The organism is Halosaccharopolyspora lacisalsi, assembly GCF_014137975.1.
In the GTDB taxonomy this organism is placed as follows: domain Bacteria; phylum Actinomycetota; class Actinomycetes; order Mycobacteriales; family Pseudonocardiaceae; genus Halosaccharopolyspora; species Halosaccharopolyspora lacisalsi.
On the sequence record NZ_JACGWZ010000005.1, the window covers coordinates 337989 to 451072 of the forward strand.

General features: G+C 69.4%; 106 protein-coding genes and 5 pseudogenes (2 of these 111 cut by a window edge). 50 read left to right on the forward strand and 61 right to left on the reverse strand.

Annotated elements, in window-relative coordinates; all coding sequences use genetic code 11:
* Positions 1-583: the 5' end (the start) of a GAF domain-containing protein gene (locus tag FHX42_RS18255; RefSeq protein WP_182545616.1), read on the reverse strand. It extends 902 nt beyond the left edge of the window; 583 of the gene's 1485 nt are visible here — the first part of the coding sequence; it begins with the start codon at positions 581-583; its stop codon lies off the left edge, out of view.
* 167 nt (positions 584-750) lie between these two features.
* Here FHX42_RS18255 and exaC point away from each other — a divergent pair, with 167 nt between their 5' ends.
* From exaC to FHX42_RS18280, 5 genes are all read left to right on the forward strand, one after another.
* Complete coding sequence (exaC, locus tag FHX42_RS18260; protein WP_182545617.1) at positions 751-2274, forward strand: acetaldehyde dehydrogenase ExaC; 1524 nt, start codon at positions 751-753, stop codon at positions 2272-2274.
* Entirely contained in the window at positions 2274-2669 is a 396-nt protein-coding gene (locus FHX42_RS18265; RefSeq protein WP_182545618.1) for a DUF779 domain-containing protein, read from the forward strand. The genes exaC and FHX42_RS18265 overlap by 1 nt, the downstream gene beginning before the upstream one ends.
* Positions 2670-2795: 126 nt before the next feature.
* The gene (locus FHX42_RS18270) at positions 2796-3938 is read left to right on the forward strand and encodes a glutathione-independent formaldehyde dehydrogenase (RefSeq protein WP_182545619.1); all 1143 of its coding nucleotides are present in this window, start codon (positions 2796-2798) and stop codon (positions 3936-3938) included.
* Positions 3939-3954: 16 nt separating this feature from the next.
* Positions 3955-5085 (forward strand): permease, encoded by a 1131-nt coding sequence (locus FHX42_RS18275; RefSeq protein WP_182545620.1) that lies wholly within the window; start codon positions 3955-3957, stop codon positions 5083-5085.
* Positions 5086-5258: 173 nt separating this feature from the next.
* A complete protein-coding gene (locus FHX42_RS18280; RefSeq protein ID WP_220480522.1) occupies positions 5259-6095 on the forward strand; it encodes an SDR family NAD(P)-dependent oxidoreductase in 837 nt (278 codons plus the stop codon).
* Positions 6096-6205: 110 nt separating this feature from the next.
* Here FHX42_RS18280 and FHX42_RS18285 read toward each other — a convergent pair whose 3' ends face one another.
* The 7 genes from FHX42_RS18285 to kdgD form a co-directional block, all read right to left on the reverse strand.
* Positions 6206-7366 carry an L-talarate/galactarate dehydratase gene (locus FHX42_RS18285; protein ID WP_182545622.1) on the reverse strand — a complete coding sequence of 387 codons (1161 nt, stop codon included), beginning with the start codon at positions 7364-7366 and terminating at the stop codon, positions 6206-6208.
* 25 nt (positions 7367-7391) lie between these two features.
* Positions 7392-8690 (reverse strand): enolase C-terminal domain-like protein, encoded by a 1299-nt coding sequence (locus FHX42_RS18290; RefSeq protein WP_328796386.1) that lies wholly within the window; start codon positions 8688-8690, stop codon positions 7392-7394.
* Positions 8691-8850: 160 nt separating this feature from the next.
* Positions 8851-10014 (reverse strand): MFS transporter, encoded by a 1164-nt coding sequence (locus FHX42_RS18295; RefSeq protein ID WP_182545623.1) that lies wholly within the window; start codon positions 10012-10014, stop codon positions 8851-8853.
* A gap of 100 nt (positions 10015-10114) precedes the next feature.
* The gene (locus FHX42_RS18300; protein WP_182545624.1) at positions 10115-11455 is read right to left on the reverse strand and encodes an MFS transporter; all 1341 of its coding nucleotides are present in this window, start codon (positions 11453-11455) and stop codon (positions 10115-10117) included.
* Between the two features lie 302 nt (positions 11456-11757).
* Positions 11758-13113, reverse strand: a complete 1356-nt coding sequence (locus FHX42_RS18305; RefSeq protein ID WP_182545625.1) for an enolase C-terminal domain-like protein — start codon at positions 13111-13113, stop codon at positions 11758-11760.
* A 57-nt stretch (positions 13114-13170) separates the two neighbouring features.
* Positions 13171-14769 (reverse strand): aldehyde dehydrogenase (NADP(+)), encoded by a 1599-nt coding sequence (locus FHX42_RS18310; protein ID WP_328796389.1) that lies wholly within the window; start codon positions 14767-14769, stop codon positions 13171-13173.
* A gap of 25 nt (positions 14770-14794) precedes the next feature.
* Positions 14795-15736 carry a 5-dehydro-4-deoxyglucarate dehydratase gene (gene kdgD, locus FHX42_RS18315; protein ID WP_182545626.1) on the reverse strand — a complete coding sequence of 314 codons (942 nt, stop codon included), beginning with the start codon at positions 15734-15736 and terminating at the stop codon, positions 14795-14797.
* Between the two features lie 194 nt (positions 15737-15930).
* On the opposite strand from kdgD, the gene FHX42_RS18320 reads away from it, so the two are divergent.
* Positions 15931-16809 carry a LysR substrate-binding domain-containing protein gene (locus tag FHX42_RS18320; protein ID WP_182545627.1) on the forward strand — a complete coding sequence of 293 codons (879 nt, stop codon included), beginning with the start codon at positions 15931-15933 and terminating at the stop codon, positions 16807-16809.
* 67 nt (positions 16810-16876) lie between these two features.
* On the opposite strand, the gene FHX42_RS18325 is transcribed toward FHX42_RS18320, so the two are convergent.
* On the reverse strand, positions 16877-17311 hold the full coding sequence (locus FHX42_RS18325) for a hypothetical protein (protein WP_182545628.1): 435 nt from the start codon (positions 17309-17311) through the stop codon (positions 16877-16879).
* Positions 17312-17378: 67 nt separating this feature from the next.
* On the opposite strand from FHX42_RS18325, the gene FHX42_RS18330 reads away from it, so the two are divergent.
* Complete coding sequence (locus tag FHX42_RS18330; RefSeq protein WP_182545629.1) at positions 17379-17654, forward strand: hypothetical protein; 276 nt, start codon at positions 17379-17381, stop codon at positions 17652-17654.
* 73 nt (positions 17655-17727) lie between these two features.
* A complete protein-coding gene (locus tag FHX42_RS18335; RefSeq protein ID WP_182545630.1) occupies positions 17728-18177 on the forward strand; it encodes a GNAT family N-acetyltransferase in 450 nt (149 codons plus the stop codon).
* 93 nt (positions 18178-18270) lie between these two features.
* On the opposite strand, the gene FHX42_RS18340 is transcribed toward FHX42_RS18335, so the two are convergent.
* The 5 genes from FHX42_RS18340 to FHX42_RS18360 form a co-directional block, all read right to left on the reverse strand.
* A complete protein-coding gene (locus FHX42_RS18340; protein ID WP_182545631.1) occupies positions 18271-18774 on the reverse strand; it encodes a metallophosphoesterase family protein in 504 nt (167 codons plus the stop codon).
* 43 nt (positions 18775-18817) lie between these two features.
* A complete protein-coding gene (locus tag FHX42_RS18345) occupies positions 18818-19720 on the reverse strand; it encodes an alpha/beta hydrolase (RefSeq protein WP_182545632.1) in 903 nt (300 codons plus the stop codon).
* 96 nt (positions 19721-19816) lie between these two features.
* Positions 19817-21361: a SagB family peptide dehydrogenase gene (locus tag FHX42_RS18350; RefSeq protein ID WP_182545633.1), complete on the reverse strand. Its 1545-nt coding sequence runs from the start codon at positions 21359-21361 to the stop codon at positions 19817-19819.
* Between the two features lie 11 nt (positions 21362-21372).
* Entirely contained in the window at positions 21373-23277 is a 1905-nt protein-coding gene (locus FHX42_RS18355) for a TOMM precursor leader peptide-binding protein (protein ID WP_182545634.1), read from the reverse strand.
* A 96-nt stretch (positions 23278-23373) separates the two neighbouring features.
* Positions 23374-24282, reverse strand: a complete 909-nt coding sequence (locus FHX42_RS18360; RefSeq protein WP_182545635.1) for a hypothetical protein — start codon at positions 24280-24282, stop codon at positions 23374-23376.
* 433 nt (positions 24283-24715) lie between these two features.
* On the opposite strand from FHX42_RS18360, the gene FHX42_RS18365 reads away from it, so the two are divergent.
* Entirely contained in the window at positions 24716-25336 is a 621-nt protein-coding gene (locus FHX42_RS18365; RefSeq protein ID WP_182545636.1) for a Rieske (2Fe-2S) protein, read from the forward strand.
* Positions 25337-25481: 145 nt separating this feature from the next.
* Here FHX42_RS18365 and FHX42_RS18370 read toward each other — a convergent pair whose 3' ends face one another.
* Both FHX42_RS18370 and FHX42_RS18375 read right to left on the reverse strand, forming a co-directional pair.
* Positions 25482-26822 (reverse strand): MFS transporter, encoded by a 1341-nt coding sequence (locus tag FHX42_RS18370; protein ID WP_182545637.1) that lies wholly within the window; start codon positions 26820-26822, stop codon positions 25482-25484.
* Between the two features lie 41 nt (positions 26823-26863).
* On the reverse strand, positions 26864-28072 hold the full coding sequence (locus FHX42_RS18375; protein WP_182545638.1) for a M20 metallopeptidase family protein: 1209 nt from the start codon (positions 28070-28072) through the stop codon (positions 26864-26866).
* Positions 28073-28184: 112 nt separating this feature from the next.
* On the opposite strand from FHX42_RS18375, the gene FHX42_RS18380 reads away from it, so the two are divergent.
* Positions 28185-29210 (forward strand): Lrp/AsnC family transcriptional regulator, encoded by a 1026-nt coding sequence (locus FHX42_RS18380; protein ID WP_182545639.1) that lies wholly within the window; start codon positions 28185-28187, stop codon positions 29208-29210.
* A gap of 106 nt (positions 29211-29316) precedes the next feature.
* On the opposite strand, the gene FHX42_RS18385 is transcribed toward FHX42_RS18380, so the two are convergent.
* Together FHX42_RS18385 and tcuA are read right to left on the reverse strand one after the other, a co-directional pair.
* The gene (locus FHX42_RS18385; RefSeq protein WP_182545640.1) at positions 29317-29973 is read right to left on the reverse strand and encodes a GntR family transcriptional regulator; all 657 of its coding nucleotides are present in this window, start codon (positions 29971-29973) and stop codon (positions 29317-29319) included.
* Between the two features lie 25 nt (positions 29974-29998).
* Positions 29999-31474 (reverse strand): FAD-dependent tricarballylate dehydrogenase TcuA, encoded by a 1476-nt coding sequence (tcuA, locus tag FHX42_RS18390; RefSeq protein WP_182545641.1) that lies wholly within the window; start codon positions 31472-31474, stop codon positions 29999-30001.
* A 99-nt stretch (positions 31475-31573) separates the two neighbouring features.
* On the opposite strand from tcuA, the gene FHX42_RS18395 reads away from it, so the two are divergent.
* Genes FHX42_RS18395 through FHX42_RS18405 form a run of 3 tightly spaced genes read left to right on the forward strand, consistent with a single transcriptional unit; the run spans position 31574 to position 34650 of the window.
* The gene (locus FHX42_RS18395) at positions 31574-32593 is read left to right on the forward strand and encodes a tripartite tricarboxylate transporter substrate binding protein (protein WP_182545642.1); all 1020 of its coding nucleotides are present in this window, start codon (positions 31574-31576) and stop codon (positions 32591-32593) included.
* Between the two features lie 7 nt (positions 32594-32600).
* A complete protein-coding gene (locus tag FHX42_RS18400; RefSeq protein WP_182545643.1) occupies positions 32601-33158 on the forward strand; it encodes a tripartite tricarboxylate transporter TctB family protein in 558 nt (185 codons plus the stop codon).
* 1 nt (position 33159) lies between these two features.
* Complete coding sequence (locus tag FHX42_RS18405) at positions 33160-34650, forward strand: tripartite tricarboxylate transporter permease (RefSeq protein ID WP_182545644.1); 1491 nt, start codon at positions 33160-33162, stop codon at positions 34648-34650.
* Between the two features lie 38 nt (positions 34651-34688).
* Here FHX42_RS18405 and FHX42_RS18410 read toward each other — a convergent pair whose 3' ends face one another.
* The 3 genes from FHX42_RS18410 to FHX42_RS18420 all read right to left on the reverse strand — a co-directional run bounded on the left by FHX42_RS18410 (position 34689) and on the right by FHX42_RS18420 (position 36196).
* A complete protein-coding gene (locus tag FHX42_RS18410; protein ID WP_182545774.1) occupies positions 34689-34853 on the reverse strand; it encodes a hypothetical protein in 165 nt (54 codons plus the stop codon).
* A gap of 138 nt (positions 34854-34991) precedes the next feature.
* The gene (locus FHX42_RS18415) at positions 34992-35768 is read right to left on the reverse strand and encodes an SDR family NAD(P)-dependent oxidoreductase (RefSeq protein ID WP_182545645.1); all 777 of its coding nucleotides are present in this window, start codon (positions 35766-35768) and stop codon (positions 34992-34994) included.
* Positions 35769-35932: 164 nt separating this feature from the next.
* Entirely contained in the window at positions 35933-36196 is a 264-nt protein-coding gene (locus tag FHX42_RS18420; RefSeq protein WP_182545646.1) for a winged helix-turn-helix domain-containing protein, read from the reverse strand.
* Positions 36197-36548: 352 nt separating this feature from the next.
* On the opposite strand from FHX42_RS18420, the gene FHX42_RS18425 reads away from it, so the two are divergent.
* The 3 genes from FHX42_RS18425 (at position 36549) to FHX42_RS18435 (ending at position 38658) form a co-directional block, all read left to right on the forward strand.
* Positions 36549-36731 carry a hypothetical protein gene (locus tag FHX42_RS18425; protein WP_182545647.1) on the forward strand — a complete coding sequence of 61 codons (183 nt, stop codon included), beginning with the start codon at positions 36549-36551 and terminating at the stop codon, positions 36729-36731.
* A gap of 313 nt (positions 36732-37044) precedes the next feature.
* Entirely contained in the window at positions 37045-37635 is a 591-nt protein-coding gene (locus FHX42_RS18430) for a bifunctional DNA primase/polymerase (RefSeq protein ID WP_182545648.1), read from the forward strand.
* Between the two features lie 180 nt (positions 37636-37815).
* Positions 37816-38658, forward strand: a complete 843-nt coding sequence (locus FHX42_RS18435) for an SDR family NAD(P)-dependent oxidoreductase (RefSeq protein ID WP_182545649.1) — start codon at positions 37816-37818, stop codon at positions 38656-38658.
* A gap of 86 nt (positions 38659-38744) precedes the next feature.
* Here FHX42_RS18435 and FHX42_RS18440 read toward each other — a convergent pair whose 3' ends face one another.
* On the reverse strand, positions 38745-39944 hold the full coding sequence (locus FHX42_RS18440; RefSeq protein WP_328796395.1) for an AGE family epimerase/isomerase: 1200 nt from the start codon (positions 39942-39944) through the stop codon (positions 38745-38747).
* A gap of 225 nt (positions 39945-40169) precedes the next feature.
* Between FHX42_RS18440 and FHX42_RS18445 the strand changes: the two genes are divergently transcribed.
* Together FHX42_RS18445 and FHX42_RS18450 are read left to right on the forward strand one after the other, a co-directional pair.
* Positions 40170-41213, forward strand: a complete 1044-nt coding sequence (locus FHX42_RS18445; protein WP_328796396.1) for a LacI family DNA-binding transcriptional regulator — start codon at positions 40170-40172, stop codon at positions 41211-41213.
* A 316-nt stretch (positions 41214-41529) separates the two neighbouring features.
* Positions 41530-42069 (forward strand): putative immunity protein, encoded by a 540-nt coding sequence (locus tag FHX42_RS18450; protein WP_182545652.1) that lies wholly within the window; start codon positions 41530-41532, stop codon positions 42067-42069.
* 144 nt (positions 42070-42213) lie between these two features.
* On the opposite strand, the gene FHX42_RS18455 is transcribed toward FHX42_RS18450, so the two are convergent.
* Complete coding sequence (locus FHX42_RS18455) at positions 42214-44103, reverse strand: rhamnogalacturonan lyase (protein WP_182545653.1); 1890 nt, start codon at positions 44101-44103, stop codon at positions 42214-42216.
* A gap of 49 nt (positions 44104-44152) precedes the next feature.
* A complete protein-coding gene (locus tag FHX42_RS18460) occupies positions 44153-45436 on the reverse strand; it encodes an SGNH/GDSL hydrolase family protein (protein WP_328796397.1) in 1284 nt (427 codons plus the stop codon).
* Positions 45437-45825: 389 nt separating this feature from the next.
* Between FHX42_RS18460 and FHX42_RS18465 the strand changes: the two genes are divergently transcribed.
* Positions 45826-48555, forward strand: coding sequence for an exo-rhamnogalacturonan lyase family protein (locus FHX42_RS18465; protein ID WP_235987454.1), 2730 nt, complete (start codon positions 45826-45828; stop codon positions 48553-48555).
* Between the two features lie 117 nt (positions 48556-48672).
* On the opposite strand, the gene FHX42_RS18470 is transcribed toward FHX42_RS18465, so the two are convergent.
* Both FHX42_RS18470 and FHX42_RS18475 read right to left on the reverse strand, forming a co-directional pair.
* Entirely contained in the window at positions 48673-49512 is an 840-nt protein-coding gene (locus tag FHX42_RS18470; protein ID WP_182545656.1) for a sugar phosphate isomerase/epimerase family protein, read from the reverse strand.
* A complete protein-coding gene (locus FHX42_RS18475) occupies positions 49509-50723 on the reverse strand; it encodes a dihydrodipicolinate synthase family protein (protein WP_182545657.1) in 1215 nt (404 codons plus the stop codon). Before FHX42_RS18475 ends, FHX42_RS18470 begins: the two co-directional genes overlap by 4 nt.
* 96 nt (positions 50724-50819) lie before the next feature.
* Here FHX42_RS18475 and FHX42_RS18480 point away from each other — a divergent pair, with 96 nt between their 5' ends.
* Positions 50820-51851 carry a LacI family DNA-binding transcriptional regulator gene (locus FHX42_RS18480; RefSeq protein WP_182545658.1) on the forward strand — a complete coding sequence of 344 codons (1032 nt, stop codon included), beginning with the start codon at positions 50820-50822 and terminating at the stop codon, positions 51849-51851.
* 125 nt (positions 51852-51976) lie between these two features.
* Here FHX42_RS18480 and FHX42_RS27480 read toward each other — a convergent pair whose 3' ends face one another.
* Positions 51977-52126, reverse strand: coding sequence for a lytic polysaccharide monooxygenase (locus FHX42_RS27480; RefSeq protein ID WP_328796398.1), 150 nt, complete (start codon positions 52124-52126; stop codon positions 51977-51979).
* On the opposite strand from FHX42_RS27480, the pseudogene FHX42_RS18490 reads away from it, so the two are divergent.
* Positions 52067-52312 (forward strand): annotated as a pseudogene (locus tag FHX42_RS18490) (family 1 glycosylhydrolase); the annotation flags it as partial. The gene FHX42_RS27480 and the pseudogene FHX42_RS18490 overlap by 60 nt on opposite strands.
* A 187-nt stretch (positions 52313-52499) precedes the next feature.
* Here the strand turns inward: FHX42_RS18490 and FHX42_RS18495 are convergent.
* From FHX42_RS18495 to FHX42_RS18500, 3 genes are all read right to left on the reverse strand, one after another.
* Complete coding sequence (locus tag FHX42_RS18495) at positions 52500-53045, reverse strand: PQQ-dependent sugar dehydrogenase (protein ID WP_328796399.1); 546 nt, start codon at positions 53043-53045, stop codon at positions 52500-52502.
* Positions 53024-53203, reverse strand: a complete 180-nt coding sequence (locus FHX42_RS27485) for a hypothetical protein (protein ID WP_328796400.1) — start codon at positions 53201-53203, stop codon at positions 53024-53026. The genes FHX42_RS18495 and FHX42_RS27485 overlap by 22 nt, the downstream gene beginning before the upstream one ends.
* Positions 53204-53431: 228 nt before the next feature.
* Positions 53432-54064 (reverse strand): GH12 family glycosyl hydrolase domain-containing protein, encoded by a 633-nt coding sequence (locus FHX42_RS18500; protein ID WP_328796401.1) that lies wholly within the window; start codon positions 54062-54064, stop codon positions 53432-53434.
* Positions 54065-54927: 863 nt separating this feature from the next.
* Between FHX42_RS18500 and FHX42_RS18505 the strand changes: the two genes are divergently transcribed.
* Positions 54928-56112 (forward strand): right-handed parallel beta-helix repeat-containing protein, encoded by a 1185-nt coding sequence (locus tag FHX42_RS18505; protein WP_235987455.1) that lies wholly within the window; start codon positions 54928-54930, stop codon positions 56110-56112.
* 145 nt (positions 56113-56257) lie between these two features.
* Here the strand turns inward: FHX42_RS18505 and FHX42_RS18510 are convergent.
* Both FHX42_RS18510 and FHX42_RS27875 read right to left on the reverse strand, forming a co-directional pair.
* A pseudogene (locus FHX42_RS18510) lies at positions 56258-56422 on the reverse strand (DUF397 domain-containing protein); the annotation flags it as partial.
* Positions 56423-56493: 71 nt separating this feature from the next.
* Positions 56494-57060 (reverse strand): annotated as a pseudogene (locus FHX42_RS27875) (DUF5753 domain-containing protein); the annotation flags it as partial.
* 196 nt (positions 57061-57256) lie between these two features.
* On the opposite strand from FHX42_RS27875, the gene FHX42_RS18515 reads away from it, so the two are divergent.
* Complete coding sequence (locus FHX42_RS18515) at positions 57257-58492, forward strand: RtcB family protein (protein WP_220480523.1); 1236 nt, start codon at positions 57257-57259, stop codon at positions 58490-58492.
* A gap of 78 nt (positions 58493-58570) precedes the next feature.
* On the opposite strand, the gene FHX42_RS18520 is transcribed toward FHX42_RS18515, so the two are convergent.
* Together FHX42_RS18520 and hxlB are read right to left on the reverse strand one after the other, a co-directional pair.
* On the reverse strand, positions 58571-59059 hold the full coding sequence (locus tag FHX42_RS18520; RefSeq protein ID WP_182545662.1) for a GNAT family N-acetyltransferase: 489 nt from the start codon (positions 59057-59059) through the stop codon (positions 58571-58573).
* Positions 59037-59681 (reverse strand): 6-phospho-3-hexuloisomerase, encoded by a 645-nt coding sequence (gene hxlB, locus FHX42_RS18525; RefSeq protein WP_220480525.1) that lies wholly within the window; start codon positions 59679-59681, stop codon positions 59037-59039. Before hxlB ends, FHX42_RS18520 begins: the two co-directional genes overlap by 23 nt.
* A gap of 345 nt (positions 59682-60026) precedes the next feature.
* Here hxlB and FHX42_RS18530 point away from each other — a divergent pair, with 345 nt between their 5' ends.
* The 5 genes from FHX42_RS18530 to FHX42_RS18550 all read left to right on the forward strand — a co-directional run bounded on the left by FHX42_RS18530 (position 60027) and on the right by FHX42_RS18550 (position 66627).
* Positions 60027-60740: a GntR family transcriptional regulator gene (locus FHX42_RS18530; protein ID WP_235987550.1), complete on the forward strand. Its 714-nt coding sequence runs from the start codon at positions 60027-60029 to the stop codon at positions 60738-60740.
* Between the two features lie 36 nt (positions 60741-60776).
* Entirely contained in the window at positions 60777-63293 is a 2517-nt protein-coding gene (locus FHX42_RS18535) for a GcvT family protein (protein ID WP_182545665.1), read from the forward strand.
* A gap of 13 nt (positions 63294-63306) precedes the next feature.
* Positions 63307-64071: an electron transfer flavoprotein subunit beta/FixA family protein gene (locus tag FHX42_RS18540; protein ID WP_182545666.1), complete on the forward strand. Its 765-nt coding sequence runs from the start codon at positions 63307-63309 to the stop codon at positions 64069-64071.
* 3 nt (positions 64072-64074) lie between these two features.
* On the forward strand, positions 64075-65055 hold the full coding sequence (locus FHX42_RS18545; protein ID WP_182545667.1) for an electron transfer flavoprotein subunit alpha/FixB family protein: 981 nt from the start codon (positions 64075-64077) through the stop codon (positions 65053-65055).
* A 234-nt stretch (positions 65056-65289) separates the two neighbouring features.
* The gene (locus FHX42_RS18550; protein ID WP_182545668.1) at positions 65290-66627 is read left to right on the forward strand and encodes a YjiH family protein; all 1338 of its coding nucleotides are present in this window, start codon (positions 65290-65292) and stop codon (positions 66625-66627) included.
* A gap of 138 nt (positions 66628-66765) precedes the next feature.
* Here FHX42_RS18550 and FHX42_RS18555 read toward each other — a convergent pair whose 3' ends face one another.
* The 8 genes from FHX42_RS18555 to FHX42_RS18585 form a co-directional block, all read right to left on the reverse strand.
* On the reverse strand, positions 66766-67395 hold the full coding sequence (locus tag FHX42_RS18555) for a trimeric intracellular cation channel family protein (RefSeq protein ID WP_182545669.1): 630 nt from the start codon (positions 67393-67395) through the stop codon (positions 66766-66768).
* A gap of 698 nt (positions 67396-68093) precedes the next feature.
* A complete protein-coding gene (locus FHX42_RS27155) occupies positions 68094-68222 on the reverse strand; it encodes an MFS transporter small subunit (protein WP_268898408.1) in 129 nt (42 codons plus the stop codon).
* Positions 68219-69601: an L-lactate MFS transporter gene (locus FHX42_RS18560; protein ID WP_182545760.1), complete on the reverse strand. Its 1383-nt coding sequence runs from the start codon at positions 69599-69601 to the stop codon at positions 68219-68221. The genes FHX42_RS27155 and FHX42_RS18560 overlap by 4 nt, the downstream gene beginning before the upstream one ends.
* Positions 69602-69867: 266 nt before the next feature.
* The gene (locus FHX42_RS18565) at positions 69868-71220 is read right to left on the reverse strand and encodes a gluconate:H+ symporter (protein WP_182545670.1); all 1353 of its coding nucleotides are present in this window, start codon (positions 71218-71220) and stop codon (positions 69868-69870) included.
* Between the two features lie 104 nt (positions 71221-71324).
* Entirely contained in the window at positions 71325-73061 is a 1737-nt protein-coding gene (locus tag FHX42_RS18570; protein ID WP_182545671.1) for an IlvD/Edd family dehydratase, read from the reverse strand.
* A complete protein-coding gene (locus tag FHX42_RS18575; protein WP_182545672.1) occupies positions 73058-73972 on the reverse strand; it encodes a fumarylacetoacetate hydrolase family protein in 915 nt (304 codons plus the stop codon). The genes FHX42_RS18570 and FHX42_RS18575 overlap by 4 nt, the downstream gene beginning before the upstream one ends.
* A 28-nt stretch (positions 73973-74000) precedes the next feature.
* A complete protein-coding gene (locus FHX42_RS18580; protein ID WP_182545673.1) occupies positions 74001-74435 on the reverse strand; it encodes a hypothetical protein in 435 nt (144 codons plus the stop codon).
* Entirely contained in the window at positions 74432-75895 is a 1464-nt protein-coding gene (locus FHX42_RS18585; protein WP_182545674.1) for an Nramp family divalent metal transporter, read from the reverse strand. Before FHX42_RS18585 ends, FHX42_RS18580 begins: the two co-directional genes overlap by 4 nt.
* A 156-nt stretch (positions 75896-76051) precedes the next feature.
* Between FHX42_RS18585 and FHX42_RS18590 the strand changes: the two genes are divergently transcribed.
* From FHX42_RS18590 to FHX42_RS18605, 4 genes are all read left to right on the forward strand, one after another.
* Positions 76052-76759, forward strand: a complete 708-nt coding sequence (locus FHX42_RS18590) for a GntR family transcriptional regulator (protein ID WP_220480527.1) — start codon at positions 76052-76054, stop codon at positions 76757-76759.
* A 105-nt stretch (positions 76760-76864) separates the two neighbouring features.
* Positions 76865-78163, forward strand: a complete 1299-nt coding sequence (locus FHX42_RS18595) for an L-fuconate dehydratase (RefSeq protein WP_328796402.1) — start codon at positions 76865-76867, stop codon at positions 78161-78163.
* A gap of 53 nt (positions 78164-78216) precedes the next feature.
* Positions 78217-79590 (forward strand): FAD-binding oxidoreductase, encoded by a 1374-nt coding sequence (locus FHX42_RS18600; RefSeq protein ID WP_182545763.1) that lies wholly within the window; start codon positions 78217-78219, stop codon positions 79588-79590.
* Positions 79591-79884: 294 nt separating this feature from the next.
* Positions 79885-80562 carry a class I SAM-dependent methyltransferase gene (locus tag FHX42_RS18605; protein ID WP_182545675.1) on the forward strand — a complete coding sequence of 226 codons (678 nt, stop codon included), beginning with the start codon at positions 79885-79887 and terminating at the stop codon, positions 80560-80562.
* An 18-nt stretch (positions 80563-80580) separates the two neighbouring features.
* On the opposite strand, the gene FHX42_RS18610 is transcribed toward FHX42_RS18605, so the two are convergent.
* On the reverse strand, positions 80581-81447 hold the full coding sequence (locus tag FHX42_RS18610; RefSeq protein ID WP_182545676.1) for an NAD(P)-dependent oxidoreductase: 867 nt from the start codon (positions 81445-81447) through the stop codon (positions 80581-80583).
* Positions 81448-81549: 102 nt separating this feature from the next.
* On the opposite strand from FHX42_RS18610, the gene FHX42_RS18615 reads away from it, so the two are divergent.
* Positions 81550-82449 (forward strand): LLM class F420-dependent oxidoreductase, encoded by a 900-nt coding sequence (locus tag FHX42_RS18615; RefSeq protein WP_182545677.1) that lies wholly within the window; start codon positions 81550-81552, stop codon positions 82447-82449.
* A 132-nt stretch (positions 82450-82581) separates the two neighbouring features.
* Entirely contained in the window at positions 82582-83184 is a 603-nt protein-coding gene (locus FHX42_RS18620; RefSeq protein ID WP_182545678.1) for a class I SAM-dependent methyltransferase, read from the forward strand.
* Here the strand turns inward: FHX42_RS18620 and FHX42_RS18625 are convergent.
* From FHX42_RS18625 to FHX42_RS26765, 5 genes and pseudogenes are all read right to left on the reverse strand, one after another.
* Positions 83174-83785 (reverse strand): SDR family oxidoreductase, encoded by a 612-nt coding sequence (locus tag FHX42_RS18625; protein WP_328796403.1) that lies wholly within the window; start codon positions 83783-83785, stop codon positions 83174-83176. The two genes, FHX42_RS18620 and FHX42_RS18625, sit on opposite strands and share 11 nt — an antisense overlap.
* A gap of 326 nt (positions 83786-84111) precedes the next feature.
* Positions 84112-84297, reverse strand: coding sequence for a hypothetical protein (locus FHX42_RS18630; RefSeq protein WP_182545679.1), 186 nt, complete (start codon positions 84295-84297; stop codon positions 84112-84114).
* 110 nt (positions 84298-84407) lie between these two features.
* Positions 84408-84530, reverse strand: coding sequence for a hypothetical protein (locus FHX42_RS27160; RefSeq protein WP_268898409.1), 123 nt, complete (start codon positions 84528-84530; stop codon positions 84408-84410).
* A gap of 132 nt (positions 84531-84662) precedes the next feature.
* The gene (locus FHX42_RS18635; RefSeq protein ID WP_235987457.1) at positions 84663-85616 is read right to left on the reverse strand and encodes a GNAT family N-acetyltransferase; all 954 of its coding nucleotides are present in this window, start codon (positions 85614-85616) and stop codon (positions 84663-84665) included.
* Between the two features lie 88 nt (positions 85617-85704).
* Positions 85705-85905, reverse strand: a pseudogene (locus FHX42_RS26765) (GNAT family N-acetyltransferase); the annotation flags it as partial.
* Positions 85906-86071: 166 nt separating this feature from the next.
* Here FHX42_RS26765 and FHX42_RS18640 point away from each other — a divergent pair.
* Positions 86072-87040 (forward strand): zinc-binding dehydrogenase, encoded by a 969-nt coding sequence (locus FHX42_RS18640; RefSeq protein WP_182545680.1) that lies wholly within the window; start codon positions 86072-86074, stop codon positions 87038-87040.
* Between the two features lie 21 nt (positions 87041-87061).
* Here FHX42_RS18640 and FHX42_RS18645 read toward each other — a convergent pair whose 3' ends face one another.
* Positions 87062-88099 carry a zinc-binding dehydrogenase gene (locus tag FHX42_RS18645; RefSeq protein WP_182545681.1) on the reverse strand — a complete coding sequence of 346 codons (1038 nt, stop codon included), beginning with the start codon at positions 88097-88099 and terminating at the stop codon, positions 87062-87064.
* A gap of 108 nt (positions 88100-88207) precedes the next feature.
* Here FHX42_RS18645 and FHX42_RS27165 point away from each other — a divergent pair.
* Positions 88208-88342, forward strand: a pseudogene (locus tag FHX42_RS27165) (TetR family transcriptional regulator); the annotation flags it as partial.
* A gap of 54 nt (positions 88343-88396) precedes the next feature.
* Here the strand turns inward: FHX42_RS27165 and FHX42_RS18655 are convergent.
* A complete protein-coding gene (locus FHX42_RS18655) occupies positions 88397-90064 on the reverse strand; it encodes an ABC-F family ATP-binding cassette domain-containing protein (protein ID WP_182545682.1) in 1668 nt (555 codons plus the stop codon).
* 137 nt (positions 90065-90201) lie between these two features.
* Entirely contained in the window at positions 90202-91254 is a 1053-nt protein-coding gene (locus tag FHX42_RS18660; protein ID WP_182545683.1) for an ABC transporter substrate-binding protein, read from the reverse strand.
* 140 nt (positions 91255-91394) lie between these two features.
* On the opposite strand from FHX42_RS18660, the gene FHX42_RS18665 reads away from it, so the two are divergent.
* The 4 genes from FHX42_RS18665 to FHX42_RS18680 all read left to right on the forward strand — a co-directional run bounded on the left by FHX42_RS18665 (position 91395) and on the right by FHX42_RS18680 (position 95138).
* The gene (locus FHX42_RS18665) at positions 91395-92228 is read left to right on the forward strand and encodes an acyl-CoA thioesterase (RefSeq protein WP_182545684.1); all 834 of its coding nucleotides are present in this window, start codon (positions 91395-91397) and stop codon (positions 92226-92228) included.
* A 221-nt stretch (positions 92229-92449) separates the two neighbouring features.
* Positions 92450-93154 (forward strand): class III extradiol ring-cleavage dioxygenase family protein, encoded by a 705-nt coding sequence (locus tag FHX42_RS18670; protein WP_182545685.1) that lies wholly within the window; start codon positions 92450-92452, stop codon positions 93152-93154.
* 64 nt (positions 93155-93218) lie between these two features.
* On the forward strand, positions 93219-94085 hold the full coding sequence (gene folP, locus FHX42_RS18675) for a dihydropteroate synthase (RefSeq protein ID WP_407926271.1): 867 nt from the start codon (positions 93219-93221) through the stop codon (positions 94083-94085).
* A gap of 93 nt (positions 94086-94178) precedes the next feature.
* On the forward strand, positions 94179-95138 hold the full coding sequence (locus FHX42_RS18680) for a glucosyl-3-phosphoglycerate synthase (RefSeq protein ID WP_182545686.1): 960 nt from the start codon (positions 94179-94181) through the stop codon (positions 95136-95138).
* A 69-nt stretch (positions 95139-95207) separates the two neighbouring features.
* Here FHX42_RS18680 and FHX42_RS18685 read toward each other — a convergent pair whose 3' ends face one another.
* Positions 95208-96065: an SAM-dependent methyltransferase gene (locus FHX42_RS18685; RefSeq protein ID WP_182545687.1), complete on the reverse strand. Its 858-nt coding sequence runs from the start codon at positions 96063-96065 to the stop codon at positions 95208-95210.
* Positions 96066-96343: 278 nt separating this feature from the next.
* Between FHX42_RS18685 and FHX42_RS18690 the strand changes: the two genes are divergently transcribed.
* The 5 genes from FHX42_RS18690 (at position 96344) to FHX42_RS18710 (ending at position 101552) form a co-directional block, all read left to right on the forward strand.
* Entirely contained in the window at positions 96344-97159 is an 816-nt protein-coding gene (locus FHX42_RS18690; protein WP_235987458.1) for an alpha/beta hydrolase, read from the forward strand.
* A 94-nt stretch (positions 97160-97253) separates the two neighbouring features.
* Positions 97254-98312: an MBL fold metallo-hydrolase gene (locus FHX42_RS18695; protein ID WP_220480529.1), complete on the forward strand. Its 1059-nt coding sequence runs from the start codon at positions 97254-97256 to the stop codon at positions 98310-98312.
* 165 nt (positions 98313-98477) lie between these two features.
* Complete coding sequence (locus tag FHX42_RS18700) at positions 98478-99728, forward strand: glycosyltransferase family 4 protein (protein ID WP_182545689.1); 1251 nt, start codon at positions 98478-98480, stop codon at positions 99726-99728.
* 8 nt (positions 99729-99736) lie between these two features.
* The gene (locus FHX42_RS18705) at positions 99737-100453 is read left to right on the forward strand and encodes a class I SAM-dependent methyltransferase (RefSeq protein ID WP_328796404.1); all 717 of its coding nucleotides are present in this window, start codon (positions 99737-99739) and stop codon (positions 100451-100453) included.
* Positions 100446-101552 (forward strand): prenyltransferase/squalene oxidase repeat-containing protein, encoded by a 1107-nt coding sequence (locus tag FHX42_RS18710; protein WP_235987459.1) that lies wholly within the window; start codon positions 100446-100448, stop codon positions 101550-101552. Before FHX42_RS18705 ends, FHX42_RS18710 begins: the two co-directional genes overlap by 8 nt.
* Before the next feature lie 1129 nt (positions 101553-102681).
* On the opposite strand, the gene FHX42_RS18715 is transcribed toward FHX42_RS18710, so the two are convergent.
* Positions 102682-103362: a class I SAM-dependent methyltransferase gene (locus FHX42_RS18715; protein WP_328796405.1), complete on the reverse strand. Its 681-nt coding sequence runs from the start codon at positions 103360-103362 to the stop codon at positions 102682-102684.
* Between the two features lie 80 nt (positions 103363-103442).
* Here FHX42_RS18715 and FHX42_RS18720 point away from each other — a divergent pair, with 80 nt between their 5' ends.
* The 4 genes from FHX42_RS18720 to FHX42_RS18735 all read left to right on the forward strand — a co-directional run bounded on the left by FHX42_RS18720 (position 103443) and on the right by FHX42_RS18735 (position 107402).
* A complete protein-coding gene (locus FHX42_RS18720; RefSeq protein ID WP_328796406.1) occupies positions 103443-104081 on the forward strand; it encodes a TetR/AcrR family transcriptional regulator in 639 nt (212 codons plus the stop codon).
* 167 nt (positions 104082-104248) lie between these two features.
* Positions 104249-105460: a cobalamin-independent methionine synthase II family protein gene (locus tag FHX42_RS18725; RefSeq protein WP_182545692.1), complete on the forward strand. Its 1212-nt coding sequence runs from the start codon at positions 104249-104251 to the stop codon at positions 105458-105460.
* A 51-nt stretch (positions 105461-105511) separates the two neighbouring features.
* Complete coding sequence (locus tag FHX42_RS18730; RefSeq protein ID WP_182545693.1) at positions 105512-106450, forward strand: helix-turn-helix domain-containing protein; 939 nt, start codon at positions 105512-105514, stop codon at positions 106448-106450.
* Between the two features lie 67 nt (positions 106451-106517).
* Positions 106518-107402: an intradiol ring-cleavage dioxygenase gene (locus tag FHX42_RS18735; RefSeq protein WP_182545694.1), complete on the forward strand. Its 885-nt coding sequence runs from the start codon at positions 106518-106520 to the stop codon at positions 107400-107402.
* A gap of 12 nt (positions 107403-107414) precedes the next feature.
* Here FHX42_RS18735 and tnpB read toward each other — a convergent pair whose 3' ends face one another.
* From tnpB to FHX42_RS18770, 8 genes are all read right to left on the reverse strand, one after another.
* Entirely contained in the window at positions 107415-108401 is a 987-nt protein-coding gene (gene tnpB, locus FHX42_RS18740; protein WP_328796407.1) for an IS607 family element RNA-guided endonuclease TnpB, read from the reverse strand.
* Between the two features lie 6 nt (positions 108402-108407).
* Complete coding sequence (locus FHX42_RS25995) at positions 108408-108752, reverse strand: helix-turn-helix domain-containing protein (RefSeq protein WP_220480530.1); 345 nt, start codon at positions 108750-108752, stop codon at positions 108408-108410.
* Positions 108753-109079: 327 nt separating this feature from the next.
* Entirely contained in the window at positions 109080-109670 is a 591-nt protein-coding gene (locus FHX42_RS18745; protein ID WP_182545695.1) for a nitrile hydratase subunit alpha, read from the reverse strand.
* Positions 109667-109957 (reverse strand): SH3-like domain-containing protein, encoded by a 291-nt coding sequence (locus FHX42_RS27170; RefSeq protein ID WP_268898410.1) that lies wholly within the window; start codon positions 109955-109957, stop codon positions 109667-109669. The genes FHX42_RS18745 and FHX42_RS27170 overlap by 4 nt, the downstream gene beginning before the upstream one ends.
* A complete protein-coding gene (locus FHX42_RS27175) occupies positions 109950-110300 on the reverse strand; it encodes an SH3-like domain-containing protein (protein ID WP_182545697.1) in 351 nt (116 codons plus the stop codon). The genes FHX42_RS27170 and FHX42_RS27175 overlap by 8 nt, the downstream gene beginning before the upstream one ends.
* Before the next feature lie 63 nt (positions 110301-110363).
* Positions 110364-110822: a carboxymuconolactone decarboxylase family protein gene (locus tag FHX42_RS18760; RefSeq protein WP_182545698.1), complete on the reverse strand. Its 459-nt coding sequence runs from the start codon at positions 110820-110822 to the stop codon at positions 110364-110366.
* Entirely contained in the window at positions 110801-111727 is a 927-nt protein-coding gene (locus tag FHX42_RS18765) for an RNA polymerase sigma-70 factor (RefSeq protein ID WP_182545699.1), read from the reverse strand. Before FHX42_RS18765 ends, FHX42_RS18760 begins: the two co-directional genes overlap by 22 nt.
* A 67-nt stretch (positions 111728-111794) precedes the next feature.
* The gene (locus tag FHX42_RS18770) at positions 111795-112601 is read right to left on the reverse strand and encodes a putative protein N(5)-glutamine methyltransferase (protein ID WP_182545700.1); all 807 of its coding nucleotides are present in this window, start codon (positions 112599-112601) and stop codon (positions 111795-111797) included.
* A gap of 306 nt (positions 112602-112907) precedes the next feature.
* On the opposite strand from FHX42_RS18770, the gene FHX42_RS18775 reads away from it, so the two are divergent.
* A protein-coding gene (locus tag FHX42_RS18775; protein WP_182545701.1) for an SDR family oxidoreductase crosses the window boundary here: on the forward strand, positions 112908-113084 show its 5' portion. The gene runs 750 nt beyond the window's last position; the window shows 177 of its 927 coding nt (coding positions 1-177); its start codon is at positions 112908-112910; its stop codon lies off the right edge, out of view.

The following is a 113084-nucleotide window of genomic DNA, read 5'->3' on the forward strand; positions in this document are numbered from 1 at the left end:
GCGCCGGATGCATCGTGTGCAGCGGCCCGCTGATGTCCAGCGTGCCGAGGAGCCGTCCGGTGTCCGGGCAGTGAACGGGACTCGCCGCGCAGGTCCAGGAGTGGTAGGTGCGGACGAGGTGTTCGGCGGAGTGGATCTGTACCGGTGTTTCGGCGGCCAGCGCGGTGCCCATCGCGTTGGTACCGATGGATTCCTCGGCCCAGCTGGTCCCCTCCGTCAACCGGACCGCTTCGGCGTCGCGCTGAACCTGCGCCTTGCCCTCGCGCCAGAGGATGTGACCGTTCGCGTCGGTCAGGATCATGACCTGCGACGCCTCGTCGGCCTCGCCGAGCAGGGTTTCCCGGAGCATGGGCAGCATCGTGGCGAACGGGTGCGCGTTCCGGTGCTGCCGGAGATCGGCGCTCGGCAGGAACGACGCCGGTTCGTGACGGTCGGGGTCGACGTGCGCGCCCAGGGAACGGCGCCACGACTGCCACACGACCGGTCTGAGTTGGGCGGTCGCACCGTCGCCGCTGAGGACGGCGCTGTGCAGCCTTTTGAGTTCGCGGGCCCGTTCGAGGGGATCGTTGTCGACCGGAGTCATTCGAAAACGCCTCCTCGGTAATTGCGTCCGGCACGGACGTGGAACGGGTGATACAGGATTCGCCGAGCATATACGGAGTCGGCGATCACGTGTGCAACGTCACTGCAACGGGGTCCGATCTAGCTTGCCATCAGAGGTCAAACGGCGTCGATGGGAGACGAAACGCGATGACGACATACACGGCCCCCGGCACGCAGGGCTCGGTGATGGACTACCGGTCCCGCTACGACCACTTCATCGGCGGTGAGTACGTGGCACCGGCGAAGGGCGGGTACTTCCAGAACCCCACCCCGGTGACCGGGCAGACGTTCACGGAGGTCGCCCGGGGTACGTCCGACGACGTCGAGCGCGCGATCGACGCGGCGTGGGGAGCTGCGCCGACGTGGGGCAGGGCTTCCTACGAGGAGCGCTCAGGGGTGCTGCTGGCCATCGCCGACCGGATGGAGCGGAACCTGGAGAAGCTGGCGGTCGCCGAGAGCTGGGAGAACGGCAAGCCGGTCCGGGAGTGCCTGGCCGCCGACATCCCGCTGGCGATCGACCACTTCCGCTACTTCGCCGGTGCGCTGCGCGGCCAGGAAGGCGGCATCTCGCAGATCGACCAGAACACGGTCGCCTACCACTTCCAGGAGCCCCTCGGCGTGGTCGGTCAGATCATCCCGTGGAACTTCCCGATCCTGATGGCGACGTGGAAGCTGGCTCCGGCGCTGGCCGCGGGCAACGCGGTGGTGCTCAAGCCGGCCGAGCAGACCCCGGCGTCGATCCACGTGCTGCTGGAGACCATCGCCGACCTGCTACCCACGGGCGTGCTCAACGTGGTCAACGGGTTCGGCGTGGAGGTGGGCAAACCGCTGGCGTCGAACCCGCGCATCAACAAGGTGGCCTTCACCGGTGAGACCACGACCGGCAGGCTGATCCTGCAGTACGCCAGTGAGAACATCATCCCGGCCACGGTGGAGCTCGGCGGCAAGAGTCCGAACATCTTCTTCGACGACGTCGCCGCGAGCAGGGACGCCTTCTACGACAAGGCGCTGGAGGGCTTCACCATGTTCGCCCTGAACCAGGGCGAGGTGTGCACCTGCCCGTCGCGGGCGCTGATCCAGAGCGGCGTCTACGAGGACTTCCTCGCCGAAGGGGTGGAGCGCACCAAGTCGATCAAGCAGGGCAACCCCCTGGACACCGAGACCCAGCTCGGTGCGCAGGCCAGCAACGACCAGCTGGAGAAGATCCTGTCCTACATCGACATCGGCAAGCAGGAGGGAGCCAAGATCCTCACCGGTGGCGAGCGGGTGGAGATGGAGGGCGACCTCGCGGGTGGCTACTACGTGCAGCCCACCGTGTTCGCCGGCCACAACAAGCAGCGGATCTTCCAGGAGGAGATCTTCGGCCCGGTCGTGTCGGTGGCCTCCTTCGACGACTACGACGACGCCATGAAGATCGCCAACGACACGCTCTACGGGCTCGGTGCCGGTGTGTGGTCCCGGGACGGCAACACCGCCTACCGGGCGGGCCGCGACATCCAGGCCGGCCGGGTGTGGGTGAACAACTACCACTCGTACCCCGCGCACGCGGCCTTCGGCGGTTACAAGCAGTCGGGGATCGGCCGCGAGAACCACAAGATGATGCTGGATCACTACCAGCAGACGAAGAACCTGCTGGTCAGCTACTCCGACAGCGGTCCGGGGCTGTTCTGATGAACTCGGCCGAGTCGGCAGTGCCCGAGCGGGTGGCTGTCACCGCGGAGGCGGCGGAGCTGATCCGCCGCCTCCGCGAGGCGCACGGACCGCTCATGTTCCACCAGTCCGGCGGGTGCTGCGACGGCAGCGCCCCGATGTGCTACCCGGCCGGGGAGTTCCGCACCGGTGTCTCCGACGTGCACCTCGGCGACCTGATCATCGACGGGGTGCCCGAGCCGGTGGGGTTCTGGATGTCGGGACCGCAGTTCGAGTACTGGAGCCACACCCACCTGACCGTCGACGTGGTCGCGGGCAGGGGCAGCGGGTTCTCGCTGGAAGCACCGGAGGGGGTGCGGTTCCTCATCCGCTCCCGGCTGCTCACCGACGACGAACTCGACCGCCTCCGCGGGTGATCGCGGGGACTCGGCGTCGGTGCTCGTCGGCTCATCGGCGTCCACGTGGTTGGGGAGAGTGGTTTGGAGGGGGATCGCGCTGGGTAGGAAACGGGCCTACGGACCCGACCAGCCGGAGGCACCCGCATGCGCGCGCTCGTCTATCACTCCCCCTACCAGGTCGCGGTCGAGGAGGTCGAGGACCCTCGGATCGAGGCCCCCACCGACGCTGTGGTGCGGATCACGAGCACCGCGATCTGCGGATCGGACCTGCACATGTACGAGGGGCGCACGGACGCCGAGTCCGGTCTCGTGTTCGGTCACGAGAACATGGGCGTCGTCGAGGAAGTCGGGTCGGGCGTCACGAGCAGGCGACGTGGTGATCGGGTCGTCATGCCGTTCAACGTCGCGTGTGGGTACTGCAGGAACTGCCGGGCGGGCAAGACGGCCTTCTGCCTGACCGTGAACCCCGGTTTCGCCGGCGGCGCCTACGGCTACGTGTCGATGGGTCCCTACCCCGGTGGCCAGGCGGAGTACCTGCGGGTTCCCTTCGCCGACTTCAACTGCGTGCCCCTTCCCGAGGGCGACGAGCACGAGAGCGACTTCGCGTTGCTGGCCGACATCTTCCCCACCGGGTATCACGCCACCGAGCTCGCCGGTGTGCGTCCGGGTGAGACGGTCGCCGTCTACGGTGCCGGACCCGTCGGACTCATGGCCGCGTACTCGTCGCTGATCAAGGGCGCCAGCCGGGTGTTCGTGGTGGACAGGGTGGAGGACCGGTTGCGGCTGGCCGAGCAGATCGGGGCCACGCCGATCGACTTCACCGCGGGGGACCCCGCCGAGCGGATCAAGGACGCGCTGTCCGACGAAGGGGTGGACCGGGGCATCGACGCCGTCGGTTACCAGGCCACGGTCGCCACGGGCGAGGAACAACCGGCCGTCGTGCTCAACCAGCTCATCCGGACCGTGCGCCCCACCGGGTCCGTGGGTGCCGTGGGCCTGTACCTGCCGTCCGATCCGGGGGCGCCGACCGACAGCGCAGCGCAGGGGCTCCTGCAGGTCAACATCGGGAAGTTCTTCGAGAGGGGCCTGAGCATGGGAACCGGGCAGGCCGACGCCAAGGCCTACGCCCACCAGCTGCGCGACCTGATCGTCGCCGGTCGCGCGACCCCGAGTTTCGTGGTCTCCCAGCGACTGCCGCTGGCCGACGCACCCGATGCCTACGCCAAGTTCGACAACCGCGAACCCGGCTACTCCAAGGTGCTGCTGCAGCCGGGGGCGAGGACGTAGTCCGTGCGGACCCCCGGTGGGAAAGAGTTCGCACGACGACGGTCCGAGCGCGGCGGTGGGAAACGTGGTGGTCCAGGACGAGCGGGAGTCCCGGCCGGTCGCCGGGAGTTCGGGGGCGCGGACGGTCGTCGTGGCCGCCGTGGTGTTCGCCGCCGTGGCCGTCGCCGCTCTGACGTGGGCGAAGTGGTGGCCTTACGCCGGCAAGATCGCTCATGCGCTGACCACTCGTTCTTTCGAGGGGACCTCCGCGCTCACCGGTGGCGCTCGGCTGCCGCCAGCGCCGTCGTGGCACGCCGCCTGGAGCTTCACCGCCACCTACTTCCGATCCGTGTGGCCCGCTCTGGTCGCCGCCCTCCTCATCGCCGCCGCGATCGAGGCGCTCGTCCCGCGCGGGTGGCTGGCTCGCCAGTTCGCCAGGGGTCCTCGGCGGCTCGGGGGATCGGCGGCCGGTGGGCTGGTGTCGTTGCCCTCGATGATGTGCACGTGCTGCACCGCACCGATCACGAGCACTCTGCGCCGCAGAGGAGCGCCGCCCGCTTCCGCCCTCGCGTACTGGATCGGCAATCCCACGCTCAACCCCGCGGTGCTGGTGTTCCTGGCCGTCGCGCTGCCCTGGCAGTGGTTCGGGGTCCGCGTCGTCGGCGGGGTACTGCTGGTCTTCGGCGTCACCGCGCTGGTCGCTCGGCTGGAGGACGGGCGGTCCGTGCGGTCGCCGGAGTTCGAACGTGCTCCGGCTGAGGAGTCGCTGAGCCCGTCCGCGGCAGTCCGGCGGTTCGGCACCGCCCTGGGGCGGATGCTGCTGATCCTGGTACCGGAGTACGCGGTGGTCGTGCTGCTGGTCGGTGCCGTCCGCGGGTGGCTCTTCCCGCTGGAGACCGGTCCGGTTCCGCTTGCGGTCGTACTCTTCGCCCTCGCCGGTTCGCTGTTCGTCGTCCCCACCGCCGGTGAGATCCCGATCATCCACGGGCTGCTGGCACTGGGGATCGGTGCCGCCCCGGTCGGAGCCCTGCTGATCACCCTGCCTGCGCTGAGCCTGCCGTCGCTGCTGATGGTCGGCCGTTCCTTCTCCCCGCGCACGCTGGTCGCGGTGTTCGCCGCGGTGGTGGCTCTCGGAGTCGCTTCCGGAACGGTACTGGTCACCCTCTGAACCCGGCCGATGTGGACGGGGCCTCGGTTCGCCCTCGCCTTGTCCGCTTCCGCCGCCACGAAGTGGGGGTGTTTTCCGCGTGGGCGGGGAGTCCTCGGATGGGTCGTCCGCGCTGCCGTCCGGGGGCGGATATCGTGGTCGAGCGGGAGTCGACACGGACCGGGGGAGACACAGTGGACATTGAGCAGCACCGGACGGAAAGCGGGGTCGCGGTCATCACCGGGGCGTCCTCCGGGATCGGGGCCGTGTTCGCCAGGCGGCTCGCCGAGCGGGGCCACGGTCTGGTGCTCGTCGCCCGCCGCGAGCAGCGACTGGAGGACCTAGCGCGGGACCTGCGCCCGGTCGCGCCCTCGGTGGAGACGATCGTCGCCGATCTCGCCGACAACGCCGACCGCGCACGGGTCCTCGACCGCGTTCAGCGGCAGGACGTCGCCGTCCTCGTCAACAACGCCGGCATCAACGGCTACGGTCCCTTCGACCAGATCGACCCCGAGCTGCTGGCCAAGGTCGTCGAGCTCAACGTGACGACTCCGACCCTGCTGGCCCGCGCGGCCCTGCCGGGGATGCTCACGCGGCAGCGCGGCGCGATCATCAACGTCGCCTCGCTGCTGGCCTTCGCCGGAGCGCTGCCGCCCGACCCGCTGCCCCACCGCAGCACCTACGCGGGCACCAAGGGCCACGTGGTGACCTTCAGCCGCACCCTGGCGGCCGAACTCGCCGACACCCCCGTCCGGGTGCAGGCCCTGTGCCCCGGCCTCACCGCCACCGAGTTCCACCTGACCCGAGGTGAGGAGCCGGTGACCGGCGAGCGGGAGCGCACCCACGCCGAGGGCGGCATGTCCGCCGAGGACGTCGTCACCGCCTCACTGGTCGCGCTGGACAACGACGAGGTCCTCTGCGCACCGGGACTCGAGGACCCGCACGCCGTGGACCGGCTGAGCGAGGCGGAGTCCGAACTGCGCCACGCCAGCGTCCCCGATCTCGCGGCTCGCTACCGCGCTCCGCGCTGAACCGGCACGGAAGGTCACCACACGTCCTGACCGACCGCGTTGCACGGATCCCGGAACCGGTGACGGGTGGGATCCCGGCACCGGCGCGGACGTGGTCCTGCGAGGACTCCTCACGCGGGGCGGTGCCGCACCGTCGTTTCCTCCGTGGTCCAGGACCGGCACTGGTCGCTGAGGGAGAGCCCGAGACCGGGGCGGTTCGGAACGATCATGCGGCCCTCCCGGAGTTCGAGGCGTTCGTTGAACAGCGGTTCGAGCCACTCGAAGTGCTCGACCCAGGTGGTGCGCGGGTAGGTCGCGGCCAGGTGCAGGTGGATCTCCATGGCGAAGTGCGGTGCCATGCTGAGGTGGTGCCGGTCGGCGAGCGCGGCGATCCGCAGGAACGGTGTGATGCCGCCGACGCGCGGCGCGTCCGGCTGCACGAAGTCGCAGGCTCCGGCGTGGACGAGACTCTCGTGCTCGGAGAAGCTGGTGAGCATCTCGCCGGTGGCCACCGGAGTGTCGAGTTTCGCGGCGAGCGCGGCGTGCCCCTCGGTGTCGTAGGCGTCGAGGGGCTCTTCGATCCAGGTGAGGTCGAAGCGTTCGAGCGAGCGGCCGATGCGCTGCGCGGTGGCGTGGTCCCACTGCTGGTTGGCGTCGACCATGAGCGGCACGTGATCGCCGAGGTGTTCGCGCACCGCTTCGACTCGCCGGATGTCGGCCGTCGTGTCCGGGTTGCCGACCTTGATCTTGACCCCGCCGATGCCGCGTTCGAGACAACGCTGGGTGTTGTCCAGCATCTCTTCGACGGGGGTGGACAGGAATCCCCCCGAGGTGTTGTAGCAGCTGACCGAGTCGCGGTGGGCACCGAGCAGTTTGGCCAGCGGTAACCGGGCGCGACGTGCCTTGAGGTCCCACAGGGCGATGTCGACGGCCGCGATGGCCTGGGTGGCCAGACCGCTGCGCCCGACCGAGGCGCCTGCCCACGCGAGCTTGCGCCAGAGGCGGTCGATGTCGTTGGGGTCCTCGCCGATCAGCTCGGGGGCGATTTCGGCGGCGTGGGCGTACAGCGCGGGGCCGCCGGCGCGCTTGGAGTAGCTGAACCCCAGACCCTCGTGGCCGCTTTCGGTGCTGATCTCGGCGAAGAGCAGGGCGACCTCGGTGAGTGGTTTCTGGCGGCCGGTGAGGACCTTGGCATCGCTGATCGGTGCGTGCAGCGGCAGCCGCACCAGGGACAGACGTACTCGGGCGATCCTGTCACTGGTGGCCGTGGTGACGGGTTCGGTGGTGGTCATGCTTTCTCTCCTTCGACGGGGACGCTCACCAGCGGGGAATCGGTGGCATGGTCCATTCGGGGTCGGACGCTCGCATCGCGGCGATGTCGTCCCTGGCGCGGACGTCGCTGCGCACCCAGCGGTCGTGGAGGCGAGCGAGTGCCTCGCGGTCGAGCTCGACACCGAGCCCGGGAGCGTCCGGCACGGTGATCGCACCGCCGTCGAAGCGGTGCGGTCGCGTGATCACGTCCTCGGTCTGCCAGGGCCGGTGCGTGTCGCAGGCGTGGAGGTTTCCGCGTACGCAGGCGGCGGCGTGGGTCATCGCGGCGAGGCTGATGCCGAGGTGGGTGTTGGAGTGCATCGACAGCCCGACGCCGTGGGTGCGGCAGGTGGCGGCCAGCTGCTGCGTGGCTCGCAGGCCGCCCCAGAAGTGGTGGTCGCAGAGCACGACCTGGACGGCTTCGGTGGCGAACGCGCCGGGGATCTCCTCCGGCGTGGTCACGCACATGTTGGTGGCGAGGGTGACGTCCGTGCGGCGGTGCACCTCGGCCATGCCCTCGGCCCCGGTGCAGGGGTCCTCGAGGTACTCCACGACGTCGCGCAGTCTCTCGGCGACCCCGGTGCCGGTGTCGACCGACCAGGCGCCGTTGGGATCGAGCCGCACGGGCAGTTCCGGGAAGGCCTGGTGCAGGGCTTCGACGGCCGCGATCTCCTCCTCGGGCGGGAACACGCCGCCCTTGAGCTTCAGCGAGCGGAATCCGTACTCGCGCACCATGCGCTCGGCCTGCCGGACCACGCCTTCCGGATCCAGTGCCGCTTCCCAGTCGTCGGACGGGGTGTGGGCGACCGGATGTTGGTCCCAGCGGTAGAACAGGTAGGCCGCGTAGTCGACGCGGTCGCGGACCTTGCCGCCGAGCAGGGCGTGCACGGGCAGCCCCGCGGTGCGGCCGAGTGCGTCGAGCAGCGCCACCTCGAAGGCCGAGACCACGATCGCGTGCAGCTTGCTCAGGTTCTGGCGCCCGAACATCCCCTTGTCCGGTCGCTCGGCGAGGAGCCCGGCGTCGACGGTGTCGGGCCGCAGGACCTCGGCGGCCACGTCCCACAGCCGGTTGACCTCGGTGAGGCCGTGGCCGGGAAGATGCTCGGCGAACGACCGCAGCGCTGTGAGGCATCCCCGGTCGCCGTACGTTTCCCCGACTCCGACGGTTCCGTCCTCGGTGACGACTTCGACGACCGAGCGAGTGGCGTAGGGCTGGTGCACTCCCTGGAGGTTCAGCAGCGGGGGGTCGCTCAGCAGGATCGGGGTCACCCGCGCTTCGGTGATCCGCATTGTTCGTTCGCTCATCGAAACGTTCTCCCGTGATGAAGTTCGCCGTTTCCGGCGCAGTTCTCGTCGTGCCGAATCGCGACCACGGATCCCGTTCGATTGCTTCGACGTTCCGTGCGGATCCGGTCATCGTGATCTCGGTGTTCTTTTTTCGTCGGACTCGGGTGCGAGTGCGGCTTCATGATGTCGCCCCGAGCATGTGGCGGCCCGCGAGAACGGTCCCGACCGCGACCAGCAGGGCACCACCGGCGGCCAACCACGCCGCCGAGTAACCGGCCGTGGTCGCCAGCAGGCCGAATCCCAACGGTCCCAGGCACGAGCCCGCGCTGGCTCCCGCCTGGGTGGTCCCGGTCGCGCGACCGGGACGGCTCGGATGGGTGGACACGATCGCGTAGCTGAACAGCCCGCCCCATCCCGAACCGAGGCCGTAACCGAGGACGACGGCCGCACCGAACGTCCAGGGGAGGCCGGTGGCCAGCAGCACCATGCCGAGTGCTCCCGCCGCGCTCATCGCGGCCACGGTCACCAGTCCGCTGCCGCTTCGTCGGTCGGCGAGGACGCCGGCGACCACCCGGACGCCCATGCTGGCCAGCGATCCGGTCATGGCCAGCAGCCCCGCGGTCAGGGGCGAGTGGCCCTCCCCGACCGCCGCCAGGACGAAGAAGGCTCCCAGGGCGTTCGACCCGGCGGAGGCCAGGCCCCATCCCACCGCGAGCACGACGAGCGGCAGCTGGAACGGCGGGCCCGCCCCGCGGGGCTGCCGATCCGGTGTGACGGCTGCCGGAGCGGAGGGCACGGCCGAAGGGACTCGGACGACCACCGCGATCGCCAGCACGGCGGCCGAAGCGGTCACGTACACGGCCTCCCACCCGGTCACCCGGGTCGCCACCGGAAGGGACAGGCCCCCGATCAGCATGGCCGCCGGGATGGCCGACTGCTTGATGCCGAAGGCCGTTCCCTGGCGACGCGGTGGAACCAGTCGACCGAGGTAGCGGTTGGCGGCGGGTTGGATGGCACCGTTGGCCACTCCGGCACAACCGAGCACGGCCACCAGACCGATCCAACCGCGTACGGCGAGCCCGATCCACATCAGACAGAGCGCGGCCAGGACCAGCGCCGCGCGCATGGCGCGCACGCTGCCCATCCGGTCGACGAGGTGGCCGCACAGCGGCGCGGCGATGCTGCTGAAGGCGAAGAAGACCGCCACGGCCACGCCCAGCCGCGCCGCTGTCAGTCCGAGATCACGCTGGAGCAGCGGAGCCAGCGCGGAGGTGACGAAGACCGTGACCAGACCACCGCTGGTGGCCAGGACCGCGTGTGCCGAAGCTCGGAATGAGCTCATGCCGGCGCGGGTGCGGCTGTCCGTACCGGGCCCACTGGTCACCACGCGTCATCTCCGCTCTTCTTCGCGTTCTCGGGTTGGTCACCGGGGCCGACGTGGATCAACCCGCCGTGACGGTCGGCTCCGCTTCGGAGGGAAGGGGTTCCACCTTGACCACGAAGGCGTAGACGGCTGCCCCCGCCAGGCACAGCACTCCCATCGCCACCAGGGGCACGACGAAGGAGCCCGTCGCCGCCCAGAGAAAGCCGATGACGATCGGGCTCAGCAGCCCGCCGATCTGGGAACCGGTGTTCTGGATCGCGAAGATGGAGGAGACGTTGCCCGGGCCGGGGGCGACGTCGATGGGAAGGCTGAAGATCGCGGCCGAGGCGAAGGAGGCGCTGGCGAACGAGACCGAGAGCAGCACCAGCGCCGTGGCCGCGTCCGGTGCGAAGACCGCGAACGCGACCGTGCCGGAACCGAGGGTGCCGATGAGGATCGGGATCTTGCGGGCCAGGCTCAGCGGAGTTCCACGCCGCACGAGGTGGTCGGAGAACCAGCCACCGGCGAAGTTGCCGAGAATCGCCACCAGGCCGGGGATGGCACCGTACTTGGCCATGTCCATCGTGGAGAAACCCTGCTCCTGGACGAGATAGGTCGGGTACCAGGTGATGAAGAAGTAATTCAGGAAGTTGCGGCAGATGTAGCCGAAGAACATTCCCCAGATCGTGCCGTGCCGGAACAGGTGCGCCCACGGCAGTGATCGCTCCTGTGGCTCCGACTCCGCCTCGTCCCCGCCGTTGGTGGCTATGTGGTCCACTTCGGCCTGCGAGGTCCACCGCTGCTCGGATGGACTGCGGTAGATCCACAACCACGCGGCGGCCCAGACGAATCCCAGTGCGCCGGTGGCGACGAACGCCCCGCGCCAGCCGACGGCGACGATGATCAGCGAGACGAGCGGAACGGCGATCGCGGCCCCGGCCTCACTGCCCGCGCCGTATATCCCGGAGGCGATCGCCCTCTCCCGCTTGGGGAACCACTCCGAGACGGCTTTGGCGCTGCTGGGCATGACCGGTGCCTCCCCGATTCCCAGCAGCAGTCGCAGGCCGAACAGGGTTCCCACACCGCGGACGAGTGCCACGGCCGCGGTGCAAGCGGACCACCACACCACGGCGGCGGCGTACGCGGTTCGCGGTCCGAGCTTGTCGGCGATCCATCCGGCCGGGAGCTGGAAGACGGCGTAGGTCCAGGCCCACGCGCCGAGCAGCACGCTCTGCATCCAGGGGCCGATGCCGAATTCCTTCCCGATCGTGGGCATGGCCACGGACAGGTTGGCGCGGTCGATGAACGCGATGATCAGTCCGACCCCGAGGAGGCCGGCGATCAGCCACCGCACTTTCGTCCTGCGCGGGGATGTTCTGGCCGGGTCGTTGCTCGCGACCTCGGTGATTTGTTCGTGCATCGGATCTCCTGGTGGATGTCCAAAAGCCAAATGGTCGTGTGCTCACCCTGATGCGCTTTTTCGATCGGATGTGTGAACCACTACCGGTGAATAGTGCGACAGCGTAGAGGGTGGTAGATGCGTTGGCAAGGATGCGGAGTGTTTTGTCTTTTCGCCGTGTTCTCGGTGTCGGGACACCGATTTCGGCCGCTGTCGGTACGTGATCCCGCCGTGCGGGTGAATAGCCGTTTACGACACTTTTCTCGAGTGCGAGAAAAGCGCTGGTAATCCTTCCGGGCCCCGCCCCCGCAGGCGGGGCCGCGTCAGTTCCTGTCGAGGGCGGGGCGTTTGCTGTCGAACGACCACCCCGGTACCAGGTACCGCATGGCCGTGGCGTCGTCGCGGTCCCCGAGGCCCTCGGAGCGGTAGAGTTCGTGGGCCTGCTCGACCTGTCGCATGTCCAGCTCCACACCGAGCCCCGGTGCCGCCGGAACCGTGATGCCGCCGTCGACGATGGACAGCGGTCCCCGCGTGAGCCGCTGCCCGTCCTGCCAGATCCAGTGGGTGTCGATCGCCGTGATGCTTCCCGGGGCGGCGGCCGCGACGTGGGTGAACATCGCCAGCGACACGTCGAAGTGGTTGTTGGAGTGCGATCCCCAGGTCAGTCCCCACGCGTCGCAGAGCTGGGCCACCCGCACCGATCCGCTCATCGTCCAGAAGTGGGGATCGGCCAGCGGGATGTCGACGGAATCGGTGCGGATCGCGTGGCCGAGCTGCCTCCAGTCCGTGGCGACCATGTTGGTGGCCGTGGGCAGCCCCGTGGCCCGCTTGAACTCCGCCATCGTCTCCCGCCCCGAGTACCCGTGCTCGGGGCCGCACGGGTCCTCGGCGTAGGCCAGCGTGCCGCGCAACCCCCGGCACAGCGCGATCGCCTCGGCCAGCGGCCAGCCCCCGTTGGGGTCCAGGGTGATCCGGGCGTCGGGGAACCGCTCCGCCAGCGCCGTGACCACCTCGATCTCCTCGGTTCCGGGCAGCACACCACCCTTGAGCTTGAAGTCGCGGAAGCCGTAGCGGTCCCGGGCGGCCTCGGCCAGGCGTACGACGGCCTCCGGAGTCAACGCCTCCTCGTGACGCAGCCGCATCCAGGCGTCGGCGTCGGTGGTCTCGTCGGCGCCCGAACGGTAGGCGAGATCGGTGCGCTCGCGGTCGCCGACGAAGAACAGGTAACCCAGCGTCGGCACGGTGTCCCGCTGCCTGCCGTCGCCGAGCAGTTCGGCCACCGGTACGCCGAGGTGCTTGCCCAGCAGGTCCAGCATCGCGGCCTCCACCGCGGTCACCGCGTGGACGGTGACCCGCAGGTCGAAGGTCTGCGCGCCGCGTCCGCCGGAGTCGCGGCCGCCGAAACCGCCGCGCAGGGTGTTGAGCACCGACCGGTACTCCCCGAGGGAGCGGCCCGTCACCAGCTCTGCGGCCTCGACGAGGGTGGCCCGGATCGCCTCCCCGCCGGGGACCTCGCCGACCCCGGTGTTTCCGGACGAGTCGGTGAGGATCACCAGGTTGCGGGTGAAGAAGGGACCGTGGGCCCCGCTGAGGTTCAGCAGCATGCTGTCGTGCCCGGCCACCGGTACCACCCGCATGTGGGTGACCACGGGACACTGCTGAACGGTTGCGCTGGTCATGCTGACGTCCTCGCATCGGGTCGCTCGGCGAACGGTGCTCTTCGGGAAAAGGGATGTTCAGTGCTCGCCGAGTGCTCCGTCGACCCTGCGCCAGAGCTTGTCGGGGTTGCCGTCCGCGACGGCGCTGGGCAGGAGAGCGGCGGGGACGTCCTGATAGGCGACCGGACGCAGGAAGCGCTCGATGGCCAGGGTTCCGACGGAGGTCGTCTTCGAGTCCGATGTGGCGGGATGGGGACCGCCGTGCACCATGGCGTGTCCGACCTCGACACCGGTGGGCCAGCCGTTGAACAGCAGGCGACCGGCGCGCGGTTCCAGCGCGTGCACGAGCTGCCCCGCCTCGTCGTGATCGCGTTCGGTGGCGTGCACGGTCGCCGTCAGTTGCCCTTCGAGCGCTTCGACGACGGCTCGGAGCTGCGCGGCGTCCCGGCAGCGGACCACGAGGCCGCACGCGCCGAACACCTCCTGCTGCAGCGCCGCATCGTCGACGAAGCTGTCGGCGTCGGTGGCCAGCAGTGCCGCTCGACAGGCGTTCGGCAGTTCGGTTTCCGGTCCGCGAGCGAGCACGCTCACCTCCTCGCGCGCGGCCAGCGCCGCCACTCCGTCGTCGTAGGCGCGGGCGATGGCCGGGGTGAGCATGGTGGTGGGCTCGGTCTCACCGATCGCGGCCGCCGAAGCGTCCAGGAACGTCCGCAGCTCCGGCCCGTCCACGGCGACCACCAGACCGGGATTGGTGCAGAACTGCCCGGACCCCAACGTCAGCGAACCGACGAATCGCGTCGCGAGCTGCGCACCGCCCCCGGCGAGCGCGTCGGGCAGCAAGAACACCGGGTTGATGCTGCTCATCTCCGCGTACACCGGAATCGGGTGCGTCCGCCCGGTTGCGGCGTTCGTCAGTGCCGTCCCCGCCGACCGGGATCCGGTGAACCCGACCGCCCGGATGCGCGGATCGGTGACCAACGCCGTGCCCAGACCGGGTCCGGAGCCGAACAGCATCGAGAACGTGCCCTCCGGCAGACCGCACGAGGCCACGGCGGCCGTGACGGCCCTGCCGACCAGTTCGGAAGTCCCCGGGTGGGCGTCGTGGGCCTTGACCACCACCGGACACCCCGCAGCGAGCGCCGAGGCGGTGTCCCCACCGGCGACCGAGAACGCGAGCGGGAAGTTGCTGGCCCCGAACACCGCGACCGGTCCGATTCCGATCCTGCGTTGCCGAATGTCGGCTCGCGGCTGCGGGGTCCGCTGCGCGGGGTCGATGCGGGCACCGGCCCAGCTTCCCTCCCGCGCCACTTCCGCGAACAGTCGCAACTGGCCGGTCGTGCGGGCGCGCTCGCCGGTCACCCGCGTCCGGGGTAGCCCGGATTCGGCGTGCACCTGTTCGACGAGGGCATCACCCAGCGCCTCGATGTTGTCCGCGATCGTCTCCAGCAGCACCGCTCGCTGTTCACCGGTGCTCGTGCGGTACTCGGCGAAGGCGTTTTCTGCGGCCGCGCAGGCCCTTTCGACCTCGGCCGCTCCGCCGTGTCCGAAGGCGGGACCGAACGCGGACCCGGTGCTCGGATCCACCGCGCGTACCCGCTCACCCCCGCCGAACACCGCGGTCCCTGCGATCGTCATGTGGCCGGTCGGTTCGGCCGTCGCTGCCGTGCTGGTTGCCACGGGATATCTCCTCGCTCGTGTCGGTTCAGCGTGCTGCTGGGGCGGCGCCCGAGTTGGGAAGGTTCTCGATGAGGCCGGTGAGCACGTCCAGTTCGTGCTCGTCGAGGTCGACCAGCGGGCTGCGCACCGGTCCGGCCGGATGGCCGACGGCCTTCATCCCCGCCTTGACGATGCTCACCGCGTAACCGGCACGACGATCACGGATGTCGCAGTAGGGCAGCACGAAATCGTCGAGACACCGCTGCACCGTCTCGTGGTCGCGCTGCCGCACCGCGGCGTAGAAGTCCAACGCGAACTGCGGGGCGAAGTTGTACATCGCCGAGGAGTAGGTGGTCACGCCCATTTCCATGTACGGCAGTGCGAAGGTCTCGGCGGTGGGCAGGCCGCCGACGTAGGTGAGCCGGTCGCCGAGACGGGACCGGATGCGGGTCATCGTCTCGACGTTGCCCACACCGTCCTTGAACCCGACCAGGTTCGGGCAGTCCTCGGCCAGCGCGGCGACCGTGGTGTCGGTGTACACGGCGTTGGCCCTGCCGTAGATGATCACGCCCAGGTTCGTGGCGGCGCACACCGCTCTCACGTGGGCGGCGAGCCCTTCCTGGCCGGCCTCGGTGAGGTAGGGGGGGAGCAGCAACAATCCCTGCGCGCCGGCGCGCTCGGCGGAGCGGGCCATCTCGACGGCGATGGCGGTGCCGTATCCGGCGGGGGCGATCACGGGGACGGATTCCGAGGACTCCGCCACGGCGGCGGTGACCACCGTCTCCACTTCGGCGGGGGTGAGCGAGAAGAACTCGCCGGTGCCCCCGGCGGCGAACAGCCCGCCCGGACCGTACTGACACAGCCGGCCGATGTTCTCCCGGTAGGCGGCCTCGTCGAAGGAGTGGTCGTCACGGAAGTGGGTGACCGGAAAGGACAGCAGCCCGGAACTCAACTGCTTGGCGACTTCCTGGGGGGAGGGACGGGACATCGACGAGGACTCCTTGCGCGTCTCGGATCACCGACGGACATACCGGCGGCGCGGAACGTCCGGTGCGCGGGTACCGCTGCGGAACGCTTTCGGTGTGCCCGGGGTCACCGGCGCTGGACGGGATTGACCGTAGGCTGAAGCATCGATGTCCGTCCAACACTGATATGACATCCTCCGATACCGGAAGAGCATCGATGTTCACCTTCGCTCAGCTGAGCAGTTTCGTCGCGGTCGCCGAGGAACTGCACTTCGGCCGCGCCGCCGAACGCCTGCGCATGACCCAGCCGCCGTTGAGTCGTCACATCCAGCAGTTGGAAAGGGAGCTCCGGACGCGGCTGCTCGACCGCGGTAGCCGCACCGTGCGGCTGACCCCTGCCGGCAGTGCCTTCCTGCGGGACGCCCGGAACCTGCTGCACGAGGCGGAGAACGCCGCCCTGTCGATACGGCGTGTGACCAGTGGAGAGTCGGGAGTCGTCCGCATCGGTTTCACCGCCACTTCGGCGTACGAGGTGCTGGGCGGCTTGCTGGAGACCGCCCGCGAACGGCTGCCGCACGTCGACGTGGTGCTGCGGGAGCTGGTCACGCGGGACCAGCTCGAGCAGCTCTCGGCGGGCGCGCTCGACCTCGGCCTCATCAGGCCACCGGTGAGTCGACCCGAACTGCGGGTCCGGCCGCTGGTGACGGAACCACTGCTGGCGGCACTACCGCGGGAACACCCGCTGGTTCGGTCCGAGGGGAGCACCGTGCACCTGCGGGATTTCGACGGCGTGGACGTGGTGATGTACTCGCCGACCGAGGCGCGCTATTTCCACGAGCTGCTCGTGAGCACCTTCCGAGACGCGGAGGTCGTGCCCCGGTATCGCCAGTACGTCAGTCAGATCCACACGATGCTCGCGCTGGTGCAGGTCGGCCTCGGCGTGGCCCTGGTTCCCGCTGCCGCCGCGCGACTGCGCCTCGAAGGGGTGGTCTTCCGGCCGGTGGCCCTGCCGGATCCGAACCCCGTGGAACTGCAGCTTGCTTGGCGGGACAGCAACGACAACCCCGCGCTCGACGCCTTTCTCTCGTTGGTGTGAGAGTTTTCCGTGAGCCGGGTCCGCGCTCGGTTCGAGTCGGTTCGGTGGTGGGACTTACCGGTGTCCTTCAGCGACGCGAAGTGCTCTCGTGCAGCGCCACCGCGGCCAGCGTGCTCAGCAGCGTGGCCCCGCTCGCGAGAGCGGTTACGGTGCTGCGTCCGCTCCGGGGCAGCTCGGACCAGCACGACACTGTGGCGGCGACGTCGGTGGCGTCGGCCACGGCCGCCGCTGCCAGCCAGAGCGGCAGCGCTCGAGCGGAGCGGGGGCGACGCAGTGCCAGCAGTGAGCCCGCGCCGAGCGCGATGTCGCGACCACCGGCAGCACGAGCGAGGACCCGTACCGCCGGGCTTCGGGCCTGTGCCGCCCCGACCCACGGGGTCGCCGCCCACGGTGGGCGCAGTACCGCGGCGGCACCGAGCGCGACGCGGCCGGTTCCGATCAGTCCGGCGACGCACCGCGCCGAGCGAGTACGAAGGTCGTCTCCGGTCGCGGATGGTGTCACGGCGATTCGCCTCCCGTGCGGTTCCGGTCGGTCGTCTGCATGCCCGTAGCACCTTACTCGGGTGTCCGTGTCGGCACGATGCGCGCACGGGTTCGCCCCGCTGCACGAGGAAAGCGCCCCGGGAAAGCGCGGCGCGAACCCGGGAATCCCGCTCGACCGGCACGGCCTAGCGACGGACCGGGTACCGGAGGTGAAGGGCACGTCGGCCCTGGACGACGATCGGGTCGTCGAGCAGCAGGTGCCCACCCCCGCTCCTCGAGAAGTGCGGGACGTCCCCGCCCACCTCCCCGAGGCCCCCACACGCGAAGCGCGTCGCGCGACGGTACACGGCGCTCGGACGTAGCTTCCCGGGACACGCGGCACGGCCGGTTCGTGCTCGGTTCGCGTGGAGGGGGAGTGGTGGTCAGACTGGGGTGATGGCGATTATTCGACCGGCGCGTCCGAGCGATGCCGAGGAACTGTCCACCGTGGAACACGCCGCGTACGCGAACTACGTCGACCACGCGGGCGTGCGGCCGGAACCGATGACCGAGGACTTCTCACCGCTGATCGGTGACGAGAGGGTGTGGGTGGCCGAGCACGAGGGTGCAGTGATGGGCCTGCTCGTGCTCACAACGAGGCCGGATCACCTGCTCCTGGACAGCATCGCCGTCTCGCCGGACGCGCAGGGCATGGGGATCGGTCGGCGACTGCTGGAATTCGTCGAGGAACACGCGCGTGCGCACGGTCTGGGTGAGGTCCGCCTCTACACCGACGAGGCCATGACGAGCAACATCGACTACTACCTTCGCCGCGGGTTCGTCGAGACGCGTCGCGCCGTCGACCAGGGTCGCCGGCGTGTGTTCTTCACCAAGCACCTCGGATGATCGCTCGCCGGCGAAGGTGGTGCGGCCGAGCAATGTGCGTTCGGCCGCGCCCTTCCTGTTGGCTGCCCGCGATGCGGTGGTCGCGTAGTTCGGTCAGCGCCGCGGTGGCAGTCGGTGCAGGGTGACTTCGCCGAGCCCGCCGCCGGAGATTTCCGCCGTCATGTAGGTGTGGTACGGCTGCCGTCGGCGGTCGGTCGGCGAGCCGGGGTTGAGCAGGCGCAGGCCACCCGCCGTGGTGGTGTCCCAGGGAACGTGGCTGTGCCCGAACACCAGCACATCTGTGTCCGGGAACAAGCGCTCGCAGCGCTTTTCCCTGCCCTTGGTCGTTCCGGTCTCGTGGATCACCGCGAGCCGGAGGCCGTCGAGCTCGGCTCGCGCGATCTCGGGGAGCCGCTCGCGGAGCGGCGGCCCGTCGTTGTTGCCGAACACGCCGATGAGCCGGGTGCTGCGGGCATCCAGGTGGTCGAGCAGCTCGGTATCGACCCAGTCACCGGCGTGGACGACGGTGTCGGCGGACTCCACCGCGCGCCACACCTCGTCCGGGAGCGCCTTCGCCCGCTTCGGCAGGTGCGTGTCGGCGATCAACAACAAGCGCATGACGTCGATGATGGCTCACGCGGCGATCGTGAGCCCCTCGGCCCTAGCGGTGCGCTCGAAGCAGGTCGACGAGTTCGGCGGTGGCTCGGCGGGCTTCGGGGATGTACTGCAGCAGTGGCCAGCCGTGCACCATGTCCCGGTACTCGACGTAGTCGATGTCGACGCCCTCCCGGGCCGCGGCGCTGCGCAGCCGCCGGGAGTCGAGCAGCAGCACGTCGCGGGTACCGATGAAGACGCTGATGCGCCCGAGGCCGTCGAAGGTGCCGTTGAGGGGGCTGATGAGCGGGTCCGCGGGGTCGAGGTCTCCGGAGTACATCCGGGCGGCTTCGAGCAGGCCCGGTGTGCTCAGGTACGGGTCCCGGCGGTCCAGGGTGGGCACCGCGGGGTCCCGCATGGTGGCGTCCAGCCACGGGGAGAGCAGTACCAGGTGGGCAGGTTGGGGTCGCCCCTGCTCCCGCAGCATGCGAGCGAGGACGAGGGTGAGGCCCCCACCTGCGGAATCGCCCATGACGACCTGCTGAGCCGGATCGACGTCGGCCAGGTGCCGCTCGTAGGCTTCGGCGATCACGGCCTGGGCCTCGTCGTAGTGGTAATCGGGTGCCAGCGGGTAGACCGGCACGGTCACCGTGCACGCGAGCAGGTCGACGAGCCTGCTGACGAAGCGCCAGTGGGACCGTTCGATCGAGTGCACGTAGGCGCCACCGTGCAGGTAGAGCACGTGCTGACCGCTTGCTCGCTCCCGTGGTGCGAGTGTGACGCACGGGAAACCGCGTACGTCGGTCCGTCGAACGTGGTGGCGTCGGTAGAGCTTGGCCGGAGGCTTCGACGTGCGCTTGCGCTGGCTGTCGACGATGCTCCTGTCGAACCGGCTCGTGTCGAGGAAGACCTGCTTGCGTCCGGTCGCCCGGAACCACCCGATGAGTAACCGGCTACGCACACTCGTCATGAAACCCTCCGAATCACTCGGCACACGGGCAGAGTTTCCCACCGAGTCCGTACGGACACATGCTGAGAGCGGTCCGGGTCGACGCGAGGAACGTCGTCACAGTCGGTGCCGCACCGCTTGGCCGGAGCGGGCTGCTCCGATCAGCAGCATCGTCTCGCTGCTCCACCGGGTGCCCCGCAGTCCGAGCGCTCGATCGGTGTTCTCGCAGGCACCACCGGAGTGAATGCGAGCAGCCACCCCGAGCGCCGCGGATGCCAGCGCGGCCCGATGAGTGAGGGCACCGGTCTCGATCTGCACCAGTCGGTACCCGCGGTCACCGTGGTGCGTCAGCGCCGCTCCCACGGCCGCGAGTGGAAACAGCGCGACCGCGGCCTCGTGGAAGGTGATTCGGGTCGATTCGTCGGGCAGGTTCTCCGCCAAGTACCGTATCGAACCGGCATCACGGAGCCGTTCCAGCGACCCGTGGGTGTATCGGTAGACACCGGGCGGAACGCCGGGAACTCGTGAGACAGCGCAGCACATTTCGATCGGGGTCGGTACCTGTCGAACGTCCCCGAGGTCTTCGGGGTGACCGCCGGCGGCGTCGAGGATCGCGGCCAGGCTGCCCGGCTCGATCGGTTCGCGTCGGAATCCCTTGCTCGCCGAGTGCCGGTGTGACACACCGGTGGTCGACGGGGCTTCGGTCGGGGAGGGCAGCCGGATCGAACCCGCTCCGGCAGGACGGGTGACTTCGTCGGACGAGACCGGTTCGGGGTCTTCCGTCAGCGAGGCGGCGTGCAGGGCCGCGGTGATCGGCAGTCTGCTGGTGACGTCGTGGGGCGGTTCCGCGAGCGCGGCACGCGGCCGATGCAGGAGGTCGCTGCGACTCGGAGCCGCAGCGGCGGATTTCGCGCGGAGCGCGGGATGTCGCAGAGCGATGACGGCGGTGGCTGTCTGCCGGAAGGTGTCCAGCCCGAGGAGCTGATTGACCTTTTCGTCCGGGAAGCGGAGGTGGACGGCCGACTCCGCACCGAGGAGACGAGCTACGGCACGGACCTGAGCGAGGAGAGCGCCGGTCTCCTGGTGCAGCAGACGGTAGGCGAACTCCCCGTACTTGAAAGCGCTGCGCCAGAACACCGCGGTGAGGGCGAGCACCACGTCCGGAGCCTGGTCCGGTGGCGCGGTCACCGCGTCGACGAGAGCGGCCCGGTGATCACCGGATCGCACCTGGCGCAGGCTGTGGTGGACGACTCCGTAGTGGTGCAGTGCGGCCGGTACGCGGGGTAGTTCTCCGGTGGCGAGGTAGACCTCGATCGGATACAGCGCGCCTCCGCTGGGTGCGGGCCGGAACACGCCCTGCACGGGCGGTCCTTCGATCGCACGTCCGGTGAATGGATCCATCGGGCGAGTCCAGTCCGCCCGGGTGAGTCCGCAGAGCTCGCGTAGCAGTCGCCCCAGCAGCTCCGTGTCCGGTCGTTCGCTCGTCCTCGAGGCCCACGGCAGCGGGAGGACGGGGCAGTCGGTGTAGGACAGAAACCGTGCCGGGGCCGCCGACCAGTCGATCTCGTCGGGAGCCGGGTCGCGGCCGCGCCGCATGTAGGTTCTGGCCGCGTCGCCCGGAGCCGCCGGCTGCTCCGTCGCAGTGGGAGGGACGGTGTTCAAGTCCGCCTCGATCAGGGAAAGGGGTGCGGGTACGGGTTGATCTCGTCGGGCCGCAGCTCTCGATCGCGGTAACCCAGTAGCCGCGGCACGGTGTGCAGTCGCGGTATGCCCGTCGTCCGCCGGAACCGATGTCCGAAGGTCATCGGCAGCGTTCCCGGGACCAGCACCTTGGCGGCGGCCAGTCCCTCGGCGGCCAGTTCCGGTGAGGTCTGGTCGATCGCGAGCACCTCCAGGCCGCTGCCCAGGTAGCGAGTGATCATTTCGGCGAGGTCCGTCGACAGGTCGTCGTGTTCCGGCCACTTCCACCGCGCCGCCAGTTCGGGCAACCCCCGCAGTGGACCGTCGAACAGGAACGACAGCCTGTCGAAGGCCGCCGGGTGACCGTAGAGCACCGAATGGTCGTCCATGGAGCGCACCCGGTCGGAGTCGGCGAGCATGCGTGCGGCGGACTCGTGGTCGTGGTGCTCGTCCCGTGCGGGCAGGAATGCCGTGAGCTCTCCCAGCGCGCGCAGCAGAGCTCGCTCCGGATCCGGATGAGCACCGGCACCGCACAGCGCCTTGGCCCGTTGGGGCTCGTCCTCGGGCTCGACCGCCATCACCCAGAAACTGGGCACCTGCTGCTCCAGCGTCGTCGCGAAGGCGTGCAGCCGGTATCCCAGTTCGTACCGTGCTCGTTCGGCCAACAGCGGGATCCGCCGGTCGACGGCGGTGCTCAGGTCGACCTGCGGTACCGGGAGCCGGGCGTACCAGGTCATCAGGAAGGAGTCGCGTTCGGCGACTTCGAGCAGGGCGTGCAGGATCGCTTCGGTCAGGCAACCGCCGAGCGCGCATCCGCTGGACGTCTCGTAGGCCAGCGGTTCCGCCGCGCACCCCAAGCCGTAGTACGCGTGACTTTCCGGTACCAGCAGCGGCTCGCCGCGCCGGAACGAGTAGCCCCACACCCAGCGCCTCTCGCGGTCGGGGGAGTGGGCGACGAACGGGAAGTCCGGCAGCCGGTACCGCTCCTCGGGGTAAAGTCCCAGGTCGACGGGGTTCACCGCGTGCTCGGCCACGTCGCGGTGGGCGGCGAGGACGTGACTTCGCCGTCCACGAGGTGTCTGCCCGACCAGCCGCTCCAGCGCCTCCAGCAAGGCGGTCAGCCGAGCCGAGCCGAAGTCGAAGGCGCGGCCGTGTCCGTGCTGACCGGCGTGGACCGCGGTGGCCGGGGAGAGCCGGGCGGTCGCCCCGGCCGTGCTCGGGCGTGACCAGGAGTCCACCGTGGCCACGACTCCGGTCTCCGGGTCGACGTAGCGCTGTTCGAGCTCTGTGCGCCGCGTGACGAGGTCGCGGGTGCGCAGTTGCCCGGGATGCGCTTTGCGGGCCGGGGTGAGCGTGATGGTGGCTCTCTCGGGGGTGTCCCGGGGGAGCTCGGCGCAGTCCGGGCAGTCCGGGCTGGCCACGAGGGGGTGTCGGCCGGTCGTGCCCTCCGCCGGTTCGAGCTCCAGCAGGGCGTCACGGGTGCGAGCCGTTCGCGGATCACGCAGCAGGCGGAGGGCTTCGTCGGCGGCCAACGCGCTCACCACGGCGCCCAGCAGCGGATTCGGCGGCGAGGAGACGTCGAACAAGTGGTCGTCACCGTAGTGCTCGTGCAACGCCTGTCGCCCGGGACCTTCGGGAAGGTTGCCGTGTCTGCGGTACTCGGCGCAGGTGGGGCATCCCGGGTGGCCGGGCACGGCGGCAGGACCGAGCGTCACCCTTCCGCCGTCGACGCGAACCGGCAACCAGGGCACGTTCCGCCGAATCGCCCAGGAACGGATTCCCCGCTGGTGTTCGGGCCCTGCCTTCGAGGTCGTCACCAGGGCCCGGCACTCGTCGGGCAGGTGTTCGGGATCGGTGGCGGTGACCCAGTCGATGCCGTGGGTCGGAGCGGCGGCCATCGCCGTCGCCGGCCATCCCGTTCCGAGCAGGCCGACGGGATGGACCGCTGCTCCGGACTCCGGCGAACCCCCCGGCTCGGGGGACGGAGCAGCAGCTCACTCATCGAGGATCACCACCTGGACCAGGTAGGGCAGTATCCGGGCGGCTTCGGGGTCGTGGTCCAGGGCGATCACGACGGGGGTGAAGCCGAGGGCACGCAGCGCTCGCGCGGAGGGTGGAGTACCGGTCGACTTCGGCCGGGACGCTTCCGGGGACGTCTCCTGCTCGGCGGGAATCCCCGGAACGGTGTGCGGGGCGCAGTCGGGCCGGTCCTCCGTGCGGGCCTGCCAGGCCAGCAGCCCGCGATCCAACGCCTCTCCCAGGGCGGCGGTCAGGGTCGAACCGACCGCCAGCACGGTGTCCGCGCCGACTCGGAGAGCGCACGCCGGTATGGACAGCAGGCCGGTCAGATCGTGCGCCACCGCGGGCTCGCCGACCTCACCCAGCAACCGGCGCAGATGGTCGGCCCGCTCGTTCAGCGGGAAACCGGGCACGTCCAGCCGAGGCAGCGGCCCCTCGAAATCGGCCAGCCGCTGTTCCAGCAGTACCGCGCAGTGCTGCCGTGTTCCCTCCGACAACGCCTCCTGCCAGCTCGGACCGGCCGCCGCACCGGTCGGTGGGCGGTAGGCGCTCCCCTCCGCGACCAGTGCCGGAAAGGCCAGTTCGGCCGGTATCGGGCGCGGGGCACCGGAAATCGGGTCCCACCCCCACTCGGCGGTTCCGTTCCGGTCCGGGAGCAACCGCCGATGGTCGACCGCCAGGCTCGCGTAACCGGCCAGGGCGGCCAACAGCACTTCCGTGCGAGCTTCGTCCCGGTCGAGCCCGTGCCCGACCACGGTGGGAACCGGGGCCCAGGCGGGCAGCAGGCCGAACGGATCGGACAGCCCTGCCTCGCACACCCACTGGGGAAACTGGGGCCAGTCCCGCTCGTCGAGGAATTCGAGCAGTCCGGTTCGCGAGTCCACGGCGTCGGCCGCCTGCTTCAGCAGTTCTCCCGTGTCGACCGGCTGCCCCGCTTCCAGTGCCTCGAAGGTTGCTCGAGCTTCGTCCTCGCTGCGCGGCCGGACCGGGCGTTGCGCGGGGTGCGGGAGGAAACCGTGCCACTCGGAGTCCAGAGTGTGCAGATCGAGTCGAGCCAGGGCCGGGGTGTCCGGCGTTTCCGGCCAGGGCCGGGGTGTCCGGCGTTTCCGGTGGCCGGGGCAGCTCGTCCATCCCGGTGCTGTGCCGGAACTGGGCGAGTGCCAGGCGGTGTCCGAGCACGGCGGGCAGTGGTCCGTTCAGCGGTGGTCTCTCGTTCCCCGACGTGGTCGCGGACGGTCCTCGCAGTCGATGCCAGGCCGATGCGGTCCCCGACAGGCCCATCGGAGCGAACCACGCCTCCTGCTCCAGGACCAGCACTTGACCGAGTGCGGCCTCGTTGCGCACGCAGTGCCGGCTCACCTCGAACAGCTGGTCCTCCTCGCCTTCCCGGCACACGTGGAGCACCACGTCCGCGTCGGCGATCGCTTCGTCGAGTGCCGCGGTGTCGACCGTGATCCGTTGCTGCTCGTCACGGCGGCTCCCTTCGGCGGCATCCCGCAGTTCCTCCTCCTGCCGAAGGTCGGTCGGCAGCACCGTTACCCGCTGCCAACCGGTGCCGACACCGGCGCGCAGCACCGAGGTCAGCACCGGACCGCCCCCCAGCAGCAGCACCCGTGCTCGGCGGTGGCGGTGGAACCGCCACTCGGCCGAACCCAGCGCGCAACGAACGAAGGCGATCTCGTCGGCGTAGCGGCGCTGCTCGGCTTCGGCGAGAGCGTGGGCTCGATCCGCCCGGGTGTCGGTGACCAGGTCGTACCGGTGCAGCAGATCGACCAGTTCTTCCACTGTCGTGCGCTTGTCCGGCGGCAGCGCGGCGGTCAGCTCGGCGAGCTGGTGGTCGCCGGTCAGGTAGGGGAGCAGTCGTTCCAGCCAGGTGTGGGCCTGCGGACCGGGAATGGCGCACGAGCCGCGGTCGCTGTGCAGGTAGACACCCTGTGAATAGGACACGTAGCGGACGTCGTCCCGCAGCCGCGGACGCATTCCAGGGGGATCCCCTCGGTCGTTTCCGGTGAATTCAGGTGAACGCGTCGTTTCGGCAGGCACACCGCCGAAACGACGCGTTCACCCTTCGAGACAGGCTCGGTCAGGGAGCGGGGACGCTCGGGGCGTCCTGTGCTCGCGTTGTCTCACGTACCGCGGGGCGGGTCCCCGTCTCCCCGAACGACGCCGCGGCGACCGCGGAGACCAGGGCCGTCCCGGCGAGGTAGTAGGCCGGGGACATGGTGCTTCCGGTCGCCCGGATCAGGGAGGTGAGGATGAGCGGGGTGAAGCCCCCGAAGATCGAGACCGCGACACTGTAGGCCACCGACATGCCGCTGTAGCGGACTCGGACGGGAAACACCTCGGCCATGGCGGTCGCGAGGCTTCCCGTCATGGGCGAGGCCGCCAGTGCCAGCAGGACGTAGGCGGCGGTGGTGGTGAGGAAGGTTCCCTGGAGCAGCAGCAGGTAGATCGGTACCGCACAGAGCACCAGGGCGACCGGGGAGGCGACGAGGAACGGCTTCCGCCGCCCGATCCGGTCGGCCAGCAGCGCCCAGGCGGGGGTCAGTGCCACCTGGACGGCGATACCGAGCAGCATGGCGGTGAACATCCGCGACTGCGGCATCCCGAGCTCCTGGACGAGGAAGGCCGGCCAGAACGCCTGGATCATGTAGAAGCAGGTCGTGCCCGTGATGAGCAGCCCGATGACCCGGAGCATGTCGGCCCAGTGCTCGCGCATCACGTGCAGCAGGGGGGCCTCGTGCTCGGAATTCTGCTGTGCGGCCTGTTTGAACTGCGGTGTCTCGTCGAGCCGCAGTCGCAGGTACAGCCCGATCACTCCCAACGGCAGCGTGAGCAGGAACGGCAGCCGCCACCCCCACGCGTTGAGCGCCTCCGCCGAGAGCACGGTACTCAGCACGGTTCCGATCACGGCGGCGACGAGTCCGGCCAGGAACTGCGTGGACATCTGCCAACTGCCGTAGAAGGTGCGCCTGTTCTCCGGTGCGTACTCGACCAGGAACGCGGTCGCTCCCCCGAACTCGCCACCCGCGGAGAAGCCCTGCGTCACGCGAGCGATCACGAGCAGTACCGGTGCTGCCAGCCCGATCGAGTCGTGGGACGGCAGCGCCCCGATGACGAAGGTCGCACCGGACATGCCCAGGATCGCCACGGAGAGCGTGGTGCGGCGCCCCAGCCGGTCGCCGAAGTGGCCGAAGACCAGTGACCCCAGCGGGCGGGCCACGAACGGCACGCTGAAGGCCGCGAACGTGGCCAGCAGCGAGGGAGTGCCCTGTCCGGTGGGGAAGAAGTTCATCGCGATGGTGGCGGCGAAGAAGCCGTAGAGGGTGAACTCGAACCATTCGATGAAGTTGCCGATCGCGGCGGCGACGACCGCCTTGCGGCGAACCGCAGCCGGGACGGTCGCGTTCGTTGCTGTGCTCATGGAGGGGTCCTTGTTCGTGACCGAGGCCGGAGCAGGGGTGTTCAGCCTGCGTTGACTCCCGCGCGGGTACGGCCGAGAGCGAGTTCGGCGTAGAGGGTCGCGCCGTCGGTCAGCACCGCGTCGTCGTACCGCGCCTTCGGCGAGTGGTTGTACGGTGCTCGCGTGGGGTCGATGCCGTCGGGTACGGCACCCAGGCCGACGAAGCCGCCGGGCACGGCATTGAGCACGCGGGAGAAGTCCTCCGAGCCGGTCAGCGGGTTGGTCAGGGTCTCGTGACGGTCGGGACCGAAGGTCTCGGTGATCGTCTCTGCCGCGAAGGCGGTCTCGTCCACGTCGCCGACGGTGGGGGGATAACCGGGAACGTAATCGACCTCGATCTCGACTCCGTGGGCTGCGGCGATGCCCTTCAACACCGCGGGCGTGCTTTCCCGCACGCGTTCGCGGGCCGTCTCCGAGAACGTGCGCACGGTGGCAGCGAAGGTCGCGGTCTCCGGGATGACGTTGGCGGCCGCTCCCGCGTGCAGGGACCCGACGGAGATCACGACGGGGTCGAAGGCGTCGAACCGCCGCGTGATCATGGTCTGGAGCGAGGTGACCATCTCGCTGATCGCGGTGACCGGGTCCCGCGCGTGCTGGGGAGCCGAACCGTGCCCTCCGGAACCGTGCACGGTGACGTGGATCTCGTCGGAGGCCGCCAGCATCGTGCCCGGCCGGGTGACGAAACGACCCCGCGGAATCTGCGAGGAGAACACGTGCATCCCGTAGGCGGCGTCGACGCTCTTGCTGCCCGCCGCGTCGAGGACTCCCTCGTCGAGCATCACCTGAGCGCCGTCCCAGCCCTCTTCGCCGGGCTGGAACATCAGCACGACGTCGCCGTTCAGCCGGTCACGGTGTTGGCCGAGCAGCCGTGCGGCGCCGACCAGCATCGCGGTGTGCAGGTCGTGCCCGCAGGCGTGCATGGTGCCGTCGGTGCGCGAGGAGAACTCCACCCCGGTTTTCTCCTGGACCGGAAGGGCGTCCATGTCACCGCGCAGGAGCACGGTCGGACCGTCGCCGTCACCGCGCAGCACCCCGGTCACCGAGGTCGTGCGTGAACCGGTCGTGAGCTCCAGCGGCAGTCCGTCGAGGGCCTCGACGACCTTCTCCTGAGTCCGGGGCAGTTCGAGCCCGATCTCGGGATCGGTGTGCAGGGCGTGGCGCAGCGCCACCAGGTCACCGTGGATCTCCCGTGCGTCCTCGTGAACGGACACCGGACACCTCCGCGTGATTCGGGTCGTGGACGATGGTTGTCCGGCAGTGTGCGAGCGTGATCCCGGTTCGGGTTCAGAAGGCAGGATTCGTGCACATTCGAGGAGATGATCCGTGAATTCGATCCTGGACGAGCAGGATCTCACGCTTCTTCACGCGTTGCAGATCGCACCACGGGTCAGCTGGGCGGAGGCGGCCCGCGTGCTGGGAACGACCGCGGCCACCCTGGCCTCCAGGTGGGAGCGGATGCGTTCGTCGGGGATGGCGTGGGTGACGGTGCACCCGGTCCGGCAGCTCGAGAACGTCGCGGTCGCCCTGGTCGACGTCGACGTCGACCCGGCGAGGAAGCCCGCGGTGGTCGAGGCGCTGTGCCGGGATCCGCGTGCGGCGACGGTCGAGGAGTCCGCCAGCGGGCGCGACCTGATGGTGACGGCGATCGTCGCCGACTCCGATTCGATGTCCCGGTTCGTGCTCGACGACCTGCCCGGAACGGCCGGGGTGCGGCGCGTCGAGACGTACTCGGTCACCGAACTGCACTGGGAAGGCAGTCGCTGGCGACTCGACGCGCTCGATCGGGACCAGCAAGCGGCACTGCACGCCGCGTCCCGACCGCACGGCGGTTCCAAGCTCTCGACGATTCCCGCCGACTACTGGTCCCTCGTCGAGGCTCTCACCTACGACGGTCGGCGCAGCGCCGCCGACATGGCACGGCTGACCGGACGCACTCCCTCCACCGTGCGACGTCAGGTCACCCGGTTGCTGGCCTCGAACCTGCTGTCGTTCCGGTGCGAGGTGGCCCAGCTGCGGACCCGGTGGCCGCTCGCGTGCACGTGGTTCGCGCGCGTACCGGCCCCGGAGCTCGAACGGACGGTGCAGTCGCTGTCCACACTGCCGGAACTGCGGTTGTGCGCCTCGACGGTGGGCAGGAGCAACCTCGTCTTCATGGTCTGGGCGCAGTCACCGGGCGAGCTGATGCGCCTGGAACGCAGGCTCAACGAGAAACTGCCGTGGCTGGAGCTGACGGAGAGCGCGCTGTTGCTGCGAGTGCCCAAGCGAATGGGCTGGGTCCTCGACGCCGACGGCCGCAGTACCGGCGATGTCGTTCCCAGTCCCGCACACGCGCGGAGATCGCTTCGCTGACCGTTCGGCGTTCTCCGCGTGCGCGAATTCCGCTTCGTGGCCGGAGCGTTGGCCGGGATCCTGGACCGTGCCTCGACCTCGGCAAGCCATCCGGTCTTCGGGACGCTCAGGACGAGCTGATCATCTCTTGTCGCAGCATGGACAAGCGGAGATCGCGCGCCTTTCGCATGTGGTCCCGGGTGATTCGCCCGGCCTCTTCGGAATCACCTTCCCCGATCGCCTCGACCAGGCGTCCGTGCTCGTCCAGCGACTCCTCCCAGCGGCCGGGGGCCGACAGCGTCGAACGGGGAGTGCGGACGAGGTGGATGGTGAGGCGGTGCAGCAGGTCCACGAGCACGGGATTGTTGGTCGCCTGCCACATCGCTTCGTGGAACTCGATGTTGGTGTGGGCTCGGGTGGCGTCGTCCGGACCGGTGAGGCCCCGATCGCGGGCGAGCAGCCCCTCGAGGCGAGCCAGGTCGGACTTCCCGCAGGTGCGGGCCGCCTGTTCGGCGGCTTCGGCTTCGAGCAGGATGCGGGCGTCGTAGACCTGCACGACCTCCTCGGGGTCCGGTGCCCGGACGTGGAGGCCGCGGTCCCGGGACTCCAGGAGGCGATCGTGCTGCAACCGGCGGAGCACCTCACGGACGGGGGTGCGGGAGACCCCGAAGCGTTCGGCCACTGCGACCTCGCGCACCGGGGTTCCGGCAGGAAGCCTGCCGCTGGTGATGTCGGTACGCAGTTGGTCGTACATGGTCTCGTTGTCGACCCGTCGTGCCCTCATCGTCCCCCGTCGCTTTCGCTCCCGTTCACGCCAAGCTGCCCGCACGCCGGCCGAAGACGGTTCCGGAGGTCAGCCCCGATCCCCCAGGATAGTTTCCGCTGAACAAGCCCCCCAGCATCTCCCCGCAGACGAACAGTCCCGGGATCGGCTCCCCGGACTCGTCGAGGACTCGGCCGTGCGGGTCTCCGCGTAGCCCGCCGAAGGAGAAGGTGATTCCGCAGGTGACGGGGAAGGCGTAGTAGGGGCCGGTTTCGAGGGGCATCGCCCAGTTGCTCTTGGGAGGTGTGACGCCCCGCGCCGCCCTGCCGTCCTTGACCGCCGGGTCGTAGTCGACGTCGCGATCGATGTCGGCGTTGAACTCGGTGACCGTGGTGACGAAGTTGTCGAGGGCGATGCCGGCTTTCCCGGCGAGTTCCTCGAGGCTGTCGGCGACGAGCACGGAGGCTCCCGGACTGTCGTACTCCTCGGCCCTGAGCTGCGGTCGCAGCGTCGCGTCGAAGACCTGGTAGGCCACCCCGTGAGGTTGGCGCAGGATGGCCGCGCCGTACTTGGCGTAGGTGTAGTTGCGAAAGTCCGCGCCCTCGTCGACGAACCGCAGTCCTTCGGCGTTCACCACGATCCCGAGCGGATAACTCTGCCTGGTCAGACGGTTGGTGAGGAGGCGGTCTCCGCTGTCGGCCGCGTTGGCGTCCCAGGCGACGCTGTGGCACGAGGACCAGTCGCCCCCGGCGGCGGCCCCGGCCTTGCTCGCCGCGGCGAGCATGTCACCGGTGTTGAGCGGGGTTCCCCGGACCTTGGCCCACTGCCACCCCTCGCCCAGGTGCTCGCGCCGTAGCTCGGGATCGGCTTCGAAACCACCAGCGGCCAGGATCACCGAGTCGGCCCGCACGCTTCCGCGGGTTCCGCTCTCGTCCCGCCAGGTCACGCCGACGACCCGCCCGTCCTCGACGAGGAGCTCCTCGCAGCGGTGGCCGTAACGGACTTCGATGCCCGCGGCTTTCGCCGCCGCCGTGTGCTGGGCGATCAGACCGTGACCGCCGTCGACCACTCCCACGGCGAGACCGCCCCAGAAGACGTGGCGCCCCGACCGGTCGGGATACGACTGGCGCTCGTACATCAGTCGGAACCGCAGGCCGAGATCGCGCAGCCAGCTCAGCGCCCACCTGCTTTCCTCCACCAGTGCCGTGACCAGTGCCGGTTCGGCACGTCCTCCGGTGACGCGCTCCATGTCGGAGCGAAAAGTCTCCACCGGGTAGGGATCCAGCACGGTCTCCCGGCGACGGTCGTCGTGCTCGACGAGGTCGCCGATGTCGTCCAGACCGCCGTGGGCGACGCGGAAGGCTCCGGCGGTGTAGTACGAGTTCCCACCGGCCTCGTCCGGACCGCCCTTCTCCAGCAACAGGACGTGACGCCCGCGCCGGGCCGCCGCCTGCGCCGCGCTGAATCCCGCGTTGCCGCCGCCGACAACCACGACATCGGTGTGCTCGGGACCGTCACTCATCGCCGACCTTTCGCCAAGTATTGAACACAGTTGTATACAAAGGTATACCTAGAGAACACTGCTCCGGCAACGCAGCCTCCGGCGAACCGAGGTGAGATCATGGATCAGCGCCGATCCGGACCGGTGCGACGTGCTCGATCACGGCGCGTGGCTCCGGTGGTGACGGCCGCCGTCGCCACCGTCGCGCTGCTCGTCACGCAGGGACTGGGACAACGTCCGGAAGGATTGCACGCTCTCGAAGGGCGGCAACTGCGGCTGATGGCTCCCGCCGCACCCGGAGGCGGATGGGATCAGACGAGCCGGGAAATCCAGACCGCCCTGCGGGACCGGATCGGCCGCGTCGAGGTCTACAACGTCGATGGCGCGGGCGGGACCGTCGGGCTCAGCCAGTACGCGCAGCTGCCCGCCGATCCGACCGAGCTCATGGTCACCGGGTTGATCATGGTCGGTGCGATCCAGACGAACCATTCGCCGGTGACCCTGGCCGAAACGACTCCGTTGGCCCGGCTCACCACGGACTACGAGGTCGTCGTCGTGCCCGCCGACTCACCGCTGCGCGGCATCGACGACCTGGTCACGGCCATGCGCACGGACCTGCGCTCGGTATCGATCGCGGGAGGTTCCGCGGGCGGTGTCGAGCAGATCCTGGCGGGCCTGATCGCCGACGAGATAGGCAAGAACCCCTCGAAGGTCAACTACATCGCGCATTCCGGAGGCGGTGAGATGCTCACGACGCTGCTGTCCGGACGGTCGGACGCGGCGATCTCCGGACTCTCGGAGATCCTGCCGCAGATCGAGGCGGGGCGGGTCAGGCCGCTGGCCGTCTCCAGTGCCGAGCGGCTGCCCACGCTCCCCGACGTTCCGACCCTGCGGGAGCGAGGAGTCGACGTCGAACTGTCGAACTGGCGGGGAATCGTGGCTCCGGCCGGTATCAGCGCGGAGGAGGAGCGGGTCCTCGAGGACATGCTGATGCGGATGGCGCGGTCGCCGCGATGGCAGGAGACGCTCCGGCGGCGCGGTTGGGGGGACGCGGCCCTGGCCGGCCCGGAATTCGAACGATTCCTGGCCTCGGAGCAGCGGCGAATCGGCAGGGTTCTCGAGAAGCTCGATCTGAGGTGAGCGACGTATGGCCATTCCCGAAACCGGTGACGCCCGGGAGTCGATCGACGATCACGAGTCCGGGGACGATGTCGGAACGGGTGACGGACCTGCCGGCGACGACGGACGCACCGTCGGCGCCGCGGCGGTGCTGGGACTGTTCCTGTTGGCGCTGGCGGCGGTCACGCTGTTCGACGCGGCCTCGCTGAGCCGTGCCGGAGCGGGTCCGCTCGGTCCCGCCGTGTTTCCCGGCCTGATCGGGACGTTGCTCGCCGTCGCCGGTGTCACCATGCTCGTGCGGTCCCTGCGGCAGTGGCCGTCCGCGCCAGGACCGGCCGGGGTGCCCGCTGGCAGGCTGCTCCGGCTGGCTGCCCTGGTGGTGTTGTTGGTGATATTCGCCGTGGTGCTGCCGATCGTGGGCTACGTCGCGTCCTCGACTGCGTTGTTCGCCGGTGCCGCGTTTCTGCTCGGTTCCCCGCACCCGTGGCGCGGTATCGCCTACGGCTGGACGTTGGCAGCGGTGGTGTTCGTCGTCTTCGACCGGGTGATCGGCCTTTCGTTGCCCGCCGGACCGTGGGGATTCTGAGATGGACCAGCTCGAGGCACTGTTACGGGGATTCGACGCCGCGCTGAGCGCGGGAAACCTGCTCTGGGCGCTGCTCGGGGTCACCATCGGGACCGCGGTCGGCGTCCTGCCCGGGATCGGTCCGGCCCTCACGGTGGCGCTGCTGCTGCCGATCACCTTCCGGCTGGAACCCACCAGTTCACTGATCATGTTCGCCGGCATCTACTACGGCGGGATGTACGGCGGGTCGACGACCTCGATCCTGCTGAACACCCCCGGTGAGAGCGCCGCGATGGTTTCGGCGCTGGAGGGCAACAAGATGTCGCGGGCCGGACGTGGGGCCGCGGCACTGGCCACCGCTGCCCTCGGCAGCTTCGTCGCCGGCACCCTCGGGACTCTCGGGGTGACCCTGCTGGCCCCGGTCGTGGCCGAGTTCGCGATCGGATTCGGGCCGTCGGAGTACGTGGCGCTGATGGCCCTGGCGTTCGTCAGCGTCAGCACGCTGCTGGGCAGCAGCAGACTCAAGGGGATGGCGAGTCTGCTGGTCGGGCTGACCGTCGGACTGGTCGGCATCGACGCTCAAACCGGCCAGGCTCGGTTGTCCTTCGGGATTCCGGCGCTGCTCGACGGAATCGACGTCGTCATCGTGGTGGTCGCCCTGTTCGCTCTCGGGGAGACGTTCGACCGGCTGCTCAAGGGCACCGGCGGGGAGACCGTCGAACCGGTCCGGGGACGGGCGGTGCTGTCCCGACAGGACTGGAGGCGCTCGTGGCCGGCCTGGTTGCGCGGAACCGTCCTGGGATTCCCGATCGGTGCCCTGCCGGCGGGAGGTGCCGAAGTCCCGACCTTCCTCAGCTACAGCACCGAGCGACGGCTGTCCCGGAAAGGGTCGCGGTTCGGCAGGGGAGCCATCGAGGGCGTGGCGGGGCCGGAAGCCGCGAACAACGCCGCTGCTGCCGGAGTTCTCGTGCCGCTGCTCACGATCGGACTTCCCACCTCGGCCACCGCCGCGGTGATCCTCACGGCGTTCCAGAGCTACGGGTTGCAGCCGGGGCCGCAGCTGTTCTCCGAGTCCGGTCCGCTGCTGTGGACCCTGATCGCGAGCCTCTACATCGGTAACCTGATGCTGCTGGTGCTCAACCTGCCCCTGGTCAAGCTCTGGGCGAGACTGCTCACCATACCCGCGTACGCGATCTACGCCGCGGTGCTCGTCTTCGCCACTCTGGGCACTTTCGCCTCCGGAGGGACGACCGTGGACCTGGTGGTGCTGTATGCGCTCGGTGCGGTCGCGTTGCTGATGCGGACGGCGAACGTGCCGGTGGCTCCCGCCGTCGTCGGTCTGATCCTGGGGCCGCTCGCCGAGCAGCAGTTGCGCCGCGCCCTCGCGCTTTCGCAGGGCGACCCGACGGTTCTGGTCTCCGGGCCGCTGACCATCGCGTTGTGGGGGGTCGTCGCCCTGTTCGTGGTGGCACCCGGCGTGCTCAAGTTCGTTCGCCTCCGAAAGACGTGCTGACGGAGAGGCGATCAATCGTGATCACCTCCCCGCAGCGCTCATTCGTCGTCCGGTTTGGCGTGGTCGGGCACGCCGGGATGTGGATCGCGGGAGAGGTCGATGAGCGGATCGACCTCCGCTCCCTCCGGGGCGGCGTGGTCGGGCACGCCGGGGTTCGGGTCGCGGGAGGGGTCGACGACCGGCCGCTCGTCTTCGGTGCTCACACTGCTCTCCTGGGTGTGGCCGGTGCACTCGCTGCACCGGCGGTGTCCTTCGCGCGATTCAGGATGCACGACCGATCCCCTCGCGGTGATGTCGGGTGATCCGGTCGTTACTCCGTGACGTCTCCGCCCCGTGCGGACTCAGGCCGCAGACCAACCGCCGTCGGCGGGGAGGACGGCGCCGTTGACGAACGAGGACTGCTCGGACGCCAGGAACAGTGCCACGTCGGCGATGGCCTGCGGCTCGGCCATCTGCTCCCCGAGGGCCAGCACCGGTGCCAGCCGTTCGATCCCGGCGGTGTCGAAGGACGCCTTGCCCTCGCCTCCGCTGACGTTGGTGCTCACCGGACCGGGGCAGATGGCATTGCACCGGATGCCGTCACGGGCGTGCGTCCAGGCGAGGTTGCGGGTCAGACCGATCACGCCGTGCTTGGAGGCCGTGTAGGCGGTCCCGGCGGCGCCGCCTCGGAGACCGGCTTCGGAGGCGGTGTTGACGACGCGCCCGTGGCCGTTGGCCAGCATGTGGGGGAGCACGGCGCGGGTGAGCAGGAACGGGCCGGTGAGGTTGAGTCGCAGGACCCGGTCCCACAGCTCCGTCGGAATGTTCTCGGGCAGCGCCATGGTGTCCATGATTCCGGCGTTGTTGCAGAGAACGTCGATGCGCCCGTGGGCGTCGACGACCTCCCGCACGAGGTTCTCGACGGCCGCCTCGTCGCCGACGTCGGCTTCGACGGCCGTGGCACGGCCGCCGTCCCGCTCGATGTCCAGAGTGGTGCTGCGGGCGCTGTCGGCGGCGATGTCGGCTGCGACGACGGTGGCTCCGGCCGCGGCGAACGTGGTGGCCATCGCCCGGCCGATGCCCGAGCCCGCTCCGGTGATGATGGCCACCCGGCCGTCGAGGACGGTGGATGTGCTCATTTCGCGCTCCTCGGGTCGAACTCGTCGAACACGTTTGGTTGTTTAAAACAACCATGCACGATGCGTCGCGCGAGCTGGCACCGGGGTTTGTCGGGAGTGTGCGGAATTACGGATTCACGGGTGGTGTCGTACCCGATCCGGAGGACCATCCGTCGGTGGAGCCCTCAGTGGCTCCGTCCGCTGGTCACGTAGGTTCCCCGGCCCTTCACGATTGTTACGAGCCCTTGCTCTTCCAAATGTCGGACCGCTCGTATGGCGGTCAGTCTGGCGACCCCGTATATCTCGGCCAGGGCCTCGGCGGCGGGCAGTTTCGAGCCTGCGGACAACTCCCCGCGCTCGACATCGGCCCGAATGTCGTCGGCCACCTGCACGTGGACGTAGGCCGCTCCTTCGTGCTCGATCCGATCGACTCGTGACTCCCAGCTCATGACCGGACGGTAGGCCGCTATACGAGTGGATACCGGACAGGATACTTCTGTAGCGGTATACAACCTCTACGCTTGGGCCAGGAAGTGAACCGTGACTCAGGGAGTATGAGAGGGAAGCGGTCAGGACGCCGGACGAGGGTCAGTGCCACTACTGGCTTCCCGTGTTCGGGGAGGGCATGGGTAATCACGGCACCCGGCACGCCTTCAAGGGTGGCCGGAGGTGGGACGGGCGTACGACGGGAGCGTCCGTCTGCGGGGCCGGCGACATTCCGTTGGCGGGGCCGAGCGAGGTCGACCGGCTCCGGGCACCGACGTGCCCGGACTGCCACGCGGTCCTGAAGGCAGAGCAAGCATGAGCGAGGTCGGCAGGCTTATGAGGCTCGCGATGGTCGCGCTCGGGAACGCTGTGGTGGACATCGAGAACGACAGCCTTCCCGAGTGGCAGCGTCACGAGCTGGCGAGCGCGCTCGACAACCTGTCGACATCTCTCCGGCAGCCGGAACGTCCTCCCACCGTCGTCGACGGCGCTGACTGAGGTTTTCCCGTCGCGCGGACGACCCCGCCGGGCGAGCGAAGAGGCCCACACCCCGAACCACCCCGAAACAACTCAAGGGTGTGGGCCGCCGGGGTGACGGTGCGGATTTCCTCGTTCACCGTCAGCACCCCACGCCGACCGTAGCGCTGTGACCACGGCTCGGCGACTCGACGGACGGCGTGCGCGTGAACCGGTGCTGACGGTGGTGTATGCGTTCGGTGCATGCTCCGTATGTGTTCGACGCACACACGGATCGCGTCGAGTTCGTACTGTCGTCGCGCAACGCCGGATCCGTTCAAGGTGGCGATACTCGATGACACGCACGGAGCCGAAGCATCCCGGAGGTTCACTGCTCCCGGTCATCCCCGGTACGAGGTGGACCGAACTGCGTAGCGCGGCCGTGGAGTGCGCTCGCCGGAGTTGGCCGGTGCTGCCGGGGACGTATCAGCTCGACGAGCGGGACGGGTGGTGGGGCAGACCCGGGGCCGCCGGCCTGCGGCCGGTGGCCCCTCCCATCGCTCCGGACCGGGCGCTGGACCGGTGGACGCGCCGCCCGTGCTCGGTGCTGCTGGCCTGCGGTCACTCGGTCGATGCCGTGGAGGTGACCGCCGAGCACGGCGGTCGTGCCCTGGAGCGGCTGTTCGGGGATCGGCTCGGGCCGGTGGCGGCGAGCCCGTCCGGGTGCTGGTTCTTCTTCGTGAGCAGCAACGGGCTGCCGATGCGCACGGAACTGTTCGAGCGCGCGCAGGTCCAGCATCACGCGCGGGGATGCTGGTTGCCGCTGCCTCCGTCGTCACGGGACGGGCTCGTGTACTCCTGGCGGGTGTCTCCGTCCAGTGCCGACTGGTCGCTTCCCTCCTCGGCGGAGGTGCAACAGGTCCTGGCGGAGACGTTGCCGCGCTGATCGAGGACTCCCGGCCGGAAGCCGTCACTCTCACCCCCGTCGGTTCCGGCCGGGCGCCCGGCCGATGCTTCCCCGGCGCCTGCGCATCGGCCGGGCATCTCCCCGCGGTCCGAAAACGAGCTGCGGACGTCGCGATGACCCCGGTAGCTTGTTCGGCATCGAGCGAGGGAGGGGATTCGGATGCTTGTCGAGTCGGGGCAGGTTGCCGTGGTCACCGGGGCGGCGCGAGGGATCGGCCGTGCCATCGCCACCGAGTTGGCGAGCCGTGGCGTGTCCGTGGTGATCGTGGACTTGCGTGCGGAGCCCCTGGGCGCGGTCGCCGAGGAGTTGGCCGCGGCCGGCGACGGTGCCGTCGTGCCCGCCACCGTCGACGTCGCCGACGCGGAGGCGATGACCGCGCTGGCGCAGCGCGTTCAGGAGCGGTTCGGCCGCATCGACCTGGTGATCAACAACGCGGGGATCGCGCCGAACGACGGCAAGCCGATGTGGGAGGCGGACCTGGCGCAGTGGCGGCGGGTCGTGGACGTGAACCTGTTCGGGATGTTGCACGGCATCCGCGCTTTCGTGCCGCATCTCGTCGCGGCGGGCCGAGGGCACGTCGTCAACATCGCCTCGCTCGCCGGGCTGAGCGGTACGCCGCTGAGCGCTTCCTACGGCACCTCCAAGCACGCCGCGGTGGCGCTCTCGGAGATGCTGCTGGCCGAGCTGGAGCTGATGGGGTTGCCGATCGGCGTCACCGTGGTGTGCCCGGGATTCGTGCGCACCCCCATGGTCGAGGAGAACCGGGACATGACCCGGGGGCCGGAGTGGGCCGACAGGCTCGGGGCCGACGCCACCGCACTGCTCGAGTCGATCGAGGAGACGATGAAGGACATGCTCGAGCCCGACGAGGCCGCTCGACGCGTCCTCGCCGCCGTCGAGGCCGGGGCGCTGCACACGTTGCCCACCGGTGACGTCGCCGACGGCGCTCGAACGAGGACTCGGCGCGTCCTCGACGCGATCGAAGCATCGGGGAGCGACTAGCCGGCTGCCGGCCGGGGCACGTCGGTGCCCCGGCCGGACAGCGGAGCGGGCGATCGCGGTTCGTGGGGGCCGGATCACCGGTCCTGTCACCGCTTGCGCGCGAGTGCGGCCGGAGCGGGGGCGAGTGGCAGGACGGGCAGCAGCGCCGCCTGGTAGGCGTGGTAAGCGTCGGGTTTGCCGGACCACACCGAGCTCGCGGGCTGTCCCCCGGGGGTGAGTTCGTGGTGCCAGCTGCCGTTGCCCGGGTCGACGTGGTGGGTGCGGGCGTAGTCCCAGAACGTGTCGTACCAGCGGGCGTAGCGGTCCTCGTTCGTGCGGTGGTACAGAGTGGACGCGGTCAGGATCGCTTCGGCGATGACCCAGTGCATGCGAGCCCGCACCTGGGGGCGGTCCTGCCAGTCGAGGGTGTAGACGAACCCGGGGTGCCCGTCGGCGTTCCAGCCGTGGTCGACGGCGGCGTCGAACAGGTGCCGGGCGTCGTCGAGCAGCCAGTCGGGGGCCCCGGTGCCGAGGGTGGCTTCCAGGTGGATCAGTAGCCGGGCCCATTCCAGCCCGTGTCCGGGGGTGCTGCCGTGGGGGCGGAACGGGTGCTGCGGCTGGTCGTGGTTGTAGTCGGGGAGGGGCTGCCAGTCCGGGGTGAAGTGCTCGGGCAGCCGCCAGTGGTGGGCGGCGGCGACGGTGTGGACGAGGTATTCGGCGATGCGGAGGGCGCGCCGGTGCCACGTGGGATCGCCGGTGACGTCACCGGCGGCGAGGAAGGCTTCGACGAGGTGCATGTTGCTGTTGGCGCCCCGGTAGGCCTCGGTGCTGGTCCATTCCCGGTCCCAGCTTTCCCGGGACAGGCCGGCCTGCTCGTCCCAGAAGTGGGTCTCGACGGTGTGCAGTGCCTCGGTCAGCAGCTCCTCGGCACCGGGCCGACCCATCGCCGTCGCACTGGCCGCGGCCAGGACCACGAAGGCGTGTTCGTAGGCGCCCTTGCTGGAGTCGTCGGTGCTGGAGTACCAGCCGCCGTGCTCGTCGTCGTGGAGCGGGCCGGTCAGGGCGGCGACGCCGTGATCGGCGAGTGCGGCCGTGTCCGCGTCGCCGAAGCCGTGGGCCAGGCTGAACACGTGGGTCATCCGGGCGTTGATCCACGTGGCGATCGGTCGGCGCTGCGCGAGCGCTCCCGTGGCGTCCAGCCACCCGAACCCGCCCTCCGGCAGGCGGGAAGCCGTGGCGAAATCGACCAGCCCCCGCCGCTCGGCAGCCAGCCGGTCGTGATGGGCGGTCGTGTTCCAGTCGGTCACAGCAACTCCTTCGAACGGTCGGTCATGGCCATGATGACCGTTGCCCCGGGAAGCCGGACCGCCCGTGTCGCGAAGGTGGTGTGGCGCCGCCCGGTCATCGTCGACGAGTTCGCCGCTCACGGCTCCGTTGGGCGGGAGTGATCGGATCGGACGTGCCACGTCCGCATGAAACGTTTTACTAGAGCGAAGGATAGGATGGGATGTAGTCGAGTCGAGGGAGGCGCGGTGCGAGCTGCGGGGGACGACCACAACACCGGAGAGGTCGGTATCAAGGATGTCGCCCATCGGGCCGGCGTGTCCATCGGTACCGTCTCCAACGCGCTGAACCGGCCCGACCGGGTGTCGGCCGACACCCGTGCCCGGGTGCGGGCGGTCATCGACGAGCTCGGCTACGTGCGCAGCGAGTCGGCGCGGCAGCTGCGCGCCGGGCACAGCCGGATCGTGGCGCTGTTGGTGCTGGACATCGGCAACCCCTTCTTCGCCGACGTGGCCAGGGGGGCCGAGCAGGCCGCTCGCGAGCAGGGGGTGGGCGTGATGATGTGCAACAGCGCCCAGGACGTCGAGGCCGAGTCCCTGTACCTGTCGATGTTCGCCGAGCAGCGGGTGCGCGGGGTGCTGGTGACCCCGGCCGACACGACCGGGGGGAGCCTGGCGTCGTTCCGGCGCCACGGGATTCCCTACGTGTTCGTCGACCGGGTGGTCGACAGCCACGACTCCTGCTCGGTCTCGGTCGACGACGTCACCGGCGGCCGGTTGGCCGTGCGCCACCTCCTCGAGGGCGGGCACGCCCACGTCGCCTACGTCAGTGGGCCGGCGAACCTGGCTCAGTGCGAGGATCGGCGAGTCGGCGCGCGGATGGCGACCGAGGAGGCCGGTCTGGACGCGGAAGCGCTGACCGTGCTGGAGACCGACAGGCTCGACGTGGCCTCCGGGCGGGACGCCGGGGCCCGGCTGCTGGGGCTGCGGCCGCGCCCGACCGCGGTGTTCTGCGCCAACGATCTGCTGGCGCTCGGGCTCCTGCAGGCCGTGTTCGACGCGGGGATGCGCGTACCGGAGGATCTGGCCATCGTCGGTTACGACGACATCGAGTTCGCCGAGGCCGCCGCGGTTCCCCTGACCTCGGTGCGCCAACCGGCGGTCCGGATCGGCACGACGGCGGCCGAGATGCTGCTGAGCGAGACCGAGGGCGAGCCCGACCACGCGCACGAGAGCATCGTCTACCAGCCGGAACTCATCGTGCGGCGCTCCACGCTGCCCCGGCGCTCCTGACGCGGGGAACCGCGTTCGCCGCGCCGGGGCGCTCCCGGTGTTGACCGGGTCGCGGTCGATGTTTACGGTACCTCTCTATAAAACGTTTCACTGAGGCGAGTACTGCGCCTCCGCCGCTCCCAGCCCGGTTGGTCGCGTCCGGACTTCGACGACTCCCCCTGGGCGCCGGTACGCGTCGCCGACGGTGCCCAGGTGGTCCTCACTCCACGACAGTCTCGGCTTCCTCACCTCCTGGCTGCGGGACCCGGCGGCGGAACAGCATCGCGCCCGGGGAGTCCCACGACGTGGTTCCCCGGCCGGACCGGAGGATGGCGTCATGGCGGATGACTCCACGAGGATCGAACTCAGCCGGCACGAACTCCGGGAGGTCGCCTGCTACGCGGTGGCGTGCGCGCGGCCCGCATTGGCGGTCTTCGAGCGTGAACGCCCCGACGATCGGCGCCCACGAGCTGCGGTCGACGCTGCGCAGGCGTTCGCGGACGGAGGCGAGCGGACCAAGGCGCTACGTGACGGCGCATGGTCGGCGCACCGGGCGGCTCAGGAGACCCGCGATGCGGGACAGGCTGCGGCGAGCGACGCCGCGCGCGCTGCCGGTCACGCGGCCGGTGCGGCGTTCCTCCATCCCCTGGCGAAAGCCACCCAGGTCAAGCACATCCTCGGATCGGCCGCTCATGCCGCACGCGCGCTCGAACTCTCCGCCGGAGACGTCCCCACCGTCGGAGCCGACCACATCGCGCGGTCGCGGATGCCTGCGCACTCCGTCGTGGTGGACGTCCTGAGGCGCTACCCTGCCGCCCCGCGTGGCGGTGGGCGGATCGGAGAACTGATCCGCCAGTTGGACGTGTCACTCCGGTGATTCCCGGTGCTGAACAGTGCCCCGACCGTGGCGATGCCGACCGCGTCGGCAACTTGGGTCGCCGTCAGCAGGCCACCGAAGCCGCACCCGCAGTGACGAAGCGCCTCCCGGCACGTGCGGCCGGGAGGCGGCTTACCGGAGACGTCACATCCCCCAGCCGAGGTAGTACCCGGTGTGCGGGGGTTGGTTGTAGGCGACGTTCTGCCAGGCCACGCCCATGCGGTAGACGTGGTCCTGCATCAGCGACGGCAGTCGGTGTTCGGTCGGGTGCGGGGTCGAGTAGAGCCGGAGCGAGGTGCTGTCCTCGGTCGGCCACAGGACCTCCTCGCGCCAGTCACCGAGGATGTCGGCCTGCAGGCTCGGATTGCCCTTGGTGCCGTTGATCGAGGTGGTGCCCGTGGCGGTCAGCAGGTTCTCCAGCGATTTCGTTCCGGGGTTCCAGTCGTCGATGCGCCCGGTACCGGTTCCGCTGCTCGCGTCGTAGTCGTGATCGAGCAGCTCGCGACCGAGGTCGCCGTCCCACCAGACGGCGAAGTTCGCCGGGGGAATGGTGGTGGAGATCTCCTTGCCCTGCGCGGAGCGCAGGTAGCCGGTGGGACTGTTCCACGCCCCACCGGTCGCCCACGCCTCGGCACCGGGGTGGTCGGGGTCGATGTCGGCGGTCAGGCCACGACCGGTGTCCTTACCGGTGCGTACTCCCCAGAGCGCCTCGCCGCTGTCGGCGTCGCGGAACTCCACGCCCAAGGCGGAATCGGTGTTCTCGTGCACGCCGAACACTTCCAGCCCGGGGCGCGCGGGGTCGAGGTCGCCGAGGTGCATGGCGTCGCCGTGACCGAGTCCGGTGGTGTACAGGCCGGTGCCGTCGTCGTCCAGGGCCATGCCACCGTAGACGATCTCGTCCCGTCCGTCGTCGTCCACGTCGGCGACGCTCAGGTTGTGGTTGCCCTGCCCGGCGTAGTCGCCGTTTCCGGGTGCTTCGCTGTCGAAGGTCCAGCGGTGCCGCAGCTCGCCGCCGCGCCAGTCGAAGGTGCTGACCATCGTCTTGGCGTAGTAACCACGGCCCATGACGATGCTCGGGTGCTCTCCGTCCAGGTAGGCCACCGCGGCGAGGAAGCGCTTGCCGCGATTGCCGTAGCAGTCGCCCCAGTCGCAGAGGTCGCCCCGGGCCGGGGCGAAGTCGGTGGTGGCCAGCGCCTTGCCGGTCCTGCCGTCGAAGACCGTGAGGTATTCCGGTCCGGTCAGCACGCGCCCCCGGTCGTTGCGGTGGTCGGCGTTCGGGTCGCCGATGACCCGTCCGGTGCCGTCCACGGTCCCGTCGGCGGTCTTGAACACCACCTCGGAAAGGCCGTCGCCGTCGAAGTCGTAGACGAGGAACTGGGTGTAGTGCGCTCCGGCCCGGACGTTGGGTCCCAGACCGATGCGCCAGAGCCGTGTCCCGTCGAGCTCGTAGGCGTCGAGGAACACTTCTCCGGTGTAGCCCTCCTGCGAGTTGTCGTGGGAGTTCGTCGGGTCCCACTTGAGGACGATCTCGTACTGGCCGTCCCCGTCGAGGTCACCGACGCTGGCGTCGTTGGCGCGGTAGGTGTGGTCCACTCCGTCGGGGGTGGTGCCTCCGGCCGGTTTGTCCAGCGGGATGTCCCGGTGCGGGGCCGACCACGTCCGCGTGGTCACCGTTTTCTCCGTCCGGCTCCCGGCGACGCGGAGCCGGTAGACCGAGTCGGGAGTTCCGCCGCGGTCGAGGAAGTTGGTGCTGTCCACGATGGGCTGCTCGTTGAGCTTGTGCCCGCCACGGTAGACGTCGAAGCCCACGTCGCGGGGCTCGTCGGCGAACAGGCGCCAGCTGACCAGGACTCCGCGCGCGGTGGAAACGGCGGTGAGACCACGGTCCATGGTGCTCGCCGCCTGCCCTGTCCGTCCCGCCGGCGCGGAGGAGTGGGCGGGTGGTTCTCCGGTACCGGCCTGGGCGGCCCCGGGGACGGTGAGCGCCAGCAGGCCGCCGAGGCCCGCGGCGAGGAGCTTCCGGCTTCTTCGCATGATCTTCCCTTCGGATCTCGTGGACGGTTGCCGAGGCGTGGCCGGTGGTTCAGTTCCGGAAAGCACGCCCCGGAGAACGGTCGAGAGCGGACAGGTCGACGGTCCCGGCCATGCCGGCGAGACCGGCGTCGTTGGGATGCACGTGATCGCCCGTGTCGAACCGGGGTGCGAGTCGGGTCGGGTGTTCGGGATCGCGTAGCGCGGCGTCGAAGTCCACGACAGCGTCGAAGGCACCGGAGTGGCGGATCCAGGAGTTGACCGCCTGCCGACGCTCCTCGCCTTCGGCGGTGTGTCGCGGGGCGCCCTCGAAGGGCGTGATCGTGCCGCCCACGACTCGGACCCCCGCCTGGTGAGCGCGGGTGATGAACTGCTCGTAGACGTCGATGAGTCGTTCCGGATCCACGGTGCCGTAGCTGTTGTGGATGTCGTTGATCCCCTCGAGCAGGACCACGGTGCGCACTCCGGTCTGGCCGAGGACGTCCCGCGCGAACCGTGTCAGGGCGGCCTCGCCACCGAGACCGGCGTCCGTCAGCAGCCGGTTCGCGCTGAGTCCGGCGTTGAGCACTCCGAGCTCGTGGGCATCGGGGCGTCGCACCAGGCGGTCGGCGACCACGTCCGGGTAGCGGTGGTCGGCGCCGAGTTCGGACTCGACGCCGTCGGTGATCGAGTCGCCGAAGAAGACCACCGAACCATCGGCCTCGGAGTGCACGTCGACGCCGTCGAGGAAGTAGCGCGAGGTTCCGATCGCCGAGTAGGCGCCTCCGGGATCGCCGGTCGCCCTGCCGGGGGCGGCGAAGGAGCGGGCCAGTCCCTCGTAGTGCACCGACGCTCTTCCGGTGGCCTTCGGCAGGTGGATGCTGATCACCAGGTCGCCGTCGTCGGGCACCGCCACGTCGACCGGATCGGAGACCCACTCGGCGCCCACGGGAATGGTCGTCGCGGGTTCCCCGTTGAAGGTGACCTCGGCCAGCTTCTCGGGATCGACCTTCGGAGTTCCGGTTTTCCCGGTGCGCACGGCCACCGTCGCCGCTCCCACGGTGAGGGGTTCGGTGCCGTGGACGTTGGTCAGACGTAGTCGGAGGCGGTCTCCGCCCACCGACAGGTGCACGACCTGCCGCAGCGTTCGGTTCCGGAAATCCCGCACGGCGGGACGGTCCGCGGCGGGTGGGGTGACGGCCGCGGCCCAGGAGCCCACCCAGTCCTTTCCGGCGTGGGGCGGATGCCCGGCGGCCGACGCGGACGGCAGCACCAGGAGGACGGGCACCGTCAGCACGATCAGCCAGTGCAGCACACCGGCACGAAACGTCGTCGTGCCCTGCGTGTTCGTGTTCAAGCGGGCCTCCTCGGTCGATATCGGATTCGACGTGCCGGACCGGCTATGTGTGGCCATCGAGGGAGGTCGGGAATCAACATATTGCCGATGATTGAATCGATTTTATAAGCTAGATTCTCGGTGGTGACTTGTCAAGGCCTGATGTCGCCGTTTTCGGGGAAGCATCCAATCGCTGCTGTTCGATGGCGCTAGGGCGTCCTGCTTTCGAGGGGTTTCTCGTTCCTTGCTCCGTTTGGAGGTATGCGGTTATTGACACTCATCCTGTAGGAGTGTTGAATCGTTTTATACCGTTGCAGGCGCGGTTTACCGTTTATTCGGCGCTGCCGCGCGTGCGCACCGGCGGTTTTTCCTCGAACGGCCGGTGCCGAATCGACGATCGGAGATTGCCGATGTCCTATCCGTTCAGTCGCCGTGGCTTCCTGGGAGGCGCCGGAGCCGCCGTCGCGGCCACCACCCTGGGCGGCCAGACCGCCGCTGCCGCCCCCCGCGACTCGTCGGGAGACGGTGTTCGCCTGCGGTGGCTCGACGGAGCACCACGAGCGTCGACCGGCACCAGCTGGGGCGTGCCGTGGCCGAAGGGGAGACTGCGCGCGGACACCACCTTCGCGCTGTCCGGTGACGACGGCTCGCCCGTGCCGGTTCAGTCCTGGCCACTGGCCTACTGGCCGGACGGCACGCTCAAGTGGAGCGGGCACGCCGTCGGATCCGCCGCCCGCGCCGAGAACTTCCGGCTCACCCCAGGAACATCGGCCGCTCCCGAGCGGCCGGTGACCGTCTCCCGACAGGACGGTGCGATCCGGCTCGCCAACGGCACGGTCGACCTCCGGCTGGAGAGCGGGGGACCGACGGCCATCCGGTCGATCAGCCGTGGTGGTCGGGTCACGAGCGAGGACGGTCGGCTGGTGCTGCTGATGCAGGACCAGCCGGACGGTGAGGACGCCACCCCGAGTCGTGGCGACTGGACCGGGGTCGTGGAGCAGGCGGAGATCGAGCAGAACGGACCCGTGCGCGCGGTGGTCAAGCTCTCCGGCCGCTACCGCCGGGACCACGGCAGCAAGCACGGCAACGGGGGACGCGCGATCCTGCCCTGGACGATGCGCGTGTACCTCGCCGCCGGTGACGAGTCGATGAGGCTGGTACACAGCTTCACCTGGGACGCGGACGTGAACAGCGAGTTCGTGCGCGGCATGGGGTTGCGGTTGTCGGTGCCGATGGAGGACGAGGCGCACGACCGCCACATTCGCTTCGGTACAGCGTCGGGAGGTGTCTGGAGCGAGCCGGTGCGCGTGCTCACCGGTCTGCGGCGGGATGCGGGAGCCGCCGTGCGGCAGGGCCAGTTCGCGGGTACCGCCACTCCCGCGCCCGCCGAGTGGCCGCAGGAGGTGCGCGAGGGCTATCAGAAGCTGGCGAAGTGGAACGACTTCACGCTGTTCCAGGAGTCGACCGAGCACTTCGCGGTCTGGAAGCGGACGTCGTCGGCGGCCGGCTGGCTCAAGCACGCCGGGCGTGGACGACGTGCTTCCGGCTTCGGCTACGTCGGCGGTGTCGGTGGTGGTCTCGGCGTCGGTATGCGCGACTTCTGGCAGCGCTTTCCGCGCTCGCTGGACGTGCGTGGTGCCGCGGGTGACAGGGCCTCCGTGACCCTCTGGTCGTACACCCCGCACGCGAACGCGATGGATCTGCGGCACTACGACACCGCCGCCCACGGTCTCGACCTCGCCTACGAGGACGTCCAGGAAGGATTCAGCACGCCCGAGGGCATCTCGCGCTCCACCGAGATGGAGTTGTGGGCCATGGACGCCACCCCGTCGCGGGACCGCGTGGTCGCCCTGTCCGAGACCCTGACGGCGCGGCCCCAGCTGGTCGCCCCGCCCGAGTGGTATCACGGCGCGGGAGTCTTCGGACGATGGAGTCTGCTCGACCGCAGCACCCCGGCCCGGGCCGCGCTGGAGGACTCCGTCGATCGCGACGTCGCCTTCTACGCGGGGCAGGTCGACCAGCGCGAGTGGTACGGGTTCTGGAACTACGGCGACGTCATGCACACCTACGACGCCACCCGCCACGAGTGGCGCTACGACGTCGGCGGCTACGCCTGGGACAACGGCGAGCTCGGCAGCGATGCCATGCTCTGGTACGCGTTCCTGCGCTCCGGGGACCCCACGGCCTTCCGGCTGGGACGAGCGATGACCCAGCACATCAGCGAGGTCGACACGTACCACTCGGGGCGATTCGCGGGGCTGGGAACGCGCCACAACGTCTCGCACTGGGGCGACGGGGCGAAAGAGGCGCGAGTGGGCGAGTCGTTCACCAAGCGCTTCTGCTACTACCTCACCGCCGACGAGCTGCTCGGCGACCTGATCCGCTCCTCGCTGCGGGTCGACGAGACGCTGCTGACCGTCGAGCCGTTGCGCAACGTGCTGCCACCGCAGCACGAGGCGCCGACCCGGCTGCGCATCGGCCCCGACTGGTACGCGCTGGTGAGCAACTGGATGACCGAGTGGGAACGGACCGGCGACACCCGCTGGCGCGACCGGATCACGACCGGCATGACCGACATCGCCGGTTTCCCCGCGGGACTGTTCACCGGAGAGGCGGGAGGCGCCGTCGGGTTCGACCCGGAAACCGCTCGTCTGGTCAACCTCGACAAGGGGGACTACCAGGGTGGCTACAATCTCTCCATGGCCTTCTGCGGTGAGCAGATCCTGTGGGAGGCGCTGGATCTCGTGGATGTTCCCGCCTTCCGCCGCTCCTACGTGGACTTCGCGCGCTACGTGCAGGCCCCGCCCGCGGAGAAGAAGGACCGGTACGGGTTCGACTTCGATCCCGCGGTGTTCGGCACGATCTACTCGCGCGTGACGGCGTGGGCCGGGCAACAGCTGAACGATCCGGCCATCCGCCGGCGCGGCTGGGACGAGTTCACTTCCGATCCCAACGGTCGCCCCTGGCCCGAGCCGGTGCGTGTCGAGGGCGACGCGGTCGCCTCTCCCGTGGACGAGATCTCGACCGAACACTCGAACAACCAGTCCGGCGACTTCGCCACCTGCGCGACCAACGACGCAGCACAACGCACCCTCGCCATCGTCTCGTTGCTGGCCGTGGCTCCCGACGAGGCTCCCTGAGACCGTCCCTTCGGGGGTGAACGCCTCGTTGTGGCGGTCACACCGCCACAACGAGGCGTTCACCACGGCGCGGGGGCCGCCTTCAGCCGAACGACCCGACAAGAGAACATCGGTCGGTCAGGCCCACACGCGGTTCAGGTAGCGCTCGACGGTGGTCGGGACGACGACGCCGGGGTCCGCGTTCCACACGTCCTCGTTGAAGATCTCCACCTCGATGTCGCCGTCGTAGCCCGCGTGCTCCACGGCGGCGCGCAGGGGCGGGAAGTCGATGTGACCGTCCCCCATCATCCCGCGGCCGAGCAGCACGTCGGCGGGAAGCGGGGTCAACCAGTCGCAGACCTGGAAGGAGGCGATGCGATCGGCGGCCCGGTCGATCTGGGTGAAAAGCTCCGGATCCCACCACACGTGGAAGGCGTCCACCACGACACCGACCTGCTCGCTCGGGAAGGCCCCGGCGATGTCCAGGGCCTGACCGAGCGTGGACACGACAGCCCGATCAGCGCAGTACATCGGGTGCAACGGTTCCAGGGCCAACCGCACGCCACGCTCGCCCGCGTACGGGGCCAGTTCCGCGAGCGCCTCGCCGACCCGGTGTCTTGCCTCGGGCAGATCGCGGGATCCGGCGGGCAGTCCGCCGACCACGAGCACCAGGCACGGTGCGCCCAGCTCGGCGGCTTCGTCCAGCGCCCGCCGATTGTCGTCCAGTACCGCCCGCGATTCCTCGCCCCGCGCCCCGGTGAAGAAACCGCCCCGGCACAGCGACGACACCCGCAGCCCCGCGTCGCGGACCAGTTTCGCGCTCCTCGTCACACCGGTCTCGTGGACCGGTTCGCGCCACAGCCCGATGGCGGGGATGTCGTTGTCGGAGCACTCCCGGACGGCTTGCGGCACGGAGCATCGGTCGATGGTCTTCTGATTCAGCGACAGCCGGTTCAGTCGCTGGTCCCGTGTGGTCATCGGTCGACTCCCGCCAGATCGAGCAGGCAACGCATCCGGGACACCGCGAGCTCGGGCTCGGCCAGCAGCCCGGCCGTGTCGGCCAGCCGGAACGCCTCGGCGAGGTGCACCACGCTGCGCCCGCTTTGCAGCCCGCCGACCATGGTGAATCCGGGCTGGTGCCCGTTCAGCCAGGCCAGCAGGGCGATTCCCGTCTTGTAGTAGTAGGTCGGAGCGGCGAACAGGTGCTTGGCCAGGGGCACCGTCGGTTCCAGGATCGCGTCGTAGGTCGCTTCGTCGCCCTTGTCGAGGGCGTGCAGCGCGGCGGACGCGGCCGGAGCGATCGCGGCGAACACGCCGAGCAGGGCGTCGCTGGAGGCTCCCGACTCGCCCTTGATCAGCCGGGGGTAGTCGAAGTCGTCACCGGTGTAGAGCCGGATCCCGGCGGGCAGTGCGGCGCGCAACCGGATCTCGTGCTCGGCGTCCAGCAGGGAGACCTTGATCCCGTCGATCTTGGATGCGTGCTCGTGCAGCAGTGTCAGCAGCGAATCGGTGGCCGTCGCGATGTCCTCCGATCCCCAGTACCCGCGCAGGGCCGGATCGAACATCGGGCCGAGCCAGTGCAGGATGACCGGGCCGTCGACCTGGGCGAGCAGCCGCCCGTAGACCTCGTGATAGTCCTCGGGGCCGCGGGCGAGCGCGGCGAGTTGCCGGCTGGCCATCAGGATCACCTGCGCTCCCGCGTCCTGGACGGCCTGCACCTGTTCCGCGTAGCCGGACACCACGCCGTCCAGACTCGTCACGTCGGCCGGCAGGTGGTCGGTGCCCGCCCCGGCGGCGATGCGGCCGCCGACGGCCGCGGCCTCGGCGGCGCTGCGCCGGACGAGTTCCTGCGTGGCCGCCCAGTCCAGGCCCATACCGCGCTGTGCGGTGTCCATGGCCTCGGCGACCCCGAGACCGTGGGACCACAGGTGTCGCCGGAAGGCCAGCGTCGTCGGCCAGTCCACCTGCGCCGGTGCTCCGGGCGCGTTGGCGCCGAGGGGGTCGGCGACGACGTGTGCCGCCGCGTAGGCGACGCGGGTCCGGGGCGGATCGACGGGGTGGGGCCATTCGACGGGGTCGCGCAGGTGGTGCGTCCTGGTCGATCCGTCGGCGTTGGGAAGCCGGATGGTGGGGTCCACGATCACCTCGGTGGAGTTGGAAACCGCTTTCCAGGGAGCGTAGAGGCGCATGGCTGTTCACCGCAAGGTGCTGTCGCGAGCATGGCGGAAAGAGCTTTCCCGGTCTTGGGAGTACCATCGGACGGCATCGAGCGAGGGGGTCGGCGAATGGCACGAGCGGGCGGCAAGGCGAACCTGAACGACGTGGCCAAGCAGGCCGGGGTGTCGCTGGCCACCGCGTCACGGGTGCTCAACGGCAGCGCCCGTACCGTCGGCGCGGAGTTGCAGGAACGGGTGCGGGAGGTGGCCGCCCGGCTGGACTACTCCCCGAGCGGACCCGCCCAGGCGATGGCGCGTGGTGCCACGAACGTGATCGGTCTGGTCGTGCCCGACATCGCCGATCCGTACTTCTCCACCACGGCGGCCGGCATCATGCACGAGGCCGAGCCGCACGGCATGATCATCACGCTGTCCAGTACGCAGCGCAGGTCCGAGCGAGAGGCCGAGTACATCGCTTCGCTGCGGCGACAGCGAGCTCGGGGAGTCATCCTCGTCGGCAGTCGGACCACGGACAGCCGGCACGAGGCGGACCTGCGCGCCGAGGTGGAGGCCTTCACCGCCGCGGGCGGCCGGGTGGCAGCGATCAGCCAGCACCGGCTCCCGGCCGACACCGTCCTCGTCGAGAACCGTGCCGGAGCGCGTGCGCTCGCCGAGACCCTCGTGGGCCTCGGTTACCGGCGTTTCGCGGTGCTGGCCGGACCGTCCGACCTGGTCACGGCGCGGGACCGGCTCGCGGGGTTCCGCGAGGGGCTGCGCCGGGCCGGGATCACGCTCGACTCCGCGGACGTGATCCCGGGGGAGTTCACCAGGGACGGCGGCTATGCTGCGGCCACGGCGCTGCTCGACGAGGACCGCGACGTCGAGTGCGTGTTCGCGGTCAACGACGTGATGGCCGTCGGCGCGGTCGCCGCGTTCCGCGACCGGGGGCTGAACCTGCCCGACGACCTCGCGGTGGCCGGCTTCGACGACATCGTCAGCCTCCGCGACATCTGGCCGCCGCTGACCACGGTGCGGGTTCCGCTGGAACAGCTCGGACGGGAGGCGCTGAAGTTCGTCCTCGACGAGCCCGGCGACGGTTCCCGCGTCCGCCGCTTCCGCGGTGAGGTCGTCGTGCGGGCGAGCACTCCGGCGCTGGGCTGACCGGCGACCGTCGACCGACCTCGCGGTACCGGGGGAGGGCGCGAGAACGGCGGTGCCGCCCGGAGGGCACGGCTCCTCCGGGCGGCGCGTGCTCCAGCCGTGTCCGTCCACTGCGGCGTGCGGTGTCACCGGAAGAGGACGTCGGAGCAGTTGTAGAAGGCCTCGGGGCTGTCCGAGCGCTGCCAGACGGAGTAGATGATGTGCCTGCCGCTCTTGGAGCGGTGGACGACGTCGACCGGGTGGAGTTCCTCGTTTCGCACCTGCGTGCGGCACACGCGGCCATCGAACTCGGCGTGGACCTGCGCGGGTACTTCTACTGGTCGTTGCTGGACAATTTCGAGTGGGCGGAGGGCTACGCCAAGCGCTTCGGACTCGTGCACGTCGATTACGAGACCCAGCGCCGGACCCCGAAGCTCAGCGCCGTCCGGTACGCCCGGGTGATCGCCGACAACGGCGTGTGAGCGGGCCGGTCGTACTCGGCGTCGTCCCGCGAGCCGTCGTGGCCCGCGGGACGACGCCGATCACCGACCGGCGGGTCACCTCAGCGCGATGCTCCCGCCTCGGCGGTGGTGAAGGAGACCCGGTGCAGCCTGCCGGGCAGGTCGTTGACCACGTAGAGCTCTCCGGACTCGTCGGCGCCGAAGGCCGTCACCTGAGTCGGCAGCGTTCCGATCTCGGTGGTGCGGTGGCCCTCCCCGTCCTCGGCGGGTCGCACACCCCACACGGTTCCCGAGCAGTAGTCGTTCGCCAGGTAGGCGCCCCGGCCAGCTCGGAGTGGCGCTGTCCACGGTAGACACGTCCCCCGATGACCGCGCAGCCGTCGATGGGCGTGCGGTAGGACAGGACCGGGTCGACGTGGTCGGCGTCGGGGTCGCAACGGCTCGCGTCGAACACCTCGGGGCCTTCGCGGCACGACCAGCCGAAGCTCCGGCCACCCGCGCCGGCGAGGACGTGGTTGATCTCCTCGTGGGAACCCCGACCGACGTCGGCGATCCACAGGGAACCGTTCGCGGGGTCGAACGAGAACTTCCAGGGATTGCGCAGACCGGAGCTCCAGATCTCGGAGCGCGCTCCCTGTGCGTCGGTGAACGGGTTGGACTCCGGGGCGCAGTACGGACGGTCGCCGCACCGCCCGCCGACATCGATCCGGATGACCTTGCCGAACAGGGTGCTCAGGTCCTGACCGCTGCGCAACGGGTCTCCCGCACCACCGCCGTCGCCGAGACCGAGGGAGAGGTGGCGAACCCCAGGTTCCCGCCGTTGTGGTCGGTGAACTCGCCGTGCGGCTGTCGGAGCAGCACCTCCTCGGAAGCGGTCGCGCCCGGACCGAGCGTGAAGCGGGACAGTGCCACGGTCCCGTCGGGCAGGCTCGTGTAAGTGACGTAGACCGCGTGATCGGTGGCGAACTCGGGGAGGGGACGACGTCCGGCAACCCCTGTTCGTTCCCGGCGTTGGTGACTCGATCGCCGATGTCGAGCAGCGGGCGCGCGGCCAGCCCGAGCAGGGTGAGCCCGACGGCGACGACCAGCGCTCCGAGCCGTTTTCGCGGTGGCATGTCGACTCCTTTCCGGCGGTCGGTGTCAGCTGACGTTCAGCGCGAAGTCGTCGGTGGCCAGGCCCGCGCCGCCGATCCACGGCTCGAAGCCAGCCTGAACGCTGGTCAGGTACCAGTTCTCACCGACGGAACCCCGCCGGACGGCGTCCTCGCTGAACGCGGCGAGGTCGAGGTCGTCGACGTCGTCGGTGGGCTGCACCCGGACGTAGCTGATCACGTTCCAACCGGTGTCGCCGGTCCAGACCTCCCACCGCGCTCCGTCGATGGTCACCGTGGCCACGGGAGAGCCGATCGGTTGGACGTCGCCCCGGTGGTCCAGCCAGATCATCAGTTCGGCCGCGTTCTGCGCGGGCTGCTGCGGATCGGGATCGAACCACAGGTCGTAGGCGACGTTGTAGGTGCCCTGCTGCGGAGTCGTGGTGGACCAGTCGCTGGTCACGGTTCCCATGTCGGCGACGGAAAGCGGTAGGTCGTCACCGGTGGTGCAGTTCTGGTAGTGGCAACCCGCGTAGATCGACGGGTATCCGGCCGGAGCTCCGTTGGTCGCCTTGTCGTGTTCGGCGGTGGTCACGGTGAAGGAGGTGCCGGACACGTCGATGCACTGTTCGGTCCGAGCTCCCCAGCGGTTGTTCTGCACGATGCATCCGCCGTCCTGCACCGCCGTCGAGGCGTACTCGCCGCACAGGGTTTCGGCCGCGGGTTGTGCCGAGGCGAGGGACGGGGGCGGTCGAGGTCAGCGTCAGGACGGGCACGGCCAGCAGCGTCGCGGCCAGCCGGCGTCCACGGTGCTTGTCGAGCATGGGAATGCACGTCCTTTCCTGGATTCCTGCGGGGAGCCGGTCCGTGCGGCCGGGCCACGGGTGGACCGCACGAACCGGCTCCGGTGCGGGACGGTGCTGCGGAACAACCCCGTCCCGCGTCGAGGACCGCGCGCGGGCGGCGCCAGAACTGGGAGCGTGTCTCGGCCACCTTCGTGCACTGCGGACGTGGCCGGCTCCCGCGAAGGGGCGGTCCCTCGGGCGGTCCGCTCCGCGCATGGTCGCCGGTGCGTGTCCGGTGCTGTCCCGCGAGCTCTTCCCGGACGCCGAGGGGTCGCGTGGTCCTGGTGAGTCGTGTTCGGAAGCGCTCCCAGAGCAGGATAGCGTGCATTCGAGTGAATCGGTTCCGCAGCTTGATCACGAACCGCATCGGGTGTCGGAACGGTCGTTTCCGGTCGCCGCGTTCCGGTGGCTGTCGGGATCCGTGTTTTCCCGCGAACGCCGAGAATCGTTCGGGCATTCGGACCGATCGACATCGTCGAACGTATTCGATTGTTGACACCACTCGATCGGTGTCTCAGTATACTCGGCGCGTCGGTTGGTCGGCGCGAACCGCGAACGGCCGGATGGTTTCCGTGTCGACATTCTTTTCGCCGTCCGTTCCGCACGGGGTGGAGAGTTCGAATGCGCTGAATAGCCCGGAGGCGGGCGAGCGTGCTCACGATTCGCGGTGAATCATCCCCGAAACGAATACGGAGTGGACATGCGAAGTGGAATGGCCGCCCTCGGCGGGCGCCGACGGCCGGTGCTGGCAGCGGCCGTGCTGGCCGCGCTGGCATTGTGCGTCCCCGCCTCGGGAGCAACGGCCGCGACAACCGAATCCGCCGCCCCGCAGGAGTGCGGCAGCGGCTCTTACCAGGCTTCGGCGTACCGGACCGACGACGGTTCCTGGGAGGCGAGCAACGGCGACAGCGTCGTCTACAGTGGCGCGAACATGCGCGCGGCGATACAGGCGGCCGTGGACAGTCTCACCCAGGGGCGCACTCAGAAGGAGCGAGCCGTCGTCTGGAATTCGGGCACCATGAGCGCCAGTCGGTCGGTGGACCTGCCCAGCTACACCGTGCTCGACGTCTGCGGCACGATCGACGTGACCGGGTCGGTATCCGCGGGCAACGCGGCCGTGCGCGGCAGACACGCGTCCCACGTCGAGGTACAGCACCTCACCGTCACCGGCGCGCCGTACTTCGGCGTCTTCTTCCGGAACGGCTCCGACGTCCACCTGGGAGACATCGAACTGCGGCTCTCCGGTGGCCTGGGCATCCGGATCGACAACCACGCCGACCGAGGCGAGCCCACGAGGAACGTGCGGATCGACTCGGTCCACGTCGAGGGCGCCGGTAGCCACGGAGTGGAGACCTACGGCGTGGACGGCCTGGAGATAGGGACCGTCGTGGCGAAGGACGTCGCGCATTCGGGCGTGCTGCTCAATGACACCGTCAACGCCACGGTGGGCGCGGTGGACGCCACCAACGTCGGCACGGGAACCGGCTACGCCGCGTTCCGGATGGCCAACCGCAACGGCCGGATCGACGGCGGCTACCCGGTCAACATCCACGTCGGTGAGGTGGTCGCGCGCGGTGGTGGTCGCGGAGTGTTCTGCGTTTCCGAAAGCGGCGGCGCGGTGATCGAGCGGGTGGACATCGCCGATACCGGCAACAACGCCATTCTGGTCGAGAACTGCTACAACGTCGAAATCGCCTCCGGGGGAGGCAGCGTCGCGGGCCCGGGAAGCATTCGGGTCGCGGCTCGTTCCGATTTCCCGAACACCAGGGACGTGACCGTGCACAACCTCACGGTCACCGACTCGGCGATCGTCGAGCGGCCGTGTGGTGACAACGTCACCTTCACCGACAACGAGCTGGTCAACACGACGCGCGACGTGTGCTAGGACGCGCTCGGGGGCGCTGTTCGGATGCCGGGTCACTCCCGCTCGAATCCGAGGGACGCGTGCCCGGTCGTCGTCCAGCCGTGTCTCCAGCGGCTCGATTAGTGGAACGCGTCGTTTTGGTGGTCACACCACCACAACGACGCGTTCACCGGTCGAGGGAGCCGCGCCTGGCGGTGGCCAGGAAGGCGTTCCAGGTGGCCGGGCTGAACACCAGGACGTCGCCGTCGGGGTCCTTCGAGTCCCGCGCGGCCACACCCCCGATCGGGGAGGCCACCTCGACGCAGGGGCCCTGGTCGGCGCTGTGACTGCTCTTGCGCCAAGCCGGTTTCGTCCGTAAGTCCTCGGTCGTGGGTACTCCTTCGCGACAGTTCGGATCACGCTAATCGATTCGTCTGGAGGTAGTGCCAGTGCGCAGAGGTGTTCGAAAGCCACGTTGTGACTCTCGATCGCGTGCGCTTCTTCGAGATGGAGAGCTCCGGACCTGTATTCCAGGTAAACCACTCCTGGATCACGGTCCCGCGGAAAGCCCAGCATGGTGAAGGGACCGGTCATGCCGGGGTGGGCGCCTCTGTCGGAGGGAATCACTTGAATGGTGACCTCCGGTAGTTTACTCATCGTGAGCGGATGGACGAGTTGGTCGCACATCACCTCCCGACCGTCCACGACACGGCGTAAAGCTGCTTCGTCGAGCACTACCCACAGGTGCAGGGGCGCGTCGCTGCGGGATGGTGCTTCCTGTCTTCCCCAACGAACTTCTACATGTTGGTCGATTTGCTCTTGTGCTCGCTCTGCGGTTCCGCGTTGGGCTACTGCTTGCGCGTAATCGCGTGTCTGAAGCAGTCCTGGCACGAGCTGAGCTTCGTAGGTGCGGATTTGCGAAGCGCCCTGTTCGAGGCCGACGAAAAGGGAGGACCAGTCGGGAGGGCGTCGGAGTCGTAGCTTTCCCACCAGCCCTTCCGGCAGGATTCCCCGGCCGCTTCGAGGTAGGTCGGTCAGCGCTCCTCCGGTACCCGGTGGAGCGAAAGCAGCACTTCTTCCAGGTCTCGCAGCACGACGGGTCGTTCGGCGGTCTCGATGTAGGAGACCTTGGCGGTGGTGCAGCGCAGCGCCTTGGCAACGACGCGTTCACCCTTCGGGAGCCGCGATGTCGTGTCCGCTCGAATTCGGTTGCGGGATCGGGATACTGGTCAGCATGGAGCAGATCAGCAAGCGGCTGTGGAACTGGGCGTCGATCGTCGACGACGAGACCCGGCAGCAGGCGGAGATGACGGCGAGCATGCCGTTCGTGTACCCGCACCTGGCCCTCATGCCGGACGCGCACCTGGGCAAGGGATCCACCGTCGGTTCGGTCATCCCCACCCTGCGGGCGATCATTCCCGCCGCCGTCGGCGTCGACATCGGATGCGGCATGATCGCGGTGCGCACCCAGTTCGACAAGGCCAAGCTGACGCGGCGCGCCGGCAAGGGTCGTCGTGGGTTGGGCGCTCTGCGCGAGTCGATCGAGCACGCGGTCCCGCTGTCGGCGGGCAAGTACAACCGCGAGCTGACCGATACGGCGGTCAAGCGCTGCGAGGAGCTCTTTGCCAAGGCGACCGAGGACGGGTTCGACCCGGCCGAGTACGCGGGCAACTGGAAGCACCAGCTCGGCACCCTCGGCTCCGGCAACCACTTCATCGAGGTCACCGCCGACGAGCAGGACCGGGTGTGGCTGTTCCTGCACTCCGGCTCTCGCGGGGTGGGCAACAAGATCGCCCAGCACCACATCAAGGTGGCCCAGCAGCTGTGCGAGAAGTGGTGGATCCCGCTGCCGAACAAGGATCTGTCCTATCTCGTCGAGGACACCGACGAGTTCTGGTGCTACATCCGCCAGCTGCGGTGGGCGCAGCACTTCGCGCTGCTCAACCGCGAGGAGATGATGGACCGCGTGGTCGACTGCCTGTCGGAGTGGGCCGGGACGGACGTGATCGAGCAGGAGCGGATCAACTGCCATCACAACTTCACCGAGCGGGAGAAGCACTGGGGCAGGCAGGTGTGGGTCTCGCGCAAGGGCGCGATCGAGGCGAGCGAGGGTAAGCCCGGCCTGATCCCGGGCAGCATGGGCACCGCCTCCTACGTGGTGGAGGGCAAGGGCAACAAGCCGTCGCTGAACTCCTCTCCGCACGGTGCCGGCCGCAACCACTCGCGGTCGGCGGCGCGGAAGAAGTTCACCCACGAGCAGTTGCGGAAGGCGATGGCCGGTATCGAGTTTCGCGACACCGAGGCGTTCCTCGACGAGATTCCCGCCGCGTACAAGGACATCGACCAGGTGATGACCGACGCGTCCGACCTGGTGGAGGTACGGCACGTGCTGCACCAGCTGGTCAACGTCAAGGGCGATTGAGCGAGCGCCCGTCGAGCCGCCGGACCAAGATGCGAGATCGTTCGCCCGAAACGCCTCCGGCGGGTCCCGGAGGCGTCGTCACTTCAGTCGCTGGAACATGACGTGGAGACCGACGAGTCCGTGCTCGGCGTGGTCGAAAGCTTCCGGGACGGTGGTCAGGATCCGGAAGCCCAGCGACTGCCACAGGTGCACCGCGGACTCGTTGGTCTCCACGACCGCGTTGAACTGGATGCCGTGGTAGCCCGCCGCGCGGGCCCATTCGAGCAGGTCGTTGCCGAGAGCCCGACCGACACCCCGGCTCTGCTGGTGCGGGTCGACCATGAAACTGCCGGTGGCGATGTGGGACCCCCGCCCGGGACGGTTCGGTCCCATCGTCGCCGACCCCAGCACCGCGTCACCGTCGACGGCCACCACGGTCCGGCCCGGAGGTCGTTTCATCCAGTACCCGCGCGCTTCCTCCGACGAGAGGTTCTCCGGATAGGCGTAGGTCCGGCCGCCGGCCACGATCTCGGAGAAGAACGGGTAAATGCGGGGCCAGTCCTGCTCAGCAGCTTCCCGAATCAGCACGAGCCGTACTGTAGCCACCGCGACCGAGCGCGCCAAACCTCGCGGTTGGTGCCGCCGGGCGGGCGGCTCGTTCCGTGGTCACGTGTGCGGCCCTGGCGCTGGTGTTGTCGACCGCGCGGAGCTCGGCCAGCCGCAAGCACGCGGCGTCGAGGACCAGGTGCAGTGCCTGGTCGAACAGGCTGGACAGCGGCTGCATCGTCGCGGCCTCGTCCGCCCCGCGGTGCTTCGTCGCTGCGGGCACGGTCAGCAGGGTCGAGGCCGACTCCGCCAGCGGCGAACCGGCGTCCGTGGTGATCGCCAGCACCCGGCCACCGGCTCGGACGGCCTCCTCGGCGGCCCGCACGGTTCCCGTCGTGGTGCCCGAACCGGAGACCGCCACGAGAGCGTCGCCCGCCGCGAGCGCGGGAGCCGTCGTCTCGCCGACGACGTGGACTCGTAGGTCCAGGTGGACCAGTCGCATCGCGAAGGCGTGCGCCATGAACCCGGATCGCCCGGAGCCGGTGACGAGGATCCGCTCGGCGTCGGCGAGTTCCTCCGCGACGCGTTCGATCTCGTCCCGGTCGGTGCGGGTCAGCACACCCGCGATCTCGTGCTGGATGAGCTCCAGCGGGTCCGTGCTCAAGAGGGACCTCCTTCGTCGGTTCCGAGAGGAGCGTCGTACGGGCACGTCGTGGTTCCGGGCCGGTGTCCCACGATGTCCCTCGATCGAGCGATCTTTGCGAGGGGCCGGGTGCATCCGGGACGGGGCGAGTCCCCGAGCGAAGCGTCGATACGCCGCCGCGACCACAGGCGGTGATACGTCGAGGCATGTCGAAGTTCCTGCTCACGAGCCCGCCCGAAGAGGTGGGGGCGATCCTGGGGCGCTCGGCCGTTGCGTGGCACCGCAGACTCGGTCGACTGAGAAATTTTGTTTCGGATGAAGCAACGCGTTGCGTATGGAGCGTGATATATCTACGATATGGCTGTGATGGAGATCACAGAAGTGCGCCCCGGATCAGGCAGGTACCCGCTGCCCGATCTGGTCACGGTCGAGCCCGGCCGCACCAGCGTGGCCAGCCTCAGCGAGAAGGCGTACTACCTGCTCCGGGAGCGGTTGATCACGCTGCGGATCCGGCCGGGGGAGACCATCGACGAGCGCGCCCTCCAGGAGGAGCTCGAGGTGGGACGAACCCCCCTGCGGGAAGCGTTGAGCAAGCTCGCCGACGACCGGCTCGTGCACGTCGTGGCCCGGCGTGGAACGTTCGCCAGTCACCTCGACCTCGGTGCGCTCAGCGCCATCAGCGAAGTCCGCGTCGAGCTCGAGTCCCACGCGGGCTACCTGGCGGCGAAACGGGCCACCGTCGAGGACCACGACGCCATCGCCGGAGTCCTGGAGGACCTCGACGCACGTGGCACGACCGGACCCGATCACCGGGAGCTGATCCGACTGGATCTGCGCATCCACCACGTCGTGCACCGGGCGACGCACAACCCGTACCTCATCGCCACGCTCGACGAGTACTACGTGCACAGCCTGCGGATGTGGTTTTTCGTGCTCGACGACCTCGACCGGCTCGAGCACGCCATCGACGGCCATCGCGACCTGCTCACCGCCGTGAGCGACGGCGACTTCGCGGCGGCGCAGCAGATCATGCGCGACCACGTCACCGGATTCGAACAGGAGATACGGGCAGTGCTCTAGCGCATCCGATGTCCACAACACCCGATTGGAGCCCTCATGAACACGCTGCCTGACAGCGCCGACGTCGTCGTCATCGGTGCCGGAATCGCGGGTAACTCGGTGGCCCACCACCTCGCGCAGGCCGGCTGGCACAACATCGTGCTGCTGGACAAGGGGCCGCTGCCCGACCCGGGAGGTTCGACCGGGCACGCCTCCAACTTCATCTTCCCCGTCGACCACTCCAAGGAGATCACCGCGATCACCGTGGACTCGATGCACCAGTACGAGAAGCTGGGCATGCTGACCACGTCGGGCGGTATCGAGGTCGCCCGCACCGAGGAACGCGTCGAGGAACTCAAGCGCCGGATGGCCTCGGCGAAGGCGTGGGGAATCCACTCCGAACTCATCAGCCCCGAGAGGGTGGCCGAACTCGTCCCCTTCGTCGACACGAGCATCGTCAAGCTCGGTTTCTGGACCCCCTCGGCGGCGGTGGTCGACCCGTTGCAGAGCGGGGCGCTCATGCGGGAGCAGGCCCAGGGTCTCGGGGCGCTGACCGTCTCGGCCAACACCGAGGTCAGCGGCATCGACACCAGCGGTGGCCGGATCTCGAAGGTCCGCACCGACCGCGGTGACATCGACACCGACACGGTCGTCGTCGCGTGCGGGGTGTGGAGCCCGCGCATCGCGCGGATGGCCGGTGCCCGGATCCCGCTCGTCCCTGTCGTGCACCAGCTGATCGACGTCGGACCCATCCCGGAGCTCGCCGAGACCCACTCCGAGATCGGCTACCCGATCGTGCGCGACATGGACCCGCTCATGTACGAGCGGCAGAGCGGTGCCGATCTCGAGGTCGGTTCCTACGCGCACCGGGCGATCCTGCACGAGCCCGACGACATCCCGTCCTACGAGGCCGCGCAGCTCTCTCCCACCCAGCTGCCGTTCACCCAGGAGGACTTCGACCCGCAGATGGAGGACGCCCTGGAGCTGTTCCCCGGGATCCTGAACACGCCCGGTGCGGGGATTCGGCACTCCATCAACGGTCTGCTGTCGCTGACCCCCGACGGCGGCCCGGTGCTGGGTGAGACGCCGGAGGTCAAGGGCCTGTGGTCGGCCGCGTCCGTCTGGATCAAGGAGGGCCCCGGGGTCGGCAAGGTGCTCGCCGACTGGATGACCCACGGCAGCACCGAGGTCGACATGCACGGTGCCGACATCGCCCGCTTCTACCCGAACCAGCGCACCACGACGCACGTGCGGGCCCGCGCCGACGAGGGCTTCAACAAGATCTACGGGATCGTGCACCCCAACGAGCAGTGGGAGTCCAACCGCGGGCAGCGGCTCTCCCCGTTCCACCCCCGCGAGGTCGAACTGGGCGCCAGGTTCTTCGAGGTCGGTGGCTGGGAGCGGCCGCACTGGTACGAGTCGAACAGGGCGCTGCTCGAGGAGTACGCCGACCGCGTCGACGATCGCCCGCACGAGTGGGACGCGCGCTGGTGGTCGCCGATCATCAACGCCGAGCACCTCGCCCTGCGCGAGCGCGTGGGCGTGATCGACCTGACGGCCTTCGCGCAGTTCGACGTCTCCGGGCCGGGTGCCCTGGACTACCTGCAGCGCATGGCCCTGGCCCAGGTGGACAAGCCCGTCGGCAAGAGCGTCTACACGCCGATCCTGGACCACAACGGTGGTTTCCGCAGCGATCTGACGATCATCCGGCTGGACACGGACTCCTTCCGGATCATCGCCGGTGGCTCCGACGGCCCCCGCGACAAGAAGTGGTTCACCGACCACCTGCCCGCGGACGGGTCGGTCGTGTTCACCGACGTGACCTCGGCGGTGTGCACCATCGGGCTCTGGGGACCGCGCGCTCGCGACGTGCTCTCGGCGGTCACCGAGGACGACGTCTCGGCCGAGGCGTTCCCCTTCGGCACGGCTCGGTACATCGACGTGGACGGGGTGCCCACCCTCGCCCTCAAGATCTCCTACGTCGGCGACCTCGGATGGGAACTGCACGCCCCGTTCGACCAGGGGCTGAAGCTGTGGGACACGTTGTTCGAGGCGGGCCGCGAACACGGCATCGTGCCCGCGGGCATCGGTGTGTACGGCACGACGGGTCGGCTGGAGAAGGGCTACCGGCTCATGGGAGCCGAGCTCGAGAGCGAGTACAACCCGGTGGAGGCGGGGCTGGCCCTGCCGAAGGTGAAGTCGCCCGACTTCGTCGGCAAGGAGCCGTACCTCAGGGCCCGTGAGCGGGGTCCCGACACCACGTTGTGCACGTTGACGGTGGACGAGTGCACCGACTCCAACGGGACGCGCCGGTACCCGCAGGCGCACTCGCCGATCCTGACCACGACCGGCGAGCGGATCGTCGACAGCAGGGCCAGGAGCTCCTACGTCACCAGCGCCGGATCGGCGCCCTCGCTCGGCGAGTACCTGCTCATGGGGTACCTGCCCGCCCCGTACGCGGCGGAGGGCACCGGGCTGCTCGTCGAGTACATGGGCGAGCAGTACCCGGTCACGGTCGTGCGAGCCGGGCGCACCCCGCTGTTCGACCCCGACGACGAGCGCATGAAGGCCTGACGGAGGAACGACCATGAAGGTACTCGTCTGCATCAAGCGGGTCCCCGCTCCCGGCGGGAAGCTCTCGCTGACCGAGGACGGCACGGACATCGACACCCGCCACCTCGGATTCACCATCGGTCCCCACGAGGAGTGCGCCGTCGAGGAGGCGGTGCGGCTCGTCGCCGAGCACGGTGGCCAGGTCACCGTGCTCAGCGCGGGACCGCCCGAGGTGGAGGAACAACTGCGCTACGCGATGTCGATGGGGGCCAACGCCGGCGTGCTCGTCGAGCAGAGCGCGCAGGACCCGGAGGCCACGGCGAGGGCGCTGGCGGAAGCGATCGGGACGCTGGAGTCCGAGGACGGACCCTTCGACCTCGTCCTCCTCGGCAACGAGTCGGCCGACGCGGGCAACTACCAGGTCGGCGTCCGGGTCGCGTGCTCGCTCGGGCGCCCCGTCGTCGGCGGCGTCAAGGGCGTCGAGGTCGGCGCCGAGGGCACGGACGTGTTCCTGCGCCGGGAGAGCGCCGAGGGGATCGAGGTCTACCAGGCGCCGCTGCCGGCGATCACCGCCGTGAAGGAGGGACTCAACCTCCCGCGCTATCCCAGTATTCAGGGCAGGTTGCGGGCGAAGAAAGGGCCCGTGCGCACCCTGCGGCCGGAAGTGCCCCAGGGCGGCCTGCGCACGGTGCGCTTGCGTCAGCCTCCGGAGAAGTCGAAGGAGACCGTCGTGCTCGGATACGGAGCCGACGCCGCCGACTCCGTTGTCGACCTTCTTGTCGAGAAGGGAATGGTTTGAACCATGTTGCTCGTCCTTGTCGAAGACGATTCGGGAGCCGTCTCCGGTGCTTCCCGAGAGGCACTCGCCCTCGCCCACGAGCTGGCGACGAAGCTGGACGTGCCCGTGCACGCCGCCACGTTCGGTACGGGTGAGTTCACGACCACGCTGTCCGCGCACGGTGCGTCCGTGCTCCACAGGATCGAAGGGCCGTTCGCGGACGACTGCTCACCCGAGGTCCGGGGTGCCGCCCTCGGTGAGCTGATCCGAAGCGCCGGAGCCACCGGTGTCCTCGCGGCCGGCAGCGAGTGGGGCAACGAGATCATGGCCCACGCCGCCGCGCGCACGGGCGAGGCGTTCGCCAGCAACTGCGTCGAGGTGGACGCGGGTCGGGAGTGGAGCCTGACACGGGTCCGCGGTGGCGGGATGCTGCTCGAAGAGGCCGAGCTGTCCGGAGCCGTCAAGTTCGTCAGCCTCGTGCCCGGCTCCGTCGAGCCGACCGAGGTGACGGCTCCCGGGGAGGTCGCCACCGAGTCGTTCGTCCCCGAACACGTCGACGACCTCGTCCACAGCAAGCTCGTCGAGCGCACCACCAGCGGTACCGGGGCCTCCCTGGCCACGGCGCGGGTGATCGTCTCCGGCGGGCGCGGGGTCGGCAGCGCCGAAGGGTTCGCGAGCCTGGAGGAGCTGGCCGGGCTGCTCGGTGGTGCCGTCGGGTGTTCCCGGGTGGCCACGAACAGCGGGTGGCGTCCGCACAGCGATCAGGTCGGACTGACGGGCACGAAGATCGCCGCCGATCTCTACATCGCGTGCGGGATCAGCGGCGCGACCCAGCACTGGGTGGGGTGCATGGGCGCCAAGTCCATTCTCGCGGTCAACACCGACCCCGAAGCGCCCCTGGTCTCCCGTGCGGACTACGCGGTCATCGGCGACATCCACCAGATTCTGCCCGCCGTGGTCGAGCGGGCACGGGAGCGCAAGAAGGAGGTTCAGGGCGCCGTGTGAGGAATCGGCACCTCGGAAGGAGCGGCTCGCTTCGGCCTTCGGGTCGGGAACGAGCCGCTCTGTCGTCGGAAAACCGGACTTGCCGCCGCCACGGTGGTGGGCGGGTGCACATCCATCTGGTATCTCAGACGCCTGTTGGGGACCGGTGTGTTCCACACGGCCGTTTGCGCATGTCATGGTCTTGCGACTCGGAAGTCCCGAGCAGGCGTGACGGAGTTACCGGAGAGACCGAAAATGGCAGTTCGACGCCACCACGAGGAGAAAACCAGAGCGCCCTCGACGAGGGACTCCGCGAGCATGTGGAAGTTCTTCGTCTACAGTTCCCTCGGGGCTTTCGTGTTCTTCGTCCCGATCGAGATCGCCGGGCGGAGCTCCATCCTGCTCGATCACGTGGTCACGGCTGCGCAGGACGCGGTACCGAACGTGCTGCCGTACTACACGTTGGCCGTCGTCCTCGCCGGTGCCGCCTACCCGCTGATCACGGGAACCTGGAGGAGGTCGACCGCCGACGCGGTGTTCTCGGGGTTCAAACTCGTCGGCCTTCTCGTCGGCGTCATGCTCGTCTTCGGCATCGGTCCCGCCTGGCTCTTCGAACCGGACATGGGACCGTTCCTGTTCACCGCGCTCGCCGTCCCGGTGAGCCTGCTGGTGCCGCTCGGGGCCGTCTTTCTCGCGCTGCTCGTGGGGTACGGGCTGCTCGAATACATCGGTGTGCTGGTCGAGCCCGTTATGCGTCCGGTCTGGAGAACTCCGGGACGTTCGGCCATCGACGCCGTGGCCTCCTTCGTCGGCAGCTACTCGCTCGGCCTGCTGATCACGGACCGCGTGTACAGGGAGGGGAAGTACTCCGGGCGGGAGGCGGCCGTCATCGCGACCGGTTTCTCCACGGTCTCGGCGACGTTCATGGTGGTCGTGGCCGCGACCCTGGGCCTCATGCCGATCTGGAACACCTACTTCTGGACGAGCCTGGCCATCACCTTCCTGGTGACCACCGTGACCGTGCGGATCCCACCGCTGTCGAGGATCGGTGACAGCTACGTCGGTGGTGTCCACCCGCAGCCCGAGGACGGGGCGGGGGCGGGGCGCTTCTCCCGCGCCTGGAGCGACGCCCGCGAGACCGTGGCGGCCGCACCGTCGTTGGCCGCCAACGTCGGGAGGAACCTCAAAGACGGTTTGATCATGACCATGTCCATCCTGCCCTCGATCCTGTCGATCGGCCTGGTGGGGCTGGTCCTGGCGACCTACACTCCCGTCTTCGACTGGCTCGGTTACCTGTTCTATCCCGTCACCTGGGCGCTTCAGGTGCCCGAACCACTGCTGCTCGCCAAGTCCTCCGCGGTGGGCATCGCCGAGATGTTCCTGCCCTCGTTGCTGGCGGCGGGGGCGACACCGGTGGTGGCGTTCATCGTCGCCGTCGTGTCGGTGTCGCAGATCGTCTTCTTCTCGGCCCTGGTTCCCTGCGTGGTCGCCACGGGGATCCCCGTCTCGGTCCCGCAGATGATCCTCATCTGGTTCGAGCGCGTGGTCCTGTCGCTCGTCCTGGCCACGCCGGTGGCGATGCTGCTGTTCTGAGCGGGGGTTTTCCGGTCAGCTTGTCGTTAGGGCCCGGGTCGCTGCCTCAAAGGGTGAACGCGTCGTTTTGGCAGTCACACCGCCACGACGGCGCGTTCGCTCCGGAACCGGTTCCGGCGATCCGACCGAAAACCTCGATCAGTCGCGTCTGCCGGGTGGTGCGGGAGCCTGCAGGCCGAAGTGGACCCCGATCATCCGCACGGTGAAGCAGGCGGCGACCGCCGCCAGCGCGGCCGGCACCCCGTAGAGGTCGGCGCGGATGGCGCCGACCGTGACCGCCGCGCCGATCAGGGCGGGGATCGCGTAGAGGTCGCTGCGCAGCACCGACGGGATCCGCCGGACCAGGGTGTCGCGGATGGTGCCGCCGCCCACCCCGGTGATCGCCCCCAGGATGATCGCCGGCCCGATGCCCAGTCCGGCTCCGAGCGCCTTGCTCGCGCCGATCACCGCGAACGTGCTCAACCCGATGGCGTCGAGCACGTTGATCGGCACTTCCAGCCGGTGCAGCCACTGGCTCAGGGCGAACGCGACCAGACCGCCGCCTGCGGCCAGGACCAGATACCGCCAGTCGCGGAAGGCGGCGGGAGGTACCGAGTCGATGAGCACGTCGCGCAGGATGCCACCCCCCAGTGCGGTGATCATGCCGAGAGCGACGACGCCGACGATGTCGAGCCGTGCGGCGCGCACCGCGGTCAGCGCGCCGTTGAGCGCGAACGCGAACGTGCCCGTGAAGTCCAGTGCCAGCAGCAACGGCGGTTCGGTCGTCAAGCGGGCCCCTCCTCGTGCGGGCGGGCCCGCGCGCTTCCGGGCCAGCAGCGGAACCAGATCAAGGTGCACCGTAAGCGATCCAGCACCGATGAGCACTGGTGCGGGTCCGGTTCGCGGCTGTCGCGGGCAGCGCCGGTGCCGAGCAGGCCGGTGGTCCCGGGTTGGTGTCCTACGCGTTCGTCGTGGTCAGGTAGTCGACGTAGTTGTCGACGGCGACGATCAGCTCGTGGTCGTCGACCAAGTCGGGGCCGAGGGCGGAGAGGATTCGTCGCGCAGCGTCCGGTGATTGTGCCGGCGGAACGAGTTCGGCGGCGCGGGGATCTCGTACGTTCCCGGTGCGCAGGTGAATCAGCCAGCCTGCCAGTGCGGCGACGGCGCTGCTCCTGTACCTGCGGGCCGGTAGTGAAGAGCTGGCCGAGCGCCTGGCGGGCAGGAACGGTCACTTCTTCCCCGCCGCGCTGGAGGAGCTGAGCACCGACGAGCACGCGCTGACCGCTGCTGCCGCGGAGACACCGGATCACATCGTCGAGCGCGTACTCGCCACCCGGCAGATCCGGTCCGCGCCCGGTGCGTCCCTGCCAGTACGCCGAGTTCCGGGCAACGAGGCGGAGGCGACGGTGGCCGCACCGCCAACGGCCCGGGGTGGCCCTGATCGAGCGGGGAGGGGCCCGGGGCCTCCGGGTGAGACGCGTGCGGTCTTATCCCGCGAACAGCAGGGTGACTTTCTGGACCAGCGCGTAGACGCCGTAGGCGAACGGGAGGCCGACCCACGCCCAGCCGAACACCAGCAGGGCGGTTCGGTTCGGGGGTGTGCTTTCCGCATTCATCTCTCCACCTCCGCTTCACCGGACTCGTGGCGCTCTCGGTTCTCGTCGTCGGCAACCGGTTCGTGGTGTTTCGGATCGACCGGGCGCACCAGCTCGTTGGCCGTGAAGCCGACGATCAGCAGCCCGATCATGATGTAGAGCGAGAGGGCGTACAACTGCGGCCCGGAGGCTCCCGCGCGTTCCTGCGCGTCCGCGATCGCGTTGACCACCAGTGGTCCGAGGATCCCGGCCGCGGACCAGGCGGTGAGCAGCCGACCGTGGATGGCTCCGACCTGATAGGTGCCGAACAGGTCCTTCAGATAGGCCGGGATCGTCGAGAACCCCCCGCCGTAGAAGGAGATGATGAGCATCGCGCTGAGCACGAACACCGGTAGCGATGTGTCCCCGGCCAGCGCGATCACCAGGTAGAGCAGGGCACCGACCCCGAGGTAGAGACGGTACACGTTCTTGCGACCCACCAGATCCGAGATGGACGACCACACGAACCGTCCTGCCATGTTCGCCAGCGACAGCAGTGCGACGAATCCCGCCGCGGCCCCCGCCCCGACCGGTGTCGCGGTGGCGGCGAAGAAGTTCCGGATCATCGGAGCAGCCTTCTCCAGGATGGCGATGCCCGCCGTGACGTTCAGGCACAGGACGCCCCACAACAGCCAGAACTGCGAGGTGCGCAGGGCGTTGCGCGCCGACACGTTCGCCGTGGTGATCATGGAGGTGGCCGCTTTCTCCGCTGGTACCCAGCCACGCGGACGCCATCCTTCCGGAGGTACCCGGACCAGGAAGACGCCGAGCGACATGAACACCGCGTAGACCAGTCCGTGCACGAGGAAGGACTGCGCGATGGCTCCGCGCCCGTCCCCGAACGCGGACAGCATCCCGGCCGACCAGGGTGAGGCGATCAGGGCACCCCCACCGAATCCCATGATGGCGATACCGGTGGCCATGCCGGGGCGGTCCGGGAACCACTTCATCAGGGTCGACACCGGGGAGATGTAGCCGATGCCCAGGCCGATTCCGCCGACCGCGCCGTAGCCGAGCACCACCAACCAGTATTGGCCGAGCACCACCCCGAGCGCGGAGATGAGGAATCCGGAGGAGAAGCACGCGGTGGCGACGAACATCGCCCAGCGCGGACCGTTGCGCTCGACCAGCGTACCGCCGAACGCCGCGGACAACCCCAGCATGACGATCCCCAGCTGGAACGGCAGCGCGCTCGCCGTTCCGGACAGGCCCATCTCGGTCTCCAGCGGAGACTTGAACACGCTCCAGGCGTACACCTGGCCGATGGACAGGTGTACCGCCAGCGCCGCGGGCGGCACCAACCACCGACTCCATCCGTGTGGTGCGATGATGCGCGAGCGGGCGAGGAAGCCTTCCACGATGGAGCCCTTCGATTCGATGGCACGGCCGGACGGGGAACGGCACGAGACTCTAGCGGGCGAAGTGCGTCGATGCGAGAGCGATTTCATCCTTTTCGGACACAGGAGTGCGGAGTCGTCCGGGAACCGCCCTCGACGATCCTCCCGGGTTTCCCGCGGAATCCGATGACGTCGCCGCCGTATTCGTCGCCTCGCAGAACACGGTCCGGATGGGCGGTGTGCCGGCGGGATTCGGGGGAGGGGTCGAACCCCGCCGAGAGTTGATCTGCTCAGACGACGAGGCTGAGCAGCAGGACGAACCCGAACCCGGACAGGGAGATGACCGTTTCGAGGACCGTCCAGGTGGCCAGGGTCTCCTTCACGGTCAGGCCGAAGGCTTCCCGCACGATCCAGAACCCGGTGTCGTTGACGTGCGAGGCGATGATGCTTCCGGCCCCCGTCGCCAGGGTGAGCAGGGCCAGGTTCACGTCGCTGCCCTCGATCAGCGGGATGATCAGACCGGCGGTGGTCAGCGCTGCCACGGTGGCCGACCCCTGCGCCAGGCGCAGCAGCGCGGCGATCAGCCACGCGAGCAGCAGCGGGGAGATGCTGCTGCCTTCGAAGAGAACGGCGACGTAGTCGCCGACGCCCCCGTCGATGAGCACTTCCTTGAGCGAGCCGCTGATGCCGAGGATCAGCAGGAGCATGCCGACCGCCTTGACGGAGCCCTCGGCGGACTGCATCACCTGGCTCATGGGGATCTTCCGGGCGATGCCCATGGTGTGGATCGCGAGCAGGACGGACAGCAGCATGACCGTCGTCGGCTGCCCGATCAGCTCCACGGCGTGGAAGAACCAGTTCTTCGGCAGTCCCGTCGCCTTCTGAACGAGCGTGACGACCGACGAGCCGAACATCAGCAGCACGGGGAAGAGCGCTGTCAGGGTGCTCGACGTGAAGCTCGGCGTGTCCTCCGGGGCGAACTGCTTGCCCTGGCCGAGTTTCGCCAGGACGCCGACTTCGGTCCTGGTGAACGCCGAGGGTATGTACTTCCGGGCGAAGTACGTGAACGCCGGACCGGCGATGACGGCGGTGGGGATGGCGATGACGAAGCCGTACAGCAGGACCGCGCCGATGTTCGCCCCGTACTGCTCCGCGATCACGGTCGGCCCGGGATGCGGAGGAAGGAAGGCGTGCATGACGGACAACCCCGTGCCCATCGGCAGGCCGAGGTACAGGAAGTCGACCTTCGCCTGCTTCGCCATCTGGTAGACGATCGGCACCAGCAGCACGATGCCGACCTCGAAGAACAGGGCGATACCCAGGATCAGCGCCGCCACGACCACGGCCCACTGGACTCGACGCCGGCCGAACCGGTCGACCAGCGTCGTGGAGATGCGTTGGGCGCCACCCGCGTCGGCGAGCAGCCTGCCGAGAATCGCGCCGAACCCGAAGACCAGCCCGGTCGAGGCCAGGGTGCTGCCGAGTCCGTCCTCGATCGACCCGGCGATCTCGGGCAGGGGCATGCCGAGTGCCAGTGCCAGCAGGAAGGACACGACCGCCAGCGCGATGAAGGCGTGAACCCGGAACTTCATGATCATGATCAGCAGGACCGTGATCGCTGCCGCGGTCAGCACGAGAGGCATGTTCTCCGCTCGCCTTTCTTGGGTGGGAGCCGTTTCCGCTCTGGATCACCGAGGAGCGCGCCGGTGGTCGCCGTCAGCTGCCGACGGCGACCACCGGCGTCGGTTCAGTGCGACTGCCGCGCGACGGTGGAACCGCTGCTTCCGACGAGGAAGTCGAGGTCGCAGCCCTGGTCCGCCTGCAACACGTGCTCGGTGTAGAGCTTCGACCAGCCGCGTTCCTCGCGCTGCGGTGCCGGTTCCCACTCCTCGCGGCGGCGCGCCAGTTCCTCCTCGGACACGTCGAGGTGCAACCGGCGGTGCTCGACGTCGAGTTCGATCCAGTCGCCGGTGCGAACGAGGGCGATCGGCCCGCCGACGGCGGATTCGGGGCAGACGTGGAGGACGACGGTGCCGTAGGCCGTGCCGCTCATGCGCGCGTCGGAGATGCGCACCATGTCGTCGACGCCCTGCTCGGCGAGCTTGCGGGGGATGGTGAGGTTCCCGACCTCCGGCATGCCGGGATAGCCGCGCGGGCCCGAGTTCTGCAGGACGAGCACCGTGTCGGCATCCACGTCGAGGTCGGGGTCCTGGGCGGCGACGTCGTAGTCCTCGATGCTGGCGAACACCCGGGCACGCCCCCGGTGCTGACGCAGCCGCGGCGTCACCGCCGACTGCTTGACGACGGCCCCGTCGGGGGCGAGGTTGCCCCGGAGCATAGCGGTGCCGGCGCCGACGCCGAGAGGTTGGCCGCGGGGCCGGATCACCTCGGTCTCGGGAACGCGTTCGGCGGTGGTGAGCTCCTCGAGCAGGCCGTGACCCGTGACCGTCGTCGCCCGCTCGTCGAGCAGGTCGGTGAGCTCGGCCAGGACGGCGGGCAGGCCGCCCGCGTAGTGGAAGTCCTCCATGAGGTAGCTCCCCGAGGGCTGCAGGTTCGCCAGCCACGGCACCTCCCGGCTCCAGGCGTCGAGGTCCTCCAGCCGCAGCGGGAGACCGAGGCGTCCGGCGATGGCGAGCAGGTGGATCACGGCGTTGGTGGACCCGCCGATGGCCGCGTTGGCGATCACGGCGTTGCGCAGTGCGGATTGGGTGACCACCCGGCTGATCCGCAGGTCCTCGCCGACCATGTCGACGATGCGTTGCCCGGCGCGCTGGGCGGTGGCGTAGCGGCGGGAGTCCACGGCCGGTATCGCGGCCGACCCGGGCAGCGACAGGCCCATCGCCTCGGTGAGGCAGGCCATGGTCGAGGCGGTGCCCATCGTCATGCAGTGCCCGTTGCTGCGCGACATACCGGCTTCGGCGGCGGCGTAGTCGGCCTCGCTCATGCGGCCGGCGTTGAGGTCCTGGGTGTACTGCCACACCGCCGTTCCCGAGCCGATGTCGCAGCCGCGGAACTTGCCGTTGAGCATGGGGCCACCGGTGACCACCATCGTCGGGAGGTCGACGCTGGCCGCGCCCATGATGGAGCCGGGCGTGGTCTTGTCGCATCCGGTCAGCAGCACCGTGCCGTCCACGGGGTTGCCCCGCAGCGACTCCTCGAGGTCCATGGACAGCAGGTTGCGAAAGAGCATGGCCGTGGGGCGCAACAGAGACTCGCCGAGCGACATGACCGGGAACTCCACGGGAAACCCACCGGCCTGCCACACTCCGCGCTTGACGGCGTCGGCCACATGGCGCAGGTGCGCGTTGCACGGGGTGAACTCGGAGAAGGTGTTGCAGATGCCGATCACGGGGCGGCCGTCGAAGACCTCCTCGGTGAATCCCTGCGAGCGCATCCAGGAGCGGTGGATGAAACCACCTCGTCCCGTCTCGCCGAACCAGTGACGGCTGCGGTTGGCGGGCTCGTCGTCGGAAGTGCTCGTCATCGCGGTGTCCTCCTCAGCTCGGGCTTGTCCAGGGATTCGACGAGCCACGCCATCGCTTCGCGGCCCCGTACGACGGGGTTGGACAGTTCGGCCACGCCGTCGATGGCGATGTCGACGCGATCCCCGGCCCGGAGCGTGAAGTTCAGCTCGGGCACGATGCCGGTGCCGGTGGCCAGCACGGCGCCGTCGGGGAAGTCGCAGCCGTCGAACAGCGCGGTGACCAGCTCCCGCAGCGTGCGGTGCAGCTTGCCGGTGGAGGTCTCTCCGCGCCACGCCTGGGCCCCGTCGCGGTGAATCGTCATCCGGATCGCCAGGTCGGTCGGATCGTCGACCAGCCAGCCGGGACGGATGCCGGTGGCCAGTCCGCAGCTGCCGTTGTAGATCTTGGCCTGGGGCAGGTAGAGCGGGTTGTCGCCCTCGATGGAGCGGGAGCTCATGTCGTTGCACGCGGTCAGCCCGAGGATCTCGCCGTCGCGGTTGAGCACCAGGGCCAGTTCCGGTTCCGGGACGTTGAGCGGGGAGTCGGAGCGGATGGCGACCGGCTCACCGTCGGTGACCACGCGCCAGGGTTGCGCCTTGAAGAACAGCTCCGGACGCGCGGCGTCGTAGATCTGCTCGTAGATCGAGCCGTCGTTGCTCTCGGCCACTCTGGCCCCTCGCGAGCGCTCGTAGGTCACCCCGCCGGCCCAGACTTCGGTGTGCCCGTCGATCGGGGGGAGCAGCCGCACGTCGGAGACCGGGACGGGCGTCGTCTCGGGTGGGGCTTCCAACCGCTCGCGGAACTCGACCGACGGCAGGCGCAACAGCTCCGCGACGGTGTCGACACCGCGCAGTGGCGTCACGTGACTTTCGCGGCACACGCCGACTTCGGGTGCGGCAGCCTGTGGTGCCAGGTAGCGGACGAGGTGCATGGTTCCTCCTGAATCGGGGACCGCCGGTTCACGACGGTTCTTCGCTGAAAGAGGTTCCGGACAGGGCTTGCCGCAGCGTGTCGGTGTCCCGGCGAACTCGTCGTGCGCGCAGCAGACACAGCAGCGCGGTCGCCGCGGCGAGTAAGCCGAGCACGGGATCCACGGCGAGCAGGCCCGCTCCGATCGCGACGGCGACGCAGGCCAGGATCCGCCAGCGGCGGAGTGATCCACGGTGGACTTTCCAGGAGCGCGTCAGGTCCCGCGCGCTCGGCATCGGTTTCTCGTCGTCCGACGCGCGCTGTCGTTCGTGGACCGCGAGCCAGCCGTTGACCGCCGCCGCCGCGGCGAACACGAGGCCCCACGCGGTGGCGCCCGTCCCGAACCGCATCGTGGCGAGCACGGCGAAACCCGATGCGAGCAGCGCGTAGCGCCAGTTGATCGCCGCCGCCCACCGAACGATCACGAGAGGACTCCCGCGTAGGACAGCAGCGCCACGATGCCGGCCACGGTCAGGAACAGCGAACCGACCGCGACGAGCAGCCGCAGCACCGGGCCCATCCGGTAGGCCCGCGGCATGTTGATGTGGTCGATGTAGAGCATCCCCGCCCCGTAGAGCCCGCAGGCCAGGACACCGCCCAGCAGCGACGCCGGGGTGATCAGGGCGACGAAGCTGGCTCCGGACAGGATCATCAGGACGCTGCCGAGAGCGATCCACCCGTAGATGTAGGGCCGGATGCCTCGCTGGCCGCGGTCGCGGATCGTGCGTGACACCGCGGCGAGGCTTTCGTAGGCGGACCAGCTGTAGGCCTCCCACAGCGCGTAGACGGTGCCGAAGAGCACCATCACGATCGCCACGATGTAGAAGTACTCGAACAGCGGCGCCACCGTCGACAGGAACTGGCTCTGGTAGGTCAGCACGTCGTTGTCAGCCGGTACCTGGTGCTGGGCGCCGAGGATCGTCGCACCGCTGATCATGAACGCGGCGGCGATGATGCCCATGGCGAGAAACGCCGCCAGCGTGTCCAGCTTCGGAGCCCGCTTCCACGCCTTGGCCTTGGCCACCTCGGCGGGGTCGTCGCTCAGCGGGATCTGGGCGTGCTGGTCCCGTCCGGAGAGTTGTCGCTGAACGGCCGCGATGTCCGGGTGCCCGAGCATTCCCCAGCGCTTTTCGCGCAGCATGCCCGTGTAGCCGATGTAGTCGTACATGCCGCCCCCGAGACCGCCCATGAACACCGCGAGTTCGACCCACGAGGACGTGGCCGCGATGTCGGGGTAGTCCTCGGCGACGAACGGAGCGTAGTGCAGATCGCCGGGAACGAGTCCGGACAGCACGGCCGCCCAGTCCGGCTGGGCGACGGCGACGCCGACGAGCACGAGAACGACCATGAGCGCGGCGATGGCGACCTGGACCTTCTCCAGCACCGCGTATCCGCCGAGAAAGGACAGGACTCCGGCGGCGGCGAGCACGATCAGCGCGTAAACCGTGGCGTTCCCGGCTCCGAGCGAGTGCAGGTAGTCGCCCAGCGCGACGGCGACCCCGCTGGCCCAGCCGGGGAAGGAGAGCAGGCAGATGACGGCCAGCAGCAGCGGAAACCATCCTCTGGGGCCGGGAAACACGTGCGCGAACCGGGTCATCGGGTGTTCGCCGGTCACCGTGATGTGCCGGTTGGAGGCGTAGACGAGTGCGGCCTTGGCGACCACACCGATCACGATCGCCCACAGCACGGTGTAGCCGAAGATCGCACCTTCGCGGGAGGCGAGGATGGACTCGCCGCCACCGATGGTCAGTGAGGCGACGACGGCTCCGGGACCGAAGAACTTCAGTGCCGTGGCGGGGCTGAGGCGTTTGGTTCGGAGAGTGGCAGGCGGTTCGGGCAGTCGCAGCACCGGTTCGGCGCTGGTGCCGGTCTCGTGCGTGGTCATTGACCCTCGCTTCGCGTGTGAAGGCTGATGATGCGGAGGCCTCACTCTGCGAACTTCCGAGAAATGGATCCTATAGGAAAGTTCGTATAGGATCTGGAGTATGAAAGTGATTCATGGCACCGTCAAGGGCGGTGCTCCGGGGAGGGGAGGTCCGGGATGGGCAGAGCACAGGACACCGAGTCGGCCTCGGTGAGCGAGTTCGGGATCGAGATGCTGCCCCGCCGGTCCGCGCTGGCCGACGAGGTCCACGAGGCGGTCAAGGAACTGCTCATGGACCAGCGCATCGCCCCGGGGTCACGCATGTCCATCGACGGCCTGGCACGGGAGCTCGGCGTGTCACCGACGCCGGTGCGCGAGGCGTTGGCACGACTGGAGTCCGCGGAACTGGTGGTCAAGGAACCGCTCCGCGGATACCGGGCGGCGCCGCTGCTGACCCGTGAACAGCTCGACGACCTCTACCGGTTCCGGCTGCTCATCGAGCCCTGGGCGGCGGCGCGCGCGGCCGAGCGCATCACTTCGGACGGTGCGGCGCGGTTGCGGGCCGAAGTGGACTCCTGCGACATGCCGGACGAGAACAGCTACGCCGCCTACAAGGAGCTCACCGCCCACGACGACCGGTTCCACGTGCTGATCGCAGAGCTCGCCGGGAGTGCACAGGTGCGGTCCGCCTTCGAGCGCACCCACTGTCACCTGCACATCTTCCGGCTCTACTTCGACCGGGTGATCGGAACCAAGACACTCGAGGAACACGGCGCGATCGCCGAATCGATCGCTTCCGGTGATCCGGGCGCGGCCGAGCTGGCGATGCGCACTCATCTGGAAGTCGCCTCCCAACAGCGACTTCGCCCGCTGTACGACTCCTGAGACCGGGAACGAACCGGTCGCCGCCGCTGGAGATCCCTACTGGTGAGGAGCACGGACATTGCTGACGACGACAACGGCGAGCAGCGCGCCAGAGGAGGCGGTGTCGTGAACACGATCGTCGCGCTCGAGGTCTCCGACGTTCGTTTCCCCACGTCACGGCAGCTGGACGGGTCGGATGCCATGAACCCCGACCCGGACTACTCCGCGGCGTACGTGGTGCTGCGCACCGCCGAGGGAGAGGAGGGACACGGGTTCGTCTTCACCATCGGCCGCGGTAACGACATCCAGTGCGCGGCGATCGCGTCGCTGACCGAGCAGGTCGTCGGCCGCGACGTGGAAGCGCTGTGCGGTGACCTGGGGGCCTTCTCCCGGCAGCTGTCGGCCGACTCGCAGCTGAGGTGGCTCGGTCCGGAGAAGGGCGTCATGCACATGGCGGTGGGAGCCGTCGTCAACGCCGCCTGGGACCTGGCCGCCAAGCGGGCCGGTAAGCCGCTGTGGCGGTTGCTGGCGGAGATGACCCCCGAGCAGCTGGTCGATCTCGTCGACTGGCGCTACCTCACCGACGCCCTCACCCGGGAGGAGGCGTTGGAACTGCTGCGCGCGTCCGAGACCGGCCGCACCGAACGGACCGGACGACTGCGCGGTGAGGGCTACCCGTCCTACACCACCACACCCGGCTGGCTGGGATACGACGACGCCAAGCTCGCGCGGCTGTGCGAGCAGGCCGTGGCCGACGGCTTCGACCTGATCAAGCTCAAGGTCGGTGGTGACGTGACCGACGACGTGCGGCGACTCGGTATCGCCCGCGAGGCCGTCGGTCCGGACGTGCGCATCGCCGTCGACGCCAACCAGCGCTGGGACGTCGACGAGGCGATCCCTTGGTTGCGCAAGCTGGAGCCCTTCGACCCGTGGTGGATCGAGGAGCCGACCTCGCCGGACGACGTGCTCGGTCACGCCGCGATCCGCCGCGCGATCTCACCGATGCGTGTGGCCACCGGCGAGCACGTGCACAACCGGGTGATGTTCAAGCAACTGCTGCAGGCGGGAGCCATCGACGTCCTGCAACTGGACGCCACCCGGGTCGCCGGGATCAACGAGCACGTCGCGATCCTGCTGCTGGCGGCCAAGTTCGACGTCCCGGTGTGTCCGCACGCCGGGGGAGTGGGACTGTGCGAACTCGTGCAGCACCTGTCGATGTTCGACTACGTCGCCGTCTCGGGCTCGATGGTCGACCGGACGATCGAGCACGTCGATCACCTCCACGAGCACTTCGTGCACCCGGTGCGGATGCGCGCCAACCGGTACCTGCCGTCGGAGAGCCCGGGGATGAGCGCCGAGATCCTCCCCGAGTCCCGGCTGCGGTTCCGCTATCCGGAGGGAGCGGCGTGGGACATCCCGACGTGAGGGCCGTTCCCGATGCGAACGAGTCCGAGGTCGACACCGGGGAGGAGGAGCGGATGAGCGAGTCGGCGATCCGGGAACTGCGCGCGCGGCTTCCGGACGGTGCCGTACTCACCGACCCCGACAGCACCGAAACCTACCGCCGCGACGAGGCCGACTTCTGCGTGGCGGGAACCCCGCTGGCCGTGGTGCGGCCGGAATCCACCGAGCAGGTGCAGCACGTGATGCGGGTGGCCGCAGAGCACGACCTCCCCGTCGTGCCGCAGGGGGCGCGTTCGGGACTGTCCGGTGCGGCCGACGCGGTCGATGGCGGACTGGTGCTCTCGCTGTCGCGGATGGATCGCATCCTCGACATCGACCCCGTCGACCAGGTGGCGGTGGTCGAGCCCGGAGTGATCAATTCCGCGCTGTCGAAGGCCGTCGCCGAGCACGGCCTGAGCTATCCGCCTGACCCGTCGTCCTGGGAGATGTCCACGCTCGGGGGCAATCTCGCCACCAACGCGGGCGGCCTGTGCTGCGTGAAGTACGGAGTGACCGCCGACTTCGTCCGTGGCCTCGAGGTGGTCCTGGCCGACGGGCAGGTGCTGAGCACCGGACGGCGTTCGGCAAAGGGCGTGGCGGGCTACGACCTGACCCGGTTGCTGGTCGGTTCCGAGGGCACGCTCGGAGTGATCACGAAGGCGACCCTCGGTCTGCGGCCGGCTCCCGAGCCTGGGCTGACTGCCGCGGCGGTGTTCGCCGCGGCCGAGCCCGCCCTGCGCGCGGTGAACCGGATCGTGGCCGAGGGGCTGCAGCCGTCGATGCTGGAGTTCCTCGACGGGACCACGGTGCGGGCGATCCAGGACTACCGGGACATGGGACTGCCGCCGGACGCCGGGGCGATGGTGCTCGCCCAGTCCGACCGGGGTGGCCGGTCCGCCGACGACGTCGCCGCGATCGGGCGGATCTGCGCCGAGGAGGGGGCTCTGGAGGTGGCAGAGGCCGCCGACACCGCCGAGTCGGAGATGCTGTGGCAGTCGCGCCGGATGGTCAACGCCGCGATCCGGTGCCTCGGAGCCACGCTGATCGACGACGTGTCGGTGCCCCGGTCCCGCTTGGTGGAACTGCTCGACGGGGTGCGGCGCATCGCAGAGCAGCACGACGTGCTCGTGTCCTGCCCCGGTCATGTCGGGGACGGCAACATGCACCCGACCGTGATCTTCGACCGTGCCGACGACGCCGCGGTGGCCCGCGCCGAAGCGGCCTTCGACGCCGTCATGCGGCTCGGGCTGGACCTCGGGGGAACGATCACCGGGGAGCACGGGGTCGGGCTGCTCAAACGGCGGTGGCTGGAACACGAGCTCGGACCGCTGGGCACGGAACTGCACCGAAGCATCAAGGCCGCGTTCGACCCCAGGGGGATCCTCAACCCGGGCAAGGTACTCGCCTGATCGAGGATTTCCGATCGGGTTGTCGCAACTGTCCCAAAGGGTGAACGGGCCGTTTTGGCACTCACACCGCCAAAACGGTCCGTTCACCACGACTCCGGGCCCCTTCGGGTGAACAACCCGACAAGAAAACATCGGTGAAGCGGTTCTCGCCCCGGTCCGGCACCGCTGCGGCCCGTGCCGAGGACGGCGCGGCCGGCTCTTCCCGGTGCGGGCCGAGACCCCCCGTGGGACGATCGACGGTGTTCGCCGCACGGCCTCGGGGGTGACCCGCTTCCCGGGAGGGAGGTCACGAGAGTGAACCCGCGTTCCTGGACCAAGGCGCCGCGCCGGGGCGTGGCCCGGGGCTTTCGGCGGTCCCGGGTGCGTGCCTACTTCGTGTCGACGAGCACGCCGAAGCTGCACCTCGGCGCGGGGCACAACCACCTCGACGGTTGGCTCAACACCGACCGCGACGTCGACTCCGGTGCGGTGCTGCTCGACGTCTCCCGCCCCTTTCCGCTGCCGAGCGAAGCGTTCCACTCCGTGTTCTCCGAGCACCTCGTCGAGCACCTGCCGTATGCGACCGGTGTGGCGATGCTGCGGGAGTGCCGTCGCGTCCTCGCTCCCGGTGGACGGATCCGAACGGCGACTCCGGACCTGCACGCGCTCGTGTCGCTCGTCGACGGAACAGGTGGGCAGGTCGGTCGGCGTTACGCCTCCTGGCTCGCGGACTCGTACTTCCCCGACGCCGACGGAGAAGCCGCGACGTTCGCCCTCAACCAGGTCATGCGGGGGTGGGGGCACCGCTTCGTCTACGACGAGGCGACCCTGAGGGCGACGCTGGAGCAGGTCGGGTTCACCGACGTGCGGCGGTGCTCCCCCCGCGACAGCGCTCATCCGGACCTGGCCGGTCTGGAGGACCACGGCGTCGCCGACGGCAACGCGGAACTCGCCCGCTTCGAGACGATGAGCCTCGAAGCTCGCCGCCCCTGAACGCACTCTTCCCGGGGGTCACTCCGAGCGGTGCACGGCGCGGACCACCGCCGCCATGTCCTCGGAGCCGTATCCGGCGTCGACCGCGGCCTGGAACTGCTCGTTGAGCGCCCACATCAGCCGGTCGTCGGTGTTGCCGGCACGCATCGCCTCGGCGATCAGGGCGGTGTCCTTGACCGCCCCGCCGAGGGTGAACGAGGCCGGGAACTCACCCTTGATCATCGCGTCGCCCTTGAGCTGGGTGTAGGCACAGTCGAGCGGCCCTCCGGAGATGGCTTCCAGGAACCTTCGCGGATCGATGTCCAGCCCCTCGGCCATTCCGACGGCCTGGGCCGTGGCGCCGACGACCGACAGCACCCACGAGTTGGCGACCAGCTTGAGCCGGTGTCCGTCACCGGGCTGTTCACCCACCCAGATCGTGTTCGAGCCGATCGCCTCGAACACCGCGGAGACGGCGTCGCGCAGCCGTGACGGTCCACCGGCGAGCACGGTGAGCGTGCCCTGCTCGGCAGGCTGCTTCGTGCCCAGCACCGGAGCGTCGACGAAACCGACACCGTGCTGTTCGGCCAACTCGGCGAGTTGGGCGGTGCCGCCGACGCCGACCGTGCTGCTCTGCACCCACACCGCCCGCGAGTCGGCGGCGGGCAGCGCCTGCTCCATCACCCCGGCCACGGCGTCGGCGTCGAACAGCATGGTCACGATCACCTCCGCGCTCGAGACGGCGCGGGTGAGGTCCTCGGCGACGGTGGCGCCCGCCTCCGCGAGCGGACGCGCCTTGTCCGCGTTGCGGTTCCACACCGTCACGTCCAGTCCGGCGTCGGCGAGGTTGCGGGCCATCCCGGCGCCCATCAGGCCCGTACCCAGCACGGTCACGGTCTTTGTCACTGGTCCTCCCATTCGGTGGGTTCCACCCGGGTACTCGAGTACCCGGCCACCGGCACTGCCATGCTCGGGGCGAGCGGGTGAAAAGCGTGATAATTTGCGGTCATGGCCACGCCCTCTTTCCCCGCCGCCGTCGGCGTCTGGTGGACCAGCGACACGCGTCCGATCACCGAAGTCCAGCGCGCGGCGACCGAACTGGAGGGACTCGGTTACGGTTCGCTGTGGTTCGGCGAGGCCGCGGGCAAGGAGGCGTTGACGCAGTCCGGTGCCCTGCTGGCAGCCACGCGGCGCCTGCGGGTGGGCACCGGCATCGCCAACATCCACGCGCGCGATGCGATGGCCGCGGAGTCCGGTGGCCGGACACTGGTCGCCCAGTACCCGGAACGCTTCCTGCTCGGACTCGGGGTGAGCCACGCACCCCTGGTGCAGCACCGCTCGGGCACCTACGAGAAACCGCTGACGACCATGCGCGACTACCTCGCGCGCATGGACCAGGTGTCCGGCAAGATCGAACCGGGTGTCGGGCGGGCCCCCCGACTGCTGGCGGCGCTGGGCCCGAAGATGCTCGATCTCTCCGCCACCGCCGCCGACGGTGCCCACACCTACCTGGTGACGCCGAAGCACACCGCCGACGCCCGCGAGGCGATCGGGCCGGACAAGACGCTCGTCGTCGAGCAGGGCATCGCGGCCACCACCGACCGGGAGACCGCGCTGCGGCGGGCGCACGCCCACCTGGACATGTACTCGGTACTGCCGAACTACCGCAACAACTGGCTGCGCGAGGGCTTCACCGAGGACGATCTCGTGCGCGGTGGCAGCGACCGCCTGGCCGAGGCACTGGTGGCCTGGGGCCGGACCGAGGACATCGTCGGGCGGGTGCGCGAGCACCTCGATGCCGGGGCCGATCACGTGGTGGTGCAGCTGCTCGGCGAGGAACAGACCGACGATCCGTTGCCCGCGCTTCGGGACCTCGCACCCGCGCTGACCGCGCTGACCGGCAGGTAAGGTGCCCTCCCGACACACCGCCTCGGTACGTCGAGTGGTGACACGGTGACTCGGAAGCGCGACAGGACTCGGGACTCTCGGCGGCAGCATTCCACCGAGGGAAAACGTGCACGCGCGGATCCGCGCCGCGACATGACCACGGACGAGATCGGGCTGAGCGGCACGACGATTCGGTTCGCCCACCCGACGGCGGGTGCGGACCTGCTCTACGAAGGTGTCGGTGACGAGAAGTTCCCGCCGTACTGGGCGGAGCTGTGGCCCAGCGGGGTGGAGCTGGCCTACGAGGTCTCGACGTACGAACTCGGCGGTCTGTCCGTGCTCGAACTCGGCTGCGGGGTGGGCTTGCCCAGCATCGCCGCGGCGCTGTCCGGGGGGCGGGTGCTGGCCACCGACCGATCCCGCGACGCCGCCGAGCTCGCCGGGGACAACGCGCGTCGCAACGGCGTGACAGTGGAGACCGCTGAATGCTCCTGGGAGCAGCCGGATTCGCTACTCGAAGGGGCTCCGTGGGATCTCGTGCTGGCCGCGGACGTGCTCTACGAGCAGCGCAACGTCTCCTGGTTGCTTTCGCTGCTGCCCCGGTTGGTCGACCGGGCCGGCGAGGTTTGGATCACCGATCCACGGCGCACGCGAGCCGATGATTTCCTCACCGGGGTCGTCGAGGACTGGCGGCTCTCGACGTCGGCGACTCGGATTCCCGCCGTGGACCTCCACCGGTTGCGGCTCAGGAAGTGAAGCGGCGGAAACCTCCCTCGACGTCGATGACCTGGCCGGTGAGCGCGGCGGCTTCCGGGGAGAGCAGCAAGGCGATCACGGCGGCGCCTTCGTCCGGGGTGTTCCAGCGTCCGCGGGACATGTGCCGCCGGACGAAGGCCTCCAGGTCGGGCGTGGCCCAGCCGGTGTCGCTCGGACCCGGATCGAGGCAGTTCACGGTGATCTCGCGCTCGACGAGCGCGTCGGTCAACGTGGTGGTGATCTGCCGAAGAGCTCCCTTGGTGGTCGCGTAGGGGATCTCGTCCGGCATCGGCCCCTTGTGCTGGCCCGAGGTGAACAGCACGATCCGACCACCGTCGGGATGGGGCCGGTACTGCTCCGCGAAGGCTCGTACGAGCAGCAACGACGCGCGGACGTTGACCGCCCACGTCGCGCCGAGGGCTTCGCCGGTCAGTGTCTCCAGCGTTCCGGTCTGCGATCGAGCGTGGTTGAGCACGAGAGTGTCGGCCGTGCCGAAGCGGTTCACCGCGTCGTCGACGAGTCGTCGCGGAGCCTCGGGTGCGGCGAGGTCGGTCTCGAAGTGGGTCAGCCGTCGATCCACACCGCCCAGTTCCCCCAACACGGCGTCGATTCCCCCGGAATCGGCGCCCCAGGGCCCGGTGGCGGCGGTCCTGGTGGCGTCTCGTACGGGCTGAACGAGTGCGCGACCACGCGCGTGTCCGGGTCGGCGAGCAGTCGCCGTCCGATCGCGAAACCGATCCCACGGCGGCGGCTGACGCCCGTTACCAGGGCTGTACGCCCGGCCGATGTCACCATGCCCCGATCGTCGTGGACCGGCCGGATTGATCGGAAACACTTTTCGCCCGGAGGTGCGTTCCTGCGGGCCGGTGACGGTGGGCGTCTGACGAGCTTCCGGGTGACCGCTGCGTGTCGATTCGCGCTGCTTCGTCAAGCGGCCAACACGCGGTGAGCTCCGCACTCGCGGCAGATCAAGCGGTCGCTCAGTCCGCGTGCGAACTCGTGGGGAGTGTCTTCTTCCAGGGCGTGTTGGCCGCAGTCACCACAAGCCGACATCGAGGTGCTCGTGGTGGTCGGTGCTTCGGAATCCGGACGAGCACCGGGCTTCGTCGTCATCAGCAGCTCCTGCGGCTTCACGTGGTAGCAGCCACCGGGCCTGCGGCCGGTCCGGTGGCTGCTGGTTCTACTGGTGTGGGAAGGACGCGGACGGTGGATGATCTGTTCCCTCAGGGCCGACTGATCGGCTGTGGGGCTTGGGAGGTCTTCACGGAGCCCTGCCCGTACATGACCTCCCGGCAACGGTTGAGCTCGCGGGCGAAGGTGCTCAAGCGGGTCCACAGCACAGCCATCGGAGTACTCCTTTGTATCGTGAGGTCTGTGATCGAGGTCCGGACAACTACCGGCCACCAGCGGAATCCCCACGGCGCTTCGGGTTTACACATCGCCGCCGAAACAAATACGTGCTGTTACCAGGGGGGGGTTCAGCAGCCGGGAAACGCTGCTCCGCAAGGGTGGAACGGTTCCCGGTGACCACGGAAAGCGGTCGTGCACTCGGCCACCGCACCGGGCCGGAACTCGGTGACCCGGCCCGCGGCGGCCAACGACGCCAGCGTCGTACCTCCCAGGTAGATCGCGCCCAGTTCGGTCGACGACAGCCGCAGCTCGGCGCGCTCCCGCGTGCGCTCGCACGTGACCGAGTCACCGTCGGCCTGCAGCCGGTAGTGCCCGGCGTTCCAGGGGCAGAAGGGGTCGGTGACCTCGAGGACCACGTCCAGCGGTGTCGCGTAGCGACGTGCCGCCAGCGCCCGGTCGATGTCGACCAGCCGCACCCACACCCGGTCGATCATCGTCGAGCGCACCGCTCGCGCGTCGAGCAGCAGATGCGGCAGCGGCTCGTCGAGCGCCGCTTCGTAGCTGATCCACGGATGCAGGTCGATGTCGGCGAGGAAGCGCCACACCGCGGCGTGGGCCTGCCGCGTCGTGGCCACCAGCTCGATGACCCGGACCGTGCTGTCGGGGTCGTCGTCGCCGGTGCCCTTGAGTCGGTAGATCGCGTAGCCGGTGACGGCGCCGTCCGGCTCCCGGTGAACGGCGAAGCGCAGCGCGGTCGCGCCCCCGCGGACGTGCTCCTCGTCGTAGAGGCGGGCTCGCCAGAACCTGTCCGGACGGTCGAGCCAGCCGACCGAACGGCGGCGAACCGCGTCGTAGACCGGCTCGATCAGCGGTCGGGCCTCGGCGCGATCGACCAACCGGATGCTTCCCCGGCCGAGGTCGACATCGGGGCGAAACCGCATGGACCGCTTCTCGCCGCGCATCCGCAGACCGTGCGTGGCGATGCCGTAACCGAAGCGGCCGTAGATCGTGGCCTCCGAGGCGTGCAGCGCGGCGATCGGCTCGCCGCGTTCGTGGAGCTCGGTGAGCTGCTTGCGCATCATCGACGTGAGAACTCCTCGACGCCGGTGCGTGGGGGGAGACGCCGACTCCGGCCACACCCGCGACCGGTTGCACGGTGCCCGGGATCGTCATCTCGCGGGTGAAGATCGCTGCCCCCGCTATCGGGACATCGTCGTCGAACGCGGCGATCGTGCGATCGAGCTCGACGACGGATCGCTCGTGCGTCAGGTCCGCGTCGTTCCGGTCCTCGCCGTAGGTGTTGGCGATCATCCGAGTCCAGGTCTCGAACTCGTCGTCGCCGATGGAGCGCAGGGGGTACGGATCGTCCATTTCGCCGGTGTACCCGATACCGCTCTCGGTCGGCGATCGAATTTCCTTCGCGGAGATTCCGTCGGGTCTCCCTCACCCGGAGACCCGGCATCAATTGTCTTGACTTCGACTGAACTTCAAGTTCTACGGTGCGCGCACTGATCGGTCGAGGGAGAGGACTGCTGTCATGCGCGCGATCCAGGTTGCTGAATTCGGTGGCCCCGAGGTGCTGGTTGCCGGGGAGGTCCCTGATCCGCTCCCGGGTCCGGGGGAGGTCGTGGTGGGGGTGGAGGCCGCCGACGTCATCTACCTCGACACGCTGCTGCGCTCCGGCTGGGGTGGAGACACCTTTCCTCTGCAACTCCCGTACGTGCCCGGTGGCGGCGGTGCGGGAAGGGTCCTGTCCGTCGGTGAGGGCGTGGATCCCGGATGGATCGGGCGCCACGTCCTCGCGAGGTCCGCCACCGGATATGCCGAGAAAATCGCCGCCGACGTGGCGGGTGTCGTGGAAGTGCCCGCCGAGTTGGGCTCTCCCGAAGCGGCTGCTCTGCTGCACGACGGCGCCACCGCGCTCAGCTTCGCCCGCCTGGCGGAGATCGGGGAAGGTGAACGGGTGGTGGTGGCTGCCGCGGCCGGCGGTGCCGGCACGTTGCTGGTGCAACTGGCCCGCGAATCCGGTGCCCGAGTGATCGCGGCGGCTCGCGGCGAACGCAAGCTGGCGCTCGCCCGCGAACTGGGTGCCGAAGTCGCGGTCGACTACTCGAAGGAGGGCTGGACGCATCGGGTGTACGAGGCGACGGGTGGAGCGGGAGTCGACCTGGCTTTCGACGGTGCGGGTGGAAAGCTCGGCAAGGTGCTGTTCGAGACCGTGGCCGAGGGAGGCCGGTTCGTCACCTACGGCACTTCCGGGGGCGAATTCGCCGGAATCGACCCGTGGGTGGCCGAGCGGCGGGATGTCACGGTGATGAATCCGCTGGAGCGCGGACCGCACGACCAAGCCACCGTTCGGGACCTGCTCACGCGGGCGCTCGCGTTCGCGGCGCGGGGACGACTGCGTCCGTCCATCGGTGCGACCTACCCGCTGGATCGAGCTCGGGAGGCTCACGCCGCGCTCGCCGAGCGCAGCACCGTCGGCAAGTCGCTGCTGATCAACTGACCTGGGCCTCCGCGTGGTGGGTCAGGGAGTAATGACGATCTTGCCGACGTGCTCGCCGTCGAGGAAGCGTTGCTGCGCCCGATGGATGTCGGCCAGCGTGTGTCGCTCCGCGACGCGGGGGCGGACGGAGCCGGAGCGGGCGAGCTCGACGAGTTCACCGAAGTGCCGTGGCGTGTGCATCGAGGAACCGATCAGTCGGAGGTTGTGCAGGTAGAGGCGACGCAGGTCGAAGGGCACCACCGCGCCGGCCACGGCTCCGGCGACGACCCAGCGGCCGTCGTCGCGCAGCAGCGGCATCAGTCGCTCGACCCAGGGGCCACCGGCGACGTCGGCGACCAGGTCCGGTCCGGAAGGAACCAGCGAGGTGAGTTGTTCGGCGATGCCCTCGGACTCGCGGAAGAGGGTGTGGGTCGCGCCCGCCTCCTCGACGAGGGCGCTCTTGGTGCTGCTGGTCAGTGCCACGACCGTGGCGCCACGCGCGGAGGCCAGCTGCACCAGTGCCAGCCCGACACCTCCGGAGGCTCCCGTGACCAGGACCGTTTCCCCGCCGCGGAGCTCAGCTCGTTCGAGCATGCCCATCGCGGTTCCGTAGGCCACCGGCAGGCATGCCAGCTGCTCGTCCGCCAGGGGCGATTCGGTGACGTCGTGAGCCTGGCCGCTCGGAACGACCACGCACTCGGCGAAGCCGCCGTCGGCCTCGCTGCCCAGCAGGCCGGTCGGTGGTGCCTGGTCGCTCTCCTCGAGGTAGCTCGCGGGATCGACAAGCACTCGGAGCCCGATTCGCTCGGTCGCCACACCGGGGCCGACCGCGGCGATCACGCCGGCGATGTCACCACCCTGGATGCGGGGGAACGTGAGGGGGCCGCGCCAACCGGCTTTGGCGTCCGGTCGCCCCGGGAGGCCGTAGGTGCCCTCGCGCGTCCAGATGTCGGTGTTGTTCAGCGCGCTCGCCCGTACTCGGACCAGCACTTCACCCGCCGCAGGTACCGGATCGGCCACATCCCGGCGGTATTCGAGTTTTTCCGGACCACCGTGCCCGGTCAGCACCACCGCACGCACAGATTACCTCCTCGGTATACCGACTGGTATAGTAGCAGGGTGCCGCATCGGTCGCGACAGGTAATCCCACCGGTAGGAATAGTCGTGTCGGACAGGGACGGGACGACGGTGGCCGGGCGCCACCTGCTCGAAGCCACCGCGGGGAGGTTCTACGCCGACGGCGTCAACACCGTCGGCGTCGCCGCGATCGCCGAGGCCGCCGAGGTCACCAAGAGGACGCTCTACGACTGCTTCGGTTCCAAGAGCGGGTTGGTCGTGGTTTATCCGGAGGATCGCCCCGATCGGGCACGCTTCGGGTTATCCCGCTTCGTCGGTCCAGACCGGGGAGGACGTTTCGCGGACCCGCCCGTCACCGTGGAAGGTCAGAAAGCGGTCGAAGGAACGGGCGAACCAACGGTCGTGGGTCACGGCGAGCACGGTGCCGTCGAAGGAGTCCAGACCCGATTGGAGTGCATCGGCCGAAACGAGATCGAGGTTGTCAGTGGGTTCGTCGAGCAGCAGCAGGTTCGCTCCCTCCAGCTCGACCAGCAGAATCTGCAGTCGGGCCTGCTGTCCGCCGGAGAGCGTGTCGAACCGCTGGTGGGCTGCCTGAACGATGTCGTAGCGGGCCAGCGCTTTGCTGGCCTCCTCGCGTGGCATCCCCGAACGACGTCTGCCGCCTCCGGTGAGCAGCTCCAGCAGTGTACGCCCGGCGAACTCGGGATGCTCGTGGGTCTGGGCGAACCAGCCGGGCACCACCCGTGCTCCCAGTCGGGCGTCGCCGGTGTGCGGGACCGGGGTCAGCGCCTGCTGCTCGAGCTCCGTGGCGCGGTCGCCGTCGCTGCCGCCGCGGGCCAGCAGCCGCAGGAAGTGCGACTTCCCCGAGCCGTTGGCGCCGAGCACCGCGCTCCGCTCGCCGTAGCGGAACTCGGCGGTGAACGGCTCGGTCAGCGCGTCCAGCACGAGATTCTCGCAGATCACCGCACGTTTGCCGGTGCGCGAACCTCGCAGGAGCATGTGGACGCGCTGGGTCCGGGGCACCGCTTCGGGGGGACCGGCTTGGTCGAACTTGCGCAGCCGCGTGCGCGCGGCCTGGTACCGCGCGGCCATCCCGTCGTTGTCGGCGGCCTTCTGCTTGAGCTCGTTGACCAAGCGCAGCAGTTTGGCCCGCTCCTCGTCCCACCGTCGGCGCAGCTCGTCCAGCCGTGAGATCCGGTCCGCACGGGCCTGCTCGTACGTGGCGAAACCACCGCCGTGCACCCACACCCGGTTGCCGGCCGCTCCCAGCTCCACCGTCACGACGCGGGTGGCGGTGCGATGCAGGAGTTCGCGGTCGTGCGAGACGAACAGCACCGTTTTCGGCGTCTCGCGGAGACGTTGCTCCAGCCACTGCTTGCCCGGCACGTCGAGGTAGTTGTCCGGCTCGTCCAGCAACAACACTCCGTCCGGACCCCGCAACAGCGCTTCCAGGGCGAGTCGTTTCTGCTCTCCGCCCGAGAGAGTCCGCAGTTCGCGGTACTTGGCTCGCTCGTAGATCAGGCCGAGCGCGGCGACGCAGCAGCGGTCCCAGGAAGCCTCGGCCTCGTAGCCTCCCGTGTCGGTGTACTCGGTGATCGCCTCGGCGTAGGCGAGCTGCGTGGCGTCGTCGTCCTGCTCGATCAGCCTGTCCTCCGCCGCGTCGAGATTCCGTCCCGCTGTGCGCAGGCGCGGTGTGGCCACCGACAGCAGCAGGTCCCGCACCGTCGAGTCATCCTGAGCGTGGCCGATGAACTGGGGCATGACACCCAGCCCGCCGGAACGGGCCACCGAGCCCTCGTGCGGATCGAGATCACCGGAGACCAGCCGCAGCAACGTCGACTTCCCCGTACCGTTCGGGCCGATCAGCGCGGCCTTGACGCCCTCGCCCACGCGAAACGACACGTCATCGAGCAGCGGCTGCCCGTCCGGCAGCACGTGGTGCACCTTCTGCAGGTCGACGTGTCCCACGGCGGTCGGCTCCTCACGGTGCTGAGTCCTGACGGCGTTCGAGGCCGCGACGGTGCTGCGGCCGAATCACGACGCCGGTATGTATAACTCGCGGCAGCTCGAGTCCGCGACGTGTTTTTCGACCGGGGTTCGTCCGCTCAGGGCACGGGAGCGGGCTTGGTCGCGGGATCGCCGTCGATGGCTTTCGCCATGCGCGGCACCAGTTCGTCGAGAGCGATGGGCAGACTCAGCGCGCTGCTGAAGGACAGGGCTCCGTTGATCGGACTCATCTGGGGCAGGGGGATGTCGCGACCTCGGCGCGCGACGTCGAGCCGCCGGTAGATGGGTTCCTCCGCGATGCTCGTCTCCCGCGAGCCGTACACGCCCAGCAGCAGTACGTCGGCCTCCAGCGCCCCCAGGTGTTCGAGGCTGAGTTTCACGGGGGCGTGGTCGGCGTCGCCGGAGAACAGCTTCTCGGCCGCGGCGGGGAGGGTGAAGCCGAGCGAGTTCAGGAAGCGGGGCGCCGGACCGGTGGCGTAGGCGTAGACCGATCCGTTGATGGAGGTGGCCAACAGCCCCGTCGCGCCCCGGAACTCGGGCTGCGTGGTGCGCGCGTGCTCGAACCGTTGCTCGATGTTCGCGACGATTCGCCCCGCCTGGTCGGTCCGGCCCAGCGCCCGGCCGGTGGGGCGGGTCAGCTCCTGCCAGGGTGCTCCGTAGTCGGGATGGTCACCGGGTTGGGCGATGGTCGGAGCGAACCGGGACAGCGCGTCGTACTGCTGCTCGGTCATCCCCGAGTTCATGCCGAGCACGAGATCCGGTCGCAGGGCCGCGATCCGCTCGACGTCGAGGTCCTGCCTGGGGAGGGAGGCCGGGACCTCGCGCTGCCCGAGCTTGTCGGTGGCCCAGGGCCACAGAGCTCCCGGATGGTCCCCGAACCACTCACGCGCCGCGACCGGTGCGCTTCCCAGCGCCAGCACGTAGTCCTGTTCGGTCAGACCCACGGTGACCACTCTGCGGGGTGGCGCGGGGATCTCGGTGGTGCCGTACCGGTGTTCGACGGTGACGGGGAAGCCCGCGGACTCTCCAGAGGACTCGGAGGACTGCCGGGAAGGACCGCACGCCGCGGTCAACAGCAACATGCCCATGCCGCCGAGCACGTGTCTCCGGGTCGGAGCGCTGCTTCCGGAATCGAGGCCGGTCGAGAACATGGGGCACCTTTCGGTCCGCGTGTGGTCGGGATTCACCCTTAAATCAAGGTTAGGCTAACCTAATGAATCCGGCGGGTGCGGGTTTCGTGCTGCGATGCTCGTCACAGCCTCGGCGGCGTGCCGTGTATTACGGTCCGGGGATGATCGGAGACGAGGGGCGGGTGTCGGCCTCCGGTCCGACACTTCTCGAGCTGCTGGATCTCGAAGAACTCGACCGCGACCTCTACCGGGCGGGCACGGTCTTCGACGATCCCTTCGCGCTCTACGGTGGTCAGGTCGCCGCGCAGGCCCTGCTGGCGGCGGGAAGCACCGTGCCGCGGGACCGGCTGGTGCATTCGTTGCACGGCTACTACCTGCGTCCGGGAAACGCCTCGCAGCCGACGATCTTTCGGGTGGATCGCGACCGCGACGGAGGTTCCTTCAGTTCCCGCCGAGTCGTGGCGACCCAGGACGGTGAGGTCGTCTTCAGCATGTCGTGCTCCTTCCACCGCCTCGAACCCGGCCTCGACCGCGAGGCGCACCCCGCCGCGGAGGTGGCCGCACCGGAGGACTCCTGCGACTACGAGCTGCCGCGCCTGTTCTCGATGCGGGCCCGGCTACCGCCGCAGCCGTATCCCGACGCGCGGTGGCCCACCCGGTTCTGGTCCCGTTGCGCGCTGGAACTGCCGAAGGATCCGCTGCTGCACTCGTGCGTGCTGACCTACCTGTCCGACATCTCCAGCGGTTCGGCGCCGCTGGGGGAGGGTGACATCGGTTCGGGTCCCAGCCTCGACCACGCGGTGTGGTTCCATCGGCAGGCCACGTTGGACGACTGGGTGCTGATGGACCTTCAGCCGCAGACCGTGGCCGCCGGACGTGGCTGGTACACGGGAACGATGCGCAGCCGCACCGGTGAACTGGTGGCCAGCCTCACCCAGGAGACCCTGTTCCGGGCCAAGCGGCCATCCACCGGGGAGTCCGACACCTCCCGGTGACCGAACCGGAGGGTGCGCGGGCCCGTCGTCGCGGCGGCGGAACGAGCACGTTGCTATGATCATGGTGTCCGGTGGTGACCGAGTCGGGTACCCGTGTCGCGGGCGGGTGGTCCGCACCGGTTCGTGGAGATCGCTGGGGGTCGTGCCCGCGGAGCGGGCACGGTCACCGACCGGAAATTCCCCGGTTTCGTTCGTGGGGACGGCGTCGAAGGAAAGGCAGCATGCTCGTAGCGGCAGGAGTGTTTCCGCACCCGCCGGTCCTCGTACCTCGCATGGCGGGTGACCGGGCCTTCGAGCTCGACGGCCTGCGTGCCGCCTGCGCCGAGGGCGTGACGCGGTTGCTCGACTCCGATCCCGACGTGGTGGTGGTCGTCGGAGGTGGGGAGGACACGGTGTCGTACCCCACCCCGGTTGCGGGTACGTTGGCGCCGTACGGGCTGGATCTCACCGTCGGGCAGGGTGCGGAGGTCCTTCCACTGTCGCTGACGATCGCGCGCTGGCTGCTCGACGTGCACGCTCCCGCCCACGCTCCGCTCTTCGAGTCGGTGTCGGCGAGCGCACCGGTCGACGACTGCCTCGAGCTGGGACGGCGACTGGCGCAGCGGCATCGACGGGTGGCGCTGATGGTGATGGGCGACGGTTCGGCGTGCCGTGACGTGAAGGCGCCCGGATTCCTCGACCCCGAGGCGGTGCCCCACGACGACGACATCGCGCGGGCGCTCGCCACCGGGGACGAGGAGGTGCTGGCCGCCGTGGACCCGCGGACTTCCGAACGGCTGCTGGTCTCCGGACGAGCCGCGTGGCAAGTGCTCGCCGGAGCCGCGAGTGGCCGGTCGGTGGAGGCCGAACTCCTCGACTACCAGGCGCCGTACGGGGTCGGCTACTTCGTCGCGTCCTGGCGGTGCGGGCCGAGCGAGCGGAAATGAACAGCGGCGAGCGCGAGGGCCGCCGCTGTGGTGTGCCGGAAGGGATTGGAGGGCATCGGGCGTGCTGATGCCGCTTCGTTTCCGGGGACGTGCGACTCCGACGGACCGGCCGCTGGTCATGGCCATCGTCAACCGCACGCCGGATTCGTTCTACGACAGGGGAGCGACGTTCGCGGCCGAGGACGCGATGGAGGCCGTGCGCAGCGCCGTGGACGAGGGCGCCGACATCGTCGACATCGGCGGGGTGAAGGCGGCTCCCGGCGGAGAGGTCTCCGTGGCCGAGGAGACCGACCGTGTCGTGCCGTTCATCGCTGCGGTGCGTGAGCGTTTTCCCGACCTCGTCATCAGCGTGGACACCTGGCGCCACGAAGTGGGCCGGTGGGCGTGCGAGGCGGGAGCCGACCTGCTCAACGACACCTGGGCGGGGGCGGATCCGGTGCTGGCCGAGGTCGCCGCCGAGTTCGAGGCCGGCTACGTGTGTTCGCACACCGGCGGTATCACGCCGCGCACGAGGCCGTTTCGCGTCCGGTTCCCGGATCTCGTGAACTCGGTCGTGGAGGAGACCACGCGGCGCGCCGAGCACGCCGTCGCGCTGGGAGTCCCCCGCGAGAGCGTGCTGATCGACCCGACCCACGACTTCGGCAAGAACACCCGGCACAGCCTGGAACTGGTGCGCCACACCGAGGAACTGGTTGCCACCGGGTGGCCGGTGCTCATGGCACTGTCGAACAAGGACTTCGTCGGGGAGACGCTGGGTACCTCGCTGGAGGACCGGGTGACCGGGACGCTGGCCGCCACGGCGGTGGCGGCCAACGCGGGGGCCGCGGTGTTCCGGGCGCACCAGGTGCGTGAGACTCGTCAGGTCGTCGACATGGTGGCCAGCATCCGCGGCGACCGTCCGCCGTCGGGCTGCGTTCGCGGTCTGTCTTGACGGTGCTCCGGACGCGCTGTTCGCCCGTCCGGGCGTGGTGCGTGCCGACAGGGCGTGTGAGTGGATCGGCTTGAAGCGTGTCGAGGGGAATCGATGCTGCCCGAGGTGAAGCGGTGGTTCGCCGCCCGTAGCTGGCAGGACCCACGGTGGTCGGTGGCCGAGCTGGTGGCGGCCAAGCGGGGACGCACGGTCAGCGTGGTGCTGCCCGCGCTGGACGAGCAGGACACGGTGGGTGCGATCGTCGCGGCGATCCGGCCGCTGACCGAGCCGGGTCCCCCGCTGGTCGACGAGCTGGTGGTCGTCGACTCCGGCTCGACCGACCGCACGGCCGAGGTCGCGCGCGAGGCGGGAGCGCGGGTCGTGCAGCGGCGGGACGTGCTGCCCGAGTTCGCCCACAGGCCGGGCAAGGGTGAGGTGCTGTGGCGGTCGCTGGCGGCGACCTCCGGTGACCTGCTGGTCTTCGTCGACTCCGACCTCGTGGACTTCGATCCGTCCTTCGTTCCCTCGTTGCTCGGCCCGTTGTTGACCGAGTCCGCTCCCGCGCTGGTCAAGGGCTTCTACCGGCGGCCGTTGCGGATGCGCTCCGACGAGCCGGAGACGGGGGGCGGGCGTGTGACGGAGCTGCTCGCACGGCCGGTGCTGTCGGCCCTGCGCCCACGGTTGAGCGGTGTGGTGCAGCCGCTCGGCGGGGAGTACGCGGCCCGGCGGGAGTTCCTGGAGTCGGTCCCCTTCGCGGCCGGTTACGGCGTGGAGATCGGGCTGCTGCTCGACGCCCACGAGCGCTACGGGTTGGACGGCATCGCCCAGGTGAATCTGGGGGTGCGCAAGCACCGGCACCGTGAGCTGCTGGAGCTCGGCGTGATGGCCCGCCAGATTCTCGCGGCGGCACTGGCCCGGTGCGACTCACCGGATGATTCCGCCGAGGTGCGGGAGGCGGCCTCGTTCACCCAGTTCCTCCAGGTCGACGGCGAGTGGTCGGCGCGGGAGCACGACGTGCCGATCGAGGACCGACCACCGCTGCGCGACGTTCGAGGCCCCGGAGAATCGCGGTGAACGCGTCGTTGTGGCGGTCGCACCGCCACAACGACGCGTTCACCCCTCGAGACAGCGGTCCGAACCGGGCTACTCGGACCTCAGGATGCCGACGGCGCCGTAGCCGTTGGCATCGGCGGCCTGCTCGTCGGGGACCGGTTCTTCGGGACGCCACTGGTCGAGCCGGGCCACACCGGGGTCGAGCACCGCGTAGCCGGCGAAGAACCCCGCGATCTCGGAGGGGGTGCGAAACAGCATTCGAGGGGTGTTGGTCTGGCCCATGAAATCCTGGACCGCCCGTACTTGCTGGTCGGTCGCGGCGTCCTGCACGGCGTGCGAGATCACGAGCGCGCTTCCCGGCACGCACACGTCGCGGTAGGTGGCGATGAGACCGGCCGGGTCGTCGGCGTCGTCGAGCAGGTCCAGGATGGCCACCGCCAGGATCGCCACCGGCCGGGTGAAGTCCAGCAGCTCGGTCACTCCGGGAGCGGTCAGCACCTTGTCCGGGTGACGGATGTCGGCCTGGGTGACGGTCACTCGCGAGTTGTCGCCGAGAAGCCGGCGAGCGTGGGCCACCGCCACCGGCTCCCGATCCACGTAGGCCACGTGGGCGGTGGGGTCGTGTCGGTGGGCGATCTCGTGGACGTTGCCGACCGTGGGCATACCGGAGCCCAGGTCGAGGAACTGGTCGATGCCCTGCCGGCACAGCAGCGTCACCGCCCGCCCGAGGAAGGAGCGGTTGCCCCGGGTGTAGCGGGCGGTCCAGCTCGAGTTGCCCGGCAGGGCCTGGCGGAACTGCTCGGCCGCGGTGCGGTCGACGGCGAAGTTGGCCGAGCCGCCGAGGAAGTAGTCGTACATCCGCGCGATGTTCGGCTTGTCCACGTCTATGCCCGCCGCGGCCTCCGGAGGCCGCAACAGCGGGTTCTGCCCCCATTCGTGCCGACCCATGAACCCTCCGACCACCGGTGACCGTCCAGTGGTCACGACCGTAACCCGCACCACCGGGTGCGGCCAGGGCAGCACGCTTACAGCGAACTTTTCGATCATCGGGGGTCGACCGACAGTAGGCTGTTGTCCCAGGACCAACGTGAGGAGCCAGTCATGCCGTTCGAACCGGACCCCGAACTGAAGCCCGCGTTCGAGGCCTTCGCCGAGCTGGGGATCCAGCCCCCGCTCGGGGCGACTGGCGGGCGATTCGGAAGCTGACCGAGACGATGCACGCCGGGATGTACACCTGGACCGATCCGGCCCTCGGCGTCTCGCCCACCGACTTCGAAGCCACCGGCGTCGACGGCGAGACGGTGGGACTGCGGTGGTTCACCAAGGACGGGGCGGTTTCCGAGGCCGCCGTGGTGTACCTGCACGGTGGTGGGGTGATCGTGGGCTCGATCGACGACTCGGCCTTCAGGATCGCCGAGTACGTGCGCTCGACCGGGGTGGCGGTGCTCGCCGTCGAGTATCGGCTGGCTCCCGAACATCCGCATCCGACCCCGGTCGAGGACTGTTTCGCGGGTTTGAGCTGGCTCGTGGAGCACGCTTCCGAGCTGGGTGCCGATTCGGCCCGCGTCGCCGTGATGGGGGAGAGCGCGGGTGGAGGTCTCGCCGCCGGAGTGGCGCTGCTCGCCCGCGAGCGTGGTGTGGCGCTGGCCCGGCAGATCCTCGTTCACCCGATGCTCGACGACCGCACGACCGCGCCCGATCCGGAGCTCGTCCCGTTCGGGGTGTGGAACTACGACATGAACTTCACCGGTTGGAACGCGTTGCTCGGCGATGCCGTCGGTACCGACGCCGTACCACCGTCCGCGGCGCCCGCGCGGGCGAGCGAGTTGAGTGGCCTCGCGCCGGCCTACATCGAGGTCGGTGAGCTCGACATCTTCCGCGACGAGGACATGGAGTACGCGCGCAGGCTCGCCGCCGCCGGAGTGTCGGTCGAGTTCCACGTGCATCCCGGTTGCCCGCACGCCTTCGACGGTGCCGCCCCGGATGCCGACGTGGTGGCGCGCGCGATGGCCGACCGGACTCGCGTTCTCGCGCGGCTGTAGTAGTACGCACCGACTCGGTCCGAGTGATCCGGAACATATCCCGCGCCCCGGCTACCGGAAGTAGGGTGAGCGGATCGAACTCGGGAGGTTGGTTTTGTCCGACGGTGACGTGGCGCGGGGCCGGTACGCCTGGATCGAACCGGGCGCGCACGAGGTGGCCTCCGGGGTCTATCGAATTCCGCTTCCGCTGCCCAGCGACGGGCTGCGCGCGGTCAACGTGTACGCCGTCGTCGACGGGGACGGGCTGGTGCTCGTCGATTCTGGCTGGGCGCTGGAGCAGGCGCGCGAGCAGCTCGAAACCGCTCTCGGCGAGATCGGCTACGGACTCTCCGACATTCGGCGCTTCCTGATGACGCACATACACCGGGACCACTACACCCTGGGAGTGACCCTGCGCCGGACGTTCGGCACGAGGGTGAGTCTGGGGGCGGGGGAGCGACCGTCACTGGAAACCATCATGAGCGGCCGGTCCGACGGCCAGCTGTCCCGGCTCCGACGAGCGGGTGCCGACGAACTGGTCGAGACCGTGCTGGAGGGGGACCAGCACGATCCGGCGCCGCCTCAGGACGGTTACGAGCTGCCGGACGACTGGATCGGGAACGCGGTCGAGGTCGAACTCGAGTCCCGCACGCTGCACGTCGTGGCCACGCCCGGCCACACCCGTGGTCACGTGGTCCTCCTCGACTTCGAGGCCGCCCTGCTGTTCTCCGGTGATCACGTGCTGCCCCACATCACGCCCTCCATCGGGCTGGAGTCGGCCACGACGGACCTGCCCCTGGGGGACTACCTCGACTCGCTGCGTCTGATGCGTCACTATCCCGACATGCGACTGCTGCCGGCTCACGGCCCGGTCACCGACAGTGTGCACGGTCGCGTCGACGAGCTCCTCGACCACCACGAACGGCGCCTCGAAGAAACGGCGCGGACGATCGAGGAAGGTTCCGGGACGGCCTTCCAGTCGGCTGCGAACCTCGGCTGGACGAAGCACGACAAGAGTCTGGAGAGTCTGGACGTGTTCAACCGGACCCTCGCCGTGAGCGAGACCGCCGCGCACCTGGACCTGCTCGTCGTGCGTGGTGCGTTGCGGTCGTCGACAGTGGACGGAGTGACGTGGTATCGCACCGTTTCCGACCCGGTGCTCACCGCCGAGTGAGTCGCGGCGGCGGCCCACCGTGTTCCGGCCTGGAGGTGCTCACGCGGTGTTTCCGGGAGGCCGGAAGCTCCACCACCCGTACGGGTTAAGCTGAACGTCAGTGTTTCGGTAAGGACACGTCTTCGATGTCCCGGCCCGTGTCGCAGCGGCTGCGTGAGGAGAACCGTGCGAATCGCCCTTCTGTCGTACCGGAGCAAGCCGCACTGCGGCGGGCAGGGCGTCTACGTCCGGCATCTCAGCCGTGGACTGGTGGCGCTCGGACACGAGGTGGAGGTCTTCTCCGGGCAGCCGTACCCGGACCTCGACCCCGGTGTCGAGCTGACTCCCGTTCCCAGCCTGGACCTCTACCGCGATCCCGATCCGTTCCGCACGCCGCACTGGCGCGAGTTCCGCGACCTGATCGACCTCGGCGAGCTCGCGACCATGTGGACGGCCGGGTTCCCCGAGCCCCGGACCTTCACCCTGCGGGTGGCCAAGATGCTGCGCGCCCGCGCCGACGAGTTCGACCTCGTCCACGACAACCAGTCACTGGGCAGCGGACTGCTGTCGCTGCGCGACGCCGGGCTGCCGCTCGTGGCCACCGTGCACCACCCCATCACCCACGACCGCCGCGTGGATCTGGCCGCCGCGAGGGGATGGCGCAAGCTGACGTTGCGCCGCTGGTACGGATTCCTGCGGATGCAGGCCCGCGTGGCGCGCAGGATTCCCCGGTTGTTGACGGTCTCGGAGTCCTCGGCCGCCGACATCGGTCAGGATTTCGGCGTCGCACCGCAACGCATCCGCACGGTCCCGTTGGGGGTGGATCACGAGGTCTTCCGGCCGCCCACCGCGGCCAGGGTTCCGGGACGCATCGTGGCCATGGCCAGCGCGGACACCCCGCTGAAGGGGATCGGTACGTTGCTGGAAGCGGTGGCCAAGCTGCGCACCGAACGCGACGTGGAGCTCGTCCTGGTCGCCAAACCCGCGCCGGGAGGCCCGACGCAGCGGCTGATCGAGGAGCTCGCGATCTCCGACGCGGTGCACACCGTCAGCGGAATCGACGACGACGAGCTCGCCGCGCTGGTGGGTTCGGCCGAGATCGCCTGCGTGCCCTCGCTCTACGAGGGATTCTCGCTGCCCACCGTCGAAGCCATGGCCTGCGCGACTCCGCTGGTGGCCAGCCGTGCGGGCGCGATCCCCGAGGTCGTCGGCCCGGACGCCGGGACGGCGAAGCTGGTCGAACCCGGCGACGCCGAGGAACTGACGCGGGCCCTGGGATCGTTGTTCGACGATCCGGATCGTCGGCGACGCATGGGGGAGAACGGACGGCAGCGGGTGCTGCGACGGTACAGCTGGGAGTCCGTGGCCGCGGCCACGGTCGACTGCTACGGGGAGGCCATCGAGGCGATGCAGGGACGACGGAAGGCAGTGACGTAGTGCTGACGGTGGATTTCGACAAGCTCGGCCTGCGGCAGGGGCAGCGAGTTCTCGATCTGGGGTGCGGTGCGGGACGGCACGCGTTCGAGATGTACCGCCGCGGTGCGCGGGTCGTGGCCTTCGACGAGGACGCCGCCGAACTGGAGAACGTGGCGACGATGTTCGGGGCCATGCGAGCCGAGGGCGAGGTTCCCACCGGCGCCGAGGCGAGCACGCTGACCGGGGACGCCCTGGCGCTGCCGTTTCCGGACGAGTCCTTCGACCACGTCGTGGCCTCCGAGATCCTGGAGCACATCCCGGAGGACGAGAAGGCCGTGCACGAGCTCACACGGGTCGTCAAACCCGGTGGGCGCGTGGTCGTGACCGTGCCCAACCGGTTCCCGGAACGGATCTGCTGGGCGCTGTCCGACGCTTACCACGAGGTCGAGGGCGGCCACGTGCGGATCTACCGGATCGAGGAGCTGTTCGCCAGGTTGCGCAAGGCGGGACTGCGCCCGGTGCACCGGCACTACGCGCACGCGCTGCACGCACCGTACTGGTGGTTGAAGTGCGCGGTCGGGGTGGACCGGGAGGATCACCCGCTGACGAAGCTGTACCACCGGATGCTGGTGTGGGACCTCATGCGGCGGCCGTGGCTGACGCGCGCCGCGGAGGAACTGCTCGATCCCGTGATCGGCAAGAGCCTCGTGGTGTACCTGCACAAGCCGGGAGTGGGCGTTGGCTGACATCCCCGAGCTGACGGGGGTGCTGTCGGCCTCGGAAGTGCTGCGGACGGCGGCGACGATCGCGGAGACGCAGGAGCCCTCCGGCGCCATCCCCTGGTTCACCGGTGGTCACGTCGATCCGTGGGACCACGTCGAGTCCGCGATGGCCTTGTCGGCGGCAGGCTCGTTCGGGGAGGCCGAACACGCCTACGACTGGTTGCTCCGGACGCAGCGGGACGACGGTTCCTGGCCGCTGCGGGTGCGTGCGGGGCGGGTGGAGGACGCCGCCTCCGACACGAACTTCTGCGCCTACCTGGCGGTGGGCGTCTGGCAGCACCTGCTGATCACCGGTGACGACGGCTTCGCCGTGCGGATGTGGCCTGCGGTGCGCCGGGCGATGAACTTCGTTCTGGGGGCGCAACGGGAAGACGGCGAGATGGACTGGGCGCTCGACGAGCGCGGCGTGCCGGTGGGGGAGGCGCTGCTGTCGGGCTGTTCCAGCATTCACCACAGCCTGCGCTGCGCCCTGGCCCTGGCCGAATACCTGGGAAGCTCGCAGCCGGACTGGGAGGTCGCGCTGGGCTGTCTCGGGAACGCGCTGCGCTGTCGTCCCGAGGCCTTCACGCCGAAGCACCGCTATTCGATGGACTGGTACTACCCGGTGCTCGGCGGGGCCGTGCGCGGTCGCGCCGCCCGGCGACGGCTGTCCGAGCGCTGGACGGACTTCGTGGTCGACGGGCTGGGCGTGCGCTGCGTCGACGACCACCCGTGGGTCACCGGTGCTGAGACCTGCGAACTGGTGCTGAGCCTCGACGCCGTGGAGCAGCGGGCTCCGGCGCTGGAGCTGCTGTCGGCGATACAGCATCTGCGCGATCCGGACGGTTCGTACTGGACCGGGCTGGTCTACGCCGACGGCAAGCGCTGGCCGGAGGAGCGCACCACCTGGACCGGGGCCGCGATGATCCTGGCCGTCGACGCGCTGTCGAGAGCCACACCGGGCAACGGCATCTTCCGCGCGGAAGATCTTCCCGCCGGGCTGGCGGCCGAGGAGTGCCAACCTCCGGGATCGGTTTCGGACCCGCTGGACGCCCCGGAATCGGGGATCTTCTCGCTCGAGTGATCCCCGCGGTGTCTGATCGACCAGCTGCACGGGTTTTCCGGGGCCGACAACACTCGGAGGGTTGCCGGGTGACCAGTGCGGACCCTTGCGACAGGACGGAGCTGGCTACTCGATGTCCCGGCTCCCACAGCGAGGCCCGGCTGAGGTTCCCCACCCGCCCCACGACGCACCGTTCCGCAATGAACCCTAGAGGTGATCGCAGACGTGGAGGGACGATCGGAGGACAATGCCGTTGTGGACGCCGATGACGGAGCAGCGGGCAGGATCGCCCGGCTTCGCAAGTCGGCCGGGTGGAACCAGCACCAGCTCTACGCGCGCTGTGAGTCGACCTTCCCCGGTACCGCGGAAGGTGAGCAGGTGCGAGCCATGCTGCACGACGCTTACCGACTGGCCGCGACCCCCGGCGGCCGGTTCGGACAACCGGACCTTTCGACCGTGGCCTACGCGTCATCGACCGTGGTCGCGACGCCATCCGCGCAAGCGAGGACGCGGCCAAGCACGTGGTCGCCGTGCAGTTGCATCTCAGGCCGGCCGTGCTCGCCGCCCGCTCCGGCAACGCTGCCATAATCAGCACATCGCGGAAGCCCACGCCCTGTCCGACACGCACGCCCCACCTGCTTCTCCCCACCCCGACATCAACGCGAGCAGGCTCAACATCGATATCCATCGGTGCGCTGCGCCGGTGGAAAACGAGGACGGAACCGCCTCGGCCGACCGCGCCGCACAAGTCACCATCGCCGACCTGCGGCGACCGGAACGCGTCGGGCACCACCACATCGACATGGCTCGCGCGTGGCTTGTTGCACGGCAATCGCGAGAACGTCCTCACCGAACTCGACGCCGCCCGCAAAATCTGTCCCCACCACACCCGCAGGCACCCCATCGTGCACGAGACCGCACGTGCTCCGGCCCGAACCGACCGACGGGCCACCGACGCTCTCGCGGGATTCGTGCGTTGGGCGAACCTCCGGATGCCACCGTGAAAGCACGGTGGTGTGGAGTTCGCTCCGATGGCCCTGCGCGACTTACCGATGGTGGTCTTTTCCGGTCGCGCACCGCGACGCGCGGCCCGAGCACGTAGTCACCGGAGCTCGCTCGGGGGTGATCGGATCGAAGGAAGATTCGGGAGTCACCGAACCGGCCCGTCGCCTTGGCGCTGGAGTATCCGCATCGAACCGACCGCCCGCACCTCGCGGAAGGCCGCGCTGTCCAACGCGCGCCGGTAGATCCGGTAGGGCGCCTGGCCGCCGTCGTCCGGGTCGGGGAAGACGTCGTGGATCACCAGCGCCCCTCCGGGAGCGACCCACGGGGCCCAGCCCTCGTAGTCGGCGCTGGCGGCGGCATCGGTGTGGCCCCCGTCGATGAACAGCAGCGTCAGCGGACTGCCCCAGAAGGACGCCGCCACCGGCGAGCTGCCCACCATCGCCACGACCTGATCCTCCAGGCCCGCCCCCGCGAGGGTGCGCCGGAACGTGCCGAGGGTGTCCAGCTCGCCGACGTGGGGGTCCACCAGCTCCGGATCGTGGTACTCCCACCCCGGCTGATGCTCCTCGGAGCCGCGGTGATGGTCCACGGTGACCACCAGGCCACCGGTGAGCCTCGCCGCGGCGGCGAGGTAGATCGTCGATTTGCCGCAGTAGGTGCCGACCTCGAGCGCGATGCCCTGACCGAGATACTCCCTGGCCGCCCGATGTAGTGCGATCCCCTCGTCGGTGGGCATGAACCCGACGGCCCGCTCCGCGTGATCGAGCCACTCCTCGGAGCTCGTCGTTTCGCCGCTCGGGACGGGTGCCGCCGATTCCCGCGTCACGTGGGCCTCCTTCGTTCGATCCGATGTCGTCGGCGAGATCACGCACGGCGAACGCCGCCACCGAGAGGATAATGAAGCAGGTGAGTACCGAGCACTCGTCCGGCCGTGCCGCTTCCCGCGACGCGGGTGATACCGGTTCCGAGCGGCGTGCGGAACTGCTGGCCATCGCGGCGGACTTGTTCGCCGCCCGGGGAGTCCGAGCCACGACGGTGCGCGAGATCGCCGAGAGCGCGGGGATCCTCCCGGGGAGCCTCTACCACCACTTCGACTCCAAGAACGCGATGGTGGACGAGATCCTGCGGGAGTTCCTGGACCACCAGCGCAGGTCCTACGACGAGGTGCTGCGCGAAGCCGCCGACGCGCGTACGACCATCGCCGAGCTGGTTCGACGCTCCTTCCGGGGCATGCACCGGTACCGGGCGGCGGTGGCGATCTTCCAGAACGAGGCGAACCACCTCGCCGGGATCGAACGGTTCGACCACCTCCGGCAGGCCTCCCGCGACTTCGAGCGCGTCTGGAAGCGCGTGCTGGCCGACGGTCGGCGTACCGGCGCCTTCCGGGCGGACCTCAACATCACGCTCGCGTACCGGTTCATCCGCGACGGGGTGTGGACGGCGGTGCACTGGTACAACCCGCGCGGACGCCTGACGATCAACGCCATCGCCGAGCAGTACATCGCGATCCTCTGCGAGGGTATCGCGGCGCCGGAACGGCAGTGAGCACCTTCGGCGACTTGTGGTCCGGACTGGAAATCCGAGACGGCCGCGAAGTCCTGCACGCTCGGCGATGGTGCGGGGAGGGGCTCGTGTGCTGCTCGCTTGTCATCGAGCGAATGATCGGGCAAGCATGAACCGGCCCCGCACCAGCCCGACGAGAGGACGCCACCATGCGTTCGAGTACCAACGGCATCCTGACCACCCAGGCCGGGAGCCTGCCGCGCCCCGACGAGCTGATCGAGCTCAACGCCTCTCGGCGGGACGGAGAGGTCGACGACGCGAAGTACCGCGCCCGGTTGGACGAGGCGGTGTCCGATCTCGTCGCGCGGCAGCGGCGGACGGGGCTGGACTTCGTCGGTGACGGCGAGTTCGGCAAGGCCACGAGTCAGAAGGTGGACTACGGCGCCTGGTGGTCGTACTCGTTCCAGCGACTGGGCGGTCTCGAACTCGCCGACACCTCACTGCTCGAGACCACCCACCGCGGATCGAGCACCGGTGATCCGGTGCTGACCAGCTTCGCCAACCGACGCGACCGGGTCCGTTTCGCCGATGCCTACGCCGACCCGACCTCGGGGGTGTCCGTGGGTGGTGGCGCCTCCCGATTCCCGGTGTGCCGGGGACCGTTGACGTACACGGGGCAGGAGGCGGTCCAGGCCGACATCGCCGCCTTCAAGCAGGCGCTGGCAGCCGCCGGCCTCGATGAGGGGTTCATGACCTCGATCGCACCGGGCAGCTGCTCGCGGATCGGCAACGAGTACTACGACAGCGACGAGGAGTTCCTCCACGCCTGCGCCGATGCCATGCGCGAGGAGTACAAGGCCATCGTCGACGCCGGGCTCGTCCTGCAGCTCGACGACCCCGCGATCGCCGAGAACTGGGACCAGATGAATCCGGCCCCCTCGGTCGAGGACTACAAGCGGTTCACCATGCGCCGGGTCGAGGCGCTCAACTACGCGATCCGCGACCTGCCCAAGGACCGCATCCGGTTCCACCTGTGCTGGGGAAGCTGGCACGGCCCCCACACCACGGACCTGCCGATGCGCGATCTCGTCGACGTGCTGCTGTCGATCGACGTGCAGGCGTACTCGTTCGAGGCCGGCAACGTGCGTCACGAGCACGAGTGGAAGGTGTGGCGGGACGTGACGCTGCCCGAGGGCAAACTGATCCTGCCCGGTGTGGTCAGCCACGCCACCAACGTCGTGGAGCATCCCGAGCTGGTCGCCGACCGGATCGTGCGCTTCGCCGAGTGCGTCGGCCGCGAGAACGTGATCGCCTCCACCGACTGCGGACTGGGCGGGCGGCTGCACCCGCAGCTGGCCTGGGCGAAGCTGGAGTCCCTGACCGAGGGAGCCGCCCTCGCCACCGAACGGCTCTGGAGCTGAGTCGGTCCGCTCACTCCCGGTGGTCCGCAAGTTCGCTTAAGATCAACGGTGATGGGCACTTCCGGTCCGAACATATCGCTGACCGACTCGGAGCGGGCGGGACTGGTGCGCTGGAGCCGGTTGCCGTCCACTCCGCAGGCGGTCGTACTGCGCTGTCAGATGGTGCTGGCCTGCTCGCGCGGGTTGAGCGACAGTGCCGTGGCCCGCGAGTTCGGCGTGACGCCCCAGGTGGTGGGCAAGTGGCGGAAGCGCTTCCGGGAGGGGCGCCTGGCCGCGCTGAAGGATCGGCCCCGCTCCGGGGCGCCGCGCTCGATCACCGACGAGCAGGTGCGGACTGTCCTGGAAGCGACCCGCACCGAACCACCGCCGAACGGGAACAGCTGGAGCAAGCGGGACATGGCCGCCCGAGCCGGGATCTCGCCGTCCTCGGTACTGCGGATCTGGCGACGGCTCGGTGTCGCGGCGGCCGACAGGAACGGCACCGAGCGGGCAGGCGAGGAGGAGCCGTGGAGCGCTCTGCACGTCGCACCCCCGGAAACGATCCTGGTGCTGGCCGTCGACGGGAGTACCAGTCCCGAGGAGGACGCCTGCTCGGCCGTTCCCGCGCGATCGCAGGGCTACGACGCCGTGCTGCGCAAACAGCTCGCCACGGCGTTGTCGAGACGTGTCGCCTCCGACGCGGCCGGTGAACTCCTCGGTTTCCTGCGGAGCCTGGAACACCGGATGTTCGGCGAGCTCGAAGTCCACCTGATCTGCCACGGTCACGGCACGCGCAAGATGGAGGCGATCCGGCGCTGGCAGGAAGATCACGCCTCGCTGCACCTGCACTTCACGCCCAGCAAGGAGTTCTGGCTGAGCCTGGTGGAGCGCTACTTCGCTCCGCTGTGCCTCGCTTCCGGGGAAACTCCGCTGTCCGTGCTCGCTCGTACCCTGCGGCGACGGATCGACGGGGGGTGGGGCCGCCAACCCGTGACCTGGTTCCACCCTTGAGTGGTCGAGTGAATTTCTGGACCGCTCGCACCCACGGACCACGCCCGCGATCACTATGTTGCCGGGTATGACGCGACTTCCGGATGAACAGCACGCATCGGAACACGATCGGCAGGACGGGCGTCGGGGCACGACTCGCCGTGCGGCGCTCGCGGCCTTCGGCGGTGCGGGACTGGGCGCTGCCGCTTTCGGTCTGACAGGAACCGCAGCGGCGGAGGGTGGGCAGCGGCCGGCCCCGACCGGCGGATCCCGAATCGCCCCGTCCTGCATCCTGACGCCGGAACAGATGGAGGGGCCGTACTATCTCGACTACGGCATCCTGCGCGAGGACATCACCGAGGGCAAGGACGGCATCGACTTCCTGATGCGGATCGCGGTGGTCGACGCCTCCGACTGCAGGCCGTTGCCGAACATCGCCGTCGACGTCTGGCACTGCGACGCGCTGGGCGTGTACTCCTCCTACACCGGTTACGACGAGGGGCAACTGCCCCCGGTGGACGAGACCGGTCACGCGACTCCGACCGACAGGACGACCTGGTTGCGCGGGGTCCAGCTCACCGACGCGTGGGGCGTCGCCACGTTTCGCAGCATCGTCCCCGGCTGGTACAGCGGCCGGACCACGCACGTCCACGTCAAGACCATCGTCGGAGGTCATCGCGAGGACGGCAGCTGGGAAGGCGGCCACACCTCCCACACCGGTCAGCTCTACTTTCCCGACGAGTTCAACGAGAAGGTAGCCAGGACGGCTCCGTACCGGGACAATTCCGTGCCTCGGACCACCAACGAGCAGGACTTCCTCTACACCGGTGGCAACGAGGGCCCCGCCACGGTGATGGACATCGAGCGGTCCTGGGTGGGAGCTCCCGGACCCGGTGTGAGCGGCACGGTCGTGCTGGGCATCGACCCGAGCGCCACACCGTTCAGAAAGTGTGTCAAAGCGTGCACTTTCTGAGCTGTCGTATTGCTACGCAGCCTTGGCCGCACCGGTTGGTGCGGTCTTCCCGTGGCGGTACCCGGTGCCAGCAAGGCTGGTCTTACGGGGGTTTCCAGCGGGCTCGTTTTCCGTCGCCCCGCAACTCTGGGAGGACGTGCAGCCTGCGGTCTCGGCCAGATTGGCGAGATTGCGGGCGGCGTTGAGGTCGCGATCAGCGGAGTGCCCGCAGTGCTCGCAGGTAAAGACTCGGGCAGACAAGCGCAGCGTGGCTTTTACCGCGTGACAGTCCGAGCAGGTTTTCGAGCTGGGATACCACCGGTCGGCCACGATCAGTTCGCGGTCGGACCAGGCGGCCTTGTAGGTAACCTGGCGGCGCAGCTCGCCCATACCCACCCCGGAAACCGCGCGGGCCAGCTGCCGATTACGCACCATCCCGGCCACGTGCAGATCCTCGAGCACGATCGTGTCGAACTCGTCGACCAGTCGAGTGGAGAGCTGGTGCAGTCCATCGGTCCGGGCGTTGGCGATGGCCGTATGCAGCTGGGCGATGCGGGCCTGGGCCTTGCGCCACCGATTCGATGCTTTCCGGCCGGTGCGCGGGTCCGGGCCCTGCTGGCGGGCGGCCCGACGCTGCAACCGGCGCAACTCGCGTTGGGCGGCCTCCAGATGTTTCGGATTGGCGATGACCTCGCCGGTGGATAGCACGGCCAGGGACTTCACCCCCAGATCCACCCCGACCGTGCCACCGCGAGTCGCGGGGGCCGGGTCGGCTTTGGTGATCTCGACGGAGAACGACACCTGCCACCGTCCCCGGCGAAACGACACGGTCGCCGACCGGATGCGGGCCGTGCCGCGCTCGACGTGGCGGGCCAGTTTGCGGGTCGACTCGTGGGTGCGCACCACCCCGATCCGAGGCAACCGCACATGCCGGCGATCCTGCTCGGTCAGCCCGAACGCACCGGTGGTGAACCGACACGACCACGCGGCCCGCTTCGACCGAAACCGCGGAAACCCCACCGTGCGTCAGGCACGCTGCCCGGTTCGGGAGGAGTTCCAGGTATCCAACGCCGTCGCCAGATTCGCCAACCCCGACGCGTACGCCTCCTTCGAATTCTCACCCCACCACGGCGCCACCTCGCCCTTGACCTGGTTCCAGGCTTTCCGCAAGGAATAGGCCGACCACGACACCGACGGGGTGAGCTGCTCCTCGCCAACACCATAAGAGCGTTCGGCACGACGCTGGTCCATGACGGCCTGCACTCGGGCCAGACCCCAGTTGAACGCGAACCGCGCCGCACCACAATGCGAACGCAGAGCATCAATCTGCACCTCGGACGGATCCAGGGCGAACCGGTACGCCTGCAACACCGTCCCCACCTGGCCACCCCCCGACTCACCGCGTGATCACTTCAGTACCAAGCATGACTCACCTCATGAGGATGTGGCCCCCACCCCCGCAGCAGACGTCCCCGGGATCAGCACAACACCGCCCTACTGCCACTCCTTCGCCGATAAAGAACCCCTCGATCAAGACCGGCCGCACCGTGCTCGATGACCCCACAGCCCCCCCGACCCGGTGAACGAACGTACCGGATGTCCCGCTGCATCGGTGAACGCGTCGTTCTGGCAGTCACACCGCCAGAACGACGCGTTCACTCCCGAGTGAACGGATCACGGTCCAGCCGGCTCGTCGGTTCAGACGGCGGCCGTACCGATGAGTCCTTCGCGGGTGACCAGCGCGGCGAGCTGTTCCTCGTCGAGCTCCCGCGTGCCCTCCGGGCGCACCGGCAGCACCATGTAACGGGTTTCCGCGCTGGTGTCCCGGACCGTGATGTCGACGTGCTCGGGCAGCTCGAGCCCGAACTCGGCGAGCACGGCACGGGGCTCGCGGACCACGCGGGAGCGGTAGGCCTCGTGCTTGTACCAGCTCGGTGACGGACCCAGCAGGGAGATGGGATAGCAGGAGCAGAGCGTGCACACGAGCACGTTGTGGTGGTCGGTGCTGTTCTCGACGACTCGGAGTCGTTGCTCCTGCAACCCGTTGCCCATGGACAGTCCGAGTTCGGGCAGCGCGGCGTTGGCATCGGCCAACAGACGTCGTCGGAAACCGGGATCCACCCACGCGCGGGCGACGATCCGGGCACCGTTGACCGGGGAGGCCTCGGCCAGGTAGGTGGCGATCGTGTCGTCGAGCTCGGCGTCGGTGGTGTAGCCGGCTTCGATCAGGCGCTCCTCCAACCTCCGCACGTGCGCGGCGATCGGAAGACCGGTGTGGTCGGTACTCATCGAACCTCCTCGGTGGCCGGAGCGAGGTAGGACTCCCAAAGGTCCACCGTCACGGAGTGCGTGCCTTCCCCCCACAGGTCACGGGCGGCGAATCGCACGGTGTAGACGGGCTCGACGCGCGGATCGGCGATCCGCCGCGCCCGCTGGTCCGGAAGCGGATGGGTGCCCTGCAGTTCCACGACCTGCCCGACCCGACCGCGCACGTAGCGCGGTAGCCGAGTGTGGTGCGGCGGGTCGATCAGTGAAGTGCGCACCCGGACTCCGGGGGAGAACCGCGCCTCACCCATGTTCGTCCCGCTCCGTGTCCGTGGACGTTTCCGCGCCGAATCGCTCGGGAAGCTCCGTGAGTTCATCGGGTTCGGTGTCCTCGAGCGCTCCCTTCTCCCGCAGCAGCGTTTTCACGGCGGTCAGCCAGCGCTCGTAGTAGGAGGCGGCCAGGTAGTCCCGGGGCGGCACGCGTTCGACGGCGTCGCGGAACTCGTCGAGGTTGTAGACGCCACGACGTATCAGCACCGAGTTCAGCGCGAAGACGCGTGCCTGCCAGTCGGCGTGAAAGGCCGGCGCCTCGTCGGGGTCCGGAGTGATCGTTCCGAACCCCTGCTGGCCCCCGACGTCGTTGACACGACTCACGGCACTCATGCTAGCCGAATCCCGGTGCGGGTGTGGCTCGCTGGCGTTGACTCGCCACTGTGGTCATCGAGCCTCCTCGGGTTTGTAGCTCCCCGGCACCGTCCGGCTGGTGATGGCGATCCGGTTCCACGCGTTGATCGCGACGATGGCCCAGACCAGTGCGACCAGGTCGGTCCGGTCGAAGTGCCGGGCGGCCTCCTCGTAGACCGAGTCGGGCACGTGGCCGTCGCCGAGGTGGGTGACCGCTTCGGTCAGCGCCAGCGCCGCCCGCTCCCGGTCCGTGAAGAACGGCGTCTCGCGCCAGCCGTTCAGCGCGTAGATCCGCTGCTCGCTCTCGCCCGCGGCTCGAGCGTCCTTGGTGTGCATGTCGATGCAGAAGGCGCAGCCGTTCAGTTGCGAGGCGCGGATCTTGACCAGCTCGTTGAGGACCGGATCGACCGACTGCCGTACCTGGCCCTGCAACGCCGCCATCGCCCGGTAGAGCTGCGGTGCCTGCTCGCTCATGGTGAAACGCGGTTCCATGGTTCGTCGTGCTCCTCGGTGTCGTCGTGGTAGTACTGCCGGGAAAGCGTGGTCAATTTGTCCGGATTTGCCACGAGGAAAACTCGGCGGATGCGACCGTCGACGACGCTGACCGTCATCGCGGTGGCGGGAACGTCGCCGCGCCACAGCAGCGCCCCCGGCTCGCCGTTGAGCGTGACGAGCCGGAGCTCGCGCTCGAAGAACAGGCGTCGGCGGATGCCGTTCAGGAAGCGGGCGACCTTGTCGGAGCCGTGGACGGGGTTGAGCGCGCTGCGCACCTTGCCCCCGCCGTCGGCGGACAGGGTGACGTCCGGAGCGAGCAGCTCCAGCAACGCCTCGACGTCACCGCCCCGGCACGCTGCCAGGAACCGCTCGGTCACGTGCTGCTGGGTGGTTCGATCGGTCTCGAACCGTGGCCGACGAGCCCGCACGTGCTCGCGTGCCCGGCGGGAGAGCTGGCGCACGCTCGCGCTGCTGCGGTCCAGGGAGTTGGCGATCTCCTCGTGGGAGTCGCCGAACACCTCCCGCAGCACGAACACCGCCCGTTCCAGCGGTGACAGCGTCTCCAGGACCACCAGCATCGCCGTCCGAGCGGATTCGGCCAGCAGCGTGTGCTCGGCGGCGTCCGGTACGGCCTGCTCGGTCACCAACGGCTCGGGCAGCCACGGGCCCACGTAGGACTCGCGGCGCGCCCGGGCCGCGCGCAACTTGTTCAGTGCCAGTCGCGTGGCGATCCGGACCAGGTACGCCTCGGGATTGGTGACTCCCGAGCGGTCCTGCGCCGACCAGCGCAGCCACACCTCCTGCACGGTGTCCTCGGCGTCGGCAACACTGCCCAGCATTCGATAGGCCGCCGCGAAGCACCGCTCGCGGTGGTCCTCGAACTCGTCTTCCCGATCAGCCATGTCCCCGCCGATCCTTCCGGAGTTTCCTCGCGCCCTTCAGACACGCGGCGGGCCCCCACGTGTGACATCACGGCTCCCTCGCTTCGCGGCGAAGCGTCCCGATGACGACGGTGGCTTCCAGGTCCTCGGAGCCGGTCACTCGCGGAACCAACCCGTTGCGCTCGAGAACGTCGGCGGTCCGCTGTGCCTGGGGTTCGCCGGTCTCGATCAGCAGGTGACCGCCCGGTGCCAGCCACAGCGGTGCCTCGGCGGCCACTCGCCGCTGGGTGTCGAGGCCGTCCGCGCCACCGTCGAGCGCCAGTCGCGGTTCGTGAACGCGGGCTTCCGGCGGCATCGTCCCGAGCGACTCGGAGGGAACGTAAGGCGCGTTGACGGCGAGGACGTCGACGTGGCCCCGCAGCGCGGTGGGCAGCGGTTCGTAGAGGTCACCTTCGTACACCCGGCCGTGGTGAGCGATATTGCGCCGGGCGCACCGCACCGCGGTGGGATGGAGATCGGTGGCGTACAGCTCGATCCGGTCCAGGGCCGCGGCCAGCGCGGCGCCCACCGCACCCGCGCCGCAGCACAGGTCGACGACGACGGGACGCTCCCCGTCGGCGAGGGCGGCCGCCTGGTCGACGAGGAACTCGGTGCGGCGGCGCGGGACGAAGACTTCCGGCTCCACGGTGATCCGCAGGCCGTGGAACTCCGCCCAGCCCAGGATGGGTTCGAGGGGGAGGCCGTCGGCTCGCCGGGCCACCATGGACGCGAGTTCCTCCGGACCGCCCGCGGCGGCCAGCAGCAACTGCGCCTCCTCCTCGGCGTAGACGCACCCGGAGGCACGAAGCCTGGCCACGATGGAGGATCGCGAGCACGATGACGAGGAAAGCGACATGACAACGCCTTTCGGGAGGTCGAGGTGCGCTGCTTTGTCCGCGCCCGGGATCGTGAGGTGAGAACACCCGGCCCGAACCAGCGGTAACGGATCCCATTTCCTCGGTGCTCCACTGCCGGAGTGAGCAACCCTACCCGAGACGGGCCGTGGGCCTGCGGCGGAGCGGTTGAGAACTGGTCAGACCTTCCCGGAACAGACAGCAGCGGACATGACGACCGTCCGAGATCCTCTCCGCAACCGGACAGAAGATGTCGGGTATCGGTGTGACCGTTCCGGCGTACACCGTCGAGGAAGGAGCGAACACGGTTGAACACGAACGCGGAGCTGACGGGACGGGTCGCACTCGTGGCGGGTGCGACCCGCGGCGCGGGCCGGGCGATGGCCGTGGAGCTGGGCCGGTCCGGAGCGACGGTTTACGCGACGGGACGCACGAGCCGGGAGTCGGTGAGCGAGGTCGGCCGTTCGACGGAGACCGTCGAGGGC

What these genes read in the sequence shown, in the direction of transcription:
- FHX42_RS18685 (WP_182545687.1), bottom strand. Translation starts at nt 96,065, where the DNA reads ATGGGTCGGCACGAATGGGGGCAGAACCCGCTGTTGCGGCCTCCGGAG.
- FHX42_RS18340 (WP_182545631.1), bottom strand. Translation starts at nt 18,774, where the DNA reads ATGCGCTTGTTGTTGATCGCCGACACGCACCTGCCGAAGCGGGCGAAG.
- FHX42_RS18690 (WP_235987458.1), top strand. Translation starts at nt 96,344, where the DNA reads ATGTACACCTGGACCGATCCGGCCCTCGGCGTCTCGCCCACCGACTTC.
- FHX42_RS18670 (WP_182545685.1), top strand. Translation starts at nt 92,450, where the DNA reads ATGCTCGTAGCGGCAGGAGTGTTTCCGCACCCGCCGGTCCTCGTACCT.
- FHX42_RS18355 (WP_182545634.1), bottom strand. Translation starts at nt 23,277, where the DNA reads ATGGCCGCCGCTCCGACCCACGGCATCGACTGGGTCACCGCCACCGAT.
- FHX42_RS18635 (WP_235987457.1), bottom strand. Translation starts at nt 85,616, where the DNA reads ATGATGCGCAAGCAGCTCACCGAGCTCCACGAACGCGGCGAGCCGATC.
- FHX42_RS18530 (WP_235987550.1), top strand. Translation starts at nt 60,027, where the DNA reads ATGGAGATCACAGAAGTGCGCCCCGGATCAGGCAGGTACCCGCTGCCC.
- FHX42_RS18455 (WP_182545653.1), bottom strand. Translation starts at nt 44,103, where the DNA reads ATGCGAAGAAGCCGGAAGCTCCTCGCCGCGGGCCTCGGCGGCCTGCTG.
- FHX42_RS18600 (WP_182545763.1), top strand. Translation starts at nt 78,217, where the DNA reads ATGAGCGAGTCGGCGATCCGGGAACTGCGCGCGCGGCTTCCGGACGGT.
- FHX42_RS18590 (WP_220480527.1), top strand. Translation starts at nt 76,052, where the DNA reads ATGGGCAGAGCACAGGACACCGAGTCGGCCTCGGTGAGCGAGTTCGGG.
- FHX42_RS18425 (WP_182545647.1), top strand. Translation starts at nt 36,549, where the DNA reads ATGAGCGAGGTCGGCAGGCTTATGAGGCTCGCGATGGTCGCGCTCGGG.
- FHX42_RS18385 (WP_182545640.1), bottom strand. Translation starts at nt 29,973, where the DNA reads ATGAGGGCACGACGGGTCGACAACGAGACCATGTACGACCAACTGCGT.
- FHX42_RS18665 (WP_182545684.1), top strand. Translation starts at nt 91,395, where the DNA reads ATGATCGGAGACGAGGGGCGGGTGTCGGCCTCCGGTCCGACACTTCTC.
- FHX42_RS18760 (WP_182545698.1), bottom strand. Translation starts at nt 110,822, where the DNA reads ATGGAACCGCGTTTCACCATGAGCGAGCAGGCACCGCAGCTCTACCGG.
- FHX42_RS18470 (WP_182545656.1), bottom strand. Translation starts at nt 49,512, where the DNA reads ATGACCACACGGGACCAGCGACTGAACCGGCTGTCGCTGAATCAGAAG.
- FHX42_RS18290 (WP_328796386.1), bottom strand. Translation starts at nt 8,690, where the DNA reads ATGAGCGAACGAACAATGCGGATCACCGAAGCGCGGGTGACCCCGATC.
- FHX42_RS18680 (WP_182545686.1), top strand. Translation starts at nt 94,179, where the DNA reads ATGCTGCCCGAGGTGAAGCGGTGGTTCGCCGCCCGTAGCTGGCAGGAC.
- FHX42_RS18450 (WP_182545652.1), top strand. Translation starts at nt 41,530, where the DNA reads ATGGCGGATGACTCCACGAGGATCGAACTCAGCCGGCACGAACTCCGG.
- FHX42_RS18770 (WP_182545700.1), bottom strand. Translation starts at nt 112,601, where the DNA reads ATGTCGCTTTCCTCGTCATCGTGCTCGCGATCCTCCATCGTGGCCAGG.
- FHX42_RS18735 (WP_182545694.1), top strand. Translation starts at nt 106,518, where the DNA reads ATGACGCGACTTCCGGATGAACAGCACGCATCGGAACACGATCGGCAG.
- FHX42_RS18745 (WP_182545695.1), bottom strand. Translation starts at nt 109,670, where the DNA reads ATGAGTACCGACCACACCGGTCTTCCGATCGCCGCGCACGTGCGGAGG.
- FHX42_RS18305 (WP_182545625.1), bottom strand. Translation starts at nt 13,113, where the DNA reads ATGACCAGCGCAACCGTTCAGCAGTGTCCCGTGGTCACCCACATGCGG.
- FHX42_RS18730 (WP_182545693.1), top strand. Translation starts at nt 105,512, where the DNA reads ATGGGCACTTCCGGTCCGAACATATCGCTGACCGACTCGGAGCGGGCG.
- FHX42_RS18505 (WP_235987455.1), top strand. Translation starts at nt 54,928, where the DNA reads ATGCGAAGTGGAATGGCCGCCCTCGGCGGGCGCCGACGGCCGGTGCTG.
- FHX42_RS18295 (WP_182545623.1), bottom strand. Translation starts at nt 10,014, where the DNA reads ATGAGCTCATTCCGAGCTTCGGCACACGCGGTCCTGGCCACCAGCGGT.
- FHX42_RS18370 (WP_182545637.1), bottom strand. Translation starts at nt 26,822, where the DNA reads ATGAGCACAGCAACGAACGCGACCGTCCCGGCTGCGGTTCGCCGCAAG.
- FHX42_RS18300 (WP_182545624.1), bottom strand. Translation starts at nt 11,455, where the DNA reads ATGCACGAACAAATCACCGAGGTCGCGAGCAACGACCCGGCCAGAACA.
- FHX42_RS27160 (WP_268898409.1), bottom strand. Translation starts at nt 84,530, where the DNA reads ATGGCTGTGCTGTGGACCCGCTTGAGCACCTTCGCCCGCGAGCTCAAC.
- FHX42_RS18570 (WP_182545671.1), bottom strand. Translation starts at nt 73,061, where the DNA reads ATGACGAGCACTTCCGACGACGAGCCCGCCAACCGCAGCCGTCACTGG.
- FHX42_RS18465 (WP_235987454.1), top strand. Translation starts at nt 45,826, where the DNA reads ATGTCCTATCCGTTCAGTCGCCGTGGCTTCCTGGGAGGCGCCGGAGCC.
- FHX42_RS18540 (WP_182545666.1), top strand. Translation starts at nt 63,307, where the DNA reads ATGAAGGTACTCGTCTGCATCAAGCGGGTCCCCGCTCCCGGCGGGAAG.
- FHX42_RS18320 (WP_182545627.1), top strand. Translation starts at nt 15,931, where the DNA reads ATGTTCACCTTCGCTCAGCTGAGCAGTTTCGTCGCGGTCGCCGAGGAA.
- tcuA (WP_182545641.1), bottom strand. Translation starts at nt 31,474, where the DNA reads ATGAGTGACGGTCCCGAGCACACCGATGTCGTGGTTGTCGGCGGCGGC.
- exaC (WP_182545617.1), top strand. Translation starts at nt 751, where the DNA reads ATGACGACATACACGGCCCCCGGCACGCAGGGCTCGGTGATGGACTAC.
- FHX42_RS18765 (WP_182545699.1), bottom strand. Translation starts at nt 111,727, where the DNA reads ATGGCTGATCGGGAAGACGAGTTCGAGGACCACCGCGAGCGGTGCTTC.
- FHX42_RS18395 (WP_182545642.1), top strand. Translation starts at nt 31,574, where the DNA reads ATGGATCAGCGCCGATCCGGACCGGTGCGACGTGCTCGATCACGGCGC.
- FHX42_RS18430 (WP_182545648.1), top strand. Translation starts at nt 37,045, where the DNA reads ATGACACGCACGGAGCCGAAGCATCCCGGAGGTTCACTGCTCCCGGTC.
- FHX42_RS18585 (WP_182545674.1), bottom strand. Translation starts at nt 75,895, where the DNA reads ATGACCACGCACGAGACCGGCACCAGCGCCGAACCGGTGCTGCGACTG.
- FHX42_RS18265 (WP_182545618.1), top strand. Translation starts at nt 2,274, where the DNA reads ATGAACTCGGCCGAGTCGGCAGTGCCCGAGCGGGTGGCTGTCACCGCG.
- FHX42_RS18550 (WP_182545668.1), top strand. Translation starts at nt 65,290, where the DNA reads ATGGCAGTTCGACGCCACCACGAGGAGAAAACCAGAGCGCCCTCGACG.
- FHX42_RS18660 (WP_182545683.1), bottom strand. Translation starts at nt 91,254, where the DNA reads ATGTTCTCGACCGGCCTCGATTCCGGAAGCAGCGCTCCGACCCGGAGA.
- FHX42_RS27170 (WP_268898410.1), bottom strand. Translation starts at nt 109,957, where the DNA reads ATGGGTGAGGCGCGGTTCTCCCCCGGAGTCCGGGTGCGCACTTCACTG.
- FHX42_RS18615 (WP_182545677.1), top strand. Translation starts at nt 81,550, where the DNA reads ATGGCCACGCCCTCTTTCCCCGCCGCCGTCGGCGTCTGGTGGACCAGC.
- FHX42_RS18630 (WP_182545679.1), bottom strand. Translation starts at nt 84,297, where the DNA reads ATGACGACGAAGCCCGGTGCTCGTCCGGATTCCGAAGCACCGACCACC.
- FHX42_RS18575 (WP_182545672.1), bottom strand. Translation starts at nt 73,972, where the DNA reads ATGCACCTCGTCCGCTACCTGGCACCACAGGCTGCCGCACCCGAAGTC.
- kdgD (WP_182545626.1), bottom strand. Translation starts at nt 15,736, where the DNA reads ATGTCCCGTCCCTCCCCCCAGGAAGTCGCCAAGCAGTTGAGTTCCGGG.
- FHX42_RS18285 (WP_182545622.1), bottom strand. Translation starts at nt 7,366, where the DNA reads ATGACCACCACCGAACCCGTCACCACGGCCACCAGTGACAGGATCGCC.
- FHX42_RS18345 (WP_182545632.1), bottom strand. Translation starts at nt 19,720, where the DNA reads ATGACGAGTGTGCGTAGCCGGTTACTCATCGGGTGGTTCCGGGCGACC.
- FHX42_RS18270 (WP_182545619.1), top strand. Translation starts at nt 2,796, where the DNA reads ATGCGCGCGCTCGTCTATCACTCCCCCTACCAGGTCGCGGTCGAGGAG.
- FHX42_RS18640 (WP_182545680.1), top strand. Translation starts at nt 86,072, where the DNA reads ATGCGCGCGATCCAGGTTGCTGAATTCGGTGGCCCCGAGGTGCTGGTT.
- FHX42_RS18335 (WP_182545630.1), top strand. Translation starts at nt 17,728, where the DNA reads ATGGCGATTATTCGACCGGCGCGTCCGAGCGATGCCGAGGAACTGTCC.
- FHX42_RS18435 (WP_182545649.1), top strand. Translation starts at nt 37,816, where the DNA reads ATGCTTGTCGAGTCGGGGCAGGTTGCCGTGGTCACCGGGGCGGCGCGA.
- FHX42_RS18565 (WP_182545670.1), bottom strand. Translation starts at nt 71,220, where the DNA reads ATGCCTCTCGTGCTGACCGCGGCAGCGATCACGGTCCTGCTGATCATG.
- FHX42_RS18620 (WP_182545678.1), top strand. Translation starts at nt 82,582, where the DNA reads ATGACCACGGACGAGATCGGGCTGAGCGGCACGACGATTCGGTTCGCC.
- FHX42_RS27155 (WP_268898408.1), bottom strand. Translation starts at nt 68,222, where the DNA reads ATGAATGCGGAAAGCACACCCCCGAACCGAACCGCCCTGCTGGTGTTC.
- FHX42_RS18725 (WP_182545692.1), top strand. Translation starts at nt 104,249, where the DNA reads ATGCGTTCGAGTACCAACGGCATCCTGACCACCCAGGCCGGGAGCCTG.
- FHX42_RS18515 (WP_220480523.1), top strand. Translation starts at nt 57,257, where the DNA reads ATGTCGTGTCCGCTCGAATTCGGTTGCGGGATCGGGATACTGGTCAGC.
- FHX42_RS18420 (WP_182545646.1), bottom strand. Translation starts at nt 36,196, where the DNA reads ATGAGCTGGGAGTCACGAGTCGATCGGATCGAGCACGAAGGAGCGGCC.
- FHX42_RS18400 (WP_182545643.1), top strand. Translation starts at nt 32,601, where the DNA reads ATGGCCATTCCCGAAACCGGTGACGCCCGGGAGTCGATCGACGATCAC.
- FHX42_RS18405 (WP_182545644.1), top strand. Translation starts at nt 33,160, where the DNA reads ATGGACCAGCTCGAGGCACTGTTACGGGGATTCGACGCCGCGCTGAGC.
- FHX42_RS18415 (WP_182545645.1), bottom strand. Translation starts at nt 35,768, where the DNA reads ATGAGCACATCCACCGTCCTCGACGGCCGGGTGGCCATCATCACCGGA.
- FHX42_RS18475 (WP_182545657.1), bottom strand. Translation starts at nt 50,723, where the DNA reads ATGCGCCTCTACGCTCCCTGGAAAGCGGTTTCCAACTCCACCGAGGTG.
- FHX42_RS18545 (WP_182545667.1), top strand. Translation starts at nt 64,075, where the DNA reads ATGTTGCTCGTCCTTGTCGAAGACGATTCGGGAGCCGTCTCCGGTGCT.
- FHX42_RS18535 (WP_182545665.1), top strand. Translation starts at nt 60,777, where the DNA reads ATGAACACGCTGCCTGACAGCGCCGACGTCGTCGTCATCGGTGCCGGA.
- FHX42_RS18480 (WP_182545658.1), top strand. Translation starts at nt 50,820, where the DNA reads ATGGCACGAGCGGGCGGCAAGGCGAACCTGAACGACGTGGCCAAGCAG.